The sequence below is a fragment of the Pseudoalteromonas sp. 78C3 genome, assembly GCF_002836695.1.
Taxonomy (GTDB): Bacteria; Pseudomonadota; Gammaproteobacteria; order Enterobacterales; family Alteromonadaceae; genus Pseudoalteromonas; species Pseudoalteromonas arctica.
This window is the reverse complement of the sequence record NZ_PJAV01000148.1, coordinates 1-98,675: the sequence shown is the minus strand read 5'-3', so window position 1 is coordinate 98,675 and position 98,675 is coordinate 1. Positions and strand designations below refer to the sequence as shown.

Here is a 98,675-nt window from a genome sequence, read left to right as displayed (position 1 = left end):
ATTTACTTTTTGTTTTAAAAATGAGTGTGTAAACAACACAATAAATACATTTTCAGGAGCGATAAAGTTTTTTTCAGGCCTCATCTTTATTTTGACATCAATTGCAACCATTGGGGGGATTTTTATAGCTCTGATGGGATATATTAATAACCATCAAAGCAATATGTTAAATAACCATATATCACACTTTTCATTATTCAAAGAGTATCTCAAAGCTGAAACATTAAAAAGAGATAGATTGAGCTTACCAGCGTTCGATGTCTTTAAGTGGTATAACCTTATTTTTGAAAATTCTAGAACTGGCTCTATGAATATTTCCAAGACTTATATTTCTTTAATCACAGAAGTGAACAGAGAGTTAGATGTTTCAAATAAACAAAGTCAACAGGCAACAGAAGGCTCATTTTATTATAAAAAGCATCAATATAGGGTGATTAACGTGCTGAAAAAATTAGGCGTTATTTTAGAGGTTCACCCTAGAAATGATTTTTATGAGATTGAGGGACAACTGTTATCTCTTATCTCATCTATTAATAATGAGTTTTGTGCTTGTGAATCAATACCAAAACTGAATGAACGTAAATATATTTAATTCTAAAGCAATAATTTATTACTTTACTTTGTATTCACGCACGTAATTTACATTTGAACTTGGCTTTACAAACTCTAAATCGCATAGACATAAATTTAATCATTTGTTCACGTGATCAACAATAGTATTTATATAAATGTATGATAAGGTTTATGTTTACTTATTGACCTCATATAACACATGAAAAAATCGCTACTTTTTTTATTAATTATTATTATCTCTTCAGTGGTGAGTATTCAGTTATTTATTATTCCGCAATTTGAAAACAAGGTAAGGCATCCCACTGAAAAATGGGCGTTAGAGTTTTTAACATCAGGTTCTACCGATTTACTTGCCGAGCAACTTAAAGGTATACCTAAAAACGACAGATTAGCTTATTTAAACAATATACAGGCTAATTTTGGCTTTGCGCTTTCTTTGCAAGCATATAATCAACGTGATTTTTCGAGCGAGCAAAACACCTTACTTACAGAAAATAAAATTTTAGGCGACCCATTTGCTGATTTAGTTTATCGAAAAATTGATGACAGCCAGCTCTTAGTTATTGTTAAGCCAAACTCTGTGCCTAAGCATTTAGTAAATGAAGCACAGCGTTGGATGATGGGCACTTTTTATTTACTTAATAATAGGTTAATACAGTACCCTAAAAAAGAGTGGCCGCAGGTTATTGATTCGCTAAGCCATGAATTTGCATATCCTGTGATAATGAAAACCTTGAGCGAATTAAATTACACATCGCAGCAAATGGCTGAATTAGAACAGGGCGTGATGGTTTCTATATCATCAAACGATTCTGATTTTATAGGGTATCCCGCCGATATAGTGATGCAACGTATTGGCAATAGCGATCAGGTTATTGTGCTAGGCCCATTTAGCCCTGAGCTAAAAAGTAAAGTTGTGTATATGTTGAGTGTGTTTTATTTTATATTCGGCTTTTTTTTACTGATCCCCATTATTATTTGGTTAGTTCCTGGGTGGCGTTCTATGCGATCTCTTAACAAGGTTGCTGCGCTGCTTGGGCAAGGTAAGTTTGAAACGCGGGCTAAGCTTATTCGTTTTAGTCATTTAAATAACTTATCTAAAACATTTAATATAATGGCCGAAAAAATACAGCGTTTAATTTCTTCACATAAAAATTTGGTTAATGCGGTGTCGCATGAGTTACGCACACCTATTGCGCGTATCGAATTTAACTTAGAATTACTTCGTGGCAGTACAACAAACGACTATCAGGTAGGGCAGTTAGATCGTATTGAAATTTCGCTAAATGAATTGAATTTACTTGTGTCTGAAATGCTTACCCACGCTCGCTTTGATAGAGAAGCCCCAACATTAGCATTAGAAACCGTTGAGCTTAATCAATGGATAAAACAAGAGCTAATTGTTTGGCAAGAAGCAAACCCAAAAAAAACAATTGCGTTACTTGAAAATGCTGAGTGTGAAGCACTGCTTGATAAGTTTTATATGAGCCGAGCTTTAAGTAATTTGATTCGAAATGCGATTGCTTATGGGCGAGATGTTGTTCAGATCAGTTATCAAAAAGTAGGGAAAGGTTGGTTAATATATGTAGAGGATGACGGCGATGGCGTTGCTAACTCAGCTCGAAGAAAGATATTTGAGGCATTTTACAGAGAAGATGAAAGTCGTAATTTACAAACAGGCGGAACCGGTTTAGGCCTTGCTATTGTGAAGCAAATATTAGATTGGCATGGTGGTGAGGCGAGTGTTGATGAGTCTTCTTTAGGTGGCGCACTTTTTATTTTGCGTTGGCCTACTAACATGTAATTCACGGATAGGTTTGCAATTAGTTAAAATGATTAGACACATAACTCTGCTTAGTAAGAGATCAATCTTATAATCGTTAAATAGAGCCTGTATATAAGCCGATAGGTATGACATGGAATACGTTATGAAACCAAAAATTTTAGTTGTAGAAGACGATTTACCGTTGGCAGAGTCTATTGATGAGTATTTAACGCTTGAAGGGTATGAGGTTAAAATAGCGGCTAATGGGGAGGATGCGGTTACAACTATTCTACAGTGGCAACCTGCATTAGTTATTTTGGATGTTATGTTGCCCAAAAAAGATGGCTTAACAGTGTGTCGTGAGGTTAGGCCTTTGTACAATGGTTATATTGTGATGTTTACCGCACGAGAAGAAGAAATTGATCAAATTGTTGGGCTTGAAATTGGCGCAGATGACTACTTACTCAAACCGGTAAAACCTCGTTTATTACTTGCTAAAATTAAAGCGTTTTTAAGGCGTGAGCAACCTATGCAAGCTGCTGGGTTGCTCACGCAAGCTAAAGGTTTTATCAGCTTTGGAGAACTCGTTATTGCGCCCCACAATAGAACGGTTACGTTAGGTGGTTTGCCAGTGCAACTTACCGATGGTGAATACGACCTTTTAATACTGCTGGCTAAAAATGCCGGCACGGTTTTGTCTCGTAATAGTATTGTTGAACAGTTAAAAGGTTATTATTATGACGGTATTGAACGTGGTATAGATAACCATATTAGTCAGTTACGCAAAAAATTGGGCGATGATGCGCGTAATTCTTTAAAAATTAAAACGGTACGCTCAAAAGGGTATTTGTTTGTTGTAAGTGCATGGTAAATTATAGGGTTTGTAGCAGTAGCATATTAAAGCTACTGCATTTAAGGCGCTATAAATGTTATTCCTCAGCCATTACTCGTTTACCGTTTTTATCAATAATAAGTAAATAAGAAGCGCCAAAATCTCCAGTGCATAAATCAATAAATTTATCAGCAATTTTTAAACCATTAGCGCAGCTGTTAACGCTTAAGTAATCGGTGATTTTGCCTTTTTCAGTGGTTATTGTTTTAGTATTATCGATTAAAACAGTGTAATTATCGTTAGCAAATAAACGTACATTAAACACGTCTGCATTATTGTTTTGCTTTTTATTAATCACCGAAACAGTATGTTCGTCCGATGCTTTCCAGGCAATAACCCATAGGTTATCGTTATTGCTTAAAGTTTTGGTTATACGCTCTTCTTGGTTTGTGGTAATGCTGTTTTTAACACCTAAATTGATCATATTGTTAATTGCTTTATAGCTGTAACGATAAGTTGTGCTTACTGTGTTACTTGCTACATCGGCTGAAATAATAGTATCGTTATCAAATAGGCCGCTATAACCTGTGCTAATGTTCCTTTTTTTAAGATGAAGATCGGCCATGTAGTCTAGTGAATTTACAAAAGATACTCTTGCCTCATGAGTTAATTTATCATCTAGCTCATCTGAGCTTTCACCACAGCCACTTAAAATAGTTGCAAAGCCAAACAACAATGAAATATGTAGTCCTTTATTACTGGTGTTCATAATAATCTCCATAATTTTTAGTTTTATTGCATTTAGTAACCGATTCTAGAAATGAGGTATTTAAGTCGTAAATTTATAGCTCAAAGGCTAACATATCAGTAGACATGTAATTCTCAGGGCTTGTCTGGTATTGTCATGAATTGTAAGAAGCTGTTAATTTTTTATGTGTTTATCAATTTCGCAGTGAGTTACTTCTTATTTTTATTAATTTTATACAGGCTAATTTTATCAGTAATCTTCCCCCGTTATGTACGCAAGAAAGTGCAAACTCTATTCGTCCCATTGAGTCAGGAATCATGAATACCCAACTAAAAATAGCCACATTTAACCTGTTTAACTACCTTGTGCCACCCAATGCATACTATGAGTTTGAGAAAATTTATACCGCGCAGCAGTGGGCTAAAAAGCAGCGTTGGATTGTTGATTACTTAACAGAACATGCGCCTGATGTGATTGGTTTTCAGGAGGTGTTTAGTATTGATTCGTTAAAAGAGCTAGCTGCTGAGCAAGGTTATAATTACTTTGCTGTAGTTGATACGCCAGAGGTGATTGATGATTTTATTTATAAACGTCCCGTGGTAGCAATTGCCTCTAAATATCCCATAGTTGAGGTAGCAGCGGTTGAACACGATAGTGAGCTCGCAAGTACGCTTGGCCTTAATAGTGAGTTTACTTTTAGTCGTAAGGTATTGAGAGCGACCGTTACTTTACCGCACATAGGCAATACTGATTGTTATGTGGTGCATTTTAAATCTAAGCGCCCGATGATTAATGTTGATGAACACAACAAAGAGCTAGCGCCCGAGCAAAACATAATTGAGATTTTAAAAGCGAATGTAGCGGGTGGTTGGGGCTCAACTATTCAGCGTGGTAGTGAAGCTACATTGCTAATGATACAAATGATTACTCGCCGCGAAGCTACGCAACAACCCATGCTATTAATGGGGGACTTTAATAATGAACTTGCGGATGGCGTATTAAGCCATTTACTGACGAATACGCTACGCTTTGCGCCTGCATTTGATGCTAAAACCTACCTCGCTAAATATTGTTTAAATGATTCATGGGATTTGTTTGTTAAGTCGCAGTTAAGTAATGATGAGGTTTCTAGCGATGAAGCAATAACAAACGATGAACAAAGTGATTGTGATCGCAGTAACAGCGAGATTCTTGATTCAGCAGATAAAAGCCAAGCAAAAAATATAAACATAACAAAGACAGCACCGTTAAGGCCGCCAACACATTATTATGGCGCGAGCAGCTCTGTGCTTGATTACATTTTATTGTCGTGTGAGTTTGACGCCAGTTACGATGACAGCTTTTTTGAAGTAAGCGCTTATAACACTTACGACAGGCACTTAATAAACCCCGAGTACGAGCGTGATGATTTAACTACCGACCACGGTGTTGTATTGGTTACCCTTAAACTGAGAAGCTAGGTTTTCTCATTTAGTAAGTTACAGCGTACGATTAAGCTAAAAAAGAATTAAGCTGCATTATGCATAATTATGCTAAAATCATAAATTAACAATTACCCATATTGCAGCGAAACTTGACCTGCAGTCTTTATGTGTATGTTTTATCGCCAGAATTTTTGCATTAAATTAATAACAAATCACTAAAATGGTAAATATGGAATTTTACACTTACTCGTATCACACGCGAAAGATGGACTTAACTTCGCAAGTACACACTTTCTTCGTAAATCGAATTTATAATTCTAAATTTTTAGTGAAAGCTTTGCTTTTTGCTTTGTTTATTAGCTTAAGTAGCGCTTACGCGCAAGAAACCACCTCATACAGTTTAATCAATGAATCTAATGCAGGGCTGCTTAAAAGAGCTGAATTACTTATAGATACTGACGTTATAACTAGTATTGAACTAAGTAAGTCGTTGTTGTCACAAGCGCAAAGTGCTGATGACATGTTACTCAGCGCAAAGCTACATAACTTGCTAGGTAGGGCGAATAAAAAAAATAACAATGTTAATGCATCGCTCGAGCACTTTTTACAATCCTCTGTTTACTACAGCAAATTAAATGATTCACGAAACCAAATAAAGGCGTCTATTAATTATATAAATATATTATTAGAAGAAAAACGTTATGACGAACTTACTACCCGCATTGAAACTTTATTACCAACAACCCTTGTGTATGGCGATGACTTTTTTATAGCGCAAGTGCTACTTATTAAGGGAGATTCGTTTTATGGGCAAAAAAAGTACGATAACGCGAACGCGCAATATACATCTGCTTTAAAATACCTTGTTGACGAAGACGAATTAATACAAAGACAGTTAGGTGAAACGTATAAAAAATTAGCTCAGTCGTACAAACGCCTCAAAAATAGAGAGCAAACGGCTCACTTTTATACAAAAGCTTTAGAAATATACACAAGTTTAGGTGATTTAAAGCTAATGGCGCGTACTTTAAATACACTAGCAGAAGCACACCGTTATTTAGATAACTTAGTTTTAGCCCTTGATTACTCCACTCGCGCATTAGAAATACATAAAGACATTGACGATCCTGTTGGCTTTGCTAAAGCATTACTAGGGGCGGGTATTATTTATCGTCATATTAATCTTTATGAAAAATCACTTGAACATATAAATGAGGCATATTTATATTATAAGAAAGTAAATAACATGCTTGGGATTGCTAAAACATCAAATCAAATGGGACTGGTGTATACACGATTAAGGCAGTTTGATCAGGCCGAATTTTTCTATCAAATAACTATCGATTTGCCAAAAGGTATGGTCGAGGAAAAAACGCTCGCTTCAGCTTTAAGAGAAATGGCTGTTATTAACCTCGAATCTGGCGATTTAGTATCAGCGATGCAATATGCTAAAAAAGCTTATATCACTTATAAAAACAAAAACCTTACATCGTACATTTCTACAACAGCACGTATTATTGGTAATATTTATCGTGCCCAAGGAAATAACAACAAGGCTATAGAGTATTACAAAGAGTCATTGTCGTTTGCCAGAGAAACAGGTGGTAAACTTTATGAGATAAAGTCGCTTACTGCGCTTGCGGGCATTTTAATTGGTATTGATACAAATGAGGCGATTTCTTTACTAAAAAGGTCACTCGCTTTATCAACCGAAATAGATGATAAGTTACATATGCTATACGCTTATCGTGAAATTCGAATAGCAGAAAAACAGCGTGGACGCTTAGATGAGTCACTTCGTTACGCGGAAGAAGAAATAGCCCTAACCGAAATAATTCAATACGAAAGAGACGAAAGTAAGCTTGCTCTTGAAAAAGCACATTTGCACTTGCATAAAATGGAAGTAGAGCTGGAGACATTAAGAGAAAAAGAAAAACTCCATCAACTTGAGCTTGAAAAGAAAAACAATGAAATTGAAATATCAGGCCAAGCTAGGGTTATATCAGAGCTAGAGCTTGCAAAAAACAAATACGCGAGTATTGCGCTCGCATTTTTATTAGCCGCTTGTTTAGCTATTGTTTTATTGGTTTATAGAAGCTTTATTGCCTCTAAAAAACGTAATGAAGAGTTAGACTATTTGGCCGCGCGAGACCCTTTAACCAATTGTTATAACCGTCGTATTTTATTTGAGGTTATGAATCGCGACTTTTTGGATTTACCTCAGATTGAAGAGTACTGTATTTTAATGGTCGATATTGACCATTTTAAAAGCGTTAACGACACCTATGGGCATAGCATTGGCGACACAGTACTTTGTGGCGTAGCCGAGCTTTTACAAGCTAATATACGTAAAAGCGATAGCGTTGCCCGTTTTGGTGGCGAAGAATTTTGTATTATTTTGCCCAACACAACTCAAGAGCAAGCAATACGTATAGCTGAGGCTATTCGTATTAAAGTTGAAAAAGCGACATTTGATGATATTCCTGTTACGTGTAGCTTTGGGGTTACGTCTATTAAATTTAAAGCAAGAACACCTTCTGAGTTAATTGAACAGGCAGACTTAGCTCTTTATGAGGCTAAATCGTTGGGTCGTAATCAAGTTGTGTTGTGGGATTGTGCGTTTGAAGAGTTTAAGCTTTTTAGATCGGAGTAAATCCAGCAGTATACAGCTCAGTTTTGATGTTATTTTTAAAATCATAACAAGTAAATTTTATACAACGCCGTGAGTTACTTACATATGTAATTAGGCTTATTAAATTAACCCTTTAAATATCAGTGTATTAACTTAGGCTTTAAAATTGCATTCTAAGCTAAGTTAAAAAACAAAATAAGGGATTTAGTAATGACTGAAGTTGCACTTTCGGCCTATTTGGCATTTTACCTCTATTTAATTATGTTGCTTGTACAGTGGGCTGTGGCTACGTTTAGCAAAGCTAAAGAGCCAAATGCTGTACCAGGTAAAATTGACGAGGATTTATCGCACGATAGCTTTATATTTAGAGCGCATCGTACGTTTCATAATACGCTTGAAAACAGCGCATTATTTATAGGTACGGTGTTATTTGCGTTTGTAATTAATTATCAAAGCCCGATTTTTGCTATGTGCATTTGGGTGTACTTAATTGCGCGTTTAATTCACATGGTGCTGTACTACGCTATAGCAACAGAGAAAAACCCAAGTCCACGTAGTTATTTCTTTTTAATCGGTGTACTTGCTAATGTGGTTATGCTGATAATGATAGGGTTAAGACTAATCTCTTAATTTATAAAAAAGTTATAAACTCTATTTATAACTTTAAACAAAAAAGCGAAGAGCCTTTAAGGCATCTTCGCTTTTTTGTTTAGGTAGCAGCAGAATATAAACCACGTCTACAGTAAGGTAATATTAATGGCTAATCGACGCCTATAAACCCACCTGTTTGATGTGTCCACAGGGCTGCGTAAATCCCGCCCTTAGCGATTAGTTCTTCATGAGTGCCTTGCTCAACTACGCCGCCGTCATCAAGTACAATTAATCTGTCCATTTGTGCAATGGTTGAGAGCCTATGCGCTATCGCGATTACTGTTTTGCCTGTCATTAAATCATCAAGGCTTGCCTGAATTGCTGCTTCTACTTCTGAGTCGAGTGCGCTGGTGGCTTCGTCGAGTATAAGTATGGGTGCATTTTTAAGTAGCACACGTGCAATAGCAATACGTTGGCGCTGACCGCCCGAAAGAGTAACACCGCGTTCGCCCACTTGAGCATCAAAGCCTTTGTTGCCTTTGCTATCTACCAAGTCGTTTATAAACTCAAGTGCTTTAGCTTGTTTGGTGGCGTTGATCATCTCAGCTTGCGTTGCATCGGGGCGACCATACAAAATGTTGTCTTTTACTGAGCGATGAAGCAGGGAAGTGTCTTGCGTAACCATCGCTATGTAGCGGCGTAGACTTTCTTGGCTTACGTCTGTGATGTTTTGCCCATCAATTTTTATTGTTCCTGAGTCAGTATCGTAAAAACGCAGTAACAAGTTAACAAGTGTTGATTTACCTGCACCAGAGCGACCGACTAAGCCAATTTTTTCGCCAGGTTTAATGTTTAAGTTTAAACCGTTCATTACTGGGCTTCGATTAGTCTCGTTTGCTGCTTTGCCGTAGTTAAAGTGTACGTTGTTAAACTCAATGGCACCTTGGCTTACGTTAAGCGTATCAGCATTTGGTTTATCGGCAACTTCAATAGGGTTAGACAGTGTTTTCATACCATCGGCTACGGTGCCAATGTTTTCGAACAAGCTGCTTATTTCCCACATGATCCACTGCGCCATACCGTTTAATCTAAGCGCTAAACTAACAGCAACTGCAATGGCACCTGCGCTAATTGCACTAAGCGACCATAAATAAAGTGATACAGCGGTAACTGAAAATACTAATAAATAATTTAAGCTTTGAATAACAAAGTTTAGGCTGGTTACCAAGCGCATTTGTTTGTACACAGGCTGTAAAAATACATCCATGCTTTGTTTTGCGTATTGCTCTTCACGCTGGGTATACGAAAACAATTTAATAGTAGAAATATTTGTGTAGCTATCAACAATTCGACCGGTCATTTCTGAGCGCGCATCAGCTTGTGAGCTGGCAATTTTTTTAAGGCGAGGTACAAAATAAAGCTGTACACAAATGTATAAAACTAACCAAACCAGTAAAGGGATCATTAAGCGCCAATCAGCTTCGGCAACTAAAAAGACCATTGAGCCAAAATAAACCACTATGTACATTAATACATCGAGTAGTTTGGTCACTGTTTCGCGAACGGCTAAAGAGGTTTGTAATACTTTGGTGGCTATTCTTCCTGCAAACTCATTTTGATAAAAGCTCACACTTTGGCGCAGTAAATAACGATGCGCTAACCAGCGAATCGACATAGGGTAATTGCCCAGTAATGCTTGGTGCAAAATAGCAGAATGAAAAAATACGACTACGGGCAATACCAGTAAGAGCATAACAGCCATTTTGATAAGTTCTGACTTTTGCTCTACAAACAAGGTTTCGGGTGTGTAGGCCGTTAACCAATCAACAAGCTGCCCCATATAGCTAAATAAAGAAACCTCTAAAATAGCGAGCATGGCGGCGCTGATTGACATTAGCACCAACGACAGTTCCATTCCTTTGGTGTAGTGACGACAAAAAGCAAATAAAGTCGAAGGCGGCTGAGTAGGTTGATCCTCAGGAAATGCTTTTGTCATTTTTTCAAATAATCGATACATTTTAAAAACTTAAATGGCAAATAATGGTGGCTATCATACCATTTAAGTATTTTTAAATGCAGGTTTGTAAGGTATTAATTGTGAATATGGTAGAGCGTTATTAATATAATTTAATACTTTTAAAAGTGCTTTATTTGTTTTTATAGCATTGGATTATTTAGGTTTGTACCTTTGCTCATATATAAATCGTCATATCTGAGACCACCATTACCATAAGGTTTTTTAATTGGGCCTGTATTACAGTTTGCTAAAAAATATATAAGAGGTTGTTCGCGCTTCATTCTAAATTGTGCATTTTTATACACGAGTGTTTGCTTGCTAAATTCCCCACCTTTTACGTAAACATCATATTGCTGACCTTGCTCTGAGGCTGCTGCGTTATTAACAACATACCATACGTCGTACCAGATATTTGTTTGCAGTGGCTTGGCCGATTGTTTGGTAGTGTAGTTTTGAATGTTGCTATACCCGCTGTCGGTTTTAACCATTAATGCGCCATCGTTTACAAGCCCGTTTGATTCTGTTTTATCGGTTACGCGAAGTGTTGGCTCAAACGCATCGTACGCATGTTTATTAATTAGCTCTGGCGTAAGGTTGCTTAATCCAAAAGCATGGTTATTAGGAAAAGCAGCCACGTTTATACGCATATAAAATGTGTAGGTTTGACCAACTTCAACCGCTTGTGGAAGTTTTGTATAAGAAAGCGCTTTACGATTTCCTACAATACCCTCAGCTGCGGGCTTTTTTAGTAAATAATTATTTGTAGATGCAGTTGCTTGTTCTGGTTGTATAACTGTTATTTGTGGATTTTTAACCTGTGGTTTAGTTTCATTTTGGGTATCGACACTCTGCCACTTGCTAAGTGAATTTTCAAAGTCATCAATAAGTAGCCAATCGCTCGATGTGTTTTTAGAAATGGTTGAACATGCTGATAGCGTGCTAAACAAACATAGAATTAAAACGTGTTTGGAAGACATAATTGGCTCTCGTAATATTATTGATATTTGGTTAACCAATTTAAGTTTTGGCTATAGTTTTTACTGGGAGTTATATAACCAATTTAATTTTTTTATGTCAATCATTAAAGCAATAGGTAATGGCGTGGGAACTGCGAAGATATAAAAATTATTATTCCATTCAGAAAATTAACCAGTAAACTTATCCATTAAATCAACTCAGCAAATTTCAGCTGAGTTTAAAATAATTTAATAGTTAGGATGTTATATGTATACGGGTTCGTGTTTGTGCGGTGAGGTAAGCGTTGAAGTGTCGGGCAGTATAACTAGGGCGTGTTGATCTTTATGGATTGAAATTTGTTCAATCTAGGGGCGATTTAATCGCGGCGCAAGGTTTGTAACCTAGTGGGCTAAGTAAAAACCGAGCAACAAAGAGTCAATCGTCCCTAGAAAGAACCCAAAGGGCAGCGCATGTTTGGCATCTATGCTGCGTTATCGCCTATGTATGGGGAACAACCACATATCATAGGCTCTGCCTTGCCTAAATACCAAACACACTGCTGCAAATTCAACCACCAAAGAACAACACGCCCTACTATTATTCATTGTCATTGTTCACTGTGCAGAAAAAACAGCGGGACTGCATTTGCAACCAATGGCTTTGTAAATACAGATGACTTTACAATAACTAAAGGGCAGGCACTACTTAGCGAGTATAGTTTTAAATTAGGGCGTACTCGTTACTTTTGTAAATGTTGTGGCTCGCCGGTTTACAGTAGCAACAATGATGACAAAAGCAGAATACGAATTCGTTTAGGAATATTTGATAGCGATATTACTGAGCAGGTTCTATCGCATAATTTTGTTACGTCTAAAGCTAACTGGGAGAAGCTAGAAACAAGCTTACCGTGCTATGAAAAACATGAACCTGGACGGTAACGCGTTTTATTCAATGTGGTAAATGCTGTTAATACTTTTATAAAGGTTTGGCGCAAAATTTATAAACACAGGTGAGTTTTGTATTTCATCAACGTTTATGTGCATTAATGTTTGCTGGCTTAGTATGATCACTATATTTTTGTATTCGCTAAACTCTATTATCGCTAAGCACTTAAAGTGCTGCCTTAAAAGTACTAAAAGCATTTGCAGCTCTTGGCCAGTTTGTGGATTTAAATTAATGATTACTTGCGTATTTTGCTCACTGCAGCGATTTATATTTTGCCAAAAGCTATCGCAGGTTAAAAAAGGCAGGTGATATTCACCACTAAAAATATCTATAGTGATTACGTTAAAGTGATCAGTGCATTGGGTAATATATTGTTCGGCGCATTGTAAATAGGTGCTGTGCTTAATTGGTAACTTAAAGTGCTGGGCGGCAATTAAGGCAATGCTTGGGTTTATTTCTACCGTGTTAAATGTATTTATAGTGTTTATGTAAGGCGTATTACTTTGCAAGTGATACATAATTCGCTCAAACCCTGCCGTGCCTAAACCTAAATTTAATATATTTAGTGTATCTACCGGTTTAAGTAAAAATAACATCATACACTGGTTTACCGGTACGATTACTTGCTCAGGGTGTGTAAGGTTCATAACACCCTGAATTGTAATGTCTTCATTGGTTTTTTGTGCAAGCGTTAACCAACGATATTTTTTATTTTGATACACGCATACGGGGCCGTATGCACTTTGCTGCGACTCAATAAGGTTACTTTTAACTGTATCTTCTTTTAGCTGACGCATAACTTAAACTATTAATATATAAACAATGACAGTGTGCCACGAAAAACACATTTTTTAATAGATTTTTGTGTAACAAGGTTTGTAATTTAACCTCTAAATATAATATTGTATTAGCAATTAATTAGTTAGATGTTATTCAAGGATTGAAAATAAGAACATTTATTTGCGCCGTTCATTTTGTGTGTGCTCAGTGGATGAAAAAATTAGACTCAAGAAATAAAAATACTGCCATCAATGCTGCAGCATTGTTAGCCATGATATCTACTGTATATAGTTTTCTTTTAGCGATGACGTTTGACATTCGCCACTTAGATAAAATAATCAGTACTTTTAAGCAAAACCCTTTACTTATTGGCGCTTTATTTTACGCAATCGTAATTGGAATTGTGTTTTTAATTTTGGGTGATTTTAACGGTTATAGAAGTAGAGTTAGCTCTTGTATAAATAAAGGGAACTTTAAAAAATATATTTTAGGAATAAAGCTGTGGATGTTTGGGTTAATTCCTATGACCGGTATTATGTTGATTGTACGACTCAATTAACTCTCTAACTATTACTATAACTGCGCTTTAGCGTGCTCCTTTCTGCATCTACCTCAAATGTGTTGCCATAAAATCCTAGTTAAGTAATGGTTACACTATAATAATTAGGAGCTAATAGATGCTTAAAACACCTTTAAAAATCACAACAACGTTACTCAAATTTACTGCAATTGCAGGCGCTTGCACACTTGCATTATCAGCACATGGTGAAACGCAGTTACAATATACCGACCAACAAAAGTTACACGATATAGCAAGTGAAGTATCGGCTACCCGTATCGGTAGTGACATTCAAACGCTGGTGGATTTTGGTACTCGCCATACGCTTTCTGAGACTAAATCGGATACGCGAGGTATTGGTGCGGCTAGGCGTTGGATAAAAAAAGAATTTGAAAAAATATCTGTGCAGTGTGGTGGTTGTCTGGAAATTATTGAAGTAAAGGACACTATATCGGGCGAAAAACGCATTCCTAATCCTGTTGAAGTGGTTAACATAGTGGCTATTCAACGTGGGTCGAGCGAGCCTAATCGTATGGTGATGATGTCGGGTGATATAGATTCACGTGTAAGTGATGTTATGGACTTTACTAGCGACTCTCCTGGGGCAAATGATAATGCATCGGGCGTGGCAGGAGTAATAGAAGCAGCTCGTGTTTTAAGTAAATACAAATTTAATGGTTCGGTAGTTTACGCGGCGCTTTCGGGCGAAGAGCAAGGTTTGTTTGGCGGTAAAATATTAACGGCTTATGCACAAAAGCATAACTGGCAAGTTCATGGTGTTTTAAACAACGATATGATTGGCAATATTACCGGTATTAATGGGGTAACTGATAACACGACTGCACGTATATTTTCAGAAGGTACCCGTGTTGTAGAAACAAAAGAGCAAGCTAATACTCGCCGCTTTACAGGTGGTGAAGTTGATTCTGCGAGTCGTAATTTAGCTCGCTACATAGATACTATTGCTGACAGATATATTCCTAATTTAGATACAATGCTTGTATATCGATTAGATAGATTTGGCCGTGGTGGGCATCATCGTCCATTTAATGATGCAGGTTTTGCAGCGGTGCGTATTATGGAAACTAACGAGCACTACGATCGTCAGCATCAAGATTTACGCACTGAAAATCGTGTTGAGTATGGCGATACCATTGAAGGTGTTGATTTTGACTATACGGCTAAGTTAACTTCACTTAATGCGGTAACGATGGCGTCTATGGCGTGGGCACCCGCACCGCCAAAAGAAGTTAAAATAAAGGGCGCTGTTACAGCTGATACGTCGTTTTCATGGGAAGAAAGCAGTGATGAAAATATTGCTGGCTATAAAATTTATTGGCGTTACACGAGCGAGCCGCAATGGCAGTTTAGTAAATACGTTGGTAAGGTTTCACAGTACACACTTAAAAACGTAGTGATTGATAATTATTACTTTGGTGTAGCCTCTGTTAGTAAAGACGGTATTGAGTCTCCAGTAGTTTTTCCGGGTGATGTAGGTTCGTTTGATCACAATATAAAATAATAGTTTGGCTAAAAACATAGCAAACAGAGCGCTTTAAGGTGCAAATGACCGTTTTATACTTGCACCTTATTTACTAAGCCCTTAGAGTGTTAAAAAAGAAGTAAAAGGTTATTAAAAATGCAACAACAAGAAAAAAAGCCGTTAACAGCAAAAGAGCAAGTTATAACTGATGAGCAAAGAATGCAGTGGCAACGCGAATGTTTTCAAGCAGCGCAAAAATATTTAGCCGAAAAGGGCATTATGCCAAAATCAGTAGTTGATAAAGACAGCCGATTTTTAGCACCACTTTGTGCAATGTGGAAATTTAAAGCCCAAAACGGTAAAACATATTGGGTAGTAACAGGGCGATTACCTACAGATCATGCTGAAGTAAGTGCAGCTACAGATGCTCGCGATGCAATGCGTTATTTTTCTTTGCAGTGGCAATTAAAAGCGGATCAAATTATGAGTACAGGCGCGCGTGATAAAACGCAGGTAGATTTTGCTAACTTACTTATAAATAGAGCACATGGTTTGTACGAAATGTATGATAATGAACCGCTGTGGGCTAATGAACCAAAGTAGCTACAGTTTGGGTTAAGTAACAATGTAGAGGGTGATAGCTTATTTATTGCCCTTTATATTTTAATTAATGTACAAGTGTGAAGGGGGTTGTATTAAACGCCGAAACAGAGCATTGCATACGTTGCCTAGGAATTCCCGCCTCCATAAAAACATTTCCTTGCTGAATAAAGCCATTTCGCTTAAAGCGCTCTACCTCATTTAAAATACAATTAATGCTTACTTCTTCTATACCTTGGTTGGAAGCTAATTCAACAATAAAGTTGAGAAGCGATTTATATACTTTGCGATTACGGTGTTCGGGTAATACCGCTATTCTGCCGATTAAGCCATCCGTACACAGCCGACCTGTTGCAATAGGGCAGTTTGCATCGTCTGTAACAAGTACATGTAATGCAATTTTATCTAGGCTATCAAATTCGATGTGCTTGGGGATATGTAACTCGTAAACAAAAACTCGTTCTCGAATTTTTTGTAGCATATCTTTTTTTATATCCCATTCAACCTTATCAACCAGATAGCCCATTGCAAACTCCTATTGATACCCAATTAAAATGAGTAAGCAATCACAGCAAAATTATTTAAGCCAATATCAGGTGAAAATTAAAATTTTTAACTAACCTGTATACACAATACTTTACGCTGCAAAATGCTCATCATTATTAATAAAATTGGTATTATTACTCTTGGTCTATATTAAACCAGATCCCCTCATTAACAAGTGTAGTAAAGGTTTGAGTAAAAACTAAACTTGGGTTTGTTAAATTTAATGCTGAACTTTCAAATTCAATATTATCGGTAAGTAGTTTTACCGCCGCTAAGTCAGTTAATGGCATAGCGTAATTTTCACCGTTTACACTTAATAACACTTCGGTATCGAGTTGCTGATAAATAGCACGCGTGCCACCTAAACGCTCAAACACAGCTTCTTCATCACTTAAATCATCGCTTATTTGCTCAGGTGTAAATGGAGGTTCTACTGGTGCTAAATCCATTTCATGTTTGGGCTGACTAAGCGTTGAGCCTAACCATTGTTTAAATAAATCGTCATTTTCTAAAAGTGCCGCCATCAATGTTTTAACTTTATCAACTTCAAGGTTTGTAAGTTCACCTTTTGATTTTCTTAGTGTGATGTTGTGATCCGTATAACGCTTTTGGCCACTTTCGGTATCAATAATATGATCGGCAAAGCTTGAGAGTAAATCTTGTTGATTTGGCGCCCTAAAACCAACTGAATAATTTAGCGCATTTTCTACAGCGTAACCTTCGTGAGGGCACCCTGGTGGAATATACAAAATATCGCCAGGTTCTAATATGCAATCTATTACGGCTTCAAAAGGTTCAACTTGCAGTAACTTTTTGTTTTGAGCAAACTGTTTAAGTGATGGATCAGGCAGACCTACACGCCAATGACGTTTACCTTCGCCTTGAATAATAAATACGTCGTATTGGTCTAAATGTGGACCAACACCACCATTAGGCGTTGAATAGCTGATCATTAAATCATCTATGCGCCAGTTTGGAATAAACCTAAATGGTTCTAGCAGTTGTGCAGCATCGCTATGCCAGTGATCAACTGCTTGCACGAGTAAAGTAGAGTGATCGTCTGTTAACTGCTCAAAGTCTTCAAATGGACCTTGGTGCGTTTGCCAATCATTTTTATGATTGGTGATAATACGTGACTCTATGCTTTCTTCCATTGCTAGGCCGGCAAGTTCATTAGCATCAAGCGGGTCTTGAAAATTAGCAAAACCTTGTTTGATTAAAAGCGGCTTTTTTTGCCAAAAATGGCTTAAAAACTCTTGCTCAGACAAATTATTTATTTTTAATTGATACATACATTATGCCTACTAGTTAGTGCAATGGGGTTAAAACAAAAAAAGCGAAAGGATGATCCTTTCGCTTTTTAAAAGAGCAATTTAGTTTTTAAACTAAATCATCAATAAACTCAACAGCACGACCAATGTAATTAGCAGGTGTTAGTTTTTTCATTTCTACTTTAGCGTGCTCTGGAAGGTCTAAACCATCGATGAAGTCCGCCATTATTTCTTTGTTTACACGTTTACCGCGTGTTAAATCTTTAAGTTTTTCGTATGGTTTTTCAATGCCATATTTACGCATAACCGTTTGAATCGGCTCGGCTAGTAATTCCCAGTTTTGATCAAGCTCGTCAGCTAAACGTTGCTCGTTTACTTCAAGCTTACTTACACCTTTAAGCGTTGATTGGTATGCAATAATTGCATAACCCATACCTACACCTAGGTTACGTAATACGGTTGAATCAGTAAGATCACGCTGCCAGCGAGAAACTGGTAATTTTTGTGCAAGATGAGCAAAAATAGCATTTGCTAAGCCTAAGTTACCTTCTGAGTTTTCAAAATCAATTGGGTTAACTTTATGTGGCATTGTTGATGAGCCAATTTCGCCAGCAATTGTTTTTTGCTTAAAGTGGTTAAGGGCAATGTAACCCCACATGTCACGGTCAAAATCTAACAATATAGTGTTAAAACGTGCAATTGCGTCAAACAACTCTGCAATATAGTCATGCGGTTCAATTTGTGTAGTAAATGGGTTTAGTGTTAAACCTAAGCTTGATACAAACTTATCTGCATGTGTGTGCCAGTCGTAATCTGGGTATGCGCTAAGGTGAGCGTTGTAGTTACCAACAGCACCATTAACTTTACCTAGCATCTCTACTTGTGCAATTTGCCCGCGTTGACGTTTTAAACGCATATATACGTTAGCAAACTCTTTACCCATAGTTGATGGTGTAGCAGGTTGTCCGTGCGTACGAGTCATCATTGGGATTGTTTTGTATTCAATTGCTTTGGCTTTAATTGCGCTTAAAAGTTCATCGCAATAAGGAAGTAAAACATTTTTACGCGCTTCGCTTAGCATTAAACCATGAGATAGATTGTTAATATCTTCTGAAGTACAAGCAAAGTGAATAAATTCGTTTATTGCATGAAGCTCACTGTTATCGGCTACTTTTTCTTTTAGTAGGTATTCAACCGCTTTAACATCGTGATTTGTAGTGCGTTCTATATCTTTAACGCGTTGTGCATCAGCTTCACTGAAGTTATCTACAATGGCGTTTAGAAGTGCATTAGCTTCTTCGCTAAATGCAGGTACTTCTTTAATATCGCTTGCTGCAGCTAACGCTTGCAACCAACGCACTTCAACAATTACGCGGTATTTGATTAAGCCAAATTCGCTGAAAATACTGCGCAGTTCAGTGGTTTTGCTGCCGTAGCGACCATCCACTGGAGAGATAGCCGTTAACGCTGAAAGCTCCATAATAACTCCTAAATTTTAGTTTGAACGATAGTTAAATTTTTGTTTTAGCAATGGCGAGTATTTTTCTTTTTGCAAAGAAAAAGTGACGGCGTTTACCGCCCATTTGTCGCCATAATACTGCACTTCTAATGCCGGCTAATAATAACGCACGGATTTTATTTTGAGTGAGCTGCTGTTTTAATAACTCGGGTTTACCATAAACCTGTATTCGGTGCCCAAGGGGGCTCAGCACCGACGAGTATATATCTGCTAAACCGGCAACAACGCTCTCATCGGTAATAGCAAAGTGGTCTAAACGACGATGAATATCATCAATTCGTTTACCTAATTCGTTTAAGCTTTTGTCGTTTGCACTTAGTGCTCGCTCAAGCTGCATTAAACCACCTACGTACTTTACAATTTCAACATCTTTTTGAGCGCCTGCGGTTAGCTGCGCCATTAATGTTTTGTAACCATCACGTAAGTTGTCAGTACCTTGGTAAACATCTTCTGGCGATGCCGGAGATGTTTGAATAATACTTGAAAGTAATATTTCTAAATCATGTTCGTTATTGTTGCCATATTGGGCAATTTTTTGAACTTGTTTAGCAGCCTGGCACATGGCGGCAAGCGCCATGACTTGGTGTTCATTCATTACTTAATCACCGAATCAATAATACCGCCACCTAAACAGATATCTTCTGCGTAAAATACGGCAGATTGACCTGGCGTCACTGCTTTTTGTGGCTCGTCGAACAATACGCGGGCCATGCCGTCTTCACCTACAAGTAAGGTACAGCTTAAGTCTTCTTGGCGGTAACGCGTTTTTACTGTGCAGCGAGTTGTGCCTTTAGGGCCAATACGGTCTACCCAGTGAAGTTGGTTTGCGTTAAGACCGTTGCTGTATAGGCGAGGGTGATCTTTACCTTGGCCCACAATAAGTACATTTCGCTCAAGGTCTTTATCTACTACGTACCAAGGCTCACCAGAACCTTCTTTCATTCCACCAATTAACAAGCCTTTGCGTTGTCCAAGTGTGTGGTACATTAAGCCTTCGTGTTCGCCTACGTTATTACCGTCTGTGTCTTCGATAACGCCAGGTTGTGCTGGTAAGAACTTTTGTAAAAAGTCTTTAAATTTACGCTCACCAATAAAGCAGATACCTGTACTGTCTTTTTTATCGTGAGTGATTAGGTCTTGTTCTTCTGCTATGCGGCGTACTTCTGGTTTTTCGATATCGCCTACAGGGAATAACGTTTGGCCAATATGTTCATGGCTTAGAGTATATAAGAAGTAGCTTTGATCTTTATTGTTATCAAGTCCGCGACACATTACGTATTTGTCATCGCGAAGCTCGCGGCGAACATAGTGACCCGTTGCAATAAAGTCAGCACCTAGTGCTTGAGCAGCAAATTCTAAAAAGGCTTTAAATTTAATTTCTTTGTTACACATTATATCTGGGTTAGGTGTACGACCTGCTTTGTATTCAGCTAAAAAGTACTCAAATACGTTGTCCCAGTATTCTGCTGCAAAGTTTACTGTGTGAAGTTCAATGCCTAACTTATCACACACTGCTTGTGCATCTTTTAAGTCATCAGCGGCAGCACAGTATTCATCATTGTCGTCTTCTTCCCAGTTCTTCATAAACAGGCCTTCTACTTGGTAGCCCTGTTGTTGTAATAAATATGCAGATACAGAAGAATCAACACCGCCGGACATGCCAACAATGACTTTAATGTGACTATTTTCGCTCATGAATAATTTCGCTTATACAGATTGCTGTTAACTTGGAAAGGCCGCGATTATAGCATGTATTTTGTTTGTGCTTAAAGAGACTAAGGGCGCAAAGAGGGGAATTAGTCAGTATTTTATTTATATAACAAATAGCAAACTAGACTTAAGCGCGTTATCAGGCTGTAACTTTAGTAATATTAAAGTGATCTTTACTAATAAATTAAGACTATAGAATAATTCATGTAGTTATTAAGTTTTATTAATAGTATTTTCTTTTAAAACTACTAGAGTAAATATACACTTAATAAAATAAAAATAGTGGTGAGTATATGAATGTAAACCACTTTAAGTCGCTTGATATATAGTCAATGGAATGAATATATGAATTATGCCTATCAAATAAACAAGATAAATTCTTTAGTTGAACACTACACACGCAAATCTGATTTTGTGGATAGTGAATTACTCTCCAGTAAAACGACAGAGTTTAAAAAGTCAGCCTATCACCTTTTTTATGAGTTAATAAAACTCAAAAACCCTCATATTTACCAAGAACCAAACCATGTACATGAGTTATTTAGCTTAATAAAGGGTTCAACCTTTAAAAAGAACATTGAGCTAAAGGTGCTGGAGCATGTGGAGCACTGGTGGCTTGAATGGTATTTCGCTTTAGAAATGGATGAAAAGCTTAGTATTGAAAAAAGTGATATGCCAATGAGTTACTTACCTCAAAGTACACTCAACCCTATGCGCAAACATGAGATAAGTCACTACGCTAGGTTATTTACCGTTTTGCCAATGCCGGTATGTAATGTGTGTGCTAAGACGGGTGATATTTTGAAAGTTAATCAACGTTTTGTAGATGTTTTTGGTTATACAGTAGAGGATGTACCTAATCTTAAATCGTGGTGGGAAAAAGCGTATCCAGATCCGCAATACAGAGCACTTGCAAAAGAGCTGTGGCAAGACTCACTTGAAAAAGCGCTGAATAATAATAACGATATACCCGCAAATAACTATCGTGTGTCTTGTCATGATGGCTCACAAGTGATGATGGAGATATCAGGGATTGATATAGGTGAAGAGTTCTTAGCTGTTTTTAATGATGCTACAGAGCGTTTAGAGGCAGAGGATATACTCAGAGATATGGCCTTTTTAGATGCATTAACCAAAATCGCAAATAGGCGTCGGTTTGATGAAAAACTAACGCATGAGTATGAACGAGCAAAAGAATGCGAAGGCATGCTATCGATGATTATTATCGATATTGACTATTTTAAACAATTTAATGACCGATATGGGCATGTAGCGGGCGATACGTGTTTATATGATGTGGCTCAAAAAATTGCTTCAACGGTTAGTCGCCCAGAAGATTTTGTTGCTCGCTATGGGGGAGAGGAATTTGTTGTTTTATTACCTCAAACCGATAGGCAAGGGGCGTTGTTTATAGCTGAGCAAATACAAAAAGCTGTAGAAAACTTAGCTATTGCACACCAGGATAGCTTTACCGGATTTTTATCTATAAGTATGGGTATTAATACCATCAGTGACTATACAAATAGTGATGAAATTAGCTTTGTTAAAGCCGCTGATAACGCCCTGTATTATGCTAAAAAACAAGGGCGTAATTGTATAGCGCTAAGCTCAGAGTAAATAAAATAGAGTTAATTACTTTATTTAAGCTAACCCCCCAATATAGTTAATTGTAAATAGTTTCTAGGCTTAATACTGGTCGATTCAGGCTGTCGTTAATACACTTCAACACTAAAGGGCTTCTAAGCGGTAATAATTTTATTTGCTCTAATGTATACCAGTTAGCGCTAATAATGTCGGTATCTACTGGCGTTGGTGCTTTTATATTATTAGGCGCTTCAAATAAAAAGCAGAACCGTAAATAGTGTACTCCATTTTCGGCATGTAAATTATACACACCTAAAAAGCCGACTGGCTCAAGCGCTAAGCCTGTTTCTTCAAGTAGTTCTCTGCTTGCGGCTTGTGCAAGTGTCTCATTTTGTTCTAAATGACCCGCAGGTTGATTGTAACAAATTTGCTTTGTAAATTTATCGCGCTCTTTGACAAGTAAAAACTCATTTTGCTTTTTTACTATTGCTGCAACCGTTACATGCGGTTTATGCATCAACTACGCCCTTAATTACTTTGTATTCACCACAATTAATATCATCCAACGTATAGTTGCCAATACTGTAGCGAATAAGGCGAAGTGTAGGGTGACCAATATGCGCGGTCATTCGACGAACTTGTCTGTTTTTACCTTCATTAATGGTAATACTTAGCCAAGTGGTAGGGATTGCTTTTCGCTCGCGTACAGGCGGATTACGAGTCCAAATTGTAGGTTCATCAATTATTTTAACGTTAGCGGGGAGTGTAAGCCCGTCTTTAAGTTCTACGCCATTACATAAATCATTAATTGATTCACTTGTTGGTTCACCTTCAACTTGTGCCCAGTAGGTTTTATTCGTCTTTTTATCAGGTGCAGTTAAGCTGTTTTGCAATTTCCCACAGTTTGTTAAAAGTAATAAACCTTCACTGTCTCTGTCTAATCTTCCTGCTGCGTAAACTTCTTTAATAGGGATGAACTCAGCGAGAGTTTTTCTGTCTGCGTCATCCGTAAATTGGCATAGCACATCAAATGGTTTATTGAATAACACAATTTTTCTGTCTTTAGATGCTATTTGCGGCTTTATCTCTCTTTTACCTGAAGGCGTTTTGTTAAGTGCACTGCGTGAATAAGTACGCCCTGTACTTCTTTTTGGCTTGGATTCAGTTACTTGATTATTGCCTGATTTAGATCTCATTATATGCACCTAGCTGGTTTTGGTAATCCGGCGATTTTTGTTGCTTGCTTAGCAGGACCTTTAGGGAATAATTTATATAAATAAAGGCTGTTTCCTTTATCTTCACCGAGTGCTTTAGCCATTGCTTTTACAAGCATCCGAATTGCTGGGCTAGTGTTATATTCAATATAAAAATCACGAACAAAGTTAATGACTTCCCAGTGTTGAACGCTAAGGGTAATGTTTTCTTGGATAGCAATTACAGGTGCAAGCTCCTTTGACCACAAAGTATGGTCAAGCAAGTAGCCTTGTTTGTCGGTTTCAATCTGTTGGTTGTTAAATTCAAGCATGAGTTACCACGTAATTGATTGATTAGTTGATAAAGTGAGTGCTACAAAGTCTTCATAGCTAATGGCTTTATCGTTATCTGTTAATTTTATTGCACGTACTTGCGCGTCTTGTTCAAGTATTAACAGTGTATCTGCAAATTGCCTAAATTGTTTTTTTGCAAAGCAGGCATCACCAACAAGTAGCACGTTATCGTCTGATAAAATTAAGTTCTCTAGCTGATTTGCCGAATAATAGTTAAGCGGCTTAGAAAAAATATGTAATGTACTCATAAATTCACCACATGTTGCTGCGCTTTGATTAGTGTTTGTTGTTGGCTAAAGTTGAGTGCTTTTGCCTCTATGAGTAAATCATGTTTATTTAAACCATAATCAAGCAATGACTTTTCACACACGTAGATGTTTTCAACATCATAGATTTCGAGTGTTTTAATGTTTTTAAAAAAATCTTTTAATCCAATATTGTTTGGTTGTTGATGCTTTTTTAAAGCTAAAACGGCGGGGCCGCTAAACAACCAACTCACATTTTGGTCAACGGCAGCAAATATCAATGTCATATCAAGTGCATCACGAATATTTAAATCGTCAAATGGACTGCACTGACTCATTACTAATACGTTTATCATTTAAATTGCACCCATTTATCAGCGTCGCTTGCAAGCATTGCAAATTCAGCTAACCCTGCAACTGCAAATACACCTGTGTTTTTAATATCTAACCCGCGTTTTTCAGCGGCGGTAACACACAGCATTAAATTTAGTTTTTGATCGGCGAGTTGCTGCCAAAGTACTGAAATTTGAAGTTCGTCTGAGGATAAATCAAAGTGGGTAGATGCTTGATAAATACCTTGCTGGTATAAAAAAATAGCATCAATGGTGTGCCCTTGGGCTAAACATGCATTCGCAAACTTAACTAACCGTTGCGTGGTATCGTGATCGGATGGTGGTGTATGTAATGAAAGAACAAAACGTGACAAAACAATTCCAATAAAAAAGCCCCAATTAAGGGGCTATTTTAACAGAACTATTTAATTAGTCATCACTTGCGCCAAGTAGAGCAAGTAAAGACGTAAATAAGTTATATACGCTTAGGTATAAAGACACTGTTGCGCGAATGTAGTTGGTTTCGCCGCCGTTAATGATTCGGCTTGTATCGAATAAAATCAAGCCAGACATGATCAATACAACTGCCGCATTAAGCACCATAAACATAAGTGAACTGCCAACAAAAATATTAACAATGCTAGCTACAATCACAACGATTAAGCCAACCGTTAAAAAGCCACCCATGAATGAGAAGTCTTTTTTAGTGTTCAGTGCATAAGCAGATAAACCAAAAAAGATAAGCGCCGTAGAACCTAACGCTTGCATAATAAGCATTGGGCCATTAGGCATTGCAGCATAATGGTTAAGCAATGGACCTAAGCCTGCCCCCATTAAACCTGTGAAAGCAAACACCCAAAATACACCAGATGCTGTATCTGCTTTTTTATTTACAACAAATAATAAACCGAACGAAACAAGTGTAAACACAATTCCCATAAAGTAAGGTAATTGTAGTGCCATTGAAATACCGGCTGTAACAGCACTGAACGCAAGTGTCATAGCTAGTAAAAAGTAGGTGTTTTTAAGTACCTTGTTTGTTTCAATGGTAGACATTACCGGTTTCGCGGTATTGTACGATTGATTAAACGCCATTGTAGAGCTCCTTTAAGTGAAACGTGTGTGTTTCGATAATTTAACTAAAATTAGATTACCAACTCTTATATGTTTGGGCAAACCTTTGTAGATCAATAGAGTTAAATATTTAAATAAAAGAGTATTGACGGCTAAATTAAAAACACTTTGTTCTAACTTTAGACAAATTAATTGTTTTTTAAGCACTTAAACAATTAATTTAAAAAAAAGCTTCACAAAAGGGATGGGTTTCCCTATTATGCAGGCCGTGCGGAGAGATGGCAGAGTGGTCGAATGCACCGGTCTTGAAAACCGGCATGGGTTTATAGCCCATCTAGGGTTCAAATCCCTATCTCTCCACCACTTATTTAATAAGTGTGTGGTAATTAAAGTATCATTCATTTAAATAGTTATTAGTACACTCTTACTTTTAACTTAGCAGTATCGGAGAGATGGCAGAGTGGTCGAATGCACCGGTCTTGAAAACCGGCATGGGTTTATAGCCCATCTAGGGTTCAAATCCCTATCTCTCCACCATATAACAAAATAGCCCGCTAATTTAGCGGGCTTTTTTTGTTCAAAAAAAGTACTGCACTTGCTCATGCTTGAGATTCATTCTAAAACTCAAAAGAGAACATATCGTTTAATTGAAATGTTATACCAATTCGCATAAGTATTTAAGCAATTCAACGAATTAAATCACGCGCTAAACTACTGAACGATTTTATTTGATACGTTAATGGTCAGTAGTGGAGTTGTTAGCTTCTTGCGAGGCTCTGCAAGGCATTGGTGATCTCATTCATTCGGATTGTTGTAACTTTACCATGAACCTGCGATATCAGATCACCGTTCTTATCCAAAACAACAATGACTGCTTCATCACTATCTGAGGGCACACCTAACGCTTCTTCCATGACCTGTGAGTTCAGAATCCAAGTTTGATCGTGGTAGCGTTGCGGTACTTTTTCTTTTGCCCGACCAATGGCATCCTCTTCCGACATAAAGAATGGTAAATTGACAGCTAGGACGTCCCGAATCCGATATTTATCATGATCGATTTTTGAACGTAATGTGTTAACCCACTCCCGAGTAGATTTTGCGGCATTACGAGACGGCGTAAGTATGAGTAGTGTTGGTTGACCTATCAGTTTGTTACTGTCTACTTTTTCGCCATTGAGTGTTGTCGCTGTAAACGACGGCCATGGTCCATCGCCTGCAAAAGCGGACGGCCCGCATAGTGTTAGTATCGCAATAAGCGGGAGCTTAAAAATAAGTTTAAATGTTGAGTGGTAAAGTGTTTTGGGCTTTATTGGTCTGGGCATTATAGTATTCCTCAGGTCAGTGGTGGGGCGCAAAATATCAGAGCAAGCAAAATTCAAACACATAAGCAGTAATATTCAGAACAGACTCTTTTTCAAATTATCTTAGCTCTCAGATCCAATAAGCAAACAGCAAATATACAATAAGCGATTGCAGAGATTTCATCTGTTTGCATTCGAACTTTTAGCTAGCTTGGTAGGTCGTTGTAATTTATTCATTGTTGATATTATCAAGCGCTTGGCGAACTTCATTCACAATTAAATTTTTTGCCAATTTTTCATCGATATCGGGCACATCCCAGCCAAAAATAGTGCGATATTTCTCAATCAAATTACTGACGTCTTCAATAATATCGTTGCGATGGGCTGCTAACTCTAGTTTTTCTATTTTAGCCATATTCAATTCACCTTAAAATGTATAGATAAATCTAGATTAGCCTTGTATTCATGCTACTTCGGTGCGATAGCGAACAGATTGAATGAGAATATTGCTGCAAGCTTTTAAATATAAACTCTATTAACAAAACAATGATTTATTGTTTGCCATCTTTAACTTGGAGCAAATACGTCATGTTACATACTCTGAATGATTTAAAAAATTTAGCCATTGATGCATCGGATGGAGATATTGGGCTTACCAAAGATTTTTATTTTGATGATAAACACTGGGTGATCAGATATTTGGTGGTTGAAAGTGGCACTTGGCTATTGAGCAAAAAAATATTACTTTCACCTATATCAATTAAAAAGTTGAATCAGAAACCACAGACGCTCACTGTTACAATTTCAAGAAAACAAGTTAAAAATTGCCCTGATATGGATAGCGAAAAGCCAGTTTCTAGGCAGTATGAGCTAGAATACATGCGATATTATGGTTACTCACATTATTGGGATAACACTGATATTTTGGGAGGTGATCCCGGCCCTAATATGATGTCACCTGGTAATTATAGTGTCGCACCAAAGCCTGATAACTTAGATGCACCAGATAATTTCGCAGATGTTGATGCTGCATTATCTCAAGATAATGATCATCATCTACGCAGTAGTAATGCAGTAACGGGTTACAAACTTGATGTCATAGACGGTGATCTAGGTCACTTACAAGGTATGTTGATAGATACCGACACCTGGGAAATTCGTTATTTGATTATTAACACCAGTAATTGGTGGTTGGGTCATCTGGTTTTGATTGCTCCCAAATGGATTAAAGAGGTGAGTTGGCCTACTTCTAAAATTTATGTTGATATGACGCAGCAGCAAGTGAAAGATGCCCCCACTTTTGACCCCTCAGTGCCTTTTAATCTAGAACATGAACAAAATTTGCAAACTCATTATGGTTGTAATGTTGAATAACAATACTACCTTTAAATGAGGTCTTTGATTGGTTTGTTTACGTTATTAAATAAGTATTCTTGTAGTAAGTCGTTTAATTCAACTATTTAATTCGAGAGTGTGGGTTCAAATCCCGACCTCTCGATCCATTAACAAAAAAGTCTAGTGCTTGTCTTTATTAAATTACCGAGCTTATATATTGTATGTTTTATCATCATAAGTTACGACCATAGTCTCTATTTCTAAGCTTTAGATCTTGGTGCATGCTTAATACATTAAAATTTATACTCTGTATTAAGGATTATTAGATGAAACATCAACTCGCAAAAAGCGTCGCGCTTTCATTATTGTCCCCGGTAATTATTGGCAGCTTGTTAGGATTGTATTATGCACTAACGCTACAGGGTGATTTCTTATCCGTATTTTTTCAACTGTTGATGACTGCTATCTCAAATGCACATATTGTAGGCTTAACAATGGCGGCCTTTGTTGTGCCAGGGTATTTACTAATGTTTAAGTATTCTAAAGTTAATTATTCAGGTGTATTAACGCTTGGTTTGTTAGGTGGCGCTATATTTAGTTACTTATTAAGTGCCTCAACTGGCGAGATATTTTTGATTAATAGTGTTATGTCAGCATTTGCAGCCGGACTGTTTTTATTTGGTCTTCGTAAATCGGTAAAAAATAATCGCAGCATTATTGACCAAGCACGCTGATAAACGGTGCGATTTCCTTTTTTTTACCTCCAAAAGGTTCCAATTTTTCACGACAAAGAGTACCTTTAGCTACTGTATGTTTAATAAGAAGTAGTTTGGTATGCAAAAGCACGATTTTTACCAGTCATTAGTTAAGCAAACTGAATCGCTGATAGCTGGTGAATCTAATGTAATTGCCAATTTGGCAAACATAAGCGCGCTGTTATTTACCTCTTTAGAAGATGTAAATTGGGCGGGCTTTTACTTTATGGATTCTCCTACTGAATTAGTACTTGGTCCGTTTCAGGGTAATCCTGCATGCATCCGTATTCCCGTTGGGAAAGGGGTATGTGGGACAGCTGCGGCAACCGCAGAAACACAATTAATTGAAGATGTTCACGCTTTTGACGGCCATATAGCCTGCGATGCAGCGTCTAACTCTGAAGTAGTTGTACCTATCATGAAACATGGTAAAGTATTCGCAGTACTAGACATTGATAGTCCAAGTATTGGTCGATTTGATGCTGATGATAAAGCTGGTCTTGAAGCATTAGTGAAATGCTTAGAGGCGAGCCTGTAATGAAAGATTTGCTAAATGTTCAAGACTACCTATTTGCTGTGCAAGATGTTGGCGACTGGGAAGGCGAAGAAGAGCATGTAGCGGAAACGCTCAATGATTTAATTCATATTGCATGGGATCGTCTTCCAGATGATTCAGAATGTGAATTTATTGATGAAACAATTAATGGTATTTGGGAACACCTTCGGGGTGATATGGCTGTAATAGAAGCCGATTTCGAAGAGTTGGTCGACTGGGTAACACACTACGTCGATTCGTCCCTTGATGAAAAGATGTGAAAAATAGGTTCTAAAATGGAAACCACAAACAAGCTAAAAGATATTAATGAAGTGTTGGAATTTTTATATCAAGAATTCCCACAATGTTTTAAACAAAAAGATGGCATCAAGCCGCTTAAAGTAGGTATTTTTAAAGATATTGCTGAGCGTATTGAAGGGTCTGAAAAAGTAAGTAAGACTCAAGTTCGTCAAGCGCTTAGAAAATACACGTCTAATTGGCGTTATTTAGAAGCTGTGACAAAGTCAGAGTTTCGTATTGATCTTGATGGTAATCAAGGTGAAAAAGTTGAGCAAGAGCATATCGACCATGCACAAAAAGCATTGGAAGAAAGCCGCGCTAAAATGGCAAAACGCAAAAAACAACAGCGTCCTCGCCAAGATTCTGATTCTAAATCTTTCAAGAAAAAACCAGCTCATGCTAGCAAAGCAGGCGATAAAAACGCACCTGCGGCTAACAAACCTGCTAAAGCAGCGCCAGTTAAACGTTCAGGAAAAATTGAACCTTTACCAGCAACTGAGGTCAAGGTTAATAATAAGGTTAAGGTTAAACTTGGCCAAGCACTTGTAAATGCAGTAATCACTGAAGTGAACAAAGATGACGTTCATGTTGAATTAGTGACAGGTATGCAAGTTAAAACCAAAGCTGACAGCTTATACATCGTTTAAGTTGTAAATAAATTAAGGAGTTGTGTATGAGTAAAAAGTTTACGCTCATTCCGTTAGTTGCTGCCCTGTTTTCAGGTTCATTATTTGCTGCTGTAGAAGCCGTTACAATTGACGATTTACCCCAGCTTAAGCAAGAGAGTCAACATGGTACTGCTAGCAAACGAGTGGCTAGCTTATTTGCTCGTTCACACTATACACCGGTTCGATTTAACGATGAGCTTTCTAGTAAAGTGTACGATCGTTATATCGAATCCCTTGATTTTAACAAAAGCGTTTTCTTAGCCAGCGATATCGCTTCTTTTGAGCAATATCGTGATGACTTTGATAACGCTATTACTACCGGTAAATTAGACTTTACGTTTGATATTTTTAACTTAAGTCTTAAACGCCGTTTTGAACGTTACGAGTATTCACTTACTTTACTTGAAAAAGAAATGACGTTTGATAAAGAAGATGAATACTTTTTTGACCGTGAGGATTCAGCATGGCCTGTGTCACAAGCTGAGCTTGATGAAATTTGGCGTGAGCGTGTAAAGTACGACGCACTGCGTTTAAAAATGACGGGTAAAGATTGGGAAGGCATTAAAGAAGTGCTGACCAAACGCTATAAAAATGCAGAAAAACGTTTAGTACAATCTAATTCAGAAGATGCTTTTCAAATTGTTATGAATTCGCTAGCACGCAGTATTGAGGCGCATACGTCTTATTTATCGCCACGTCGAGCAGAGCAATTCAAAATGGATATGGACTTAGAGCTTGAGGGCATTGGTGCCGTACTAAGCCCTGATGAAGACTACACTGTTATTCGCAGCTTAGTGCCGGGAGGCCCTGCAGATAAAACAGATCAAATTAAAGCTGATGACCGCATTATTGGTGTTGCGCAAGATGGCGAAGAATTTGTAGACGTAATTGGCTGGCGTTTAGATGACGTAGTTGATTTAATTAAAGGTCCTAAAGGGACTAAAGTACGTCTACAGTATTTAAAAGGTGTTGACGCTCACGGCGCACCTAAAGTTGTTGAAATCACGCGTGATAAAATTCGACTTGAAGATAGAGCGGCTAAATCAGAAGTATTTGAAGCCAAATACTCTGATTTAACAAGTAAAGTTGGCGTGATTGAAATTCCAGGCTTTTACAATAATCTTTCGAAAGATGTAAAAGCTGAACTGGCTAAGCTTAAAGAAGAAAAAGTTGATGGTATTATTATCGACTTACGCCAAAATGGTGGTGGTTCTTTATATGAAGCAACACAACTGTCTGGTTTGTTTTTTGACCAAGGTCCAGTTGTTCAAATTCATACCTTAAATAACCGTATTGAAGAGCAAAAAGACCGCGATGGTATAACTTATTATGATGGTCCTTTAACTGTTTTAGTTGATCGTTACAGTGCCTCTGCTTCTGAAATATTTGCAGCAGCTATGCAAGATTACGGTCGTGCGGTTATTATTGGCGAACAAACTTTTGGTAAGGGTACTGTGCAGCAGCACAAAGGCTTAGGCCGCGCTTACGATTTATACGATAATGCGCTGGGTAGCGTGCAGTATACAATTGCTAAGTTTTATCGTATTAACGGTGGTAGTACGCAACATAAAGGTGTGATCCCTGACATTTCGTTTCCATCAGCAATCGATCCTGCAGAGTGGGGCGAAAGTAAGCAAGATAATGCACTTCCTTGGGACAGCATTGTTAAAGCGAAATACAAAAAACTAGGTAATCTAACACCTATTATTACGTACCTTGAGAAACAACACGAAGTACGAATTAAATCAGAACCAGAATTTGGTTATGTATTTAATGACATTACCTTATACAACGAAGAGAAAGACCGTAAAACTATCTCTTTAGTTGAAGCTACGCGTATTAAAGAAAAAGATGAAGGTGAAGCACGTGCACTTGTACGTACTAACGAACGTCTTAAGCGTTTAGGTAAAGATCCGGTAGAAAACTTAGACGATTTACCTGAAGTAATTGAAGAGCTTGACCCATTTTTGGAAGAAGCTGCATTAATTACTCAAGATTATATTAATTATGGTCGTATAGCTAAGAAGTAACAATTGGTTTTACCTCTATAAAAAAGGCGCTTTAGCGCCTTTTTTACTACCTAAAATTTACTAAATTGTTATAATCCTTGATTACATAAAGTTGAGCTAGATTTATGACGCTCAATTAATGCGCTTTACGTGCTAAAAATAATAATTAAACACACAGTAAGTGTGTGTAGGAGTCTCTACTTTGAAGCTATTGGATGACAAACCAATCAAGCCCGCCTCGTTTTTTGATGCATTAATTCCTATCTCTGTATTAATTTGTTTACTTGGTGCTGCAGTTTACTTATTTGGTGATAACTCTTCATCAGGCCCTAACCAAATTGCACTTTTATTTGCTACTTTTGCAGCGGCTTTAATTGGGCTTAAAAACGGTTATACATGGAAAAAGTTAGAACAAGCCATGATTGAAGGTATAACGCTTTCGCTTGGCGCTATCCTAATTTTACTTATGGTAGGTGCGTTAATTGGCACTTGGCTACTTTCTGGAACTGTACCAACTTTAATTTATTATGGCTTGCAAGTTATAAATCCAAGTTGGTTTTATGCAGCGAGTTGTTTAATTTGTGGCATTGTAGCTATGAGTATTGGTAGTTCTTGGACTACTGCCGCTACGATAGGTGTTGCTTTATTAGGCGTTGCAACGGGTCTTGGGCTTGAGCAAACAGTTACAGCAGGCGCGGTTATATCTGGCGCGTACTTTGGCGATAAGCTAAGCCCGCTGTCTGAAACAACCAATTTAGCGCCAGCAGTTGTAGGCGCTGATTTATTTGAGCATATTCAACATATGCTGTGGACGACAGTACCAAGTTTTGTAATTGCACTGATTATATTTATATTCATGGGCTTTAACGCAACTGCTTCAAGCGAAGCGGGGCGCATTGATGAAATAACGGCTATTTTACAGCAAAACTTTAATATTGGTTTTGAAATGCTAATCCCGCTAATTGTACTTTTAGTTTTAGCGATTAAAAAAATGCCAGCCTTTCCTGCTATCTCTATCGGTGCTGTTGTGGGCGCTGTTTGGGCCATGTTGTTTCAATCTGATTTAATTGCTAGCCAAATTGATGTTTCTCAAGGGCAGCTAGTTGGCTATTTTAAGCTTGTTTGGACGACGTTTTTTGATGGTTTTAGCATAAGTACAGGCGATGACAAAATGGACTCCCTGCTCAGTGGTGGCGGTATGTCCGGAATGCTTACAACCACATGGCTTATTATGACCGCACTGATGTTTGGTGCCATTATGGAAAAAACAGGCCTTTTGGATATTTTTGTTAAAAGCATACTTAAAATAGCTAAAAGTACGGGATCGTTAATTGCGGCAACAATAGCAACGTGTATTGGTACTAACGTGATAGCGGCCGATCAATATATTGCAATTGTTGTACCTGGTCGTATGTTTAAAGATGAATATGAAAAACGTGGTTTGAAGCCTGTTAACTTATCTCGTACATTGGAAGATGGCGGTACAATTACCAGCCCACTAATTCCATGGAACACGTGTGGCGCATATATGCAAAGCGTTTTACTAATAAATCCTTTTGATTATGCACTCTACGCTTTCTTTAACTTAATTAACCCTGTTTTAGCGGTGGTTTATGCCTACTTGGGCATTAAAATTTTACGTATTAAGCCAAAACAATCCGCCTAATTTTAAACAGCTCCTTTTAACTTAAAAGGAGCTGTTTTGGAGTATCTATGACTGAATCAAGTAAACCTCAAGCACAATATCTTAAAGACTATAAAGCTCCTGATTTTTTAATTGACCACACAGAGCTAACCTTTGACTTACAGCCATTATCAACCAAAGTAAGCTCTTTGCTAACGCTTACGCGTGTTGGTGATAAAAAAGCACCTTTAGTGCTTGATGGTATTGATTTACGCTTACTGTCTTTATCTATTGATACGGTTGATATAACTGATTATGAAATTATTGGCGAGCAGCTAATAATTAATAACCTACCGGATAGTTGCCAATTAAGTATTGTGACCGAGATATCGCCTGAGACGAATACTTCTCTAGAGGGTTTGTATTTATCTGGCGGTGCGTATTGTACACAGTGTGAAGCGCAGGGTTTTAGAAAGATCACCTATTACATGGATCGCCCTGATGTACTTGCCACGTTTGATGTAACTATTATTGCCGATAAAAAGTATCTACAACTTCTTTCTAATGGTAATCAAGTAGACAGTGGTGAAACACAAGATGGTCGTCATTTTGTGAAATGGCAAGACCCATTTAAAAAGCCGAGCTATTTATTTGCACTTGTAGCGGGCGATTTTGATGTTTTAAAAGATACGTACACGACTAAAAGCGGCAGAGATGTAGAATTAGCATTGTTTGTTGATAAAGGTAATTTATCTAAAACACCCCATGCTATTGCCTCACTCAAAAAGGCAATGCAGTGGGATGAAGAACGCTTTAATTTAGAGTATGACCTTGATATTTATATGATTGTAGCCGTCGACTTTTTCAACATGGGCGCGATGGAAAATAAAGGGCTAAACGTTTTTAATAGTAAATGCGTATTAGCCAATCAAGAAACAGCCACAGATAAAGACTACCATACGATTGAATCCATTGTAGGGCATGAGTACTTTCATAACTGGACAGGTAACCGAGTTACTTGTAGAGATTGGTTTCAGTTATCGCTAAAAGAAGGGTTAACTGTATTTAGAGACCAAGAGTTCAGTAGTGATTTAGGCTCTCGTGCACTTAACCGAATTGATGCGGTCAAAGTTATGCGTACGCATCAGTTTAGCGAAGATGCAGGCCCTATGGCTCACCCAATTCGCCCTGAGAAAGTTATTGAAATGAATAACTTTTATACAGTAACTGTATACGATAAAGGTGCTGAAGTTATCCGTATGATGCACACATTACTGGGTGAAACTAACTTTCAAAAAGGGATGACGCTTTACTTTGAGCGCCACGATGGGCAAGCAGTTACATGTGATGACTTTGTAAGTGCAATGAGCGATGCATCAGGTGTTAATTTAGAGCAATTTAAACAATGGTACAGCCAATCAGGTACACCGCGTTTAAATGCAATTCAAGAATTTGATAGCAGCTCAAATACGTACACTTTGACAATCGAGCAAGCAGCGCCGGCTAATCAGCCAGAGAATAAACCGCTTCATATACCTTTTGCTATTGAACTACTTGATGCCAATGGGCAAAGTATTGCTCTGCAATATAAAGGTAAAAAGCTAGATTATGTACTTGATGTAACAAATACGACTCAAACATTTAGCTTTGACAATATTTTAGAAAAGCCTGTTGCGGTTTTACTCGAAGACTTTTCTGCTCCTTGTATTTTAAACCAGCAAACAACAGAGCCCGAACTATTGCATATTATGCGTTTTGCGCGCAGTGATTTTTCACGTTGGGATGCACAACAGCAGCTATTCATTAAGGCGATTAAATCTCAAATCACCGATGCAACGAATAGCGTATTAAGCAGCGAAATTATAAATGCGCTACGTGTACTTATAAACACCAAAGAGGGCGATTTAGCTTTAATTGCAGAGCTGTTTAAATTGCCGAGTTTTGACACGTTAGCTGCTGAATTTGATGTAATACCTGTAGATGACATTATTGAAATAACAGAAAAGTTTGAGCAACACATTGCTGATGAACTTGCTGATGAGCTTCTTAGTTGTTACGAATCTCTTGAAGATGATGGCAGTATAAGTGCAAGCGCTGTTGCGAATCGTGCTTTAAAGCAAATATGTCTGCACTACCTTGCTAAAACACAAAGCCCAGAAGCTGTAACCTTTATTAAAGAAGCTGCAAGCTCGACTAATATGACTAATGTACTTGGTGCCCTAAGCGCTGTGGTAAAAGCTTCACACCCTGTTAGAGACGAGCTTTTGAGTCATTTTGATAGTCAGTGGCGTCATGATGTTTTAGTCATGGATAAGTGGTTTGCACTGCAAGCTATGCAATCAGGCAGTACTGCTATAGATGATATTAAGGCACTTTACGAACACCCGTGTTTTGATTTTTCAAATCCTAACCGTGTACGTGCACTTGTAGGAAGTTTTAGCCACTTTAATACAGCACAATTTCATCGAGCAGATGCTCAAGGCTATGCGTTATTAGGTGATTTATTAATAAAACTTAATGCAATTAATCCACAAAATGCATCTCGTATGTTAACACCGTTTATGTCGTGGAAGCGTTACGATGATGTACGCTCACAAGCAATGAGACTGCAATTACAACGCTTAGCCAACTTAGATGGCCTAAGTGCTGACTTGTATGAAAAGGTTGAAAAAGCGCTCGCATAAATGATTGAGTATTATTTTATCTTGAGATTGAGCTATAACGAGTGCATGGATTACTACCATGGCCGTTTTAGCTCTTTACAAGTTGTAGAGGATGGCGGTAAAACAATTCGTTTTGCTGCTACGCATTTGAGGCCCTTCATTTCGAGCTTGGGTGTACGTGGCCGTTTTAGACTCTTATTAACCCCCGAAAACAAGTTCATCCGCCTAGAGCGAGTGGCCTGACACTCGGTTTTTATGTTATATATACATAAAAATATTGTATTTTTGTTAATTTCAATTTGTCCTATTGTTAAATTACGTGTATAAATTATCTGGTACGACGTCTTACCAATACGTAAGCGTTAACCAGAATAAAAAGTATATGACAGATTAAAGCGAGTATTTGTAATTTCACTGATTCGCTTCTATCGTTATGATTACACTAAAAACAATAACTTGATCACACAAAATGACCCGCGACAGGGGGGAACCAAAATGATAAGAAGATCGCTTTTTGTTAAAAATAGAATCGCTATAGGTTTAGCAGCCGCTAGCTTAGGTTTATCTGCAGCAAGTACTCAAGCTGTAACATTTGAAGCTGGAGGTTTTGATATTACCTTCGATTCAACCTTTTCATATGGGCAAAGTGTTCGCGTAGAAGATAGAGACTTTAACCTAATTGGTAAAAGTAATAATCCAGCATTTGATTGGACAGGATACAACCCAGCGCTAAACAACACTATTTACTCATCTCAAGATGTATGGGCTCAACCTGGGTCTTATTCAAATAACGGTGACGCGGGTAATTTAAATTTTGATAGTGGTGACTCATTCTCAAAACTATTGAAGGGCACACACGACCTTTCAATAAATAAAGATAACTACGGTTTATTCACTCGCTTCATGTATTTTTATGACTTTGCGTTGATGGATGGTTATCACGCTTATTCAAATCCTACATCAGGGCAGGGTGTCGATCCATGTGACGATAAAGACACCAAAGCACAAAGTTGTGCCGACATACGTTTATTAGACGCGTTTGTATGGGCCGATTTTGATTTAAATGATGGTAATAACCCTTTATCTGTCCGTTTAGGCCAGCAAGTAGTTAACTGGGGTGAAAGTACGCTTATATCTCATGGTATTAACGTAAACCCAGTTGATATAGATCGATTAAAAGCACCTGGCGCTGAGCTAAAAGAAGCATTTATACCAATCGGTATGCTTTGGGCATCGCTCGGAATTACTGAGAATATTACGCTTGAAGGTTTCTACCAATATCAATGGCAAGAAACACGTTTACCAGCAGCAGGTACATACTTTTCTACTAATGACTTTGCAGCAGAAAATGGTTATCAGCAGAATGTTCAATTAGGTTTTACGTCTAATCCTGATATTGATGTGGCTTTCTTAACAGATAGTTTGAATAACCTAACATCTGATTTTGCATTAGCAGCAGCTGCTCGAGGTATTGATCCTTCAAGTGCTGAAGGGAGTGCTTTATTAGCCCAAATGTATCTTGCTTACCCAACTAAGGTTGCGTTAAAAGGTAAAGGAGATAATGGTAAAAATGAACCTGAAGATGGCGGACAGTACGGTTTACGTTTAGGTATATTTTTACCTGAATTTAATGATACTGAAATTGCGTTATACCACGTGAACTACCATAGTCGTCGTCCACTTATATCTGGTCGTGTATCAAACTTTTCACAGGCAGCAATTGCTCAAGATTTAGCGATGATCATGACAACAGAAATTACGTCAGATAATGTTGCTGATTTAACGGCCTTCTCAAAAGCTGAAAACGACTACCCAGAAGATATTAAACTATATGGTTTAAGTTTTAACACAACTATTGGTGAAACAGCCTTTGCGGGTGAGTTTGCGTTTCGTCAAGATGAACCACTGCAAATTGATGACGTAGAGTTACTTTACACAGCTATGCCGGAGCAGTTAGCGCTTGCAGGTCTTCGTCCTGATTTTGCAGGTATCTCGCAAATGAGTTTTGGCGATGATATTAGCTCTGTTGGTGCGGGTGAAGTTGCTCAAGGCTATATAGAACGTGATACATCACAAATTCAATTCACGGCTACTCACTTATTTGGACCTTCATTAGGTGCCGATAGTTGGGCTGTTGTTGGTGAAGTGGGTGCTGTAAAAATTCATAACATGCCAGAATATGACGAAATGCGTTTAAATGTATCGGGTACTGGCCGTAGTGGCACAATTACAGGCCCTGGTACTACTGATTACTCAACATTGCAACTTGGTTTATCAAATGGCGCTGAAGAAAAATCATTTGCTACTGCGTCTTCTTGGGGTTACCGCTTAATTGCTAAAGGTGATTATTTTAACCTTTACAAAGGTATTAACTTCTCTCCACGTTTTGTATTTTCTCATGACGTAAATGGTAATACACCAGACCCTATGTTCTTATTTATTGAAGACCGTAAATCTTTAGGTGCAACCATGAACTTTAACTACCAAAATGCGTGGTCACTTGATGTGAGCTATAACTCGTTTTGGGGCGGCGGCGATATTAATACTTTCTCAGATCGCGATTACGTTTCTTTTAACTTAAAATATTCTATTTAGGGGTAACATTATTATGATTAAAAAACCTACCCTCATCGCTACAGCTTTTTGTAGCTTGTTTGCAAGCAGCGCAGCTTTAGCTAAATTAAACGCTGATGAAGTTGCTCAATTAGGTCAAAACTTAACGCCAATGGGCGCAGAAAAAGCAGCTAATGCTGATGGCTCTATTCCAGCATGGAATAATGGCATTACTTCTGCCCCAGCAGGTTATGAAGCTGGTATGCATCACCTTGACCCATTTACAGCTGATAAAGTGCTTTTCACTATTGATAAAAGTAATATTGAAAAGTACAAAACCAATTTAAGTCCGGGTCAAATTGCTTTATTTGAAGCATACCCAGACACATTTAAAATGCCAGTATATGAAACACGTCGTTCTGCTTCTTACCCTCAGTTCGTGTATGATGCGACTAAAAAGTTTGCACCGACTGCTGAATTAATTGAAGGCGGTAACGGTATTAAAAATACGGCGATTGGTATTCCTTTCCCTATTCCTAAAACGGGTTTAGAGGCAATTTGGAATCACTTATTACGTTACCGTGGCCAGTCTATTGAGCGTTTTGGTGGTCAAGCTGCACCGACTGCATCTGGTTCTTATAACTATGTTGGCTTTGATGAGCAGTTATTAGTTAAATACTCAGACCCAAGCGCAACACCAGCAGAGCTGCAAGACTCAAATATTTTGTTTAAGTTTAAACAAAGCGTTACAGAGCCTGCTCGTTTAGCGGGTACTGCATTATTAGTTCATGAAACAATGGATCAAATACTAACGCCGCGCCAAGCATGGACCTACAACTCGGGACAACGTCGCGTTCGTCGTGCACCTAATGTTGCATATGATGCACCAGGCACAGCTGCAGATAGCCTGCGTACTACCGATGATTTTGATATGTTTAATGGCTCGCCAAATCGTTACAATTGGACACTAAAAGGTAAGCAAGAGTTATATATACCTTATAACAGCTATAAACTTCATAGCGATAAGCTAGAGTACGATGATATTTTAATGCCTGGCCATATTAACCCAGAACATACACGTTACGAAAAACACCGTGTTTGGGTTGTTGAAGCTAACTTAAAAGATGATACACGTCATATCTATAAAAAACGTGTGTTTTACATCGATGAAGATAGCTGGCAAGTACAGGTTACTGATATTTATGATAACCGCGACCAACTTTACCGTGTAGCAATGGCTTATGGCCTTAATTACTATGAAGTACCTACACAGTGGAGTACGCTTGAGGTTTATCATGATTTGAATTCTCGTCGTTATTTAGCAATTGGTTTAGATAACCAAGAAAAAATGTACGATTTTTCACAGTCATTTAACGATAACGAATTTACTTCAAGCGCTTTACGTCGCGCAGGTAGATAGTATTAAACTAGGCACTTAACAATTTGTTAAGTGCCTTTTCCTTTCTCATCGCGTTTGTCTTACAGCGCGCAACGCTTTCCCCAGTAAAAAGACAAACAACTCTCTCGTACAAGGCGATTAAAATTTATGAAGTATTTGGTATATGCCAGCCTGATAATAAGCGGTGCGAGTGTTGCACAAGAAGCCCCTAACAATGCAATCAGTGCAACAAATGCAGCTAAAACCTTACTCACCGACATAACCAACACGGGCAATGGTCTAATTGCAGTAGGTAAACACGGTACTGTTATTAAAAGTATCTCGGGTGATAAATGGCAACAAGCTGAGCTAGTCCCAACTCAAGTGCTATTGACTGCCGTTGATTTTAGTAATGAAAATAATGGATGGGCGTGTGGCCACGATGCAACAATAATAAATACTACTGACGGTGGTGTTAATTGGCAACTACAACAAGCACAACCAAAATTAGACAAACCATGTTTAGATATTCTATTTGAAGATGATTTAAAAGGTTTTGCAGTGGGCGCATATGGCATGTTTTATCAAACCACCGATGGTGGTAAACATTGGCAAAAACGCTTTTTAGATTCGCTATTATTTAGTGATGATCGTGATTACTTGAACGATTTAAAAGAAAATGACCCCGAAGGATACGAAGCCGAAACTGCTTCAATTTTACCGCACTTTAATCGGATCGAAAAAACAGATAATGGTTTAATGCTGGTTGGTGAGATGGGCTTGATGGCCAGAAGCATTGATGATGGTCAAACTTGGCAAAGGATAGAAGAAATTTATCCTGGTTCATTCTTTGCAGTTGCATCAGATAGCACACAAGAAATTGTGGCAGGGCTTCGAGGTAATGTTTTTGCAAAGCAAAATGGTGAACAGCAGTGGCAGCATTTCGAAAATGTTAAAACAGCGACGATCAACAACATCATTAATTATAATAACAAACAATGGCTTATGCTTGCCAACAGTGGCGTTATTTTTCATCTTCAAGATGGGTTACTCACCCATGAGCAGCTTGCTGACGGTAAAGCGATTCTTGATGGTGTAATTTTAGATAACAAGCTGATCATGGCTACAGAAGATGGCATTAAAGTGAAGGAGTTAACCCCTTAATGCATAAACTACTCGATTTTATTGAAAAGGCGATTTTTAGACATCGCTTAATTATGCTTATAAGTTTTGCACTTATAACCTGTTTACTTGTATTCAAAGCGACTCAAATTCAATTAGATGCATCGTTTAATAAAAATATTCCTTTAAACCACGATTATATGAAAGTGTATACCAAGCATGAAAAGCAGTTTGGTGGTGCAAACAGTATTTTGATTTCAGTGTGTGATGACAGTGGTGATATATTTAATCCAGAGTTCTTTACTCAATTAAAAGCGGTTCACGATCAGCTTTATTTCATTCCTGGCGTAAATCGTCCATTAGTTAACTCAATATTTTCACCCAGTGCTCGTTTTGTTGAAGTAGTGGAGGATGGCTTTGCCGGTGGCCCAATTATTCCTGCTAACTTTAAAGCAGATAAGCGTGGTTTAGGTGTAGTAAAGGAAAACATTGAAAAAGCAAAAGTTGTAGGACGTATGATTGCCAGCGATTATTCGTGTGCAATGGTAACTGCTCAACTTTTAGAAACTGATCCTCAAACACAACAAAAATTAGACACATTAGCTTTTGCACAAAAGCTAGAAAGTGATTTAAGAGAGCCTTTAAGTACGGACAAAGTAAGTATTCATATTATTGGCTTTGCAAAAATGGCTGGTGATATAGCTGAAGGTGCAAAAGGGGTGGTTGTATTTTTTGCCATTGCTATCGCTTTTACCTTTATTATGGTTTGGCTATTTTGTGGCAGTTTAAAGCTGACTATTTTGCCTATCGCATGTTCCATTATTGCTGTTATTTGGCAATTAGGCCTGCTTTCAAGTTTAGGTTTTGGCCTTGACCCTATGTCTATTTTGGTACCGTTTTTAGTATTTGCTATTGGTGTAAGCCATGGTGTGCAGATGATAAATGCGATTGGTAAAAAAGTAGGTGAAGGTAAAACAACACGTATTTGTTGTCAGTCAAGTTTTAGGGCTTTATTAGTGCCAGGCGGTATTGCACTGCTTTCAGACACCGTAGGCTTTTTAACATTACTTACCATCGATATTGGTATTATCCGTGAACTTGCCATTACAGCGAGTTTAGGTGTAGCAGTAATTATATTTACTAATTTAATCTTATTGCCAGTTTGGGCTTCGTACATGAACTTTGAAAACAGTGTACATATTCAATCTGGTGATGCAGCAAAACCAAACATGCTCGATAAAATCCGCGACTTACTTGTTAAAGCGACTGATCCTAAAGTAGCTAAAATGATTATTGGTTTTACCCTTGTTCTATTTGCTTTAGGTTACTGGCAAGCAGATAAAATGCGTATAGGTGACTTACATGCAGGCGCGCCATCACTGCATCAAGATGCTCGTTATAATCAAGACACGTTTTTAATATCAGACAAGTACACTATCTCGTCTGATATCTTAAAGGTAATTGTAGAAGCGTATCCTGCAGCATGTACTGAGCATGATGTGATGGAGCGTATAAGCCGTTTTCAATACAAAGTAGAGAATGTAGCAGGTGTGCAGTCTGCTGTAAGTTTGAGCTCTGTAGCTCAATCGGTTAACGCAGGCTACAACGAAGGCAATTTGAAATGGCAAAGCTTGCCACGAAATTCAGCAAGTTTAGTGCAGTCAACGTCTCGAGTTGAAACTAGTACAGGTTTACTTAACGGTGATTGTTCAGTTATGCCAGTGATTATATTTTTAGATGATCATAAAGCACAAACTATAGATACTGTAGTTAAGAGTGTTAAGCAATTTGCGCAAGAAGAGGGCACTGATAAATTAGCATTTAAACTAGCGTCAGGACCTGTTGGTGTAATGGCAGCGACTAATGAGTCAGTTGCAGAAGCGCAAATACCAATGATGCTTTATGTTTATGGTGCCGTTATCATCTTATGTTTAATGAGCTTTAGAAGCGTAAAAGCAACGATTGCTGTGGTATTGCCGCTTTATATCGTATCAACACTTGCACAAGCACTTATGGTGCAATTAGAAATAGGCTTAACGGTTTCTACACTACCTGTAATCGCCTTAGGTGTAGGTATCGGTGTCGATTATGGTATTTATATACTGTCGTCGATGATGGGGCAGCTTAAGCAAAACGTACCATTAAGTGTTGCTTATCGAAATGCGCTTGTTGAACGTGGAAGTGCGGTTCTATTTACCGGTATTACACTTGCGATTGGTGTGAGTACGTGGATATTCTCAGATCTTAAATTCCAAGTTGATATGGGTATACTGTTAACCTTCATGTTTTTAGTAAATATGTTAGGTGCAGTGTTGTTATTACCCGCTATTGGTAGCCTTCTCTGGACTGACCAGAAAAAATAATGTGAATAATTTTGCTCCTAAATGGCCTGTAAAGGCCATTTATATCTACAATTTGTGAATAGATGACCAAATAGCTGAAATGCTTAAAATGTTTTCATCGAAAAGGCTGTTTATTAGCTGTAAAAGGGTTAGAATTTAATTGACTCCACGCTAATGAATAGCTGTACAAATTCCTGCTCCTGAGCAGTAATAGATTAAGGAACATACAATGACACGAAATGAAGGCCAAGCCTCGGTTATCCTAGATAATGTCTGTAAGCTGATCCAGAAAAAAGTTCGCGCTGATAATGTGTTACTCGTTGAGAAATTCGCCAAAGCCTTGTACAGCAATATGTCTAAAGAGGATTTGGCAAACCGCAACGATAGTGACCTATATGGCGCAGCATTAAGCCTTTGGAACTCGCTAGAAAAAAATACTACCGACGACGCTGTTATCCGCGTTTTCAACCCTGAAGTGGCAAAAGATGGCTGGCAGTCATCACATACAATCGTAGAGATTATTACTAAAGACATGCCGTTTTTAGTTGATTCTGTTCGTATGGCCATGACTCGTGAAAATATCGCCTCTCACTTATTACTTCACTGCCCATTAAAAATTAAGCGCGATGAAAACGCTAAAATTTCTGGATTATCAAATTTAAAAGCAGAGCAAGAATCCTCATCTACTAAAACAGTATTTTTTATTGAAATTGACCGTCAAACAGATTCTTCTGTGATTGAGTCTTTCAAGAAAGAGTTAGAGTCGGTTCTTGTTGATGTGTCAGTTGCTGTTGATGATTGGCAGCCAATTCGTAAAAAATTGATTGCAGTAACCAAAGAGTTACCTAAACGTCATCACAATAAAACGACAGAAGAAGTTTCAGAAACAACTGAGTTTTTAGATTGGTTAGCGAAAGATAACTTTACTCTAATGGGTTACCGTGAATATGAGCTAAGCCCAGTTCAAGGTGATTACCAATTAAAAGGTAAAATGGAATCAAGCCTTGGCTTGATGAAAAACTCTACTGAAGAACACACACGATTATTATCAGAATTACCAGAAGTTGCCCGCCAAGAAGCACGCAGCAGCAACCTACTGATCCTAACAAAAACTAACTCTGTTTCTCGCGTTCACCGTCCAGCTTACATTGATTACGTAGGTATTAAGCGTTTTGACGATGAAGGCAATGTAATTGGTGAAGACCGCTTTATTGGTTTGTTCTCATCAAGCTTTTACAATAACAGTGCTACTGATGTGCCTGTTTTAAAAAGTAAAATTAACCGCATTATGGAAATGTGTGATTTTGCTAAAGGTACACACGCTTACAAAGCTGTTTTAAATATTTTAGAAACCTACCCACGTGACGAACTAGTTCAAGCGCGCGAAAGTGAGCTACTTGAAGTTGCTATGGGTGTTTTACAAGTACAAGAGCGCGATATGTGTCGCTTGTTTGTACGTAAAGATGCGTATGGTCGCTTTTTATCTTGCATGGTTTATGTTCCTCGCGAACGCTATAACACGGCTCTTCGTCGTGAAACGCAAGATATATTAGCTAATGCATTTAATTCTGACGATAAAGTCGAATTTACTACTTATTTCTCTGAGTCAACACTGGCGCGTACTCATTACACCGTTCGTGTGACCGACAACAAGATCGAATATAACGTGAAAGACATCGAAAACAATTTAGTAGAAGCTGCACGTACGTGGGAAGATAAACTTCAATCTGCACTTTTAGAGTCTGCGGGTGAAGCACGTGGTAACGATTTAAATCGTAAATACTGTAATGCGTTTGCACGCTCATACAAAGACGAAGTGCTTCCAAGTGCTGCGGTTGTTGATATCGAAAAATTAGAACTACTTAGCGATGAAAACAAGCTAGAAATGCTGTTTTACCGTCCTCAAGAAGAAGCAAACAGTAATATTGTACGATTAAGCTTATTCCATAAAGATGAGCCAATTCACTTATCTGATGTTATGCCAATGCTTGAAAACTTTGGTCTGCGCGTTGTTGGTGAAACACCATATTCAGTTAAAACTAGCGATGGTCGTATTAACTGGATCATGGACTTCTCGATGCTTATTGACAGCAAAGGGATGGCAGATTTTGATAAAATTTCAGCACGTTTTCGCGCTGCGTTAACAAATGTGTGGGGCAACCGCCTTGAAAATGATGGTTTTAACCGTTTAGTGTTAATGGGTGGCCTAACTGGCCGCGAAGCCTCTATTTTACGTGCTTACGCTAAGTACATGCGTCAAATTGGTGTAACGTTCTCACAAAGTTACATTGAAAGCACATTTGCAAATTATCCAAACATTGCAGCGCAAATTGTTAATTTATTTGCTAAAAAGTTCTCAGTTAAGAGCCCAGCAAGTGCTAAAACACTTGAAAAGTTAAGTACGCAAATTTACTTAGAACTTGAAAATGTAGCAAACCTTGATGATGACCGTATTATACGTTTATACGTAGATATGATTGTTGCGACGCTACGTACTAACTATTTCCAAAAAGATGATGCAGGTCAGTTTAAGTCGTATGTCTCGTTTAAAATACAGCCTAGCTTAATTCCTGATGTACCACTTCCACTTCCTGCGTTTGAGATTTTTGTTTATTCTCCGCGCGTTGAAGGTGTGCATTTACGTTACGGTAAAGTAGCGCGTGGTGGTCTGCGTTGGTCTGACCGTCGTGAAGACTTCCGTACTGAAGTACTTGGCTTAGTTAAAGCGCAACAAGTTAAAAATACAGTAATTGTACCTGTTGGTTCTAAAGGTGGTTTTGTATGTAAACAATTACCTAGTGAGCGCGAAGCGTTTATAAAAGAAGGCCAAGAGTGTTACAAAATCTTTATCCGTGGTCTTCTAGATATTACAGATAACATAGAGCGCGGTGAAGTAGTGCCAGCTCGTGATGTTGTTCGCCACGATGAAGATGATGCTTACTTAGTGGTTGCAGCCGATAAAGGAACCGCTACTTTCTCTGATATCGCAAACGGCATAGCTAATGAATACAATTTCTGGCTAGGCGATGCATTCGCATCAGGTGGCTCCGTTGGTTACGATCATAAGAAAATGGGTATTACAGCTAAAGGCGCATGGGAGTCAGTTAAACGACATTTCCGTGAAATGGATATCGATTGTCAAACGACTGACTTTACAGTGGTAGCTATAGGCGATATGGCTGGTGATGTATTTGGTAATGGTATGTTGTTATCTAAGCATATTCGTTTACAAGTTGCCTTTAACCATATGCACATTTTTGTTGATCCTAACCCAGATGCTGCTACTTCTTACCCAGAGCGCGAACGTTTATTTAATATGCCGCGTTCATCTTGGGAAGATTATAATAAAGAGTTAATTTCTGCCGGTGGTGGTGTTTTCTCTCGTGCCGCTAAATCAATTACGCTTAGCCCAGAAATGAAAAAAATGTTGGGCACTAAAAAAGCAAGTATGACCCCAAACGAGTTAATGAAAGCTTCATTGATGATGGAGTTCGATTTACTGTGGAATGGCGGTATTGGTACATACATTAAAAACTCTAAAGAAACTGATGCAGATGTAGGGGATCGTGCAAACGATGCACTACGTATCAATGGTAGAGATTTAGGCGCTAAAATAATTGGTGAGGGCGGTAACTTAGGTGCAACTCAATTAGGTCGTGTTGAATTTGCAGCTAAGGGTGGTCGTGTTAATACTGACTTTATTGATAACGTAGGGGGCGTTGCCTGTTCAGATAACGAAGTTAACATTAAGATTTTACTTAATGGCTTGGTTGCTGAAGGTGACTTAACACGTAAACAACGTGATGAGCTACTTTACTCAATGACAGATGAAGTATCTGAATTAGTATTAAAAGACTGTTACCGTCAAACACATACTATTTCAATTACGCAGTCTAAAGGTACTTCAACGCTTAAAGAAAAGATTCGCTTTATTCATGCACTTGAAAAAGATGGCAAGTTAAACCGTGCTATTGAGTTCATTCCAAGTGATGAAGAATTGGCAGAACGTGCAGCCGCAGGTAAAGACTTAACTCGCCCTGAGCTTTCAGTGCTAGTGTCTTACGCAAAAATGGTATTAAAAGAGTCTTTAGTAAGTGATGAAATTACTGAAAACCCTTACTATCGTCAATTGCTTGTGAAGTCATTCCCACGTCCTCTACGTGAGAAGTTTAACGATGCGATGAACAACCATCCACTTCGTAAAGAAATTATTGCAACTAAACTTGCTAACAGTATCGTTAATGATATGGGTTTAAACTTCATGGTACGTATGCATGAAGAAACCGGTGCCAACGAAGCTGAAATTGCAATGTGTTACTCAATTGCTAGCGAAATATTTGAAATGCGCGATACATGGTCTTCTATCAGCGCACTGGATAATAAAATACCAGCAGCGGTACAAACTGAAATGCTTTACCAACTTCGTCGTACTGTTCGCCGTACTACGCGTTGGTTCTTACGTCATCGTAATAAGTCACAAACGATTGAACAAGGAATTGAATTCTTTGCGCCAACATTTAAAGATTTAAGCGATAATTTAAATACGTACATGATTGAAAAAGAAAATGACCGTATTGTAATTGAAGCTAATAAGTTAATTGATGCCGGCGTTCCTGCAGATATAGCTAAGCGTATTGTTTCGTTATCAAGCTTATTCTCTGTGATGGATTTAGCTGAAGTTGCTAATAATTCAGGTAAGAGTATTTCGATGGTATCGAATACTTACTTTAAACTAGGCGCAAGAATGGGTCTACATTGGTTCTTAGAGCAAATAACTAAGCAACCAGTAGCAAATCATTGGCAAGCACTTGCTCGTTCATCTTACCGTGAAGAGCTTGATTGGCAGCAACGTACGTTATCTGAAGTGGTGCTAAATAGCTTTGAAGGTGACGAGAGCGATGTTGATAGTCAAATAGATGAGTGGATGGATAGTCAAGATTTATTACTTCAGCGTTGGAAGCAAATGTTGGCTGAGTTTAAAACATCACAAAGCCACGACTTTGCTAAGTTCTCAGTTGCACTTCGTGAACTTATGTTATTAAGTCACAACTGTGATACATCAGGAAAATAATTTAGCTTTAATCAGTTATTTGTTTAGTAAATAAATAACTGATTGTTAAAATTGTTATACAATACCTCAGCCTTGTCTGAGGTATTTTTTTGTCTGAAATTTAAAAAGAGGATTATATTGATGTTTTATGATTTAGCTCGCCGTTTTATGTTTACCCGTGATGCGGAGTGGGCGCATGAGTTTGCACTTAATAATCTTCGTCGTTTTGCTAATACGCCTCTAAATATAGCTTGGTCACAAAGTGTTTCAGATAAACCCGTAAACTTTTTAGGTCTTGAATTTAAAAACCCAGTAGGGCTTGCCGCTGGCCTTGATAAAAATGCAGAATGTATTGATGCTTTTAGCCAAATGGGATTTGGTTTTATTGAAGTTGGAACGGTTACACCGCGTCCTCAAGTTGGTAATGATAAGCCACGTATTTTTAGACTTCCAGAGTCAAACGCAATTATTAACCGTATGGGCTTTAATAATAAAGGTGTTGATAATTTAGTCGAAAATGTAAAAGCAGCAAAGTACAGTGGCATACTCGGTATCAATATTGGTAAAAATAAAGATACACCTAATGAACAAGGTAAAGATGACTACATTCATTGTATGCGTAAAGTATTTGAGCATGCCTCATACATTACGGTAAATATTTCATCACCAAATACCCCAGGGCTTCGTGATTTACAATATGGTGCTGCACTTGATGATTTATTGCAAAGTCTTAAAAATGAACAGTTAGATTTAATTTCAAAGCATAATAAGCAAGTGCCTATGCTTGTAAAAATTGCACCGGATCTCGATCAAATACAAATAGAGCAAGTAAGTGAATCACTTTTAAATAATAAAATTGATGGTGTAATTGCCACAAACACAACGCTTGAGCGAGCCGCAGTTATGGGGCAGCAATATGCACAAGAGGCGGGCGGTTTATCAGGTCACCCTGTTAGAATGCGCTCTACAGAGGTAGTAAGTGAACTAAAACGCTTAACACAAGGTAAGCTACCAATCATCGGAGTCGGCGGTATTGATGATGCTACATCTGCAAAAGAAAAGTTAGATGCAGGCGCAAATTTAGTTCAGGTTTATACTGGGTTCATCTACAAAGGTCCACAATTGGTAAAGTCGATCGTTAACGGCTTATAAGGATCAGTTATCTAAGCTTTTGATCGTTAGCTAAATGTTCTAAGCAAACATTTTAAAAGTGGTCAAAAGCGGTTATACTCTGAGCAATAATTATTCAACATACCCAAGGAGGAGTAAATGTTACAAGCATCAAAGCAATGGCAGTGGATTACTTGTCCTGATAAAAATCGTTTGTTACTTGATTTAAATGACGACATGCAATTATGCACGCCTTATAAATTAAGACAGCTCACCGATTCTGTTTTTAAAAATCCACGTTTTAGTCTCGAAGATGCTGCATTTTACGAACAAGTTTATAATTATCTTGATGGATTTGAATTGTGGTCTGCGGCTCAAATTTGTCAAATATCATTAAATGCAACTGCTGTTAAGTATCACTTAAAACCCGTTTTAGCAAAAAGTTGGTTTTTTGAAGAATACACCGGGACAGAGCCAAGCGTAGAGGCAATAGTAAAATTAACATCTAAAGCGCAGTCAGGTGATTTTTTAATTGTAGAGCATTGTCCTGATGCATCTATTTGTTTGAATTTAAGTGAAACCTTTAAATTAGACGAAAACTTATCTTTAGCGCAATTTGAAGTAATCCGTATTTTGAATAATCGAGTACACCCCATCCTAAATCAGCAATATCAAAGTCAAACCGCCTAACCAAATTTAAGTCTTAAGCGTGTCTTTATGGCGTGTTTGTCGCCCAACCTATGTTATAATCCTGCGCAATTAGCTATTAAGGGTTATTACTTTGCAATTTATCGCACTTACTTCTATCGGAATCGAAAATTTATTGGTTGATGAACTAACAGAACTTGGCGCAACCGTGTCTAAGCAAACTGTTGGTTCTGTTCGTTTTGAGGCTGACTCATTACTTGCGCAAAAGGTTTGTTTATCAACTCGTTTTGCAACGCGTGTGCTTATGCTTATTGAAGAAAAAGAAGGCGTAGATGACAAAAATAGCCTGTATAATTTTGCGCGCTCGCAACCTTGGCAAGAATGGTTTGGACCTACGCAAACATTCGCTGTCGACTTCAACGGTACCAATGACTCATTAAAAAACACGCAATTTTCGGGTCTTGTAATCAAAGATGCGATTGTTGACTATTTTAATGATTTATACGAGCAACGTCCTAACGTTGATAAGCAAGATGCTAACGTGCGCGTAGTTGCACGATTAAATCGTTACGGCGTATCGATGTATATTGACTATTCAGGTCCTCGTTTGTCAGAACGTGGTTACCGCCAAGGCCAAGGTAAAGCGCCAATTAAAGAGCACTTAGCTGCTGCATTAATTAAGCGAAGTGGCTGGCTTGAAAATGTAAAACAGCCTTTATTCGATCCATGTTGTGGTGCGGGTACTATTTTGATAGAAGCTGCCGGTATGGCGCGAAACGAAGCGCCAGGATTATTCCGTGAAGGTTTTGCTTTTGAGCGTTTACCCAGTTTTAGAGCCGCTAAGTTTAAAGAGCTTAAAGAAGAGTTACTCGCTAATATTACTGATCCTAAATTATGGTTAATTGGCCACGATTACGATGAGCAAGTATTAAGTAAAGCAATTGATAATGCTAAACGTGCAGAGCTTGACGACGTGATTAAGTTTAAGCAAAGTGATGCAACTAAACTTACAGCTGTTGCAAAATTACCGGGTGTTGTAATTTCAAACTTACCTTATGGTGAGCGTATTGGCTCTATGGCTGAGCTTGTTGATTTACACCGTAATTTAGGCGTTGGCTTTAAAAAGCACTTCAATCACTGGAAACTTGCCTTATTGGGTATGGACGAGAGCTTATTTAAACTTTTAAAACTTGTGCGCCTTAAGCGTTATAAATTTAAAAATGGCCCGCTTGATGTAGAACTTAACTTATATCAATTAGATGATAAGCAAGTAAGTTTGACTACAGATGACAAAAAAGCACTCAATTTTGAAGGCTCAACGTCATTTGCAAATAGATTGAAAAAAAATAAGCAAGGCTTAAAAAACTGGCTTAAACAAAATAAAATAGATGCTTATCGCGTCTATGAAGCGGATATCCCTGAATACAATGTTGCTGTAGATATTTATGGCGACTCTGCTGTGATTTTTGAATATGCAGCGCCTAAAGAAATTGATGAAAAAACATCAGAAAAACGCCTGCAAGACGTAATAAGTTTAACGGCTCAACAGCTTGAGATTTCACCTGAAAACATTGCTGTAAAAGTACGTAAAAAGCAGAAGGGCGAAGATCAGTACACCGCTATGTCTAAACAAAACCGTACTATGGTTGTTGAAGAGTTTGGTGCTAAGTTCAAAGTTAATTTATTTGACTACTTAGACACAGGCTTGTTTTTAGACCATCGCTTAATGCGCCGTTATATTCAAGAAAATGCTAAAGATAAACGTTTCTTAAACCTTTTTGCATACACAGGTACAGCTTCTGTACATGCTGCTCTTGGTGGTGCTAAAGCCATTACTACAGTCGATTTATCAAAGACCTACTTAAAATGGGGCCAAGATAACTTTGATTTAAATGGTATTAGTAATACACGATACCGTTTTGAACAAGCTGATTGTTTAAAATGGTTAGAGCACGCGACAGCACAATATGATTTGATATTTTTAGATCCTCCAACGTTTTCAAACTCAAAACGTATGAAAGACGCGTTTGATGTACAGAGCGATCACATTAAATTATTAACGTGGGTTAAAAAGATTTTAAGCCCATCAGGTACCTTAATTTTCTCTAATAACAAACGTGGCTTTGTGATAGATGAAGTTGGTCTGATTGGTTTAGGTTTAAAAGCCATTAATATTTCAGATAAAACGTTATCACCAGACTTTAAACGTAATAAAAAAATCCATAATAGCTGGTTAATCACACATGGCTAAATGGGTTTTATACCACACTGATGGTTGCCACTTGTGCGAGCAAGCTGAGCAACTTATCACTGAGGTACTTAGTAATACGAGTGAGTTATTACTAATCGATATTATGACTGATGAGCAGCTTATAGCTGAGTATCAAATTACTATTCCTGTATTAAAAAGTGAAAAAGGCGAGCAATTATTTTGGCCTTTTACTTTACACACTGTGCGCGAATTTTTAGCACAAGCAGAATAAGAGCAAATAAGAACTATGGATTTAATTAGAATTTTAAAAGCACAACTTGCTTTTGGTACGCATGCTTTGCTTAACAAAGCAGATGCCGTTATAGAAAGTGGCGAAAGAGTGTGTGTTGTTGGTCGAAATGGCGCGGGTAAGTCAACTCTATTAAAAGTGCTTGATGGCGAAGTTGTATTAGATGATGGTGAAATAAATCAGCTAGGCGGGATTAGAATTTCTCGTTTAGAACAAGATCCACCAAAAGGCGCAAATGGCACTGTATTTGATTACGTTGCGCAAGGTATGCCTGAGATTGCAAACTTACTCATTGATTTTCATCATGTAAGTAATGAGTTGCAAACAGTGTGTACTGATAAGTTATTAAACAAGCTTGAACGTTTATCAAATCAATTAGAAGCGGCTGATGGCTGGCGCTTTGATAGCCGAATTCAATTAGTGCTAACACAATTAGAATTAACGCCAGAAGCTAAACTTGAGTCTCTTTCTGGTGGTTGGTTACGTAAAGTAGCACTTGCACGTGCACTTGTTAGTGAGCCTGATTTATTATTACTTGATGAGCCAACAAACCATTTAGACATGGCAAGCGTCATGTGGCTTGAGCAATTTTTAAAAGAGTTTAAGGGCGGAATCGTATTTATATCGCATGACCGTGCGTTTATTCGCGCTGTTGCTACGCGTATTTTAGATTTAGACCGTGGTAAGCTTATTTCGTACCCTGGTGATTACGCTACGTACTTAGAGCAAAAAGCCCATGATTTAAAAGTAGAAGAAAGCCAAAATGCATTGTTCGATAAGCGTTTAGCCGAAGAAGAAACATGGATCCGCCAAGGTGTTAAAGCGCGTAGAACGCGTAACGAAGGACGTGTTCGTGAGTTAAAACAGCTTCGTACAGAGCGTAAGCAACGTGTTGACCAAGTTGGTAAAACTGATTTCAATATTGAAACAGCAGATCGCTCTGGTAAGTTAGTATTTGAAGCTAAGAATCTTTGTCATGCATTTAAAGACAAAGTTATTGCTGATGATTTTTCGACACTGGTAATGCGTGGCGACAGAATCGGCTTAGTAGGCCCAAATGGTATTGGTAAAACAACACTATTAAAACTAATGTTTGGTGATTTAGAACCAGATAGTGGTATTACTAAGCAAGGTGTTAATTTAGAGTTTGCTTACTTTGACCAATACCGTGAAAAACTTGACGAAGAAGCAACAGTTCAAGATAACGTTGCCGAAGGTAAACAAGAAGTGATGATGGGCGGTCGTTCACGCCATGTTTTAGGTTACCTGCAAGACTTTTTATTCCCTCCAGCACGCGCTCGAACCCCTGTTAAAGCACTCTCTGGTGGTGAAAAAAATAGACTGCTATTAGCTAAACTGTTTTTAAAACCATCTAATATACTTGTTCTCGATGAGCCAACGAATGACTTGGACATTGAAACGTTAGAGTTACTAGAGGACATCATTAATCAATACCAAGGTACAGTGCTGATTGTAAGCCATGACCGTGAATTTATTGATAATACATGTTCAAGTGTATGGGCGTTTGAAGGTAACGGTAAAGTTACAGATATTGTAGGTGGCTATAGCGACTATGAGGCTTACGTTAACTATTTAGCTGAACAAGAAAAAAAAACGCAGCAGCAACCAGTAAAAAAAGTTGAAAAAGTAGTCGCTCCAGTTGCTAAACCTGCAGCTAAAACAAATAAACTCTCTTACAAATTAAAACTTGAATTAGAGCAACTACCGAATAAAATGGAAAAACTAGAAGCTGAAATTGAAGCTCAACAAGCTGTAGTTAGTGACTCAGACTTTTTTAAACAAGAGAGTGATGTAACAACTAAAGCATTGAACCATTTGGCACAACTTGAGTCTGACCTTGAAGCTGCGCTTGAGCGCTGGGAAGAACTTGAAGAATTACAGAATCAGTAGTAAGGACTAAAATGAAATATAAATTACTCGCTGCCAGTATTTTAGCGACATTAAGCACTTCAGCAACAAGTGCTACGTACCAGTTAAGTGAATTAGGGACTCTTGAAGACGCTAAATATTCTTATGTAACAGATGTAAGCGAAAGCGGGCATATTATTGGTTTCGCAAATGGTTTATACAATTTACCTATTGATATCAGCTATATAGATTTTACTGAAAATATTATTGAAAATAGCTACGATAATACAGAGGCTGCATTTGATTTAAGTGATAAAGAGATTACCTTTACACTTGATGACATTGAAAATAATGATGCAGTACTTACTAATTCTGATGCACATACTTTCATGGTTAGTTTTTTATCTTCAATTTCTACAAATTTTGAATATCAAAAATTAAGCTCATTAGTTGGCATAAAGTACAATGACACACAAGTAACAGAGCAACCGTTATTTGATGTTGCATCTGTTGATTATGATGGCTTAACGCGTTCAACTATTAACCTTTTTAATGCTGTAAGTGAAGACGGCGTTACTGTTGGTTGGGGCGGTGCTCCTTACGATAAAGTGTCTTTTACACCTGATGGTGAAGATGATGCAGAAACGTGGTTCACACATGAGTTTATAGAACGTGGGATTGTAATAAGTGCTGATGGCAGTATAAGTGTTGAGTTAGAGCCTGAGTTTAATGAATACGGCGGCACAAGCCGCGCTAACGATATAGTCAAAACAAATAGTGGTTACACTGTTGTAGGTAATATCTCTACAAGTATTCCTGATGACAGACAAGATAATATTGATGATAACTGTGATAATGAAGACGAACCAACGTCAGTGTGTATCAACTTATTAAATTCTAATATTTCACGAGGCTTATTTAATAAGCGTGCTGTAAAATGGGAACTTGATGAATCGTTAAATATTATTTCTGTTGAAGAGCTTGGTATGGCACTGACACCTGATGAAGGTGAAACGGAAGATGACGCATTTACGAGTACTGCTTTAGCAGTGAACAACAACGGTACAATTGTAGGTTCATCAAATACGCGTTATTACAAAAATGATGATACGATTCTTACAATGCCAGTCTATTTTAAAGACGGTGCAGTCACTGACTTTATTAATCAAGAAGACGATTGGCAGGCTGGTAAATCAATCGCTATTAATGATAATGATGTAATTACAGGTTATGCGACAAAGCGTATTGAAGGCACTCTTCGTAATAAATTCTTCTATCATGACATCGAAACAGGTAATACAGTTTTTCCAACTGATTATTTTTCAAGTTCAAGTTCTTATGGCAACGATATAAATAATCAAGGATATATTGTAGGCGAAGGGGAAGTGGGTGTATCTGATAGTTCACGACTCAAAGAAGCCTTTATTTACAAAATTGGTGAAGATAAAATCACTAATTTGAATGATTTACTGCCTTGTTATGACACTGATGGCGAAACTGACTACGCTTACTCAATGGTTGAAGCAACAGCTATCAATGAAAATAATGAAATATTTGGTACTGCGACTAAGACAGTTGAAAAACTTGATTCTTTAGGCGGTGTTGTAACTGATATCAATGGTGAAATTGAATACGAAAGTATTGCAGTTGCAGTTAAGTTAACGCCAATTGCAAATGGTGAAGTAGAAAACTGTGCTCCAGTAGAAGCAGAAGTGTATGAGCGTAACTCTGCTAGCTTTCCTTGGTATACATTATTGCTATTACCATTAGTTGGCTTAAGACGTATATTTCGCTTTTAAAGTTTAATAATATTGATTATAAAAAAACCAACTTAATAAAGTTGGTTTTTTTTCGTCTATAATATTTTATAAGATTAGGATTGCCATGAATCTTATAATTATTATTTAGCTTTAACGCTACTAATTATTTCGCGATAACCATGCCTTTTTAACAGAACGGCGCCAAATAATATCAATACCAAAATAGCCGATAATTGATGCAATAGAAGCACATACTAACGAACCTAGTAAAAATGCAGGACCAATAGTTTCTATGCTCTCAAGAAACCAAGACCAACTAGCTTCAAATACAAAGTGTTGCTCAGGCTGATTAAGTATTAATGTACCCACTAAGTATGAGCCATAAAAAATAGGTGGCATAGTTAGAGGGTTTGTAAGCCATACTAATGCTACTGAGATAGGTAAATTAACTCTAAATAATATAGCGCCGGCTGCTGCTAAAACCATTTGAAAAGGAACAGGGATGAAAGCAAAAAATAACCCGACTGCAAATGCACCTCGAGCAGAACGTCTATTTAAATGCCAAAGATTTGCATCTTGTAAAAGGCGTCCAAATATTCTTAGTGATTTATGATGTCTAATTTTATTTGGATCAGGTAAAAATCTTTGGATCGTTTTTTTAGCCATTTAAAGCAACCATTTACATCAGTGTGGATAAGTCTTGGGTTTGTAATTGGCTGTATAGCAACCGTATTTTATTATCAAACTCTCGAATTCACAGTATTCACAATTTTCATTGTTATAGTGAGCGCTTATTTTAAGCCGTTTTTAAATGTATTGTTAGGCTTTATTTGTGCAATTTGCTTCGTTGGTCTGCATTTTTACGTTTTTTATAGTTTTGAAATACCAAAACCGGATGAAAAGTATGCACTTGATTCTACATTAATTGTTGAAGAGGTTATTTCTGACAAAAAACCTCAATATATTAAAGTTAAAATAGTGGCATTAGAAGGGAGTGATTTTTCGGATTTTAGAGCACCCAAAGCAATGCTCAGTGTTAATTCTGCACAGCCTTTAATAGTAGGTGATGAATTTTCTGCTTTAATTCATTTAAAACATTTTCGTAGTAATAAAAATTTTAATGTATTTGATAATGAACGTTATGCTTTTATAAGTAGAATATTATTTAAAGGTAAAGTGCTTAATAAAAATCTTAATATTATAAATAGCGACAAACAAAGCATAATTTTAGATTATCAGCACTTCCTTAAAAACACTTATACGGATACAAAATTACAGTGGCTCTATTATGCATTGCTTAGCGGTGAAAAATCTTTGATGAGCTACGCTGATAAACAATTAATGCAATCTCTTGGGCTAAGTCATTTACTTGCTATATCGGGGTTACATATTGGTTTGATTTTTAGCTTCGGTTATCTATTTACTCGATTCATTTTTGAAAAAATTAATTCTTCGATCGGGCAATCATTCAACCTGACTCTTTATTACAGTTCATGCGGATTTTTAGTAGCCTTGGTTTATGTGTACTTAAGTGACTTTTTAGTATCGGCAACGCGAGCGCTTATCATGCTGGGTTGTTATTTATTATTGTATTTTCTTGCTAAGCAGCCGCTGCGTTGGCGGAGCATTTTATTTGCCTTGGTTATAGTTCTTATTGTTAACCCATTTAATTTACTCAATCCAGGTCTCTACTTTTCATTTTTAGCTGTTGCTATCATTTTTACAGTTATTAATAAATTACCAATATTAAACACTCGCATAAAAAACAAAGTTATTTCACTGTTTGTTATTCAAATAGCGTTATTTATTGGTTTATTGCCACTTTCACTCTATTTTTTTAATGGGGTAAGTATTGCAGGTTTGATAATAAACTTAATTGCTATACCGCTGCTTTCAATCATTATCTTACCTTTTTTAATTGTTTTTACATTACTGAGTATTTTCTTAGATATAAGTATTTTAATAAACCTGTTTGATACAGGCTTATATGCGCTATTTAAATTGCTTAATGAAATACCAGAATCGTTAAGGTGGATAACGACTGGCAGAATTGACTCAATATTTGTCGTTTTTACTTATATTATTATGTTTATGGTTTATTTTCTTCCTTATAAATGGCTCGCTTTTATTCCAGCAATAACGCTTTTATTAAATTATTGGCTAACAGAAAAGTCTAAGTGGCAACTACATGTATTTGATGTAGGGCATGGACTTATGGCATTAATTGAAAAAGATAAACAAGTGCTTATTTATGATTTTGGCCCCAGTTATTTCAATCGCTTTAGCCGTGCGCGAAGTATTTTATTGCCTTATATTAAAGCAAATAATTTAACAGTGAAAACGGCGATTCTAAGTCATGAAGATAATGATCACGCTGGAGGATTACAACATTTCATAGATGCTGGCTTTGGTGAAACATTACAACAATTTCATCCTAAAAATACACATAATGTATGTGAAGTCATAAACATTGATTTTGCTGGATTAAAAGTACAAAGCTTTAGTACAAAAGGGTTTGGAAATGAAAATGATGATTCATGCGTTGTTAGGGTATCAGATAATACTCATAGCGTGTTACTTACCGGTGATATATCAAAGGCGCGTGAAGCATCGCTATTAGCGGATAATAAATCGTTGAAAAGTACAGTAATGTTAAGCCCGCATCATGGCAGCGATACATCCTCAAGTGTTAATTTTATAAATAACGTTGCTCCCCAAGTAGTCATTCATTCAAGTGCCTATAAAGGGCAATGGGAATTCCCTAAGCCTCTTGTCGTCGAACGTTATAACCAAATAAACGCTCAGCAATTTACGACAGGCGTTGAAGGGCAAATTAGTATTAAATTTTATGCAAAGAATTTGGCTATAGAAACAGCAAGAGGGCAGGAAAGTTACTGGTTTATCAAAGATTGACGTTTAGTTTTATCTCATCGGAGGATACAATACAGATTGTTACTGTATTTAGAGAGTGTTATGGATCAAAGTACTACACAAATTTATAAACGTCTTGTCTCATATGTTGGCACCTACAAAAGCGTCGCATTTGTCGCAATTATTGGGATGATAGGCTATTCAGCAATGGATGCTTTATTTATTCAATTAATGAAGCCGTTTATTGATCAAGGTTTGAACCAGCGTAATACAGAAGTTTTAAAGTACGCTCCTTTTGTCGTTATCGCGTTAGTTCTAGGGCGTGGTGTTTTTAACTTTATGTCTTCCTACTGCTTAAGTTATGTAGGCTCCCAAGTTGTACGTTCTTTACGCCAAGAGTTATTTGAGCACATACTGCACTTACCCGTTTCTTTTCATGACAAAAACTCAACGGGAGATTTAATTTCAAAAATCACATTTGATACAGAACAAGTTCAACAAGCGATTACTAAAGCCTTGCTAATCGTGGTTCGAGAAGGTGCATTTGTTGTATTTTTACTTGCGGTAATGTTCTATACCAGTTGGCAATTATCACTGATATTTTTAGTGATCATCCCACTTGTTGCTATTATTGTCGCCGTCGTCTCTAAACGTTTTCGCCACATTTCTAAAAACATTCAATCTGCCATGGGGCAAGTTACCCGTAGCTCAGAACAAATGCTGAGCGGACATAAAGTTATTCATGGTTTTGGTGGTCAAGATCAAGAGATTAATCACTTCTCGAAAATTAATAATCATAATCGTCAGCAACGTATCAAAATGGACGCAACTAAAGCGCTTAGTGTGTCTATAATTCAAATTTTAGCGGCAAGTGCCATGGCAGTTATTTTGTGGGCGGTGTCGTTGCCATCAATGATTGATACGATTACATCTGGTGACTTCATGGCATTAATTGCCTCAATGATGATGTTATTGCGTCCGCTAAAACAACTTGCCAATGTGAATAGTGATATGCAACGTGGTATCTCTGCAGCGCAAAGTATATTTTTAGTTTTAGACGAAGAAATGGAAAAAGATACAGGCACTGTTTCGGTTGATAAAGTTAAAGGTTTAATTGAAGTTAAGAACGTAACCTTTAAGTACCCAACTAAAGATGAAGCCGTATTAAACGATTTGTCGCTAACGATTGAGACGGGTGAAAGTATTGCCTTAGTAGGGCGCTCAGGCTCAGGTAAGTCCACAATTTCTAACTTGTTACCCCGCTATTATGATTTAGAACTACCGAGTGAAATATTACTTGATGGTATAGCCCTGCAGGACTATAAATTAACTGATCTGCGTCGCCAATTTGCTTTAGTGTCTCAGCAAGTTGTGTTATTTAACGATACGATTGCTAACAATATTTGTTATGGCATAAAGCATGATGTGTCTGAGGAAGAATTAGAGCAAGTTGCCAAACAAGCGCACGTGTGGGAATTTGTTAAAGACCTGCCAGAGCAATTAAACACCATGGTAGGCGAAAATGGGGTAATGCTCTCAGGTGGTCAACGCCAGCGAATAGCGATAGCGCGTGCAATATTAAAAGATGCACCTATTTTGATTTTAGATGAGGCAACATCAGCACTTGATACCGAATCTGAAAAGCTTATTCAGCAAGCGTTAGAAACGCTAATGAAAGATAAAACCTCTATTGTTATAGCACATCGCTTATCTACTATTGAAAACAGTGACCGAATTTATGTTATTGATAACGGTCGTGTGATAGAAAGTGGCGATCATAGTAGCTTATTAGCAAATGACGGTACTTATTCAGCACTTTGCAAAATGCAGTTTGGTGATCAGGCGTGAGTAAAATAGAGCAAAGCTGGTATAAACCATTTGGTCTAATTACTTTATTGTTATTACCATTAAGTGCTTTGTTTTGGGTTGTATCGGCATTACGAAAACTCTTGTACAGCGCTAAAATACTTAAACCTTTTGAGTGCAAAACGCCTGTTATTGTAGTCGGCAATATAAGCGTAGGCGGCAATGGTAAAACACCTTTTGTTTTGTGGTTGTATGAGTATCTGACCGAGCAAGGTTTATCAGTGGGTATTATTAGTAGAGGTTATGGTGGGCAATCAGATAATTACCCGCTGTTAGTCACTTCAGTTGTTGACGCCCAACAGGCTGGAGATGAGCCTGTACTTTTATACCATCGTTTAAAGTGCCCAATAGCTGTTGGCCCTAATAGACAACATAATATCGATTTATTAGAAAAAAATTGTACGCTAGATGTCATTATTTCTGATGATGGGATGCAGCATTATAAAATGCCTCGTAGCATTGAGTGTTGTATTGTTGATAGTGAACGCCGCTTTGGTAATGGTTTTGTTATGCCCGCAGGGCCACTACGCGAAACAACTAAACGCTTACAAAGTGTTGATATAGTAATTGAAAATGGCGGTGAGGCTAATAATAGCTACGTGCTGCAAGTAAGTAACCTTCGCTTAGTTAATTCAGGTGATGATGCAAAACATACGGTAACTCACGCACATGCAATAAGTGCAATTGGGAACCCTAAACGGTTTGAAGACTCATTAGAAGCACAAAATATTAAGCTATTGTCGACTCATCATTTTAGAGATCATTATGCTTATACAGCAGATGATTTTATTCAGTTTGGTGATGATTGTATTATAATGACCGAAAAAGACGCGGTTAAATGTAAGTCCTTTGCAAAACCTAATTGGTATTATTTACCTGTAGATGCAGAGCCTTCCGATAGCGTAATAAACACATTAAATTCATTATTAAAAGAAAAAGGAATACTCAATGGCCTTTGATACAAAATTACTCGAGATAATTGCCTGCCCAGTTTGTAAGGGTAAATTACGCTTTGATAGAGAAAACAACGAACTAATTAGTACTGCAGCTAAGCTTGCTTACCCCGTTCAAGATGATATTCCAGTATTGCTTGAAAACGAAGCACGTGAGTTATCTTTAGAAGAGGTTGAAAAGTGGAATTCGTAGTTGTAATTCCTGCACGTTTTGCATCAACCCGACTACCTGGTAAGCCGCTTGCTGATATTTGCGGTAAGCCAATGGTTCAACATGTTTACGAAAAAGCATGTTTATCAGGTGCAAGTAAAGTGGTTATAGCAACCGATCATCAAAAAGTGTTTGATGCAGTAAGTTTATTTACTAGTGATGTTGTAATGACTCGCGAAGATCACCAATCGGGTACTGAGCGTTTAGCCGAAGTAGTTGATTTACTTGATCTCGACAGCAATACAATTGTGGTTAATGTACAAGGCGATGAGCCCTTACTTGCGCCAGAAAACGTATCTCAAGTTGCTGCACTATTAAGTGATTCAACAGCACCAATGGCAACGTTAAGTGTTGCTATTGAAGAGCGTGATGAAGTATTTAATCCTAATGCCGTTAAAGTGGTTAGCGATATAAATAAAAATGCGCTGTATTTTTCTCGTGCAAGTATTCCGTTTGATAGAAGCACAATGATGAATGACAGCAGTGCTCTTAATTTAGCGCCATTTCAGCGCCACGTAGGTATTTATGCGTACAGAGCGGGTTTTATTAAACAATATATAGAATTGAGCGTATCGCCACTTGAGCTACTTGAATCGCTTGAGCAGTTACGTGTGTTGTATCATGGTTATAAAATCAAAATAGAACAAGCTCAAATAGCCCCTCATGCAGGTGTCGATACGCCCGATGACTTAGCTAAAGTGATAGCGCATATTAAAAGTACAAACGCGTGAGTGAGCAAGTAAGTAAAATATTAAAAATCATTTTTACACATAACGATTTTTATATTTTAGAAAAGCCAGCGGGTCTTAATTTTCATTCAGAAGATGGTCCCGGCTTTGTTGTTTTAGCTGAACAACAATTATCTCAAAAGCTTTATGCCGTTCACCGTTTAGATAAAGTGACATCAGGGCTTATTATTTTAGCTAGAAACAAAGCCGCTGCGGCCAGCTTTACTGTTATGTTTACCGAGCATGCTATCGCTAAATTTTATTTAGCGATTAGTGATGCTAAACCAAAAAAGAAGCAAGGTTGGATAAAAGGCGATATGGCTAAGTCTCGCCGTGGCTCGTTTAAGTTACTAACGAGTAAGCTTAACCCTGCAATCACCCGATTTTATTCGCAAAGCTATAAGCCTGGGTTTAGAGGGTATATTTTAAAACCTTACTCAGGAAAGACGCATCAATTAAGAGTGGCACTAAAAAGTGTTGGCTCACCTATTTTAGGCGATGCAATGTATGCAGGCACGCCATCAAATCGTACCTATTTACATGCATATGCGTTGAGCTTTTTATGGCAAGGTGAACAAATACAGCTAACTTTATTACCCGATAATGGTGATGAGTATTTGGCGTTAATTAAACATCAAGATTTTCAAGCATGGCAATCGCCATGGCAACTGGATTGGTAAATGAGCGAAAAAGTTACAGATATACGTTTTGGTGGAATTAAGCGTTTGTATGGTCATCAACAATTTGATTGGCTTCAAGAAGCACACTTTTGTGTAGTAGGTATTGGTGGTGTAGGAAGCTGGACAGCAGAAGCACTTGCACGTACAGGTGTTGGTAAAATAACATTGATTGATTTGGATGATATTTGCGCGACTAACGTCAATAGACAAATTCATGCGTTAACGGGCACTATTGGTCAAGCTAAAGTAGATGCAATGAAAGCGCGCTGCGAGCTTATTAATCCACAGTGCCAAATTAATGTGATAGATGATTTTATTACGCTTGATAATATTCAAGAGCATATTCAAGGTTTTGATTATGTAATTGATTGTATTGATGCAGTTAAAGAAAAAGCAGCATTAATTGCTCACTGTAAACGTAATAAACTACCTATAATTACAACTGGTGGTGCTGGCGGGCAAACAGATCCTAGCCAAATAACTTTTGGTGATGTAGCCAAAACTACGCAAGACCCATTGCTTGCAAAAGTACGTTATATTTTGCGTAAGCAGTATAATTTTAGTAATAATCCTAAACGTAAGTTTAATATTGATTGTGTTTACTCAACAGAGCAATTGGTTTACCCAGGAAGCGATGGCAGCGTATGTCATGCAAAGCAAAGTGCTGATGGCACGATGAATATGGACTGTAATAATGGTTTTGGATCTGTGACTATGATCACAGGAAGCTTCGGCTTTTTTGTTGCGGCAAAAGCGGTGCGTAAATATCTAGATAAAAAACAACGCTCGCAAGCTTAGTTTTCGTTAACTAAGCTTGTGTTGTGCCATGGTTTGTATTTTATCAACCATGGCTTTAATACCATTACCACGTGATGCGCTTAAGTGGCTTATAAGGCCGAGCTTTTCAAATTCTTCATACGCATTTTTATTCACTACTTGCTCTGGTGTTAGGCCATTGTAAAGCGCTAAAATAATGGCTAATAATCCTTTTACTATACGTGTATCTGAGTCACCAATTACAACAAGTGTATTTTCTGTTAAATCAAATTCAACAAACATCCATACTTTGCTTTCACAGCCTGGTACAAGTGCATCATCAGTCTTCAAAACATCAGCTAAAACAGGTAAAGTTTTTCCTAAAAGCATTATCTCACGATATTTTTGCTGCCAAGCGGGCGCATTTTTTATAGATTCTGTGACTTTGTTAAACGTATTTGTCATGAGTTATCCTAATTAATTCTATTAAAGTGACGTTTAGTCCAGTAAAGCGATACATTTTTTAAGTGAATCAATGAATATATCTACATCTTCATAGGTATTATAAAAACAAAAGCTCGCTCTTAGCGTTCCATTAAGCCCTAAATGTGTCATTAATGGCTGTGTACAATGGTGTCCACTCCTTACTGCAACCCCGTACCCGTCAAGTAAAGTTGCCAAATCATAAGGATGTTCATCATTTAAGTTGAAGCAGAGCGTACCAATATTGTCAGATAGGTTGCTATATATTGTAATACCATCAACCTTTACCAATTTTTGAGCGGCATAACTAAACAATTTTTGCTCATATTGCTGGATTTTTGCGTGATCAAATTCATTTAAATAGTCTAATGCGGCACCAAAGCCTAAAACTCCAGAGATATTTGGTGTTCCAGTTTCAAATTTTGCAGGCGCAGGACGATAAGTACTGTGAGTTAAGTACACTTTATCGATCATTTCCCCACCTGATTGGTAAATATCAAGGGTATTTAATTGCTCATATCGACCATAAAGCACACCTAATCCTGTTGGGCCGAGCATTTTATGGCTTGAGCAGACATAAAAGTCACAGTTTAATTCACGTAAATCGGGTTTTAAATGCAGTGCACCTTGTGCACCATCCACTAGAACAAGAGAATTGACGTCTTTTGCAGCTCTAATTAGTGGTTTTAAATCGGTGATATTACCCAGTGTGTTAGATGCTTGTGTAATAGCTAATAGGGCAGGTTTTGTTTCTTTTATAAATTTACAGCATTCTTTGGTGTTCAGCGTGCCATTTTTATTTAGTGGAAGCGCTATTAATTTAGCACCCGTTTGTTGACTCACTATTTGCCAAGGCACTATGTTTGCATGATGCTCAAGCGGAGATATCATTATGGTATGACTTTCATTTAAGCGCTTTTTTAATCCGTTAGCGACCAAGTTAATGGCTTCTGTAGCGCCTTTAGTCCATACAATCTCTTTACTAAATACATTGAAATACTCTGCAGTTTTATCCCGTACTTGTTCATATGCATAAGTTGCTTGCTCGCTAAGTGTATGGCGTCCACGGTGTACATTAGCGTTTTGAAACGTATAGAATTCAGTAATTGTATCTATAACTGATTGAGGCTTTTGTGAGGTTGCTGCTGAGTCTAAATAAACAAGCGGGCAGCCGTTTATTGTTTGATTTAATGTTGGGAAGTCGTTTCTAATTTTATTTATATCAAACTTTAAAGCAAGCATGGCTCATCTACATAGTGTTTTTAAGGCAGGAATTGTAATCGGTTTATGATAATTCTCAAGTGTTGTTAATAAAAAAGGCCGCAAAATGCGGCCTTTTTAAACTAACCAACGTTAATTAACGCTTGTCAGTTGATACGTAGTCACGTTGAGTGTAACCAGTATAAAGTTGACGAGGACGGCTGATCTTATGACCAGGTTGAGATAGCATCTCATCCCAGTGAGTGATCCAACCAACAGTACGTGCCATTGCAAAGATTACAGTGAACATGCTTGTTGGAATACCAATCGCTTTTAAGATAATACCAGAGTAGAAATCTACATTAGGGTATAGTTTTTTCTCTACAAAGTATGGGTCTTCAAGCGCAATTTGCTCAAGCTTCATAGCAATATCAAGAAGTGGATCTTGGATATTCAGCTCAGCTAAAACTTCGTGACACGTTTGACGCATTACTGTAGCGCGTGGGTCAAAGTTTTTGTAAACACGGTGTCCAAAGCCCATAAGGCGGAACGGGTCAGCTTTATCTTTAGCTTTAGCTACGTATTCATCAATACGGTCAACAGAGCCAATCTCTTCTAACATGTTTAAACATGCTTCATTAGCGCCGCCGTGAGCAGGGCCCCATAAAGATGCAATACCAGCTGCAATACATGCATACGGGTTAGCACCAGATGAACCAGCAAGACGAACTGTTGAAGTTGATGCATTTTGTTCATGATCTGCATGAAGCATAAAGATTTTATCCATCGCTTTTGCAGTTACTGGATTAACTTTATATTCTTCAGCAGGTACAGAGAACATCATGTGTAAGAAGTTTTCTGCGTAGCTTAAATCGTTACGTGGGTATACAAACGGTTGGCCGATATTTGTTTTATAAGCCATTGCCGCGATTGTTGGTAACTTAGCAACAAGCTTAACTGCGCTTGTTTTACGTTGTTCAGCATCAGTAATATCAAGGTCTTCATGATAGAAAGATGATAATGCACCTACTACGCCACAAAGCATTGCCATTGGGTGAGCGTCAAAGCGGAAACCTTGGAAAAAGTTAGCAATCTTCTCGTCAAGCATAGTGCTTGTAGTGATTTCATTCTTAAAAACTTCATATTGTTCTTTAGAAGGTAACTCACCATTTAAAAGTAAGTAACAAAGTTCAATGTAATTTGAGTCTTCAGCTAATTGCTCAATTGGGTAACCACGGTGAAGTAGTACACCTTTACCACCATCAATATAGGTGATTGCAGATTCACAAGAACCAGTCGACATGAAACCTGGGTCATAAGTAAAGTGACCGTGTGAACCTAACGTACGTACGTCGATTACATCTTGGCCAGCAGTGCCTTGATAAATTGGAAGTTCGATTGGATCTAGTCCATCAATTTGGACTGTGGCTTTTTTATCTGCCATCGTTATGTATCTCCTATTAAGATATCTATTCTGATTTTTAGATTTTAAAGTTCTGAAATCTGTTTTAAGCACATCTTCTCATTTTAACGTGAAAGAGGGGGTTAAAGTCAATTTTTATAAACATTATGCATATATGTATAATAAATATTCGGTATTAATTAAATATAATACTATTGGCTAATTCGCAAACATCTCTAAATAAACAAGAATTGTAAAAAGCCCTGTGGGTATATATACTAACGGTGGTTTTAAACCGTATTGTATTTGGGTAAACATATTCTTAACAGCTTAAAATTTACAGGTTTGTGAACTTTAATTGTTTTGGTACGTTTATTTTGATAGTTCCATCAGTAATATTTGGTGGGTTTTTAGAAAAACAAGTAGATGAGCTCCACTGTGAGCAAAGATGGGCAAGTAACTGTGAAAAAGCAAAGACCTGTAAATCTAGATCTAACAACTATATCTATGCCGGCAACGGCTAAAGCTTCAATTTTTCACCGCGTCACCGGTGTTGCATTATTTTTTGCTTTAACGTTTGTCATTTGGGCTTGGTCTGAGTCTCTCTCTTCAGCTGAAAGTTTTGAATTCGTCAAGGGTCTGTTTAACGGATTCATTGCCAAATTTATAGCTTGGGGCACTGTTTCTGTATTAGGTTATCACCTTATTGGTGGTATCCGTCATATGATTATGGATATGGGACATTGGGAAGAACTTGAATCAGGTAACCTCAGCGCTAAAGTTTCAATGGCTCTTGGTGTTGTGTTTGCCGTATTGGCAGGGGTGTGGATATGGTTTTAAATCAAGCAACTCTAAAACGTGATGGTGTACAAGATTTCGTATCTTTACGTACCACGGCATTAATAATCAGCGCTTACGCGATTTTTATTATCGGCTATTTTTTAGCGACGCCAGAAGTCACTTTCGAAGCCTGGACAGGCCTCTTCTCTAACCTAGCAATGAAAGGGTTTACGTTAATTACCCTTGTTTGCATTATGGTTCATACCCGCATTGGCCTTTGGCAAGTTCTTACAGACTATGTTAAGTGCGCAAAGCTTCGTGCAGTTTTAGGTTTTGTATTAAACCTAATGGCCGTTGCTTACGTAGCTATTGGTCTAATCGTATTATGGGGTGTTTAAGTGAAATATTCTGTTCGTGAATTTGACGCCGTAGTAATTGGTGCAGGTGGTGCAGGTATGCGCGCTGCTTTAGCAATTACAGAATCTGGCAAAACGTGTGCATTAATATCTAAAGTATTTCCAACGCGCTCACACACTGTATCTGCTCAAGGCGGTATTACGGTTGCGCTTGGTAATTCACACGAAGATAACTGGGAATGGCATATGTACGATACCGTTAAAGGTTCCGATTTTATCGGTGACCAAGACGCTATTGAATACATGTGTCAAACTGGCCCAGAAGCTATTACCGAATTAGAAAACATGGGTTTACCATTTTCTCGTTTTGAAAATGGCCGTGTTTACCAACGTCCTTTCGGTGGTCAATCGAAAAACTTTGGTGGTGAACAAGCCGCACGTACTGCAGCAGCTGCTGACCGTACTGGTCATGCTTTATTACACCTTCTATATCAACAAAACGTTAAAAACAAAACAAATGTATTCTCTGAATGGTATGCACTTGATTTAGTTAAAAACGATAATGGTGATGTAGTAGGGTGTACTGCAATTGAGATTGAGACAGGTGAAGTTACCTTCTTCAAATCTAAAGCTGTTGTATTAGCTACTGGTGGTGCAGGTCGTATATTTGCATCAACCACTAATGCTCACATTAACACTGGTGACGGTGTTGGTATGGCAACACGTGCTGGTATTTCTATGCAAGACATGGAAATGTGGCAGTTCCACCCAACGGGTATCGCAGGTGCTGGTACGCTAGTAACTGAAGGTTGTCGTGGTGAAGGCGGTTATCTTTTAAATAAAGATGGCGAACGCTTCATGGAACGTTACGCACCAAACGCAAAAGACTTAGCGTCTCGCGACGTTGTTGCACGTTCAATGATGACTGAAATCCGTGAAGGTCGTGGTTGTGATGGTCCTTGGGGTCCACATCTTAAGTTAAAACTTGACCATTTGGGTGAAGAAACACTTAACTTACGTCTTCCAGGCGTATGTGATCTTGCTAAAACATTTGCTCACGTTGACCCTGCAAAAGAGCCAATTCCAGTAATTCCAACTTGTCATTATATGATGGGTGGTGTTCCTACTAATGTAAATGGACAAGCGCTACAAATCGATGCTCAAGGCAACGAAACAGTAGTTCAAGGTTTATTTGCAGTAGGTGAGATTGCATGTGTATCTGTACACGGTGCAAACCGCTTAGGTGGTAACTCATTACTTGATTTAGTTGTGTTTGGTCGTGCTGCGGGTAACTTCTTAGGTAAGTACCTAAATGACGTTGAAATATCTAAAGCTGCTTCAGAATCAGACTTAGAAGCGTCTCTTGCACGTTACAATCGTTGGGAAAATTCAACGGCTGGCCAAGGTGAAGATCCAGTTCAAATCAAAAAAGACCTACAACAATGTATGCAGCTTAACTTCTCGGTATTCCGTGAAGGTGACTCAATGGCTGCAGGTCTTCAAGAACTTAAAGAAATTCGCGAACGTCTGCAACATGCTCGTCTTGATGATAAATCATCAGACTTCAATACGCAGCGTATCGAATGTCTTGAACTAGACAACTTAATGGAAACAGCTTACTCAACTGCAGTAGCTGCAAACTTCCGTACAGAAAGCCGTGGTGCACATTCTCGCTTTGACTACCCAGATCGTGATGACGAAAACTGGTTATGTCACTCAGTATTCAATCCTGTAACGGATGAAATGAGTAAGCGTGATGTAAACTATGCGCCTAAAACGCGTGAAGCTTTCCCACCTAAAGCACGTGTTTACTAGGAGATAGACGATGGCACAAGTACAATTTTCAGTTTATCGTTATAATCCAGATGTTGACAACGCTCCTCGTATGCAAGAATACACCTTGCAAACAGAGGAAGGTCACGACATGATGGTGTTGGATGCACTTATTCTTCTAAAAGAACAAGATCCTACATTATCTTTCCGTCGTTCATGCCGTGAAGGTGTGTGTGGATCTGATGGTGTTAACATGAATGGTAAAAATGGTTTAGCATGTATTACTCCTTTATCTACGCTACAAAAAAATGGCAAAGGTAAAATCGTAGTACGTCCATTACCAGGTTTACCTGTGGTTCGTGACCTTGTTATTGACATGAGTCAGTTCTACACTCAGTACGAAAAAGTTAAACCTTATTTAATTAATGATCAGCCTGCAGCAGGCGAACGTCTTCAAACTATTGAAGAACGTGATAAATTAGATGGGCTTTATGAGTGTATTTTGTGTGCATGTTGTTCAACATCGTGTCCTTCGTTCTGGTGGAATCCAGACAAGTTCATTGGTCCAGCAGGTCTTCTTCATGCTTATCGTTTCTTGGCTGATAGCCGAGATACAGCAACTGAAGAACGTTTAGCGGATTTAGACGATGCGTTCAGTGTGTTCCGTTGTCACAGTATCATGAACTGTGTTAGCGTTTGTCCTAAGGGTCTTAATCCGACCAAAGCAATTGGACAAATCAAATCTATGTTACTAAACCGAGCGGTTTGATAGCTTAGTAAAGGTAAGATGGCTAATATTAAATTATATTAGCCATCTTGTTATAATAACTATTAATTTCTGCGCTAAAAAAAAGGGCTTATAAATGCACGAAGGTGTGATGAAGGCATGGCTAGAATCTTCACATTTAAACGGCGGCAACGTTGCTTATGTAGAAGAGCTTTATGAAGCGTATTTAGACGATGCGACTTCTGTGCCAGACGAATGGCGAGAAGTGTTTGAACAATTACCTAAAGTTGATGGTGTGGATGTTGAAGTAAAACATTCAGAGGTTCGAGCACAGTTTGCACAGCTTGCAAAAAACAAGCATAGAGAAGTAGTGGTAGCAGAGGGTAGTGGCGGTGACCTTAAACAGGTTAAAGTTCTACAACTTATTAATGCTTTCCGTTTTCGTGGGCACCAAAATGCAAACCTAGATCCATTAGGTATTTGGCAACGAGAGCGTGTACGAGATTTAGAGCTAGAATACCACGACCTATCTTCAAGTGATTTTGACCGCGAGTTTAACGTAGGATCGTTTGCCGTAGGGCGCGATACTATGCCTTTAGGTGAACTATACCAAGCACTAAAAACTACATATTGTGGTTCAATTGGCGCTGAGTATATGCACATCACATCAACAGAGGAAAAACGTTGGTTACAACAACGTCTAGAATCTGTCCAGTCTAGGCCTAAATTCTCAAAAGATGAAAAGCTACGTATCCTTAAAGGGCTTACTGCAGCAGATGGTCTAGAAAAATATTTAGGGTCTAAGTTCCCTGGTGCTAAGCGCTTTTCACTTGAAGGTGGCGATGCGTTAGTTCCAATGCTTAAAGAGCTTATTCACCGCGCTGGTGAAAGCGGCCAACAAGAAGCTGTTATTGGTATGGCTCACCGTGGTCGTTTAAACGTTTTAGTTAATGTACTTGGTAAAAATCCATCAGAATTATTTGATGAATTTGCTGGTATACATAAAGAAACGTTAGGTTCTGGTGATGTTAAATATCACATGGGTTATTCGTCTGACTTTGCTACCAAAGGTGGCAATGTACACATGGCGCTTGCGTTTAACCCATCTCACCTAGAAATCGTAAACCCTGTTGTAATGGGCTCTGTACGTGGTCGTCTCGACCGTTTAGGTGATAAATCAGGCATTAAAGCACTACCTATTACCATCCATGGTGATTCTGCTATTGCTGGACAAGGTGTTGTTCAAGAAACGTTTAACATGTCACAAACTAATGCGTTTAGTTGTGGTGGTAGTATTCGTATTGTTGTCAACAACCAAGTTGGTTTTACAACCTCTAAGCAAGATGACGTTCGCTCAACGCCATACTGTACTGACATTGCTAAAATGGTTCAGTCTCCAATATTCCATGTTAATTCTGATGATCCTGAAGCCGTTGCATTTGTTACTCAACTTGCTCTTGATTTTAGAAATCAGTTTAAGCGTGACGTAGTAATTGATTTAGTTTGTTACCGTCGCCATGGTCACAATGAAGCTGATGAGCCTAATGCAACTCAGCCTGTCATGTACCAAAAAATTAAAAAGCATCCAGTGCCGCGTTTAATCTATGCAGACCAACTTATTGCTGAAGGCTCTTTTTCTGAACAAGAAGTTAAAGCCTTAGCCGATGAGTACCGTGATGCACTAGATGAAGGCAGCTGTGTTGTTTCAGAAATACAGCCAGAGACGTCGCATTCTTCTGAGTGGGCCAAATATATTGGTCATGAATGGAATGTTGACTACGATGCTAGCGTATCTGTAGAGAAGCTTAAAGCTCTTGGTGAGAAAGTAGCTTCTTACCCAGAACAACATAAAGCTCAATCTCGCGTTAAAAAGATTTATGACGATCGTAAGCTAATGGCCATAGGTGAAAAACCACTTGATTGGGGTATGGCAGAGACTCTTGCCTATGCAACAATTGCGTCTGAAGGTACTGACATTCGTTTAACAGGACAAGACACAGGTCGAGGAACATTCTTTCATCGTCATGCTGTTGTTCATGGTCAATCTGATGGTACAACTTACACTCCTTTAGAGCATTTAAGTGAAGATCAAGGCACATTTGAAGTCTTTGATTCTGTTTTATCTGAGGAAGCTGTCGTTGCGTTCGAATATGGATATGCTACCGCTGAACCTAAGTCTCTCGTAATATGGGAAGCGCAATTTGGTGACTTCGCCAATGGTGCACAAGTTGTATTTGACCAGTTCTTAAGTTCTGGTGAGCAAAAGTGGGGCCGTTTATGTGGGCTTACAATTTTGTTACCTCATGGCTACGAAGGTCAAGGTCCTGAACATAGTTCAGCGCGCTTAGAGCGTTTCTTGCAACTATGTGCTGATCACAACATGCAAGTATGTGTTCCTTCAACGCCAGCGCAAGTTTACGCTATGCTTCGTCGTCAATCAGTTCGACCACTTCGTCGTCCTCTGATTGTTATGACGCCTAAGTCGCTACTTCGTCACCCGCTTGCAACTTCATCACTTGAAGAGCTTTCACACGGTGTTTACCATAATATGATCGACGAAGTTGATGATATTAACCCTGAGAAAGTAGAGCGCGTTGTATTTTGTAGCGGTAAAGTTTACTACGAGTTACTACAAGAGCGTCGTAAGCTTGAGCAAGATAATATTGCAATTGTACGTGTTGAACAGTTATACCCGTTCCCACACGATGAAATGCAAACAATTATAGAGCGCTACCAACACGTAACTGATTTTGTATGGTGTCAAGAAGAGCCACAAAACCAAGGTGCATGGTACTGTTCACAACATCACTTTATTGATGCAATCCCACAAGGTGCTAAATTAAAATATGCAGGACGTAAAGCGTCTGCATCACCAGCGTGTGGTTACATGTCAGTACATACTAAAGAACAACAAGCGCTCGTTGCCGACGCGCTTACTATAGAAAATAAAGGATAAGCAATGAGCACAGAAATTAAAGTTCCTGTTCTTCCTGAGTCGGTTGCAGATGCTACCGTTGCTACATGGCATGTAAGTGTTGGCGACAAAGTAACTCGCGATCAAAACTTAGTAGACATTGAAACAGATAAAGTGGTTTTAGAAGTTGTTGCACAGCATGACGGTGTAATAACAGAAATATCACAAGAAGAAGGTGCAACCGTACTTGGCGACCAAGTTATGGGTTTACTTGGTGATGCTGATGCAGCGCCAGCAAGTGAAGGTTCAACTAAAGAAGAATCAGCACCAGCTAAATCAGAAGACGCGCCAGTGGCGCAATCAGCACCAGCATCAGAAGGTAAAGAAGTGGATATTAAAGTACCTGTACTTCCAGAATCAGTTGCAGACGCAACAATTGCTACATGGCATGTACAACCAGGTGACGCGGTAACACGCGACCAAAACTTGGTAGATATTGAAACAGATAAAGTTGTTCTTGAAGTAGTAGCTCAAGAAGATGGCATCATGGGTGATATCATTCATGGCGAAGGCGATACTGTATTAGGCGAGCAAGTAATTGGTTCGGTTAAAGCAGGCGGTGCACCAGCGGCTCCAGCTGCAAAAGCAGACGCAGCGCCAGCAGCAGATTCAAGCGAAAGTTCAGATGTGTTAACACCATCAGTTCGTCGTTTAATTGCTGAGAAAGGCCTAGACGCTTCTAAAATTAAAGGCACGGGTAAAAATGGTCGTGTAACTAAAGAAGACGTTGATACTTTCTTAAAAGCACCAGCGCCAGCGGCTAAAAAAGCAGAAGCTTCTGCTCCAGCTGCACCGATGGGCGATCGTACTCAAAAACGTGTACCTATGACTCGTTTACGTAAAACGATTGCGACACGCCTTCTTGAAGCTAAAAACTCAACTGCAATGTTAACAACATTCAACGAAGTGAACATGGGACCAATCATGAGCCTTCGTAAGCAGTATCAAGAAACTTTTGAAAAGCGTCACGGCATTCGTTTAGGTTTCATGTCTTTCTATGTGAAAGCTGTAACTGAAGCTCTTAAGCGTTTTCCAGATGTAAATGCTTCAATTGATGGTGACGATATTGTTTACCATAACTATTTCGATATCAGCATTGCAGTATCTACTCCACGTGGCTTAGTTACTCCAGTACTTAAAGATTGTGACAAACTATCTGTTGCTGAAATCGAAAAAGGTATTCGTGAGTTAGCACTTAAAGGTCGTGATGGTAAGCTAACGCTTGCTGATATGACGGGTGGTAATTTCACTATTACTAATGGTGGCGTATTTGGTTCATTGCTATCTACACCTATCATTAACTTGCCACAGTCTTCAATCTTGGGTATGCATAAAATTCAAGACCGTCCGATGGCTGTAAATGGTAAAGTTGAAATACTACCTATGATGTATTTAGCACTTTCTTATGACCACCGTATCATTGATGGTAAAGAATCTGTTGGTTTCTTAGTAACTATTAAAGAGTTACTTGAAGATCCAACTCGCTTATTGCTAGATGTTTAATCTAGTTGTATGAAATGTAAGCTGTGAATGAACATTCACAGCTTTTTTTTTGCGCCTTTGGTCGTACTGGGGTTTTCATGTTAAGCCTTGGGATCTATACTAGGTGCGCAATTTGGGATAGTTGTTTATTTGAAAAAATATTCAGCTCTTTTAGTATAAAAAATTGGATAAAGCATCATGAATTTGCATGAGTATCAGGCAAAACAACTTTTTGCCGAATATGGTTTACCCGTTTCTACAGGTTACGCTTGCGATACACCTGAAGAAGCTGCTGCAGCTGCTGAAAAAATTGGCGGCGATATGTGGGTTGTTAAAACTCAGGTTCACGCAGGTGGACGTGGTAAAGCTGGCGGTGTAAAGCTAGTTAAAACTATCGAAGAAGTAAAAGCGTTTGCAGCTAACTGGTTAGGTAAAAACCTAGTTACTTACCAAACAGACGAGAAAGGCCAGCCAGTAGCTAAAATTTTAGTAGAAAGCTGTACTGACATTGCTAACGAATTGTACCTAGGTGCAGTAGTTGACCGTGCATCTCGTAAAGTAGTTTTCATGGCGTCTACTGAAGGCGGCGTTGAAATTGAAACTGTTGCTGAAGAAACACCAGAGCTTATCCACAAAGCAGAGATCGACCCGTTAGTAGGTCCTCAAGCTTACCAAGCACGTGAACTAGGTTTCAAATTGGGTCTTAACCCAGTACAAATGAAACAGTTTGTTAAGATCTTTATGGGTCTTGGTAAAATGTTCACTGATTTTGATTTCGCACTACTTGAAATCAACCCGTTAGTAATTACAGATGAAGGCAACCTTCACTGTCTTGACGGCAAAATCGGTATTGATGGTAATGCACTTTACCGTCAACCTAAAATCCGTGAATTCCACGATCCATCTCAAGAAGATGCTCGTGAAGCACACGCAGCAAGCTTCGAGCTTAACTACGTTGCTCTAGACGGTAATGTTGGTTGTATGGTTAACGGTGCAGGCCTAGCAATGGGTACTATGGACATCGTAAACCTACACGGCGGCAAGCCGGCTAACTTCTTGGATGTTGGTGGCGGTGCTACTAAAGAACGTGTTTCTGAAGCATTCAAAATCATTCTTTCTGACGACAATGTTAAAGCTGTTTTAGTAAACATCTTTGGCGGCATCGTTCGTTGTGACATGATTGCTGAAGGCATCATTGGCGCAGTTAAAGAAGTTGGCGTAACCGTACCAGTAGTTGTACGTTTAGAAGGTACTAATGCTGAATTAGGTCGTGAAGTTCTTAAGAACTCTGGTCTAGATATCATTGCTGCTGAATCACTAACAGACGCTGCTGAAAAAGTTGTTGCTGCTGCGGAGGGCAAATAATGTCTGTATTAATCAATAAAGATACAAAAGTTATCTGTCAAGGTTTCACTGGTGGCCAAGGTACTTTCCACTCAGAGCAAGCGCTTGAGTACGGTACACAAATGGTTGGTGGTGTTAGCCCAGGTAAAGGCGGTCAAACGCACCTTGGTCTTCCTGTATTCAACACAGTTCGTGATGCTGTAAAAGAAACTGGCGCAACTGCTTCAGTTATCTACGTACCAGCTCCTTTCTGTAAAGATGCAATCTTAGAAGCTATCGATGCTGGCATCGAGCTAATAGTTTGTATTACTGAAGGTATCCCTACACTTGATATGGTTGATGTTAAAATCAAACTAGATCAAACAGGTACTCGTATGATCGGTCCTAACTGCCCAGGTGTTATTACTCCAGGTCAGACTAAGATTGGTATCATGCCTGGTCATATCCACAAACCTGGTAAAGTAGGTATTGTTTCTCGCTCTGGTACTTTAACGTACGAAGCAGTTAAGCAAACTACTGATGCTGGTTTTGGTCAGTCTACGTGTGTTGGTATTGGTGGTGATCCAATTCCAGGTACTAACTTTATCGACGTTCTAGAAATGTTCGAAAAAGATCCACAAACTGAAGCAATCGTAATGATTGGTGAAATTGGTGGTACTGCAGAAGAAGAAGCTGCAGAGTACATCAAAGCTCACGTAACTAAACCTGTAGTATCTTACATTGCTGGTGTTACTGCACCAGAAGGTAAGCGTATGGGTCACGCTGGCGCAATCATTGCCGGCGGTAAAGGTACTGCTGATGAGAAATTTGCTGCATTAGAAGCTGCGGGCGTAAAAACTGTACGTTCACTTGCTGATATCGGTAAAGCACTTAAAGAGAAAACAGGCTGGTAATCGCTTGTTTTTCTTTGAAAAGGCCCGCATATGCGGGCCTTTTTGTTATTAGATGAAAATTTAGAACGGGTAACTAATATGCTGGAAAAAACGTACAGATAAGTCTTGGCGTTGTTTATTTATAGCCAGCTCATTACACAGAGTATAGATTGTTTTTTCTACTTGGTTCATAAATCGACCGTAGCCCATTTCATGTTTATCCTGCTGCGTTGCGACTACTACAAAATGCAGCGTTTCTACCAATTTACTTGCTTCATAAAAGTGCTTAATTTGATTTTCATTAGATTCAATATCAAAACTTAACTTTTGAAGTTCATCATTACCTTCACTTTTATCTATTTTACTGTTGCGTATAATAGGCGTTGCACCGTTAGCAACCATAGCGCCATGGTTTAAGTTATTATTTTGACACGCACGTATAAATGCATAAGCAAAGTAGTCATAAAATTTAGCATAATCGTTTGTGTTCATTAGTGTTTGAAACTGCGTTTTAATAGCGCGCGAAACCGGTATAGTAAAAGTGGCGTAAGTCATCTCTGCATAATCATTGGGTATGCTGCATTGTCTTGATTGGTAGCGAGGGTAGAGACTTCTTAATTTGTAACCATAGCTTTCCTTGTTGCCTTTTTCTTTAGCAAAGAGGTCATACGTTAAGTGTTGATGGTCGCGTAGTTTAAACTGGGGCTGATTTATTAAGAGTTGTCCTTGTAAAGTGTCTAACACTTTTTGGACTTTATTATGAAATTCTGCAGAATTGGCTCGTAAATCATCGCCTGTTGCTAAAAATAGAATGCGTATTTTTTTACTTGGTGTACCTTCAGTGTAATAAATCTTATGCGCTTCGTGATAACGGGGATTATAAAAAAAGAGCATTTGTTTATCTGTTTCTAATTGATAAGACTCATCATTAAATCTTACAACGGGTAGTTTATCATTCGCTAATAAGTGCACATTATAAAGCTCATACTCATCACAAGAAGCAAACAGCTGGCGTGCAATACGTTCATAGCAGCAATTTATATCACTAAAGCTTTTATAAAAATCGTGATTAGGGGTTATTTCAGCTAAAAGGTAGTGGTTAGCGCGTGCATTAGTTGGAATATATACACGATGTTGATTAAGTGTCGCCATCTTTAAATCCTTATAATGTAGGTTATTTACCTACTATAAACTGTTTAGATGACTTAAATATTGCGTTAAAACAAATTTTATTCATAAACAATGGTTCAGCTGAATTAAAGTTAAGCAATATCAAAAATAAACCTTAATCTAGTGCTGTATGTTAGTGTATGTTTTTGTAATAATGCATTAGTTTTGTTATTACGTAATATTTAGAGGACTGCACTCCTATGGCGGAAATTGAGAATCGCCCAAGTAACTTTATTAGAACCCGAATTGATGAAGACTTAGCAAGTAAAAAGCATGCAACAACGCATACACGTTTTCCACCTGAACCTAATGGCTTTTTGCATATTGGTCATGCCAAATCAATTTGTTTAAATTTTGGCATCGCAAAAGATTATAACGGTTTATGTAACTTACGTTTTGACGATACAAACCCAGAAAAAGAAGACATTAACTACGTTAATTCTATAAAAGAAGACGTACAGTGGTTAGGTTTTAACTGGGATGGCGATATAAAGTATTCTTCTAACTATTTTGATACTTTATATGGTTACGCTGTTGAGCTTATAAATAAAGGCTTAGCGTACGTTTGCTTTTTAACAGCAGACGAAGCACGCCAATACCGTGGTACATTGAAAGAGCCAGGTAAAAATAGCCCGTACAGAGATACATCAGTTGAAGAAAACCTAGCGTTATTTGAAAAAATGCGTGCTGGCGAATTCAAAGAAGGCGAATGTGTCCTGCGTGCTAAAATTGATATGGCTAGTTCATTTATGGTGCTTCGCGATCCAATTATTTATCGCGTACGTTTTGCTCATCATCATCAAACAGCAGACAAGTGGTGCATTTACCCAATGTATGACTTCACGCACTGTATTTCTGATGCACTCGAAGGTATTACACATTCATTATGCACACTCGAGTTTCAAGATAACCGTCGTTTGTACGACTGGGTACTTGATAACATTAGTTTAGAGTGTCACCCACAGCAAATTGAGTTTTCACGTTTAAATCTTGAATACACAATTATGTCTAAGCGTAAGCTAAGTGATTTAGTGGTAAATAACCATGTAGAAGGGTGGGATGACCCACGCATGCCTACAATTGCAGGTCTACGTCGCCGTGGTTATACACCAGGTTCAATCCGTGAGTTTTGTTTGCGTATTGGTGTAACAAAACAAGAGAATATGGTTGAAATGGGTATGCTTGAAGCATGTATCCGTGAAGATCTAAACGAAAATGCACCACGTGCAATGGCCGTACTCGATCCTGTTAAAGTTGTTATTGAAAACTACGATGCAGATAAAGTTGAAACTTTATCAGTGGCTAACCACCCAAATAAAGAAGAAATGGGTCGTCGTGATGTACCATTTACTCGTGAAATCTATATTGAACGAGAAGACTTTAAAGAAGAAGCGAATAACAAGTTTAAACGTTTAGTGCTTGATAAAGAAGTACGCTTACGTGGTGCGTATGTTATTAAAGCACAGCGTGTTGAAAAAGACGAAAATGGTGAAATCACAACTATCTTCTGTACATACGACAGCGAAACACTTGGTAAAAACCCAAGTGATGGTCGTAAAGTAAAAGGTGTTATTCACTGGGTTTCAGCACCAGAGTCTATTACGGCAGAAGTTCGTTTATACGATCGTTTGTTTAGTGTTCCAAACCCAGCAGCCGCTGATGAGTTTGAAACAACATTAAATCCTGAGTCACTGGTTGTTTTATCAAACGCTAAATTAGAGCCATCGCTTGCTAATTCACAAGCAGAGCAGGGCTTTCAGTTTGAGCGTACAGGTTATTTCTCTCGTGATTCTAAATCAGAGAACGTTGTATTTAACCAAACAGTGGGTCTTCGTGATTCATGGTCTAAAACTCAATAAGTAATATCTAAAAAACCTGAACTCTGGATAATAAATCTATCTCGAGCAGCTATTTTCAGCGCTAACTGCGTTGAATTTACTTGCAATAGGCCAGCTATTGACGCGTGAATTCGCCTTGTTTTCACTTAAAATCTCTGGCTAGAGAAAATAAATTTAAATATCACCATGATTCAATACGTTGGTAAATCTCTTAACCAGAGTTCAGGTTTAATATCCCCAGTTTTTACTGGGTTTATTCATTACAAGCGTATTTTAGACACAAAAAAAACCTGCACTTAGCAGGTTTTTTATTGCTTTTTAAAAGCGGTATTAGCTGTTAGCGTCGCTAAATTCTTTACACGCTGCTTTATCATTACACTCACCGTATAAATATAAAGAATGGTTTGTAAGTGTAATACCATTTTCTTCAGAAATTTCAAGTTGACGACGTTCAATCATCTCATCTTCAAACTCTACAACTTTGCCACACTTCAAACATACTAAATGATCGTGGTGTGTGCTTCCTGAAAGTTCAAATACTGATTTGCCACCTTCAAAGTGATGACGGCTTACAATACCCGCATCATCAAATTGGTTAAGTACGCGGTATACAGTTGCAAGACCAATTTCTTCACCTAGATCCAAAAGAATTTTGTAAACATCTTCAGCACTGATGTGTTGGTTATCTGGAGATTGTAAAATCTCTAATATTTTAATACGCGGTAAAGTTACTTTTAAACCGGCTTTTTTAAGTTCCAAGTTATGATCAGTCATTAAATCTGTCTCAATTTTATTTGGTTATACTAGACATCTTGCAAAGATGTACACGACACATTAGCAACAAACAGGATAACGTGCCTAAGCGTTAAGTGCAAAGAACAATTGATTTATATTGCCACTAAAGCTTAAAACGCTAACTGTTTGATAATTATTTAAACAGCTAGCGATATATGCAGTAAATTAGTCAGCTAATTCACTTAAACACATTTCTTCATATACTTGAGCAGACCATGCTTTAACACGTTGTTCTGTAAGCTCTGGTTGACGGTCTTCGTCGATACCCAAACCTACAAAATGCTTATCATCAGCCATGCCTTTAGATGCTTCAAAGTCATAGCTTTCGCTCGGCCAATGACCAACAACAATAGCGCCACGTTCAGTAACGATATCGTTGATCATGCCCATCGCATCTAAAAAGTACTCAGCGTAATCTTCTTGGTCTCCACAACCAAAAATAGCAACAAGTTTACCTTCAAAGTCAACTTCTTCAAGTTCTGGAAAAAAGTCATCCCAGTCACATTGTGCTTCGCCGTAGTACCAAGTAGGGATACCGAATAAGATCAAATCAAATTCAGCAATCTCTTCTTTAGAGCTTTTTGCAATATCATGAACAGCCACTAGCTTTTTACCCAATTCTTTTTGGATCATTTTTGCTACGTGTTCTGTGTTACCTGTGTCACTTCCGAAAAAAATGCCTACACTTGCCATGGATTTAAAACCTTTTATGTATCAATAGCCAATCTTTCTTGTAAAATCGTTTCAATCAGCGCACTGCGGCTAATATTTTGTGCATCTGCCATATCACTCAATGCTTGATATAACTGCGATGAAACTTTAAATTCAACACGCTTTAAGCCACGTGCTTTATCTCTTTTTATTTGATTACGTTTATTTACCTTTAACTGCATATCCCGTGAAAGGGGATTGGTTTTAGGTCTGCCTGGGCGTTTTTCGTATTCAAATAAATCGAGTGTAGTTCTATCTGTTTCTGACTTCGCCATGCTTAACCTACACCTGCGCCTTGCCAAAATACTTGAATAAGACCTTTAGCAATAAAGCCTGAACAACCTAAAAAGAGCACGCCCCAGACAATGTATTGTCCGAACTTAGGCACATTGCCACTTTTTAGTACGTCTTTAATTGCCATGCCGATGAATATGAAAATACCGGCTAAGCCAAAATACAACCCTAGGGTATCAAATTCGTTAATTAACTGACTGACCATCAACGTATAACCTTTAAATTAAACGGCGCGTACTATAGCATATAATTATTCATATATTTAGTGCGCAAAATCAAAAACACGCGATTAAAATTGCTTTAAACCGCAGTTAAAAAGTCGTTTATCGCTTTATTTACAGCAAGTGGCTTTTGAGCATGAAGCCAATGGCCTGCGCCATGAATTATTTTAGCCTTGGTATTTTTAAAGCGAGCTTTAATTGCAGTACGATGCTCGGGCAAAATATAGTCAGAATCATTACCTTTAATGAAAAGAGTATCGCACAAACAAGAATTATTTTCATTAACATTGGATGTGATAGTAGAATATTTTTCGTCAAGCACATTTAAGTTAAATCGCCATGCAAAATGATCTTCCTCATTTTTAGCGAGGCTTTTAAGTAGAAACTGTCGAACTCCCAGTTCTTCTATGTAAGGCTGCATAATTATATCAGCTTGTTTTCTATCGTCTATTGATTGTCCTGAAACCGCTTTTAATGCCTGTAATATTTTTGTGTGCCGAGCAGGGTAACTAACAGGTGCTATATCAAGTACAACAAGCTTATTTACAAGTTCAGGATGTGTAAGTGCTAATTCCATTGCTACTTTACCACCCATAGAATGCCCAACTAAATGTGCTTTATCTATGTTCAAATGTGCTAATAACTCAACAATATCTTGTGCCATTGCCGGGTAGTTCATTTCGTTGCTATGCGGAGAAAGCCCGTGGTTACGTAAATCGACGTTAATAACATTAAAGTGTTCACTTAATGGTTTTGCTATTACATTTAGGTTTTCTAATGATCCAAAAAGCCCATGTATCAAAATAACATTAGGACCTTGCCCTTGTTGCTTGTAATTTAACTGCATACCCGCCTCCTGAAAATTTCGCCATAGTTTGCCGAGCATTGCTCTAAAAAGCAAAAAATACAGCGACTATTTATTAAATTGGGCTTTTGTTTGTTAAATCAACAACAATGAGGTAAATATTAATATGTTTACGGGAGTGCTTGTTGTAACTCGCATTTCTGATTGGTTTGGGTATAATCACACGGGAGAAAAAAATGTGACCCGTAATGACAGGAAGAACATGAAACAAATCGACATAGACGACGAGTTATATCAATATATTGCTAGCAATACGCAAAGTATTGGTGAAAGTGCATCCACTATTTTACGTCGTTTATTAAATCTGAGCGGCGAAAAAATTCAAACCGCAAACGTAGAACTAACTCAAAATAATCAAACTGCGACTACGTCTACCGCCACATTAAAAAGCTCAGAGCCATCTGCTGCTGAGACTTCAAAAAAACAAACGCCTGTAGCTCACGCACCCGTGAAGCAAAAAAGCGATAATGTTTTTAATGTATTAAATAAAGAAGAGCTGGCAATGCAAAAAGGTGTTGTTGGACGCTTTTTGTTTATTTTAAGTGCATTTTACCGCACACATAAAACTGATTTTTCTGCGGTATTAGACATAAAAGGGCGTGACCGTGTTTACTTTGCTACTAGTAAAGAAGCTTTAGTAAATAGCGGTAGTAGTATGAATCCTAAAAACATAACCGATAGTGAATATTGGGTTATGACTAATTCTAATACAACGCGTAAAAAAATGATGCTTCATGAAGTGGCTCTTTGCCTTGGATATAGTGCAGAGCAAGCTGAAAAAATTCGCGATTACCTGTAAGGAAATATAATGGCTATTCACTCAGGCGCAGGCAAAACTGCTCCACAATCGGCACTGGTTAACGTACCTAAATTAGTATCTGCGTATTACTTAAATGAACCTGATCTTGAACAAAATCCAGAGCATTGTGTTGCCTTTGGTACCTCAGGCCACCGTGGTTGTTCTTACGATGTTAAATTTAACGAATCACACATTTTAGCGATTACTCAGGCTATTTGTGATTACAGAAAACAAAATGACATATTTGGTCCGTTATTTTTAGGCAAAGACACACACGCATTGAGTGAAGCCGCATTTAACTCGGCTATTGAAGTATTAGTTGCTAACGAAGTGCAAGTGATAACGCAAGAGGACGGTGATTTTACACCAACGCCAGTTATCAGCCATGCCATAGTGAGCCACAATAAGCTACACCCAAATGAATTAGCAGACGGGATTGTTGTTACGCCTTCGCATAACCCTCCTGAAGATGGTGGCTTTAAATACAACCCACCTAATGGCGGGCCAGCTGATACCGACGTCACTAATTGGATTGAAGACAGAGCTAATCAACTTTTATTAGAAGATTTAGTTGAAGTTGAGTTATTTCCATTCGCTAAAGCATCGCGTTCCGGCTTTATCCGCTACGAAGATTTAATGACTCCTTATATTGATGACTTAGCAAATATCGTTAATTTAAAAGCAATCAGCGATGCAGGTATTAAAATAGGTATCGATCCACTAGGTGGTTCAGGCATCAACTTTTGGCCAGTCATTGCAAAAAAATATAATTTAGATTTAACCGTAGTTAATGATGTTGTTGATCCACGTTTTGCTTTTATGCCACTTGATAAAGACGGCAAAATTCGTATGGATTGTTCATCGCCTTATTCAATGGCAAATCTTATTGCACTAAAAGATGATTTTGATGTGTCTATTGGTAACGACCCTGACTACGATCGTCACGGTATTGTAACGCCAGATGGTTTAATGAATCCAAACCACTTTTTAGCAGTGGCAATCGATTACTTACTTAAACACCGTGATTGGAATGAAACCGTAGAAATTGGTAAAACATTGGTTTCTAGCTCTATGATCGACAAAGTAGCTGCTCGTAACAACCGTAAGGTTAAAGAAGTACCAGTAGGCTTTAAATGGTTTGTTGAAGGCTTAAGCAAAGGCAAGCTTGCCTTTGGTGGTGAAGAAAGCGCAGGTGCTGCATTTTTACGTTTTGATGGCTCTGTATGGTGTACAGATAAAGACGGCTTCATTATGGGTCTACTCGCTGCAGAAATACTTGCTGTGACAGGTAAAACGCCATCAGCGCTTTATAAAGAATTAGAACAAGAGTTTGGTTCTCCAATTTATAAACGCCTAGATGCACCAGCCACAAGCGGTCAAAAATCACGTTTAAAAGCATTGAGTGCTTCTGATGTTAAAGCAGATACACTTGCAGGCGAGCCTATTTTGCAAAAATTGACTCATGCACCAGGTAACGATGCCGCCATTGGTGGTTTAAAAGTGGTTACTGAAAATGGCTGGTTTGCAGCGCGTCCATCAGGTACTGAAGATATTTATAAAATATACCTTGAATCATTTAAAGGTGAAGAGCATTTAGCGTTACTTGAAAAAGAAGCTAAAAAGCTTGTAGATTCAGTTATAAGCTAACTTAATCTAATAATTTTAAAACGGCTGATTTATTCAGCCGTTTTCGTTTCTATAGCTTGTGTATTTATAAAAATATATGCATAAGAGTCTACTCTCACATTATTTTTAAAGGGCTTATTATATGTCAGCCAATCCATCTTACTTAAATGAATTAAAACAAACTGGCGATTTTTTAACGCTTAGTCGTGACAACGAATGGCATTTAGATGCAGGTGAGTTTGTTTTAGATAATGGGACTCTTGTAAATATACACGATACCGGAGTCATTGAGTTTCAACCTGCTGTTACAACGTCAAAAGATGTAGTTTATTCAAGCGCTGTACACGGTAACGAAACTGCGCCAATTGAAATTTGTGATGCACTTATTAAACAAATTATAAAAGGCGAGCTGATACTTAAGCAGCGCGCTTTGTTTATTTACGGTAATCCACAATCAATTAATATTGGCCTGCGTTTTGTAGAAGAAAACTTAAATAGATTATTTAATGGTCACCATACAGTTGAAGGTGTACCAATGAATAATGAGCGAAACCGCGCTGCAAAGCTTGAGCAATACGTAAGCGATTTTTATACACGTGGCGAGCAAGGCAGTACGCGATGTCATTACGACTTACACACTGCAATTAGAGGCTCTAAAAACGAAAAATTTGCTGTGTATCCATTTTTACATGGTAAGCCATGGAAAAAGTCGCAGTTACAATTCTTATTGAGTTGTGGTGTAAATACTGTGCTTATGATGAAATCTCCTGCAACAACATTTAGCTATTATTCGTCATTTATACACGGTGCTGATTCTTTTACGGTAGAGCTGGGTCAAGTTAAGCCATTTGGTCAAAACGATATGGCTCGCTTTGAAAAAACAAAGCAAACCTTAACTGCATTAATTAGTCAAAATGAAGTTAAATATCCTGAATTTAATGCAAACGATTTTGAATTGTTTGCTGTCCATCGCACAATAAATAGAACGCAGAACGATTTTAGCTTTCCTTTTTCTGACGATGCCGAGAACTTTACTGGCTTTGCGAAAGGTGAACTACTTGCAACCGACGGTGATACAGCGATTTATGCTGACGTTGAAGGAGAGGCTATTATTTTTCCAAATGCGAGCGTAGCATTAGGGCAAAGAGCACTCCTTACTGTTATTCCAATGGATATTGATAGCAATTTCGTCTAATTTAACTCATCAGACCACTAATGGCTTGAAGTTAACTATATGATTACTATTAATTAAAGTAACCGTATCGTTAACTTGCCACTTATTTAACCAGTATTTGCTTTTGTTTCGTCCCAGATCTGTTGAATAACACTTTACGTTAACGTAAAGTGTTGGCAGCTTTAATTAAAGATAGTGCAGATGTTGCAAAGTTTAACCAGCAACAATCACCCACAATAATAATTTAAAGGGGCACTGTTTTACCGACAACAAAAGAAGGTAGGTTATGAGTAATCCAAATAACGTATCGCTGAATATTAACCACGAGCTTGAATTTATTGATGGTCAAGCGCTTAATATTCCAACCCTTAGTATTTTAACTGAGGACGGCGACATTCATCCTAGTGCAACCGCACCTGACATTTCAAAACATACCGCTATTAAGTTATATGAAACAATGCGTTTTATACGTTTGTTAGATGAACGTATGCAAGGCGCGCAGCGCCAAGGCCGTGTTAGTTTTTATATGCAATGCCTAGGCGAAGAAGCCGCAGTTACAGCCTCTGCTGCTGCACTTGATCAAGACGATATGATCATGGCTCAATATCGTGAACAGGCAGCCCTGCATTATCGTGGCTTTACGCTTGATCAATTTATGAACCAAATGTTTTCAAATGAATTGGATTTAGGCAAAGGTCGTCAAATGCCAATCCACTATGGTTCTAAAGCGCTAAACTACATGACGATCTCATCGCCATTGGGTACGCAAATACCACAGGCAACGGGTTATGCATATGGCCAAAAAATAAAGCACATCGACGCTAAAACAGGCGAGCTTGCCAGCACAATTGATAATGTGACTATTTGTTACTTTGGTGAAGGTGCTGCATCTGAAGGTGACTTTCATGCCGGTTTAAATATGGCCGCTGTTCACAGAGCGCCGGTTATATTTTTTGCACGTAATAACGGCTATGCAATATCAACCCCTGCTGATGAGCAATTTAAAGGCGATGGTATTGCCTCGCGTGGTGTGGGTTATGGCATTAAAACAATTCGTGTTGATGGCACAGATGCACTTGCTGTGTATGCGGCGACTAAAAAAGCACGCGAAATAGCCTCAACACAAGGTGAGCCTGTACTCATTGAATCGATTGCTTATCGTTTGGGTGCGCACTCTACGTCAGACGATCCAAGTGGTTATCGCTCTAAAGATGAAGAAGCTAATCATCAAACGTGCCCTATTGATAAATTTAGAAAATGGTTGGTCAAGCAAGACTGGTTAAACGAAGAAGACGATATAAAAGCAAAAGAGTCGATTCGTGAAGAAATTTTAGCAGCGCTTAAACGTGCTGAAGTTGTTGCAAAGCCCGCTTTAGAAGAACTGGTATCTGACGTTTACGATACACCAATTCCATTATTGCAACGCCAGTACGAGCAACTAAAAGAACATATCAAACAGCATCCAGATGCTTACCCAGTAACCGCAGGGAGAATTAAGTAATGGCTAAAATGAACATGCTCCACGCAATTAACTCTGCTCTGGATATTACGATGAATGAACACCCTCAAGCCTGTATTTTTGGTGAAGATGTTGGTTACTTCGGTGGTGTATTTAGAGCAACATCGGGCTTGCAAGAGAAGTACGGTAAACATCGTGTTTTTAATACGCCTTTAACCGAGCAAGGTATTTTAGGTTTTGCTAATGGTTTAGCAGCTTTTGGTGCGCCTGCATTGGCAGAAATTCAATTTGCTGATTATATTTTCCCAGCGTTTGATCAAATAGTAAATGAAGCCGCTAAATTTCGTTATCGCAGTGGTAATGAATTTAATGTGGGTAACTTAACTATTCGTACACCTTATGGTGGCGGTATTGCCGGTGGTTTATACCATTCACAATCACCCGAAGCGTATTTTGCGCACACACCGGGTTTGAAAGTAGTTGTACCGCGTAACCCTTATCAAGCTAAAGGTTTATTACGTGCATCAATTAAAGACGATAACCCGGTCATATTTTTTGAGCCTAAGCGTTTATATCGTGCATCAATTGGCGAAGTGCCAGAAGAAGATTATAGTATTGAATTAGGCACGGCTGAAGTAGTACAAGAGGGGGCCGATATTACGCTTTTAGCGTGGGGTGCTCAAATGGAGATTATTGAAGATGCAGCAAAGCAAGCAAGTGAGCAAGGTATAAGCTGTGAAGTTATTGATCTTCGTAGTATTTTACCATGGGATGTTGAAACGATTGCTAAATCGGTTATTAAAACCGGCCGTTTAATCGTGAGTCATGAAGCGCCTATAACCAATGGCTTTGGTGCAGAGATAGCCGCGACAATACAACAAGAGTGTTTCTTGCACTTAGAGTCGCCAATTTTACGTGTATGTGGTCTAGATACGCCATACCCGCTGGCACTTGAAAAAGAATACGTACCGGATGCACTAAAAGTGTTGGCTGCAATTAAACAATCAATGGATTTTTAGGGGTTACCATGGCTAAAGATTTTATATTACCTGATATTGGTGAAGGCATTGTTGAATGCGAAGTAGTTGAATGGCTAGTACAAGAAGGCGATACCGTATCTGAGGATCAGCCAATTTGCGATGTTATGACAGACAAAGCATTAGTACAAATTCCGGCAGTGCATGATGGCGTTATTTCAAAGCTATATTATCTAAAAGGTGAGATTGCTAAAGTACATGCCCCTTTATTCGCTATGGATGTAGCAGGTGAAAGCATTAGCAATGAAGTAGTACAAGAGCCAGTACAAGCTGAAAATAAAACTGATGATGCAGCTGATGTGGTTGAGGACTTTATATTACCGGATATCGGTGAAGGTATTGTTGAGTGTGAGATTGTTGATTGGTTAGTTGCTGAAGGCGACGAAATAGAAGAAGACCAAGCGGTTTGTGACGTAATGACCGACAAAGCATTAGTACAAATTCCGGCAAAATATACAGGCACAGTAAAAAAACTATATTACCAAAAAGGTGAAATAGCAAAAGTACATAGCCCGTTGTTTCAAATGACAATTGCAGGCAGTGCAGCAAAACCAAATGTTGATATAAACCAAGCGGTCGTAAAGGCTCAAACTAATGCCGTCGCTGAAAAAGTTGCCCCTGTTAAAACGCAGCAAGCTGCTAAAGTTATCAATCAAAAAGCGGTTGCATCACCTGCGGTTCGTCGTAAAGCACGTGAGCTAGATGTTGATTTAACCTGTGTACCAGGTAGTGGTAAAAATGGACGTATTTACAAGCAAGATATTGAAGAGTTTGTAAAAGGCGAAGTGCCAAATACTATTGATACTTCACCGCTTAATAGCGATGCTTCTCAAAGTGCAGTACAAAACCAAACACAGAATCAAAGCGGTGGCGTACGAGTAGAGCAAATTAAAGGCATTAAAGCGGCCATGGCTAAGCAAATGGTAGCTTCGGTTTCAACTATTCCGCACTTTACGTTTAGTGATGAAATAGACTTAACACAGCTTATAGCTTTGCGTAGCTCTTTAAAAGAGCAGTACAAAGCACAAGGCGTTAAGCTCACCATGATGCCATTTTTTGTAAAAGCACTCTCGCTAGCAATGAAAGAGTACCCTGTACTTAATTCAAAAGTGAACGATGAATGCTCAGAGCTTACCTATTATAACGATCATAATATCGGTATAGCGGTTGATTCTAAAATTGGCTTGTTAGTGCCTAATATTAAATCGTGCCAGAGTAAGAGCATTGTTGATGTGGCAAATGATTTAACCCGTTTAACTCATTCAGCGCGAGAAGGCCGTGTTGCACCCGATGATTTAAAAGGTGGGACAATTAGCATCTCTAACATTGGAGCTATTGGCGGCACTATTGCGACCCCTATAATTAATAAACCAGAAGTGGCTATTGTTGCGCTAGGTAAACTGCAGCATCTACCGCGTTTTGATGAAAGTGGGCAGGTTGTGAGTAAAGCTATTATGCAAGTGAGCTGGTCTGGCGATCATCGCGTTATTGATGGGGGCACTATTGCTCGCTTTAATAACCTATGGAAATCGTACTTAGAAAACCCATCGGCAATGATGATGGCTATGAGTTAATAGCTAAATTGTTAATATGTAATAAAAACCAGCTTTTAGCTGGTTTTTTGTTTTAATGTCAGCTGTTTTTAATTAAGATACAAATGTTACTAAAAAGTAATTAGATTAACCCCGTTAGGGAATATAAAAAATAACACTAAGGAAATTTCATGGAACATTATATGAACGCGTTGCGTAGCTACGCAGATTTTTCAGGCCGTAATCGTCGTAAAGCATATTGGATGTTTGTATTATTTAACTTCATTTTTTCAGTAGTTTGTAATGCGATTGATGGTGTACTAGGTACAATGTTCATTGGCTCTATTTATAGCTTAGCGCTATTAATTCCTGGCTTAAGTGCTGGTGCTCGTCGTCTTCATGACACAGGCCGTTCAGGCTGGTGGCAGCTACTTTGGTTAGTGCCAATCATTGGTTGGATTGTTTTAATTGTTTTTCTTGCGCAAGATTCGCACGAAGGTGAAAACGATTTTGGTCCAAATCCTAAAGAATTAGCAGTAGAACCAGCAACTGTATAAGTAAGAATAACTTAACATGTTGAAAGCTCAGCAATTGCTGAGCTTTTTTGTGTTTTTTAAATTTCAACAAAAAAATACAACCCATAACCAACTATTAATGCGGGAATAGACGTATAAAGTGTAGCTATAACTGCAGCTTTGGGCGCCATTGCTATTGCTGGAAATAACGCATCACCATCGTTAGAAATTGCGTTTCCTGCTAAAGCACTAAAGGGAATAATGCCTTGAATATAAAGCGTTGTAACAATTATTTGCGGACCACAACCAGGTAAAAAACCAATAAGCACTGCAATTAATGGGGCCAAATAGGCGTAATGTACAAACCACGTTTTTAAATCAAGATCTGCAATGTTAACCAAAATCTCAAATAGCATAAAAGAGGCTACAACCCATGCCGTTACAAAATGGGTATCTTGTAATACTTTTATTATTTTAGAAGGGGGGTTACATGCATCGTCTTCTGACGTTACTTCTTGATAGCTTTCACCTCTTGACGAAAGTGCCCAAATACTCACAATAAATAAAGCCATTAATGCACCAAATAGCGTAATTAAAGTACTTGTGCTTGCACCAAACTGCGAAAAATCAACATTGAAGGCAATCAAAAAGGCAATTATAAGGCTTGGGATAATTGCTACCATCCAAACCGGTTTACTGATTTTAATAATGTTAGTTGAGAGTATTTTAATTTGGTGCTTTTGTTCTTGCGCTGTTGGGCGTAAAAAGTCTTTTTTGTGTATTGTATTAACCAGTAAACCACTGAATGTACCCACAACTAACCCTATTCCCATAATTAACAAGCCTTCAGTAGGGCGGGTAGCAAGTAATAAAAATGCTGCATCTCCCATTGTAGCTGTTAGCACAGCAACAATAGCACCAAAGCTTGCTTGGCCTTTTGTAAATTGAGTAACCACAATAATAGCGCCACCACAGCCAGGTAATGCACCTAAAACCGCTGCAAAGCTAATTTCTAAAATAGGGGACTTGGCACTTAAATAACTAAGCTCTAATTGAGGTAAGTGTTCTATAGCGTAGTAATAAATTAAAAGGGTAGCAGCAACAAACACACTCACTTGAAAAAATGCATCACTTAGTGCGGTCATTGTTATTTCGCGTAATTGCGGTATTGCAAGGCAAGTTAAAATAAATAAAGGCAGCAGTAAGCGTTTATTTTGGCTCAAAAATCGTTTTGAGGCAGGAGTAATAAAACCAATGTGAGGGAGTGAAATCATACAATGCGACCTAATAAATTAACTAGGTCACACTGTATATTTTAATTAAATGATAATCAATATCATTTATATCTATTTAAATCGATTACTCTGTTTGAGTTTTTCGATAGCCAAATCTAAGTTAGTTTAAATTTGAATTTAAGGCTGTGATTAAATTGGGCTACTTACGCTGAAATTCAGAGTTTGTATTCCACGTTGGCCACTGTTCTGTTTCAGAAATATCAAAACCTACTTTATAAAATAATTGTAAGTCTTGAACAGCACCCGATAAATCCCATTCATCACGGTAACGGTCACATGGTTGATGGTAACAACCGCGAAGTACTAAGCTCATACGTTTACGGTAATTAGCCGTTTCTTCATCAGCAGCCACAGTACCACCGCCTGCGTACATGGCTGGAATACCCATGTTAGCAAATGCAAAGTGATCAGAGCGGTAATAGCCACCAGATGACGGTTTAGGATCGCCTGATATTGTTCTGCCTTGCTCTTTAGCCGCAGTTTCTAAAAACTCATCCATTTGTGATTTACCAATACCAACCACATTCATGTCTTTTACTTTGCCTAATAAATTTAAGCTATCCATATTTATGTTAGCGACTGTTTTATTCGCTGCAATCACTGGATTTGCCGCATAGTATTTAGACCCTAATAAGCCTTGCTCTTCAGCAGTTACCGCTAAAAATGTCATTGAGCGGCTAGGGGGCTTTGGTAATTTAGTAAAGGCTTCAGCTACTTCAATTAGCCCAGCGGTACCCGTTGCATTGTCGTGAGCACCGTTGTAAATTTGATCACCTTTACGTGTTTTGTCTGTACCTAAGTGATCCCAATGAGCAGAGTAAATAACATGCTCATCTGGTTTTTCACTACCAGGTAAAGTGGCGATAAAGTTATACGACACCGATTTTTTAATCGTGTTTTTAATAGTAACAGAAGCAGTTAAATCGCCCATATCAACATGGTAAGCACCTTTGGCAGCATTCGTTTTAACGGTATCAAAATCTAAACCTGCTTTAGTAAAAAGCTCTTTTGCTACGTCAGTTGTAACCCAGCCTTCAACAGCTACACGGTCCATGTTGTTGTTTTCTTTTTGAAAACCAAACTGCTCACCGCTCCATGAGTTTTCAACTACTGACCACGGGTAAGATGCAGGTGCTGTTTCATGAATAATAATTGCACCTGCAGCACCACGGCGACTCGCTTCTTCGTATTTGTATGTCCAACGCCCATAATAGGTCATTGCGTCGCCAGTAAATAAAGCAGGGTCTTTTGTTGCAAAACCCGGATCGTTAACCAGCATTACAACCGTTTTGCCCTTAACGTCTAAACCTTCGTAATCATTCCAATTGTATTCAGGTGCGTTAACGCCGTAGCCCACAAATACAAGTTCAGAATTTTCTATGCCTTCTTGTGTGCTTATGCGGCTGCTACCCATAACCATGTCTTTTTTGTATTGATAGTCTTTACCACCAATACTTAATACCATGTTTGCATCAGCCTCAAGCGACACAAGTGGAACTTCTTGTAAGTAGCTGTCGCCATTACCTGGATCTAAACCTAGGGCTTTAAACTGCGCAGTTAAATAATCAAGCGTTAGCTTTTCGCCAGGTGATGAAGGAGCGCGACCACCAAATTCGTCTGATGCGAGTACTTTTACATGTTTAGCCAATTCATCAGCTTGAATACTGTTATAACCATTTGTTACATCAGTAGGTGTAATACTTGTTGTTGCGCAACCTGCTAAAACAGCAGTAGCGAGGAGTGTGAGAGAGAAATAATGTTTCATGTCAGCTCTTTTTTTGTTTTAAGTTGTGATTAGTATATTAACTTCTATTAAGTAGAACCAGTTTTTGCGGTAAACTTCTCGTAAATTATAGGCATAAATTGTTAAAGGTTTAAATGAAGCGTTTTACTCCCCCCGAGCAGTGGCAAATCAGTAGTCTAGAAACAGGTGCATTTGCGCATTTACGTGAGCTGTTTAAAGTTAACGAATTAACAGATTGGCCGGCGCCGCAGTGGTTTTCTCCATTTTTAACCGCTATTAATGCGAATAATATTCCTATTACTTTTGAAGATGATGCAAAGGTAGATTTTGGCGATCGTTATTACGAACAAGTTATTTTTGAAACGGGTGTTGTACCTACACGCAGTGAGAACTGGCATGACTTATTTGGTGGCTTTATTTGGTGTTTATTTCCTAAAACCAAAGCACTTATTAACCAGCGTCATATGCAAGATATAGCTGAGCATGGTTTGCAAAAGCGTACTAAGCATCGTAATGCACTAACGCTCTTTGATGAATGTGGTGTTGTATTAGCTATAAGTGAGAGTAAATGGCAGCAGTGGCTTTGCGATCATCAATGGAAAACAGCATTTGTTGAGCATAAAAGCGAATGGGGAAAAAGCATTAAAGCGTTTATGTTTGGCCATGCTAATTATGAAATGCTCACCAAACCTTATATAGGTTTAACGGGTAAAGCATTGTTTGTTTGTGTACCGGATGAAATATTTTGTAAAGATTTAGTTACTCAATATCAGTACCTAGACCAAGCCCTTTATGAGATGATTAATACAGATAACTGCTTAGCCGATAACAAACAGCTTTCACCACTGCCTTTATTAGGTGTGCCAGGCTGGCATGACGAAAACAAAGACGACTCTTTTTACAACAATACAGATTATTTTAGAGCGAAACGAAGGATACGAACATGATAGAAGTTGCTGGGCTTAAAAAGAAATTTAAGCTAACTAAAGATCACAAAAAAAATAAAATAGACGACATCGACCCTCGTGAAGATAAAGATTACTTTCACTCAGTACGAGATGTGAGTTTTAGCTGCGCAAAGGGTGAAGTACTTGGGTTGCTAGGCCCAAATGGTGCGGGTAAAACGACTACACTTAGAATGATTTCAACCGCGTTAAAGCCCGATGAAGGCTCAATAACAATTGCCGGAAACGACATTGTAAAAAAACCGCTACTGGGACGTAAGTCTATCGGTTTTTTATCGGGCTCTACCGGTTTGTATGGCCGCTTAACTGTAAAAGAAAACATAGAGTATTTTGCAAAGCTCCACGGTATGAGCAAAAGCGATATTGCATCGCGTTGTGATGAGCTATTTACATTGCTTGATATGCATAAGTTTGTAGATAAACGCGCAGAAAACCTATCAACAGGTATGAAGCAAAAAGCAAATATTGCGCGTGCTGTTGTGCATCGCCCAGCAGTTGTTGTACTTGATGAGCCAACAACGGGTCTGGATATAATGACCACGCAAACCGTTATTCAATTTATTAAGGGTTTAAAGGCGCAAGGTACTCCTGTTATTTTTTCTACCCATCATTTAGATGAAGTTGCACTTTTATGCGACCGAGTCGCTGTAATTAACGAAGGTATTAGCTGCTTTGACGGAACAGTAGATGAATTTAAACAAGCAGGTAATAGTGATGAGCTTAATCAAGCGTTTATGAACATATTAACGGAGAAACATGATGTTTGAGGTATTTAAAAAGGAATTAAGAGAGTTATTACGCGACAAAAAAACGCTATTATTTGTTGTTGCGCTCCCTGTCGCTATATTTCCGTTATTGTTTGCCGTAATGGCATTTATAAGCTCACAAGCAGCGATGGATGCAGAACAAAAAGTAAATACGTATGCCATTATTAATGGTGAATACGCACAAGAGTTTACTGATAAAGTGTTTTATCACAAAAGTTTTGAGCTTTATAAAGGGGCTAAAACCTTTAATAACATTGAAGAGCTTAAAGCTGGTGTTATAGCTGGCGATATTGATATGGGTATTTATTTACCAAGCCATGCTGAGCAAACATTAGATGATGGAAAACAAAGCCAGTGGCAGGTTGTATTTAACGATTCAAAATCTATCAATTTTTTATTCGAACGCGTTAAAGAGCTCGCAAAAGAATACAGTGACGTGCTGCAAACTCAAAAGCTGATTAGTTTTGGTATTGAAGAGTCTGTTCAAAAATCCATTCTTAATCCAATTGAAGTCATTAAAGTAGATACAGCCGATAAACGTGAAAACCTTGGCGAAAAAATTGGCGGGTTTTTACCTTACTTACTTATACCATTAGTACTAATGGGGGCTACTTATCCCGCTATTGATTTAGGTGCTGGCGAAAAAGAACGCGGCACACTAGAAACACTCCTACTTACACCTATTACGCGTACAGAGCTGGTGCTTGGTAAATTTATAACTTTGTTAACTACATCCATTGCCTCCACAACCATAACGGTCTTGAGTATGGGTTGCTGGATAGCACTGGCGTTAGCATTTGCTGATCTTGATTTTATTAAAGCGGCATTTAGTACATTAGCGGTAACCGATTTACTGATGATATTTGTACTGCTACTACCTGTGGCTGCTATATTCTCAGCCTTAGCTTTGGCTATATCTATTTATGCACGTACGTTTAAAGAAGCGCAAAACTACATGGCTCCGCTTAGCATGGGTGTATTTTTCCCTATTATTATTTCAATAATGCCAAATATGGAGCTTACTGCTAAAACAGCATTCATTCCTGTTACAAACGTGGCTTTAGCGATTAAAGAAATAGTAAAAGGGACTGTTGATTACACATTTGTGGGCTTAATATTTTTAGCTACTGCAATCATTGCGGCTGGACTACTG

87 protein-coding genes and 2 tRNA genes are annotated in these 98,675 nt (G+C 38.2%); 59 read left to right on the top strand and 30 right to left on the bottom strand.

What is annotated here, in order from left to right; all coding sequences use genetic code 11:
• The 3 genes from CXF76_RS12330 to CXF76_RS12320 all read left to right on the top strand — a co-directional run.
• Nucleotides 1–592: retron Ec48 family effector membrane protein (locus CXF76_RS12330; protein WP_157823351.1), on the top strand; the 592-nt coding region annotated here is incomplete at its 5' end.
• Nucleotides 593–772: 180 nt separating this feature from the next.
• On the top strand, nt 773–2,377 hold the full coding sequence (locus tag CXF76_RS12325) for an ATP-binding protein (protein ID WP_101163801.1): 1,605 nt from the start codon (nt 773–775) through the stop codon (nt 2,375–2,377).
• A gap of 124 nt (nt 2,378–2,501) precedes the next feature.
• Complete coding sequence (locus tag CXF76_RS12320) at nt 2,502–3,209, top strand: response regulator transcription factor (protein WP_101163800.1); 708 nt, start codon at nt 2,502–2,504, stop codon at nt 3,207–3,209.
• Nucleotides 3,210–3,267: 58 nt separating this feature from the next.
• Here the strand turns inward: CXF76_RS12320 and CXF76_RS12315 are convergent, their stop codons facing one another.
• Nucleotides 3,268–3,939: a hypothetical protein gene (locus CXF76_RS12315; RefSeq protein WP_101163799.1), complete on the bottom strand. Its 672-nt coding sequence runs from the start codon at nt 3,937–3,939 to the stop codon at nt 3,268–3,270.
• Nucleotides 3,940–4,235: 296 nt separating this feature from the next.
• On the opposite strand from CXF76_RS12315, the gene CXF76_RS12310 reads away from it, so the two are divergent.
• From CXF76_RS12310 to CXF76_RS12300, 3 genes are all read left to right on the top strand, one after another.
• Entirely contained in the window at nt 4,236–5,378 is a 1,143-nt protein-coding gene (locus CXF76_RS12310) for an endonuclease/exonuclease/phosphatase family protein (RefSeq protein WP_101163798.1), read from the top strand.
• Between the two features lie 229 nt (nt 5,379–5,607).
• Nucleotides 5,608–7,995, top strand: a complete 2,388-nt coding sequence (locus CXF76_RS12305) for a tetratricopeptide repeat-containing diguanylate cyclase (protein ID WP_101163797.1) — start codon at nt 5,608–5,610, stop codon at nt 7,993–7,995.
• 189 nt (nt 7,996–8,184) lie between these two features.
• The gene (locus tag CXF76_RS12300; RefSeq protein WP_101163796.1) at nt 8,185–8,604 is read left to right on the top strand and encodes an MAPEG family protein; all 420 of its coding nucleotides are present in this window, start codon (nt 8,185–8,187) and stop codon (nt 8,602–8,604) included.
• Nucleotides 8,605–8,734: 130 nt separating this feature from the next.
• On the opposite strand, the gene CXF76_RS12295 is transcribed toward CXF76_RS12300, so the two are convergent.
• Both CXF76_RS12295 and CXF76_RS12290 read right to left on the bottom strand, forming a co-directional pair.
• Entirely contained in the window at nt 8,735–10,582 is a 1,848-nt protein-coding gene (locus CXF76_RS12295; protein ID WP_101163795.1) for an ABC transporter ATP-binding protein, read from the bottom strand.
• A 140-nt stretch (nt 10,583–10,722) separates the two neighbouring features.
• Nucleotides 10,723–11,559 carry a hypothetical protein gene (locus CXF76_RS12290; protein WP_101163794.1) on the bottom strand — a complete coding sequence of 279 codons (837 nt, stop codon included), beginning with the start codon at nt 11,557–11,559 and terminating at the stop codon, nt 10,723–10,725.
• A 450-nt stretch (nt 11,560–12,009) separates the two neighbouring features.
• Between CXF76_RS12290 and CXF76_RS12285 the strand changes: the two genes are divergently transcribed.
• Complete coding sequence (locus CXF76_RS12285) at nt 12,010–12,477, top strand: GFA family protein (protein ID WP_232785120.1); 468 nt, start codon at nt 12,010–12,012, stop codon at nt 12,475–12,477.
• A gap of 6 nt (nt 12,478–12,483) precedes the next feature.
• On the opposite strand, the gene CXF76_RS12280 is transcribed toward CXF76_RS12285, so the two are convergent.
• Nucleotides 12,484–13,281, bottom strand: a complete 798-nt coding sequence (locus CXF76_RS12280; protein ID WP_101163793.1) for a hypothetical protein — start codon at nt 13,279–13,281, stop codon at nt 12,484–12,486.
• 194 nt (nt 13,282–13,475) lie between these two features.
• Here CXF76_RS12280 and CXF76_RS12275 point away from each other — a divergent pair, with 194 nt between their 5' ends.
• The 3 genes from CXF76_RS12275 to CXF76_RS12265 all read left to right on the top strand — a co-directional run bounded on the left by CXF76_RS12275 (nt 13,476) and on the right by CXF76_RS12265 (nt 15,909).
• Complete coding sequence (locus CXF76_RS12275; RefSeq protein ID WP_206006115.1) at nt 13,476–13,823, top strand: hypothetical protein; 348 nt, start codon at nt 13,476–13,478, stop codon at nt 13,821–13,823.
• Nucleotides 13,824–13,941: 118 nt separating this feature from the next.
• The gene (locus CXF76_RS12270) at nt 13,942–15,345 is read left to right on the top strand and encodes a M28 family peptidase (RefSeq protein WP_024589168.1); all 1,404 of its coding nucleotides are present in this window, start codon (nt 13,942–13,944) and stop codon (nt 15,343–15,345) included.
• Nucleotides 15,346–15,462: 117 nt separating this feature from the next.
• Nucleotides 15,463–15,909: a DUF4826 family protein gene (locus tag CXF76_RS12265; protein ID WP_101163792.1), complete on the top strand. Its 447-nt coding sequence runs from the start codon at nt 15,463–15,465 to the stop codon at nt 15,907–15,909.
• Nucleotides 15,910–15,973: 64 nt separating this feature from the next.
• Here CXF76_RS12265 and CXF76_RS12260 read toward each other — a convergent pair whose 3' ends face one another.
• The 5 genes from CXF76_RS12260 to mnmA form a co-directional block, all read right to left on the bottom strand.
• Nucleotides 15,974–16,432 (bottom strand): GNAT family N-acetyltransferase, encoded by a 459-nt coding sequence (locus CXF76_RS12260; protein ID WP_010552647.1) that lies wholly within the window; start codon nt 16,430–16,432, stop codon nt 15,974–15,976.
• Between the two features lie 154 nt (nt 16,433–16,586).
• The gene (locus tag CXF76_RS12255) at nt 16,587–17,744 is read right to left on the bottom strand and encodes a ribosomal protein uL16 3-hydroxylase (RefSeq protein WP_101163791.1); all 1,158 of its coding nucleotides are present in this window, start codon (nt 17,742–17,744) and stop codon (nt 16,587–16,589) included.
• Nucleotides 17,745–17,832: 88 nt separating this feature from the next.
• Nucleotides 17,833–19,203 carry an adenylosuccinate lyase gene (gene purB / locus CXF76_RS12250; protein WP_024589170.1) on the bottom strand — a complete coding sequence of 457 codons (1,371 nt, stop codon included), beginning with the start codon at nt 19,201–19,203 and terminating at the stop codon, nt 17,833–17,835.
• Nucleotides 19,204–19,234: 31 nt separating this feature from the next.
• Entirely contained in the window at nt 19,235–19,837 is a 603-nt protein-coding gene (gene hflD, locus CXF76_RS12245; protein WP_024589171.1) for a high frequency lysogenization protein HflD, read from the bottom strand.
• A complete protein-coding gene (gene mnmA / locus CXF76_RS12240) occupies nt 19,837–20,937 on the bottom strand; it encodes a tRNA 2-thiouridine(34) synthase MnmA (RefSeq protein ID WP_007580201.1) in 1,101 nt (366 codons plus the stop codon). Before mnmA ends, hflD begins: the two co-directional genes overlap by 1 nt.
• Nucleotides 20,938–21,297: 360 nt before the next feature.
• Here mnmA and CXF76_RS12235 point away from each other — a divergent pair, with 360 nt between their 5' ends.
• Nucleotides 21,298–22,569, top strand: coding sequence for a sensor domain-containing diguanylate cyclase (locus CXF76_RS12235; protein WP_101163790.1), 1,272 nt, complete (start codon nt 21,298–21,300; stop codon nt 22,567–22,569).
• A 46-nt stretch (nt 22,570–22,615) separates the two neighbouring features.
• Here CXF76_RS12235 and CXF76_RS12230 read toward each other — a convergent pair whose 3' ends face one another.
• The 7 genes from CXF76_RS12230 to CXF76_RS12200 are packed head-to-tail and all read right to left on the bottom strand — an operon-like array spanning nt 22,616 to nt 25,755.
• A complete protein-coding gene (locus CXF76_RS12230; protein WP_101163789.1) occupies nt 22,616–23,053 on the bottom strand; it encodes an NUDIX domain-containing protein in 438 nt (145 codons plus the stop codon).
• On the bottom strand, nt 23,046–23,732 hold the full coding sequence (locus CXF76_RS12225; protein ID WP_101163788.1) for a pseudouridine synthase: 687 nt from the start codon (nt 23,730–23,732) through the stop codon (nt 23,046–23,048). The genes CXF76_RS12230 and CXF76_RS12225 overlap by 8 nt, the downstream gene beginning before the upstream one ends.
• A complete protein-coding gene (locus CXF76_RS12220) occupies nt 23,732–24,061 on the bottom strand; it encodes a TusE/DsrC/DsvC family sulfur relay protein (RefSeq protein WP_007580207.1) in 330 nt (109 codons plus the stop codon). Before CXF76_RS12220 ends, CXF76_RS12225 begins: the two co-directional genes overlap by 1 nt.
• Before the next feature lie 3 nt (nt 24,062–24,064).
• Nucleotides 24,065–24,331, bottom strand: a complete 267-nt coding sequence (locus tag CXF76_RS12215; protein WP_007580209.1) for a DsrH/TusB family sulfur metabolism protein — start codon at nt 24,329–24,331, stop codon at nt 24,065–24,067.
• Nucleotides 24,328–24,684, bottom strand: coding sequence for a sulfurtransferase complex subunit TusC (tusC, locus tag CXF76_RS12210; protein ID WP_007580210.1), 357 nt, complete (start codon nt 24,682–24,684; stop codon nt 24,328–24,330). Before tusC ends, CXF76_RS12215 begins: the two co-directional genes overlap by 4 nt.
• Nucleotides 24,681–25,034 (bottom strand): sulfurtransferase complex subunit TusD, encoded by a 354-nt coding sequence (tusD, locus tag CXF76_RS12205; RefSeq protein ID WP_101163787.1) that lies wholly within the window; start codon nt 25,032–25,034, stop codon nt 24,681–24,683. Before tusD ends, tusC begins: the two co-directional genes overlap by 4 nt.
• A 55-nt stretch (nt 25,035–25,089) precedes the next feature.
• Nucleotides 25,090–25,755, bottom strand: coding sequence for a Bax inhibitor-1/YccA family protein (locus tag CXF76_RS12200; protein ID WP_007580214.1), 666 nt, complete (start codon nt 25,753–25,755; stop codon nt 25,090–25,092).
• A gap of 251 nt (nt 25,756–26,006) precedes the next feature.
• Between CXF76_RS12200 and CXF76_RS12195 the strand changes: the two genes are divergently transcribed.
• Both CXF76_RS12195 and CXF76_RS12190 read left to right on the top strand, forming a co-directional pair.
• A tRNA-Ser gene (locus CXF76_RS12195) sits at nt 26,007–26,097 on the top strand.
• Nucleotides 26,098–26,180: 83 nt separating this feature from the next.
• Nucleotides 26,181–26,271, top strand: a tRNA-Ser gene (locus tag CXF76_RS12190).
• A 221-nt stretch (nt 26,272–26,492) separates the two neighbouring features.
• On the opposite strand, the gene CXF76_RS12185 is transcribed toward CXF76_RS12190, so the two are convergent.
• Together CXF76_RS12185 and CXF76_RS12180 are read right to left on the bottom strand one after the other, a co-directional pair.
• Nucleotides 26,493–27,056 (bottom strand): hypothetical protein, encoded by a 564-nt coding sequence (locus CXF76_RS12185; protein ID WP_232785119.1) that lies wholly within the window; start codon nt 27,054–27,056, stop codon nt 26,493–26,495.
• A gap of 208 nt (nt 27,057–27,264) precedes the next feature.
• Complete coding sequence (locus tag CXF76_RS12180) at nt 27,265–27,450, bottom strand: hypothetical protein (protein ID WP_024589178.1); 186 nt, start codon at nt 27,448–27,450, stop codon at nt 27,265–27,267.
• A 173-nt stretch (nt 27,451–27,623) separates the two neighbouring features.
• On the opposite strand from CXF76_RS12180, the gene CXF76_RS12175 reads away from it, so the two are divergent.
• The 20 genes from CXF76_RS12175 to CXF76_RS12080 all read left to right on the top strand — a co-directional run bounded on the left by CXF76_RS12175 (nt 27,624) and on the right by CXF76_RS12080 (nt 57,296).
• On the top strand, nt 27,624–28,409 hold the full coding sequence (locus CXF76_RS12175; protein WP_101163786.1) for a PRC-barrel domain containing protein: 786 nt from the start codon (nt 27,624–27,626) through the stop codon (nt 28,407–28,409).
• Between the two features lie 287 nt (nt 28,410–28,696).
• The gene (locus CXF76_RS12170) at nt 28,697–29,104 is read left to right on the top strand and encodes a hypothetical protein (RefSeq protein ID WP_024589180.1); all 408 of its coding nucleotides are present in this window, start codon (nt 28,697–28,699) and stop codon (nt 29,102–29,104) included.
• Between the two features lie 100 nt (nt 29,105–29,204).
• Nucleotides 29,205–29,663 (top strand): GAF domain-containing protein, encoded by a 459-nt coding sequence (locus tag CXF76_RS12165; protein WP_007586917.1) that lies wholly within the window; start codon nt 29,205–29,207, stop codon nt 29,661–29,663.
• Complete coding sequence (locus tag CXF76_RS12160) at nt 29,663–29,941, top strand: hypothetical protein (RefSeq protein ID WP_002961910.1); 279 nt, start codon at nt 29,663–29,665, stop codon at nt 29,939–29,941. Before CXF76_RS12165 ends, CXF76_RS12160 begins: the two co-directional genes overlap by 1 nt.
• 15 nt (nt 29,942–29,956) lie before the next feature.
• Complete coding sequence (gene proQ, locus CXF76_RS12155; RefSeq protein WP_007586916.1) at nt 29,957–30,607, top strand: RNA chaperone ProQ; 651 nt, start codon at nt 29,957–29,959, stop codon at nt 30,605–30,607.
• 26 nt (nt 30,608–30,633) lie between these two features.
• Entirely contained in the window at nt 30,634–32,658 is a 2,025-nt protein-coding gene (gene prc, locus CXF76_RS12150) for a carboxy terminal-processing peptidase (protein ID WP_101163785.1), read from the top strand.
• A gap of 181 nt (nt 32,659–32,839) precedes the next feature.
• Complete coding sequence (gene nhaC / locus CXF76_RS12145) at nt 32,840–34,303, top strand: Na+/H+ antiporter NhaC (RefSeq protein WP_007586912.1); 1,464 nt, start codon at nt 32,840–32,842, stop codon at nt 34,301–34,303.
• A 47-nt stretch (nt 34,304–34,350) separates the two neighbouring features.
• The gene (pepN, locus tag CXF76_RS12140) at nt 34,351–36,945 is read left to right on the top strand and encodes an aminopeptidase N (RefSeq protein WP_101163784.1); all 2,595 of its coding nucleotides are present in this window, start codon (nt 34,351–34,353) and stop codon (nt 36,943–36,945) included.
• Entirely contained in the window at nt 36,946–37,167 is a 222-nt protein-coding gene (locus tag CXF76_RS12135) for a DUF2835 family protein (RefSeq protein WP_101163783.1), read from the top strand.
• 252 nt (nt 37,168–37,419) lie between these two features.
• Nucleotides 37,420–39,519, top strand: coding sequence for a DUF1302 domain-containing protein (locus CXF76_RS12130; protein ID WP_024607861.1), 2,100 nt, complete (start codon nt 37,420–37,422; stop codon nt 39,517–39,519).
• Between the two features lie 13 nt (nt 39,520–39,532).
• Nucleotides 39,533–40,897, top strand: a complete 1,365-nt coding sequence (locus tag CXF76_RS12125) for a DUF1329 domain-containing protein (protein WP_101163782.1) — start codon at nt 39,533–39,535, stop codon at nt 40,895–40,897.
• 126 nt (nt 40,898–41,023) lie between these two features.
• Complete coding sequence (locus CXF76_RS12120; RefSeq protein WP_024589187.1) at nt 41,024–42,019, top strand: WD40/YVTN/BNR-like repeat-containing protein; 996 nt, start codon at nt 41,024–41,026, stop codon at nt 42,017–42,019.
• The gene (locus CXF76_RS12115) at nt 42,019–44,340 is read left to right on the top strand and encodes an efflux RND transporter permease subunit (protein WP_101163781.1); all 2,322 of its coding nucleotides are present in this window, start codon (nt 42,019–42,021) and stop codon (nt 44,338–44,340) included. The genes CXF76_RS12120 and CXF76_RS12115 overlap by 1 nt, the downstream gene beginning before the upstream one ends.
• Nucleotides 44,341–44,548: 208 nt before the next feature.
• Nucleotides 44,549–49,390, top strand: a complete 4,842-nt coding sequence (locus tag CXF76_RS12110) for an NAD-glutamate dehydrogenase (protein ID WP_033027177.1) — start codon at nt 44,549–44,551, stop codon at nt 49,388–49,390.
• A 120-nt stretch (nt 49,391–49,510) separates the two neighbouring features.
• Nucleotides 49,511–50,521 (top strand): quinone-dependent dihydroorotate dehydrogenase, encoded by a 1,011-nt coding sequence (gene pyrD / locus CXF76_RS12105; RefSeq protein WP_024589190.1) that lies wholly within the window; start codon nt 49,511–49,513, stop codon nt 50,519–50,521.
• Between the two features lie 117 nt (nt 50,522–50,638).
• Entirely contained in the window at nt 50,639–51,169 is a 531-nt protein-coding gene (locus CXF76_RS12100) for a cell division protein ZapC (RefSeq protein WP_007586900.1), read from the top strand.
• A gap of 91 nt (nt 51,170–51,260) precedes the next feature.
• Complete coding sequence (gene rlmKL, locus CXF76_RS12095; protein WP_007586899.1) at nt 51,261–53,378, top strand: bifunctional 23S rRNA (guanine(2069)-N(7))-methyltransferase RlmK/23S rRNA (guanine(2445)-N(2))-methyltransferase RlmL; 2,118 nt, start codon at nt 51,261–51,263, stop codon at nt 53,376–53,378.
• Nucleotides 53,371–53,610, top strand: coding sequence for a glutaredoxin family protein (locus CXF76_RS12090; RefSeq protein WP_007586898.1), 240 nt, complete (start codon nt 53,371–53,373; stop codon nt 53,608–53,610). Before rlmKL ends, CXF76_RS12090 begins: the two co-directional genes overlap by 8 nt.
• Nucleotides 53,611–53,625: 15 nt before the next feature.
• The gene (gene uup, locus CXF76_RS12085; protein ID WP_024607750.1) at nt 53,626–55,539 is read left to right on the top strand and encodes an ATP-binding cassette ATPase Uup; all 1,914 of its coding nucleotides are present in this window, start codon (nt 53,626–53,628) and stop codon (nt 55,537–55,539) included.
• A gap of 11 nt (nt 55,540–55,550) precedes the next feature.
• The gene (locus CXF76_RS12080; RefSeq protein ID WP_024589193.1) at nt 55,551–57,296 is read left to right on the top strand and encodes a DUF3466 family protein; all 1,746 of its coding nucleotides are present in this window, start codon (nt 55,551–55,553) and stop codon (nt 57,294–57,296) included.
• A 120-nt stretch (nt 57,297–57,416) separates the two neighbouring features.
• Here CXF76_RS12080 and CXF76_RS12075 read toward each other — a convergent pair whose 3' ends face one another.
• Nucleotides 57,417–57,923 carry a DUF2062 domain-containing protein gene (locus tag CXF76_RS12075; protein ID WP_007586895.1) on the bottom strand — a complete coding sequence of 169 codons (507 nt, stop codon included), beginning with the start codon at nt 57,921–57,923 and terminating at the stop codon, nt 57,417–57,419.
• On the opposite strand from CXF76_RS12075, the gene CXF76_RS12070 reads away from it, so the two are divergent.
• From CXF76_RS12070 to tcdA, 7 genes are read left to right on the top strand one after another with little or no spacing between them, the layout of a single operon-like run.
• Nucleotides 57,903–60,170 carry a DNA internalization-related competence protein ComEC/Rec2 gene (locus CXF76_RS12070; RefSeq protein WP_101163780.1) on the top strand — a complete coding sequence of 756 codons (2,268 nt, stop codon included), beginning with the start codon at nt 57,903–57,905 and terminating at the stop codon, nt 60,168–60,170. The genes CXF76_RS12075 and CXF76_RS12070 overlap by 21 nt on opposite strands.
• Nucleotides 60,171–60,230: 60 nt before the next feature.
• A complete protein-coding gene (gene msbA, locus CXF76_RS12065) occupies nt 60,231–61,976 on the top strand; it encodes a lipid A export permease/ATP-binding protein MsbA (RefSeq protein WP_101163779.1) in 1,746 nt (581 codons plus the stop codon).
• Nucleotides 61,973–62,953: a tetraacyldisaccharide 4'-kinase gene (gene lpxK / locus CXF76_RS12060; protein ID WP_101163778.1), complete on the top strand. Its 981-nt coding sequence runs from the start codon at nt 61,973–61,975 to the stop codon at nt 62,951–62,953. Before msbA ends, lpxK begins: the two co-directional genes overlap by 4 nt.
• Complete coding sequence (locus CXF76_RS12055) at nt 62,943–63,140, top strand: Trm112 family protein (protein ID WP_002961789.1); 198 nt, start codon at nt 62,943–62,945, stop codon at nt 63,138–63,140. Before lpxK ends, CXF76_RS12055 begins: the two co-directional genes overlap by 11 nt.
• Nucleotides 63,128–63,889 carry a 3-deoxy-manno-octulosonate cytidylyltransferase gene (gene kdsB / locus CXF76_RS12050; RefSeq protein ID WP_024589197.1) on the top strand — a complete coding sequence of 254 codons (762 nt, stop codon included), beginning with the start codon at nt 63,128–63,130 and terminating at the stop codon, nt 63,887–63,889. The genes CXF76_RS12055 and kdsB overlap by 13 nt, the downstream gene beginning before the upstream one ends.
• Nucleotides 63,886–64,566, top strand: a complete 681-nt coding sequence (locus CXF76_RS12045; protein ID WP_101163777.1) for a TIGR01621 family pseudouridine synthase — start codon at nt 63,886–63,888, stop codon at nt 64,564–64,566. The genes kdsB and CXF76_RS12045 overlap by 4 nt, the downstream gene beginning before the upstream one ends.
• Nucleotides 64,567–65,364 carry a tRNA cyclic N6-threonylcarbamoyladenosine(37) synthase TcdA gene (tcdA, locus tag CXF76_RS12040; RefSeq protein WP_101163776.1) on the top strand — a complete coding sequence of 266 codons (798 nt, stop codon included), beginning with the start codon at nt 64,567–64,569 and terminating at the stop codon, nt 65,362–65,364.
• A gap of 6 nt (nt 65,365–65,370) precedes the next feature.
• Here the strand turns inward: tcdA and CXF76_RS12035 are convergent, their stop codons facing one another.
• From CXF76_RS12035 to CXF76_RS12025, 3 genes are all read right to left on the bottom strand, one after another.
• A complete protein-coding gene (locus CXF76_RS12035; protein ID WP_008172666.1) occupies nt 65,371–65,787 on the bottom strand; it encodes a SufE family protein in 417 nt (138 codons plus the stop codon).
• A gap of 33 nt (nt 65,788–65,820) precedes the next feature.
• The gene (locus CXF76_RS12030) at nt 65,821–67,047 is read right to left on the bottom strand and encodes a SufS family cysteine desulfurase (protein ID WP_101163775.1); all 1,227 of its coding nucleotides are present in this window, start codon (nt 67,045–67,047) and stop codon (nt 65,821–65,823) included.
• Nucleotides 67,048–67,162: 115 nt separating this feature from the next.
• Nucleotides 67,163–68,449 carry a citrate synthase gene (locus CXF76_RS12025; RefSeq protein WP_007586875.1) on the bottom strand — a complete coding sequence of 429 codons (1,287 nt, stop codon included), beginning with the start codon at nt 68,447–68,449 and terminating at the stop codon, nt 67,163–67,165.
• 420 nt (nt 68,450–68,869) lie between these two features.
• Between CXF76_RS12025 and sdhC the strand changes: the two genes are divergently transcribed.
• The 8 genes from sdhC to sucD all read left to right on the top strand — a co-directional run bounded on the left by sdhC (nt 68,870) and on the right by sucD (nt 78,736).
• Nucleotides 68,870–69,247, top strand: coding sequence for a succinate dehydrogenase, cytochrome b556 subunit (gene sdhC / locus CXF76_RS12020; RefSeq protein ID WP_076914908.1), 378 nt, complete (start codon nt 68,870–68,872; stop codon nt 69,245–69,247).
• On the top strand, nt 69,238–69,585 hold the full coding sequence (gene sdhD / locus CXF76_RS12015) for a succinate dehydrogenase, hydrophobic membrane anchor protein (RefSeq protein ID WP_007586873.1): 348 nt from the start codon (nt 69,238–69,240) through the stop codon (nt 69,583–69,585). The genes sdhC and sdhD overlap by 10 nt, the downstream gene beginning before the upstream one ends.
• Nucleotides 69,586–71,358: a succinate dehydrogenase flavoprotein subunit gene (sdhA, locus tag CXF76_RS12010; protein WP_007375750.1), complete on the top strand. Its 1,773-nt coding sequence runs from the start codon at nt 69,586–69,588 to the stop codon at nt 71,356–71,358.
• 10 nt (nt 71,359–71,368) lie between these two features.
• Nucleotides 71,369–72,085: a succinate dehydrogenase iron-sulfur subunit gene (locus tag CXF76_RS12005; protein WP_007375751.1), complete on the top strand. Its 717-nt coding sequence runs from the start codon at nt 71,369–71,371 to the stop codon at nt 72,083–72,085.
• A 94-nt stretch (nt 72,086–72,179) separates the two neighbouring features.
• On the top strand, nt 72,180–74,999 hold the full coding sequence (gene sucA / locus CXF76_RS12000; protein WP_101163774.1) for a 2-oxoglutarate dehydrogenase E1 component: 2,820 nt from the start codon (nt 72,180–72,182) through the stop codon (nt 74,997–74,999).
• A 3-nt stretch (nt 75,000–75,002) separates the two neighbouring features.
• A complete protein-coding gene (odhB, locus tag CXF76_RS11995) occupies nt 75,003–76,520 on the top strand; it encodes a 2-oxoglutarate dehydrogenase complex dihydrolipoyllysine-residue succinyltransferase (RefSeq protein WP_007586871.1) in 1,518 nt (505 codons plus the stop codon).
• Between the two features lie 177 nt (nt 76,521–76,697).
• A complete protein-coding gene (gene sucC, locus CXF76_RS11990; RefSeq protein WP_007586870.1) occupies nt 76,698–77,864 on the top strand; it encodes an ADP-forming succinate--CoA ligase subunit beta in 1,167 nt (388 codons plus the stop codon).
• Nucleotides 77,864–78,736, top strand: coding sequence for a succinate--CoA ligase subunit alpha (sucD, locus tag CXF76_RS11985; protein ID WP_010552674.1), 873 nt, complete (start codon nt 77,864–77,866; stop codon nt 78,734–78,736). Before sucC ends, sucD begins: the two co-directional genes overlap by 1 nt.
• Before the next feature lie 60 nt (nt 78,737–78,796).
• Here sucD and CXF76_RS11980 read toward each other — a convergent pair whose 3' ends face one another.
• Nucleotides 78,797–79,867, bottom strand: a complete 1,071-nt coding sequence (locus CXF76_RS11980; RefSeq protein ID WP_024592581.1) for a DUF3083 family protein — start codon at nt 79,865–79,867, stop codon at nt 78,797–78,799.
• A 218-nt stretch (nt 79,868–80,085) separates the two neighbouring features.
• On the opposite strand from CXF76_RS11980, the gene glnS reads away from it, so the two are divergent.
• Nucleotides 80,086–81,744 (top strand): glutamine--tRNA ligase, encoded by a 1,659-nt coding sequence (gene glnS, locus CXF76_RS11975; RefSeq protein WP_101163773.1) that lies wholly within the window; start codon nt 80,086–80,088, stop codon nt 81,742–81,744.
• A 309-nt stretch (nt 81,745–82,053) separates the two neighbouring features.
• Here glnS and fur read toward each other — a convergent pair whose 3' ends face one another.
• The 5 genes from fur to CXF76_RS11950 form a co-directional block, all read right to left on the bottom strand.
• Nucleotides 82,054–82,497, bottom strand: a complete 444-nt coding sequence (fur, locus tag CXF76_RS11970) for a ferric iron uptake transcriptional regulator (protein ID WP_007586857.1) — start codon at nt 82,495–82,497, stop codon at nt 82,054–82,056.
• A 186-nt stretch (nt 82,498–82,683) separates the two neighbouring features.
• The gene (gene fldA, locus CXF76_RS11965) at nt 82,684–83,211 is read right to left on the bottom strand and encodes a flavodoxin FldA (protein ID WP_007586856.1); all 528 of its coding nucleotides are present in this window, start codon (nt 83,209–83,211) and stop codon (nt 82,684–82,686) included.
• 14 nt (nt 83,212–83,225) lie between these two features.
• Complete coding sequence (gene ybfE / locus CXF76_RS11960) at nt 83,226–83,504, bottom strand: LexA regulated protein (RefSeq protein WP_002962928.1); 279 nt, start codon at nt 83,502–83,504, stop codon at nt 83,226–83,228.
• Nucleotides 83,505–83,506: 2 nt separating this feature from the next.
• Nucleotides 83,507–83,728 carry a DUF2788 domain-containing protein gene (locus CXF76_RS11955; protein ID WP_002962930.1) on the bottom strand — a complete coding sequence of 74 codons (222 nt, stop codon included), beginning with the start codon at nt 83,726–83,728 and terminating at the stop codon, nt 83,507–83,509.
• 95 nt (nt 83,729–83,823) lie between these two features.
• Nucleotides 83,824–84,591: an alpha/beta fold hydrolase gene (locus CXF76_RS11950; RefSeq protein WP_101163772.1), complete on the bottom strand. Its 768-nt coding sequence runs from the start codon at nt 84,589–84,591 to the stop codon at nt 83,824–83,826.
• A 220-nt stretch (nt 84,592–84,811) separates the two neighbouring features.
• Between CXF76_RS11950 and seqA the strand changes: the two genes are divergently transcribed.
• The 7 genes from seqA to CXF76_RS11915 all read left to right on the top strand — a co-directional run bounded on the left by seqA (nt 84,812) and on the right by CXF76_RS11915 (nt 92,793).
• Nucleotides 84,812–85,408, top strand: coding sequence for a replication initiation negative regulator SeqA (seqA, locus tag CXF76_RS11945; RefSeq protein ID WP_024589204.1), 597 nt, complete (start codon nt 84,812–84,814; stop codon nt 85,406–85,408).
• A 9-nt stretch (nt 85,409–85,417) separates the two neighbouring features.
• On the top strand, nt 85,418–87,055 hold the full coding sequence (gene pgm, locus CXF76_RS11940; RefSeq protein ID WP_101163771.1) for a phosphoglucomutase (alpha-D-glucose-1,6-bisphosphate-dependent): 1,638 nt from the start codon (nt 85,418–85,420) through the stop codon (nt 87,053–87,055).
• A gap of 121 nt (nt 87,056–87,176) precedes the next feature.
• Nucleotides 87,177–88,229, top strand: a complete 1,053-nt coding sequence (astE, locus tag CXF76_RS11935) for a succinylglutamate desuccinylase (protein ID WP_024589206.1) — start codon at nt 87,177–87,179, stop codon at nt 88,227–88,229.
• Between the two features lie 265 nt (nt 88,230–88,494).
• Nucleotides 88,495–89,709, top strand: coding sequence for a thiamine pyrophosphate-dependent dehydrogenase E1 component subunit alpha (locus tag CXF76_RS11930; protein WP_010552681.1), 1,215 nt, complete (start codon nt 88,495–88,497; stop codon nt 89,707–89,709).
• A complete protein-coding gene (locus tag CXF76_RS11925) occupies nt 89,709–90,686 on the top strand; it encodes an alpha-ketoacid dehydrogenase subunit beta (protein ID WP_008171214.1) in 978 nt (325 codons plus the stop codon). Before CXF76_RS11930 ends, CXF76_RS11925 begins: the two co-directional genes overlap by 1 nt.
• An 8-nt stretch (nt 90,687–90,694) precedes the next feature.
• Complete coding sequence (locus tag CXF76_RS11920) at nt 90,695–92,278, top strand: dihydrolipoyllysine-residue acetyltransferase (protein ID WP_101163770.1); 1,584 nt, start codon at nt 90,695–90,697, stop codon at nt 92,276–92,278.
• 149 nt (nt 92,279–92,427) lie between these two features.
• Nucleotides 92,428–92,793 carry a DUF805 domain-containing protein gene (locus CXF76_RS11915; protein ID WP_024589208.1) on the top strand — a complete coding sequence of 122 codons (366 nt, stop codon included), beginning with the start codon at nt 92,428–92,430 and terminating at the stop codon, nt 92,791–92,793.
• Between the two features lie 56 nt (nt 92,794–92,849).
• On the opposite strand, the gene CXF76_RS11910 is transcribed toward CXF76_RS11915, so the two are convergent.
• On the bottom strand, nt 92,850–94,025 hold the full coding sequence (locus tag CXF76_RS11910) for a putative manganese transporter (protein WP_101163769.1): 1,176 nt from the start codon (nt 94,023–94,025) through the stop codon (nt 92,850–92,852).
• 160 nt (nt 94,026–94,185) lie between these two features.
• On the bottom strand, nt 94,186–95,811 hold the full coding sequence (locus tag CXF76_RS11905; protein WP_024589210.1) for a M28 family metallopeptidase: 1,626 nt from the start codon (nt 95,809–95,811) through the stop codon (nt 94,186–94,188).
• A 113-nt stretch (nt 95,812–95,924) separates the two neighbouring features.
• On the opposite strand from CXF76_RS11905, the gene CXF76_RS11900 reads away from it, so the two are divergent.
• From CXF76_RS11900 to CXF76_RS11890, 3 genes are all read left to right on the top strand, one after another.
• Nucleotides 95,925–96,737 (top strand): DUF3025 domain-containing protein, encoded by an 813-nt coding sequence (locus CXF76_RS11900; RefSeq protein WP_101163768.1) that lies wholly within the window; start codon nt 95,925–95,927, stop codon nt 96,735–96,737.
• The gene (locus CXF76_RS11895; RefSeq protein WP_007586825.1) at nt 96,734–97,522 is read left to right on the top strand and encodes an ABC transporter ATP-binding protein; all 789 of its coding nucleotides are present in this window, start codon (nt 96,734–96,736) and stop codon (nt 97,520–97,522) included. Before CXF76_RS11900 ends, CXF76_RS11895 begins: the two co-directional genes overlap by 4 nt.
• On the top strand, nt 97,515–98,675 hold a 1,161-nt coding region (locus CXF76_RS11890), incomplete at its 3' end, for an ABC transporter permease (RefSeq protein WP_101163767.1). The genes CXF76_RS11895 and CXF76_RS11890, both read left to right, overlap by 8 nt.

What these genes read in the sequence shown, in the direction of transcription:
- CXF76_RS12325 (WP_101163801.1), top strand. Translation starts at nt 773, where the DNA reads ATGAAAAAATCGCTACTTTTTTTATTAATTATTATTATCTCTTCAGTG.
- CXF76_RS12320 (WP_101163800.1), top strand. Translation starts at nt 2,502, where the DNA reads ATGAAACCAAAAATTTTAGTTGTAGAAGACGATTTACCGTTGGCAGAG.
- CXF76_RS12315 (WP_101163799.1), bottom strand. Translation starts at nt 3,939, where the DNA reads ATGAACACCAGTAATAAAGGACTACATATTTCATTGTTGTTTGGCTTT.
- CXF76_RS12310 (WP_101163798.1), top strand. Translation starts at nt 4,236, where the DNA reads ATGAATACCCAACTAAAAATAGCCACATTTAACCTGTTTAACTACCTT.
- CXF76_RS12305 (WP_101163797.1), top strand. Translation starts at nt 5,608, where the DNA reads ATGGACTTAACTTCGCAAGTACACACTTTCTTCGTAAATCGAATTTAT.
- CXF76_RS12300 (WP_101163796.1), top strand. Translation starts at nt 8,185, where the DNA reads ATGACTGAAGTTGCACTTTCGGCCTATTTGGCATTTTACCTCTATTTA.
- CXF76_RS12295 (WP_101163795.1), bottom strand. Translation starts at nt 10,582, where the DNA reads ATGTATCGATTATTTGAAAAAATGACAAAAGCATTTCCTGAGGATCAA.
- CXF76_RS12290 (WP_101163794.1), bottom strand. Translation starts at nt 11,559, where the DNA reads ATGTCTTCCAAACACGTTTTAATTCTATGTTTGTTTAGCACGCTATCA.
- CXF76_RS12285 (WP_232785120.1), top strand. Translation starts at nt 12,010, where the DNA reads ATGTTTGGCATCTATGCTGCGTTATCGCCTATGTATGGGGAACAACCA.
- CXF76_RS12280 (WP_101163793.1), bottom strand. Translation starts at nt 13,281, where the DNA reads ATGCGTCAGCTAAAAGAAGATACAGTTAAAAGTAACCTTATTGAGTCG.
- CXF76_RS12275 (WP_206006115.1), top strand. Translation starts at nt 13,476, where the DNA reads ATGAAAAAATTAGACTCAAGAAATAAAAATACTGCCATCAATGCTGCA.
- CXF76_RS12270 (WP_024589168.1), top strand. Translation starts at nt 13,942, where the DNA reads ATGCTTAAAACACCTTTAAAAATCACAACAACGTTACTCAAATTTACT.
- CXF76_RS12265 (WP_101163792.1), top strand. Translation starts at nt 15,463, where the DNA reads ATGCAACAACAAGAAAAAAAGCCGTTAACAGCAAAAGAGCAAGTTATA.
- CXF76_RS12260 (WP_010552647.1), bottom strand. Translation starts at nt 16,432, where the DNA reads ATGGGCTATCTGGTTGATAAGGTTGAATGGGATATAAAAAAAGATATG.
- CXF76_RS12255 (WP_101163791.1), bottom strand. Translation starts at nt 17,744, where the DNA reads ATGTATCAATTAAAAATAAATAATTTGTCTGAGCAAGAGTTTTTAAGC.
- purB (WP_024589170.1), bottom strand. Translation starts at nt 19,203, where the DNA reads ATGGAGCTTTCAGCGTTAACGGCTATCTCTCCAGTGGATGGTCGCTAC.
- hflD (WP_024589171.1), bottom strand. Translation starts at nt 19,837, where the DNA reads ATGAATGAACACCAAGTCATGGCGCTTGCCGCCATGTGCCAGGCTGCT.
- mnmA (WP_007580201.1), bottom strand. Translation starts at nt 20,937, where the DNA reads ATGAGCGAAAATAGTCACATTAAAGTCATTGTTGGCATGTCCGGCGGT.
- CXF76_RS12235 (WP_101163790.1), top strand. Translation starts at nt 21,298, where the DNA reads ATGAATTATGCCTATCAAATAAACAAGATAAATTCTTTAGTTGAACAC.
- CXF76_RS12230 (WP_101163789.1), bottom strand. Translation starts at nt 23,053, where the DNA reads ATGCATAAACCGCATGTAACGGTTGCAGCAATAGTAAAAAAGCAAAAT.
- CXF76_RS12225 (WP_101163788.1), bottom strand. Translation starts at nt 23,732, where the DNA reads ATGAGATCTAAATCAGGCAATAATCAAGTAACTGAATCCAAGCCAAAA.
- CXF76_RS12220 (WP_007580207.1), bottom strand. Translation starts at nt 24,061, where the DNA reads ATGCTTGAATTTAACAACCAACAGATTGAAACCGACAAACAAGGCTAC.
- CXF76_RS12215 (WP_007580209.1), bottom strand. Translation starts at nt 24,331, where the DNA reads ATGAGTACATTACATATTTTTTCTAAGCCGCTTAACTATTATTCGGCA.
- tusC (WP_007580210.1), bottom strand. Translation starts at nt 24,684, where the DNA reads ATGATAAACGTATTAGTAATGAGTCAGTGCAGTCCATTTGACGATTTA.
- CXF76_RS12200 (WP_007580214.1), bottom strand. Translation starts at nt 25,755, where the DNA reads ATGGCGTTTAATCAATCGTACAATACCGCGAAACCGGTAATGTCTACC.
- CXF76_RS12185 (WP_232785119.1), bottom strand. Translation starts at nt 27,056, where the DNA reads ATGCCCAGACCAATAAAGCCCAAAACACTTTACCACTCAACATTTAAA.
- CXF76_RS12180 (WP_024589178.1), bottom strand. Translation starts at nt 27,450, where the DNA reads ATGGCTAAAATAGAAAAACTAGAGTTAGCAGCCCATCGCAACGATATT.
- CXF76_RS12175 (WP_101163786.1), top strand. Translation starts at nt 27,624, where the DNA reads ATGTTACATACTCTGAATGATTTAAAAAATTTAGCCATTGATGCATCG.
- CXF76_RS12170 (WP_024589180.1), top strand. Translation starts at nt 28,697, where the DNA reads ATGAAACATCAACTCGCAAAAAGCGTCGCGCTTTCATTATTGTCCCCG.
- CXF76_RS12165 (WP_007586917.1), top strand. Translation starts at nt 29,205, where the DNA reads ATGCAAAAGCACGATTTTTACCAGTCATTAGTTAAGCAAACTGAATCG.
- CXF76_RS12160 (WP_002961910.1), top strand. Translation starts at nt 29,663, where the DNA reads ATGAAAGATTTGCTAAATGTTCAAGACTACCTATTTGCTGTGCAAGAT.
- proQ (WP_007586916.1), top strand. Translation starts at nt 29,957, where the DNA reads ATGGAAACCACAAACAAGCTAAAAGATATTAATGAAGTGTTGGAATTT.
- prc (WP_101163785.1), top strand. Translation starts at nt 30,634, where the DNA reads ATGAGTAAAAAGTTTACGCTCATTCCGTTAGTTGCTGCCCTGTTTTCA.
- pepN (WP_101163784.1), top strand. Translation starts at nt 34,351, where the DNA reads ATGACTGAATCAAGTAAACCTCAAGCACAATATCTTAAAGACTATAAA.
- CXF76_RS12135 (WP_101163783.1), top strand. Translation starts at nt 36,946, where the DNA reads ATGATTGAGTATTATTTTATCTTGAGATTGAGCTATAACGAGTGCATG.
- CXF76_RS12130 (WP_024607861.1), top strand. Translation starts at nt 37,420, where the DNA reads ATGATAAGAAGATCGCTTTTTGTTAAAAATAGAATCGCTATAGGTTTA.
- CXF76_RS12125 (WP_101163782.1), top strand. Translation starts at nt 39,533, where the DNA reads ATGATTAAAAAACCTACCCTCATCGCTACAGCTTTTTGTAGCTTGTTT.
- CXF76_RS12120 (WP_024589187.1), top strand. Translation starts at nt 41,024, where the DNA reads ATGAAGTATTTGGTATATGCCAGCCTGATAATAAGCGGTGCGAGTGTT.
- CXF76_RS12115 (WP_101163781.1), top strand. Translation starts at nt 42,019, where the DNA reads ATGCATAAACTACTCGATTTTATTGAAAAGGCGATTTTTAGACATCGC.
- CXF76_RS12110 (WP_033027177.1), top strand. Translation starts at nt 44,549, where the DNA reads ATGACACGAAATGAAGGCCAAGCCTCGGTTATCCTAGATAATGTCTGT.
- pyrD (WP_024589190.1), top strand. Translation starts at nt 49,511, where the DNA reads ATGTTTTATGATTTAGCTCGCCGTTTTATGTTTACCCGTGATGCGGAG.
- CXF76_RS12100 (WP_007586900.1), top strand. Translation starts at nt 50,639, where the DNA reads ATGTTACAAGCATCAAAGCAATGGCAGTGGATTACTTGTCCTGATAAA.
- CXF76_RS12090 (WP_007586898.1), top strand. Translation starts at nt 53,371, where the DNA reads ATGGCTAAATGGGTTTTATACCACACTGATGGTTGCCACTTGTGCGAG.
- uup (WP_024607750.1), top strand. Translation starts at nt 53,626, where the DNA reads ATGGATTTAATTAGAATTTTAAAAGCACAACTTGCTTTTGGTACGCAT.
- CXF76_RS12080 (WP_024589193.1), top strand. Translation starts at nt 55,551, where the DNA reads ATGAAATATAAATTACTCGCTGCCAGTATTTTAGCGACATTAAGCACT.
- CXF76_RS12075 (WP_007586895.1), bottom strand. Translation starts at nt 57,923, where the DNA reads ATGGCTAAAAAAACGATCCAAAGATTTTTACCTGATCCAAATAAAATT.
- msbA (WP_101163779.1), top strand. Translation starts at nt 60,231, where the DNA reads ATGGATCAAAGTACTACACAAATTTATAAACGTCTTGTCTCATATGTT.
- CXF76_RS12055 (WP_002961789.1), top strand. Translation starts at nt 62,943, where the DNA reads ATGGCCTTTGATACAAAATTACTCGAGATAATTGCCTGCCCAGTTTGT.
- tcdA (WP_101163776.1), top strand. Translation starts at nt 64,567, where the DNA reads ATGAGCGAAAAAGTTACAGATATACGTTTTGGTGGAATTAAGCGTTTG.
- CXF76_RS12035 (WP_008172666.1), bottom strand. Translation starts at nt 65,787, where the DNA reads ATGACAAATACGTTTAACAAAGTCACAGAATCTATAAAAAATGCGCCC.
- CXF76_RS12030 (WP_101163775.1), bottom strand. Translation starts at nt 67,047, where the DNA reads ATGCTTGCTTTAAAGTTTGATATAAATAAAATTAGAAACGACTTCCCA.
- CXF76_RS12025 (WP_007586875.1), bottom strand. Translation starts at nt 68,449, where the DNA reads ATGGCAGATAAAAAAGCCACAGTCCAAATTGATGGACTAGATCCAATC.
- sdhD (WP_007586873.1), top strand. Translation starts at nt 69,238, where the DNA reads ATGGTTTTAAATCAAGCAACTCTAAAACGTGATGGTGTACAAGATTTC.
- CXF76_RS12005 (WP_007375751.1), top strand. Translation starts at nt 71,369, where the DNA reads ATGGCACAAGTACAATTTTCAGTTTATCGTTATAATCCAGATGTTGAC.
- sucA (WP_101163774.1), top strand. Translation starts at nt 72,180, where the DNA reads ATGCACGAAGGTGTGATGAAGGCATGGCTAGAATCTTCACATTTAAAC.
- odhB (WP_007586871.1), top strand. Translation starts at nt 75,003, where the DNA reads ATGAGCACAGAAATTAAAGTTCCTGTTCTTCCTGAGTCGGTTGCAGAT.
- sucC (WP_007586870.1), top strand. Translation starts at nt 76,698, where the DNA reads ATGAATTTGCATGAGTATCAGGCAAAACAACTTTTTGCCGAATATGGT.
- sucD (WP_010552674.1), top strand. Translation starts at nt 77,864, where the DNA reads ATGTCTGTATTAATCAATAAAGATACAAAAGTTATCTGTCAAGGTTTC.
- CXF76_RS11980 (WP_024592581.1), bottom strand. Translation starts at nt 79,867, where the DNA reads ATGGCGACACTTAATCAACATCGTGTATATATTCCAACTAATGCACGC.
- glnS (WP_101163773.1), top strand. Translation starts at nt 80,086, where the DNA reads ATGGCGGAAATTGAGAATCGCCCAAGTAACTTTATTAGAACCCGAATT.
- fur (WP_007586857.1), bottom strand. Translation starts at nt 82,497, where the DNA reads ATGACTGATCATAACTTGGAACTTAAAAAAGCCGGTTTAAAAGTAACT.
- fldA (WP_007586856.1), bottom strand. Translation starts at nt 83,211, where the DNA reads ATGGCAAGTGTAGGCATTTTTTTCGGAAGTGACACAGGTAACACAGAA.
- ybfE (WP_002962928.1), bottom strand. Translation starts at nt 83,504, where the DNA reads ATGGCGAAGTCAGAAACAGATAGAACTACACTCGATTTATTTGAATAC.
- CXF76_RS11955 (WP_002962930.1), bottom strand. Translation starts at nt 83,728, where the DNA reads ATGGTCAGTCAGTTAATTAACGAATTTGATACCCTAGGGTTGTATTTT.
- CXF76_RS11950 (WP_101163772.1), bottom strand. Translation starts at nt 84,591, where the DNA reads ATGCAGTTAAATTACAAGCAACAAGGGCAAGGTCCTAATGTTATTTTG.
- seqA (WP_024589204.1), top strand. Translation starts at nt 84,812, where the DNA reads ATGAAACAAATCGACATAGACGACGAGTTATATCAATATATTGCTAGC.
- pgm (WP_101163771.1), top strand. Translation starts at nt 85,418, where the DNA reads ATGGCTATTCACTCAGGCGCAGGCAAAACTGCTCCACAATCGGCACTG.
- astE (WP_024589206.1), top strand. Translation starts at nt 87,177, where the DNA reads ATGTCAGCCAATCCATCTTACTTAAATGAATTAAAACAAACTGGCGAT.
- CXF76_RS11930 (WP_010552681.1), top strand. Translation starts at nt 88,495, where the DNA reads ATGAGTAATCCAAATAACGTATCGCTGAATATTAACCACGAGCTTGAA.
- CXF76_RS11925 (WP_008171214.1), top strand. Translation starts at nt 89,709, where the DNA reads ATGGCTAAAATGAACATGCTCCACGCAATTAACTCTGCTCTGGATATT.
- CXF76_RS11920 (WP_101163770.1), top strand. Translation starts at nt 90,695, where the DNA reads ATGGCTAAAGATTTTATATTACCTGATATTGGTGAAGGCATTGTTGAA.
- CXF76_RS11915 (WP_024589208.1), top strand. Translation starts at nt 92,428, where the DNA reads ATGGAACATTATATGAACGCGTTGCGTAGCTACGCAGATTTTTCAGGC.
- CXF76_RS11910 (WP_101163769.1), bottom strand. Translation starts at nt 94,025, where the DNA reads ATGATTTCACTCCCTCACATTGGTTTTATTACTCCTGCCTCAAAACGA.
- CXF76_RS11905 (WP_024589210.1), bottom strand. Translation starts at nt 95,811, where the DNA reads ATGAAACATTATTTCTCTCTCACACTCCTCGCTACTGCTGTTTTAGCA.
- CXF76_RS11900 (WP_101163768.1), top strand. Translation starts at nt 95,925, where the DNA reads ATGAAGCGTTTTACTCCCCCCGAGCAGTGGCAAATCAGTAGTCTAGAA.
- CXF76_RS11895 (WP_007586825.1), top strand. Translation starts at nt 96,734, where the DNA reads ATGATAGAAGTTGCTGGGCTTAAAAAGAAATTTAAGCTAACTAAAGAT.